The sequence below is a fragment of the Maribacter forsetii DSM 18668 genome (assembly GCF_000744105.1).
Lineage (GTDB): Bacteria > Bacteroidota > Bacteroidia > Flavobacteriales > Flavobacteriaceae > Maribacter > Maribacter forsetii.
Genome location: NZ_JQLH01000001.1, coordinates 4,083,358 through 4,198,700, shown reverse-complemented (window position 1 = coordinate 4,198,700; position 115,343 = coordinate 4,083,358). Strand labels below are relative to the sequence as shown.

General features: G+C 35.4%; 90 protein-coding genes, 1 tRNA gene and 1 pseudogene (2 of these 92 only partly in view). 35 read left to right on the top strand and 57 right to left on the bottom strand.

What is annotated here, in order from left to right; translation table 11 throughout:
- A protein-coding gene (locus tag P177_RS17805; protein WP_036156953.1) for a hypothetical protein crosses the window boundary here: on the top strand, positions 1-993 show its 3' end. It extends 1,380 nt beyond the left edge of the window; 993 of the gene's 2,373 nt are visible here — the last part of the coding sequence; its start codon lies beyond the left edge, outside the window; it ends in the stop codon at positions 991-993.
- Here P177_RS17805 and P177_RS17800 read toward each other — a convergent pair.
- Positions 982-2,199 (bottom strand): Pycsar system effector family protein, encoded by a 1,218-nt coding sequence (locus tag P177_RS17800; protein WP_036156951.1) that lies wholly within the window; start codon positions 2,197-2,199, stop codon positions 982-984. The genes P177_RS17805 and P177_RS17800 overlap by 12 nt on opposite strands.
- Positions 2,200-2,256: 57 nt before the next feature.
- On the opposite strand from P177_RS17800, the gene P177_RS17795 reads away from it, so the two are divergent.
- Complete coding sequence (locus P177_RS17795) at positions 2,257-5,979, top strand: metallophosphoesterase (RefSeq protein WP_036156948.1); 3,723 nt, start codon at positions 2,257-2,259, stop codon at positions 5,977-5,979.
- Positions 5,980-5,988: 9 nt separating this feature from the next.
- On the opposite strand, the gene P177_RS17790 is transcribed toward P177_RS17795, so the two are convergent.
- The 5 genes from P177_RS17790 to P177_RS17770 are packed head-to-tail and all read right to left on the bottom strand — an operon-like array spanning position 5,989 to position 15,694.
- Complete coding sequence (locus P177_RS17790) at positions 5,989-6,846, bottom strand: NHL repeat-containing protein (RefSeq protein WP_036156945.1); 858 nt, start codon at positions 6,844-6,846, stop codon at positions 5,989-5,991.
- On the bottom strand, positions 6,839-7,738 hold the full coding sequence (locus tag P177_RS17785; RefSeq protein WP_036156943.1) for a GyrI-like domain-containing protein: 900 nt from the start codon (positions 7,736-7,738) through the stop codon (positions 6,839-6,841). Before P177_RS17785 ends, P177_RS17790 begins: the two co-directional genes overlap by 8 nt.
- Before the next feature lie 22 nt (positions 7,739-7,760).
- Complete coding sequence (locus tag P177_RS17780) at positions 7,761-9,092, bottom strand: vanadium-dependent haloperoxidase (RefSeq protein WP_036156942.1); 1,332 nt, start codon at positions 9,090-9,092, stop codon at positions 7,761-7,763.
- A 4-nt stretch (positions 9,093-9,096) separates the two neighbouring features.
- Positions 9,097-12,348, bottom strand: coding sequence for a VCBS repeat-containing protein (locus tag P177_RS17775; protein WP_036156940.1), 3,252 nt, complete (start codon positions 12,346-12,348; stop codon positions 9,097-9,099).
- Positions 12,338-15,694 (bottom strand): VCBS repeat-containing protein, encoded by a 3,357-nt coding sequence (locus tag P177_RS17770; protein ID WP_036158761.1) that lies wholly within the window; start codon positions 15,692-15,694, stop codon positions 12,338-12,340. The genes P177_RS17775 and P177_RS17770 overlap by 11 nt, the downstream gene beginning before the upstream one ends.
- Positions 15,695-15,969: 275 nt before the next feature.
- On the opposite strand from P177_RS17770, the gene P177_RS17765 reads away from it, so the two are divergent.
- Positions 15,970-17,556 (top strand): solute:sodium symporter family transporter, encoded by a 1,587-nt coding sequence (locus P177_RS17765; RefSeq protein WP_167333127.1) that lies wholly within the window; start codon positions 15,970-15,972, stop codon positions 17,554-17,556.
- A gap of 517 nt (positions 17,557-18,073) precedes the next feature.
- Here P177_RS17765 and P177_RS17760 read toward each other — a convergent pair.
- Positions 18,074-19,666 carry a RagB/SusD family nutrient uptake outer membrane protein gene (locus tag P177_RS17760; protein WP_036156938.1) on the bottom strand — a complete coding sequence of 531 codons (1,593 nt, stop codon included), beginning with the start codon at positions 19,664-19,666 and terminating at the stop codon, positions 18,074-18,076.
- Between the two features lie 18 nt (positions 19,667-19,684).
- On the bottom strand, positions 19,685-22,750 hold the full coding sequence (locus P177_RS17755) for a SusC/RagA family TonB-linked outer membrane protein (RefSeq protein WP_036156936.1): 3,066 nt from the start codon (positions 22,748-22,750) through the stop codon (positions 19,685-19,687).
- A gap of 321 nt (positions 22,751-23,071) precedes the next feature.
- Between P177_RS17755 and P177_RS17750 the strand changes: the two genes are divergently transcribed.
- From P177_RS17750 to P177_RS17720, 7 genes are read left to right on the top strand one after another with little or no spacing between them, the layout of a single operon-like run.
- Complete coding sequence (locus tag P177_RS17750) at positions 23,072-24,094, top strand: LacI family DNA-binding transcriptional regulator (protein ID WP_036156934.1); 1,023 nt, start codon at positions 23,072-23,074, stop codon at positions 24,092-24,094.
- Between the two features lie 12 nt (positions 24,095-24,106).
- Positions 24,107-24,775 (top strand): beta-phosphoglucomutase, encoded by a 669-nt coding sequence (pgmB, locus tag P177_RS17745; protein ID WP_036156932.1) that lies wholly within the window; start codon positions 24,107-24,109, stop codon positions 24,773-24,775.
- 55 nt (positions 24,776-24,830) lie between these two features.
- Entirely contained in the window at positions 24,831-27,134 is a 2,304-nt protein-coding gene (locus P177_RS17740) for a glycoside hydrolase family 65 protein (protein ID WP_036156930.1), read from the top strand.
- Positions 27,135-27,180: 46 nt separating this feature from the next.
- Positions 27,181-28,956 carry an alpha-amylase family glycosyl hydrolase gene (locus P177_RS17735; protein WP_036156928.1) on the top strand — a complete coding sequence of 592 codons (1,776 nt, stop codon included), beginning with the start codon at positions 27,181-27,183 and terminating at the stop codon, positions 28,954-28,956.
- Positions 28,957-29,013: 57 nt separating this feature from the next.
- Complete coding sequence (locus P177_RS17730; RefSeq protein ID WP_084684728.1) at positions 29,014-29,706, top strand: glycerophosphodiester phosphodiesterase; 693 nt, start codon at positions 29,014-29,016, stop codon at positions 29,704-29,706.
- Positions 29,706-30,989 (top strand): BaiN/RdsA family NAD(P)/FAD-dependent oxidoreductase, encoded by a 1,284-nt coding sequence (locus P177_RS17725; protein WP_036156923.1) that lies wholly within the window; start codon positions 29,706-29,708, stop codon positions 30,987-30,989. Before P177_RS17730 ends, P177_RS17725 begins: the two co-directional genes overlap by 1 nt.
- The gene (locus P177_RS17720; protein WP_036156921.1) at positions 30,989-31,528 is read left to right on the top strand and encodes a DUF1697 domain-containing protein; all 540 of its coding nucleotides are present in this window, start codon (positions 30,989-30,991) and stop codon (positions 31,526-31,528) included. Before P177_RS17725 ends, P177_RS17720 begins: the two co-directional genes overlap by 1 nt.
- On the opposite strand, the gene P177_RS17715 is transcribed toward P177_RS17720, so the two are convergent.
- On the bottom strand, positions 31,525-31,998 hold the full coding sequence (locus tag P177_RS17715) for a TspO/MBR family protein (protein WP_036156919.1): 474 nt from the start codon (positions 31,996-31,998) through the stop codon (positions 31,525-31,527). The two genes, P177_RS17720 and P177_RS17715, sit on opposite strands and share 4 nt — an antisense overlap.
- A gap of 81 nt (positions 31,999-32,079) precedes the next feature.
- Between P177_RS17715 and P177_RS17710 the strand changes: the two genes are divergently transcribed.
- The 5 genes from P177_RS17710 (at position 32,080) to P177_RS17690 (ending at position 37,182) form a co-directional block, all read left to right on the top strand.
- Positions 32,080-33,162 (top strand): diphosphomevalonate/mevalonate 3,5-bisphosphate decarboxylase family protein, encoded by a 1,083-nt coding sequence (locus tag P177_RS17710; RefSeq protein ID WP_036156917.1) that lies wholly within the window; start codon positions 32,080-32,082, stop codon positions 33,160-33,162.
- 147 nt (positions 33,163-33,309) lie between these two features.
- Positions 33,310-34,248, top strand: coding sequence for a mevalonate kinase family protein (locus tag P177_RS17705; protein WP_036156915.1), 939 nt, complete (start codon positions 33,310-33,312; stop codon positions 34,246-34,248).
- Between the two features lie 13 nt (positions 34,249-34,261).
- A complete protein-coding gene (locus P177_RS17700; protein ID WP_036156913.1) occupies positions 34,262-35,167 on the top strand; it encodes a geranylgeranylglycerol-phosphate geranylgeranyltransferase in 906 nt (301 codons plus the stop codon).
- A gap of 75 nt (positions 35,168-35,242) precedes the next feature.
- Positions 35,243-36,085, top strand: coding sequence for a pseudouridine synthase (locus P177_RS17695; protein ID WP_036156911.1), 843 nt, complete (start codon positions 35,243-35,245; stop codon positions 36,083-36,085).
- Between the two features lie 35 nt (positions 36,086-36,120).
- The gene (locus P177_RS17690; protein WP_036156909.1) at positions 36,121-37,182 is read left to right on the top strand and encodes a zinc-binding metallopeptidase family protein; all 1,062 of its coding nucleotides are present in this window, start codon (positions 36,121-36,123) and stop codon (positions 37,180-37,182) included.
- Here the strand turns inward: P177_RS17690 and P177_RS17685 are convergent.
- Both P177_RS17685 and P177_RS19550 read right to left on the bottom strand, forming a co-directional pair.
- Positions 37,179-38,105 carry a PorP/SprF family type IX secretion system membrane protein gene (locus P177_RS17685; protein WP_036156908.1) on the bottom strand — a complete coding sequence of 309 codons (927 nt, stop codon included), beginning with the start codon at positions 38,103-38,105 and terminating at the stop codon, positions 37,179-37,181. The two genes, P177_RS17690 and P177_RS17685, sit on opposite strands and share 4 nt — an antisense overlap.
- A 4-nt stretch (positions 38,106-38,109) precedes the next feature.
- Positions 38,110-45,771: a BspA family leucine-rich repeat surface protein gene (locus P177_RS19550; RefSeq protein ID WP_051941907.1), complete on the bottom strand. Its 7,662-nt coding sequence runs from the start codon at positions 45,769-45,771 to the stop codon at positions 38,110-38,112.
- Positions 45,772-46,006: 235 nt separating this feature from the next.
- Here P177_RS19550 and P177_RS17675 point away from each other — a divergent pair, with 235 nt between their 5' ends.
- Positions 46,007-46,888: a YihY/virulence factor BrkB family protein gene (locus P177_RS17675; protein WP_036156906.1), complete on the top strand. Its 882-nt coding sequence runs from the start codon at positions 46,007-46,009 to the stop codon at positions 46,886-46,888.
- Here P177_RS17675 and argH read toward each other — a convergent pair.
- From argH to P177_RS17590, 16 genes are all read right to left on the bottom strand, one after another.
- Positions 46,885-48,162, bottom strand: a complete 1,278-nt coding sequence (gene argH, locus P177_RS17670; protein ID WP_036156904.1) for an argininosuccinate lyase — start codon at positions 48,160-48,162, stop codon at positions 46,885-46,887. The genes P177_RS17675 and argH overlap by 4 nt on opposite strands.
- Positions 48,163-48,224: 62 nt before the next feature.
- Positions 48,225-49,298, bottom strand: a complete 1,074-nt coding sequence (locus tag P177_RS17665) for a M20 family metallo-hydrolase (RefSeq protein ID WP_036156902.1) — start codon at positions 49,296-49,298, stop codon at positions 48,225-48,227.
- 1 nt (position 49,299) lies between these two features.
- On the bottom strand, positions 49,300-50,079 hold the full coding sequence (gene argB, locus P177_RS17660) for an acetylglutamate kinase (RefSeq protein WP_036156900.1): 780 nt from the start codon (positions 50,077-50,079) through the stop codon (positions 49,300-49,302).
- A gap of 161 nt (positions 50,080-50,240) precedes the next feature.
- On the bottom strand, positions 50,241-51,182 hold the full coding sequence (locus tag P177_RS17650; RefSeq protein ID WP_036156896.1) for a Rossmann-fold NAD(P)-binding domain-containing protein: 942 nt from the start codon (positions 51,180-51,182) through the stop codon (positions 50,241-50,243).
- Entirely contained in the window at positions 51,179-51,946 is a 768-nt protein-coding gene (gene proB / locus P177_RS17645) for a glutamate 5-kinase (RefSeq protein WP_036156893.1), read from the bottom strand. The genes P177_RS17650 and proB overlap by 4 nt, the downstream gene beginning before the upstream one ends.
- Before the next feature lie 117 nt (positions 51,947-52,063).
- Complete coding sequence (locus P177_RS17640; RefSeq protein ID WP_036156892.1) at positions 52,064-53,260, bottom strand: glutamate-5-semialdehyde dehydrogenase; 1,197 nt, start codon at positions 53,258-53,260, stop codon at positions 52,064-52,066.
- Positions 53,257-54,381, bottom strand: coding sequence for an aspartate aminotransferase family protein (locus P177_RS17635; RefSeq protein ID WP_036156890.1), 1,125 nt, complete (start codon positions 54,379-54,381; stop codon positions 53,257-53,259). The genes P177_RS17640 and P177_RS17635 overlap by 4 nt, the downstream gene beginning before the upstream one ends.
- A gap of 48 nt (positions 54,382-54,429) precedes the next feature.
- The gene (gene proC, locus P177_RS17630) at positions 54,430-55,224 is read right to left on the bottom strand and encodes a pyrroline-5-carboxylate reductase (RefSeq protein ID WP_036156888.1); all 795 of its coding nucleotides are present in this window, start codon (positions 55,222-55,224) and stop codon (positions 54,430-54,432) included.
- A 48-nt stretch (positions 55,225-55,272) separates the two neighbouring features.
- Entirely contained in the window at positions 55,273-56,247 is a 975-nt protein-coding gene (argC, locus tag P177_RS17625; protein ID WP_036156886.1) for an N-acetyl-gamma-glutamyl-phosphate reductase, read from the bottom strand.
- Positions 56,248-56,350: 103 nt separating this feature from the next.
- Positions 56,351-57,538, bottom strand: a complete 1,188-nt coding sequence (argG, locus tag P177_RS17620) for an argininosuccinate synthase (protein ID WP_036156884.1) — start codon at positions 57,536-57,538, stop codon at positions 56,351-56,353.
- A gap of 370 nt (positions 57,539-57,908) precedes the next feature.
- A complete protein-coding gene (locus P177_RS17615; RefSeq protein WP_036156882.1) occupies positions 57,909-58,523 on the bottom strand; it encodes a GNAT family N-acetyltransferase in 615 nt (204 codons plus the stop codon).
- Between the two features lie 236 nt (positions 58,524-58,759).
- Positions 58,760-60,079, bottom strand: coding sequence for a glycosyltransferase 87 family protein (locus tag P177_RS17610; protein WP_245233063.1), 1,320 nt, complete (start codon positions 60,077-60,079; stop codon positions 58,760-58,762).
- A gap of 79 nt (positions 60,080-60,158) precedes the next feature.
- Positions 60,159-60,941 carry an agmatinase gene (gene speB, locus P177_RS17605; RefSeq protein ID WP_036156878.1) on the bottom strand — a complete coding sequence of 261 codons (783 nt, stop codon included), beginning with the start codon at positions 60,939-60,941 and terminating at the stop codon, positions 60,159-60,161.
- Between the two features lie 27 nt (positions 60,942-60,968).
- The gene (locus P177_RS17600; protein ID WP_036156876.1) at positions 60,969-61,346 is read right to left on the bottom strand and encodes a nuclear transport factor 2 family protein; all 378 of its coding nucleotides are present in this window, start codon (positions 61,344-61,346) and stop codon (positions 60,969-60,971) included.
- Between the two features lie 9 nt (positions 61,347-61,355).
- On the bottom strand, positions 61,356-61,901 hold the full coding sequence (locus P177_RS17595) for a hypothetical protein (RefSeq protein WP_036156874.1): 546 nt from the start codon (positions 61,899-61,901) through the stop codon (positions 61,356-61,358).
- Between the two features lie 17 nt (positions 61,902-61,918).
- The gene (locus P177_RS17590; RefSeq protein ID WP_036156872.1) at positions 61,919-62,794 is read right to left on the bottom strand and encodes a helix-turn-helix domain-containing protein; all 876 of its coding nucleotides are present in this window, start codon (positions 62,792-62,794) and stop codon (positions 61,919-61,921) included.
- Positions 62,795-62,885: 91 nt separating this feature from the next.
- Between P177_RS17590 and P177_RS17585 the strand changes: the two genes are divergently transcribed.
- Positions 62,886-63,236, top strand: coding sequence for a DUF983 domain-containing protein (locus P177_RS17585; RefSeq protein ID WP_036156870.1), 351 nt, complete (start codon positions 62,886-62,888; stop codon positions 63,234-63,236).
- On the opposite strand, the gene P177_RS17580 is transcribed toward P177_RS17585, so the two are convergent.
- On the bottom strand, positions 63,233-64,123 hold the full coding sequence (locus P177_RS17580; RefSeq protein WP_036156868.1) for a LysR substrate-binding domain-containing protein: 891 nt from the start codon (positions 64,121-64,123) through the stop codon (positions 63,233-63,235). The genes P177_RS17585 and P177_RS17580 overlap by 4 nt on opposite strands.
- 98 nt (positions 64,124-64,221) lie before the next feature.
- Between P177_RS17580 and P177_RS17575 the strand changes: the two genes are divergently transcribed.
- From P177_RS17575 to P177_RS17565, 3 genes are all read left to right on the top strand, one after another.
- Positions 64,222-64,848, top strand: coding sequence for a LysE family translocator (locus P177_RS17575; RefSeq protein ID WP_036156866.1), 627 nt, complete (start codon positions 64,222-64,224; stop codon positions 64,846-64,848).
- Between the two features lie 167 nt (positions 64,849-65,015).
- A complete protein-coding gene (locus P177_RS17570) occupies positions 65,016-65,690 on the top strand; it encodes a class I SAM-dependent methyltransferase (protein ID WP_036156864.1) in 675 nt (224 codons plus the stop codon).
- 78 nt (positions 65,691-65,768) lie between these two features.
- Positions 65,769-66,185, top strand: coding sequence for a hypothetical protein (locus P177_RS17565; protein WP_036156862.1), 417 nt, complete (start codon positions 65,769-65,771; stop codon positions 66,183-66,185).
- Positions 66,186-66,277: 92 nt separating this feature from the next.
- On the opposite strand, the gene P177_RS17560 is transcribed toward P177_RS17565, so the two are convergent.
- The 12 genes from P177_RS17560 to P177_RS17500 all read right to left on the bottom strand — a co-directional run bounded on the left by P177_RS17560 (position 66,278) and on the right by P177_RS17500 (position 79,077).
- Positions 66,278-66,493, bottom strand: a complete 216-nt coding sequence (locus tag P177_RS17560) for a hypothetical protein (protein ID WP_036156861.1) — start codon at positions 66,491-66,493, stop codon at positions 66,278-66,280.
- 8 nt (positions 66,494-66,501) lie between these two features.
- On the bottom strand, positions 66,502-66,987 hold the full coding sequence (locus P177_RS17555) for a hypothetical protein (RefSeq protein WP_157486608.1): 486 nt from the start codon (positions 66,985-66,987) through the stop codon (positions 66,502-66,504).
- A 118-nt stretch (positions 66,988-67,105) separates the two neighbouring features.
- On the bottom strand, positions 67,106-68,161 hold the full coding sequence (locus P177_RS17550; protein ID WP_036156857.1) for a YHYH protein: 1,056 nt from the start codon (positions 68,159-68,161) through the stop codon (positions 67,106-67,108).
- A gap of 514 nt (positions 68,162-68,675) precedes the next feature.
- Complete coding sequence (locus P177_RS17540) at positions 68,676-69,167, bottom strand: DUF3592 domain-containing protein (RefSeq protein ID WP_036156853.1); 492 nt, start codon at positions 69,165-69,167, stop codon at positions 68,676-68,678.
- Positions 69,164-69,841, bottom strand: coding sequence for a DUF3592 domain-containing protein (locus P177_RS17535; protein WP_036156852.1), 678 nt, complete (start codon positions 69,839-69,841; stop codon positions 69,164-69,166). Before P177_RS17535 ends, P177_RS17540 begins: the two co-directional genes overlap by 4 nt.
- Before the next feature lie 83 nt (positions 69,842-69,924).
- Positions 69,925-70,662, bottom strand: coding sequence for a hypothetical protein (locus tag P177_RS17530; protein ID WP_036156850.1), 738 nt, complete (start codon positions 70,660-70,662; stop codon positions 69,925-69,927).
- Between the two features lie 176 nt (positions 70,663-70,838).
- Positions 70,839-72,323: a cellulose synthase family protein gene (locus P177_RS17525; RefSeq protein WP_036156848.1), complete on the bottom strand. Its 1,485-nt coding sequence runs from the start codon at positions 72,321-72,323 to the stop codon at positions 70,839-70,841.
- 1 nt (position 72,324) lies between these two features.
- A complete protein-coding gene (locus P177_RS17520; RefSeq protein WP_036156847.1) occupies positions 72,325-73,014 on the bottom strand; it encodes a glycosyltransferase family 2 protein in 690 nt (229 codons plus the stop codon).
- Positions 73,014-73,505: a toxin-antitoxin system YwqK family antitoxin gene (locus P177_RS17515; RefSeq protein WP_036156846.1), complete on the bottom strand. Its 492-nt coding sequence runs from the start codon at positions 73,503-73,505 to the stop codon at positions 73,014-73,016. The genes P177_RS17520 and P177_RS17515 overlap by 1 nt, the downstream gene beginning before the upstream one ends.
- 55 nt (positions 73,506-73,560) lie before the next feature.
- On the bottom strand, positions 73,561-75,966 hold the full coding sequence (locus P177_RS17510; protein ID WP_167333126.1) for an alpha-L-rhamnosidase-related protein: 2,406 nt from the start codon (positions 75,964-75,966) through the stop codon (positions 73,561-73,563).
- Between the two features lie 152 nt (positions 75,967-76,118).
- On the bottom strand, positions 76,119-77,702 hold the full coding sequence (locus P177_RS17505) for a 4Fe-4S binding protein (RefSeq protein ID WP_036156844.1): 1,584 nt from the start codon (positions 77,700-77,702) through the stop codon (positions 76,119-76,121).
- Positions 77,703-77,730: 28 nt separating this feature from the next.
- Positions 77,731-79,077 (bottom strand): NAD(P)/FAD-dependent oxidoreductase, encoded by a 1,347-nt coding sequence (locus P177_RS17500; RefSeq protein WP_036156843.1) that lies wholly within the window; start codon positions 79,075-79,077, stop codon positions 77,731-77,733.
- 276 nt (positions 79,078-79,353) lie between these two features.
- Between P177_RS17500 and P177_RS17495 the strand changes: the two genes are divergently transcribed.
- The 4 genes and pseudogenes from P177_RS17495 to P177_RS17480 all read left to right on the top strand — a co-directional run bounded on the left by P177_RS17495 (position 79,354) and on the right by P177_RS17480 (position 83,513).
- On the top strand, positions 79,354-80,073 hold the full coding sequence (locus P177_RS17495) for a DUF547 domain-containing protein (protein ID WP_316930798.1): 720 nt from the start codon (positions 79,354-79,356) through the stop codon (positions 80,071-80,073).
- A gap of 27 nt (positions 80,074-80,100) precedes the next feature.
- A complete protein-coding gene (locus P177_RS17490; RefSeq protein ID WP_036156842.1) occupies positions 80,101-80,976 on the top strand; it encodes a hypothetical protein in 876 nt (291 codons plus the stop codon).
- Positions 80,977-81,146: 170 nt separating this feature from the next.
- Positions 81,147-81,416 (top strand): annotated as a pseudogene (locus P177_RS20565) (POTRA domain-containing protein); the annotation flags it as partial.
- A gap of 1,095 nt (positions 81,417-82,511) precedes the next feature.
- Positions 82,512-83,513 (top strand): N-acetylmuramoyl-L-alanine amidase family protein, encoded by a 1,002-nt coding sequence (locus P177_RS17480; RefSeq protein ID WP_245233062.1) that lies wholly within the window; start codon positions 82,512-82,514, stop codon positions 83,511-83,513.
- 87 nt (positions 83,514-83,600) lie between these two features.
- Here the strand turns inward: P177_RS17480 and P177_RS17475 are convergent, their stop codons facing one another.
- The 5 genes from P177_RS17475 to P177_RS17455 all read right to left on the bottom strand — a co-directional run bounded on the left by P177_RS17475 (position 83,601) and on the right by P177_RS17455 (position 88,131).
- Positions 83,601-85,163 (bottom strand): Kelch repeat-containing protein, encoded by a 1,563-nt coding sequence (locus tag P177_RS17475; protein ID WP_036156839.1) that lies wholly within the window; start codon positions 85,161-85,163, stop codon positions 83,601-83,603.
- A gap of 195 nt (positions 85,164-85,358) precedes the next feature.
- A complete protein-coding gene (locus P177_RS17470; protein ID WP_036156838.1) occupies positions 85,359-86,063 on the bottom strand; it encodes a TIGR04283 family arsenosugar biosynthesis glycosyltransferase in 705 nt (234 codons plus the stop codon).
- A gap of 44 nt (positions 86,064-86,107) precedes the next feature.
- The gene (locus P177_RS17465) at positions 86,108-86,923 is read right to left on the bottom strand and encodes a purine-nucleoside phosphorylase (protein WP_036156837.1); all 816 of its coding nucleotides are present in this window, start codon (positions 86,921-86,923) and stop codon (positions 86,108-86,110) included.
- The gene (locus tag P177_RS17460) at positions 86,920-87,597 is read right to left on the bottom strand and encodes a TIGR04282 family arsenosugar biosynthesis glycosyltransferase (protein ID WP_084684726.1); all 678 of its coding nucleotides are present in this window, start codon (positions 87,595-87,597) and stop codon (positions 86,920-86,922) included. Before P177_RS17460 ends, P177_RS17465 begins: the two co-directional genes overlap by 4 nt.
- Before the next feature lie 27 nt (positions 87,598-87,624).
- On the bottom strand, positions 87,625-88,131 hold the full coding sequence (locus P177_RS17455; RefSeq protein ID WP_036156836.1) for a rhodanese-like domain-containing protein: 507 nt from the start codon (positions 88,129-88,131) through the stop codon (positions 87,625-87,627).
- Between the two features lie 85 nt (positions 88,132-88,216).
- Here P177_RS17455 and P177_RS17450 point away from each other — a divergent pair, with 85 nt between their 5' ends.
- Complete coding sequence (locus P177_RS17450) at positions 88,217-89,770, top strand: glycoside hydrolase family 32 protein (protein ID WP_245233061.1); 1,554 nt, start codon at positions 88,217-88,219, stop codon at positions 89,768-89,770.
- Between the two features lie 337 nt (positions 89,771-90,107).
- On the opposite strand, the gene P177_RS17445 is transcribed toward P177_RS17450, so the two are convergent.
- Positions 90,108-90,180, bottom strand: a tRNA-Phe gene (locus tag P177_RS17445).
- Positions 90,181-90,281: 101 nt separating this feature from the next.
- Between P177_RS17445 and P177_RS17440 the strand changes: the two genes are divergently transcribed.
- The 6 genes from P177_RS17440 (at position 90,282) to P177_RS17410 (ending at position 98,040) form a co-directional block, all read left to right on the top strand.
- A complete protein-coding gene (locus P177_RS17440) occupies positions 90,282-91,010 on the top strand; it encodes a type III pantothenate kinase (protein ID WP_036156835.1) in 729 nt (242 codons plus the stop codon).
- Entirely contained in the window at positions 91,011-92,297 is a 1,287-nt protein-coding gene (locus tag P177_RS17435) for a membrane protein (protein ID WP_036156834.1), read from the top strand. It abuts the gene before it with no gap.
- Between the two features lie 39 nt (positions 92,298-92,336).
- Positions 92,337-93,710, top strand: a complete 1,374-nt coding sequence (locus tag P177_RS17430; RefSeq protein ID WP_036156833.1) for a tetratricopeptide repeat protein — start codon at positions 92,337-92,339, stop codon at positions 93,708-93,710.
- Positions 93,711-93,715: 5 nt separating this feature from the next.
- Positions 93,716-94,327, top strand: coding sequence for an LPS export ABC transporter periplasmic protein LptC (lptC, locus tag P177_RS17425; RefSeq protein ID WP_036156832.1), 612 nt, complete (start codon positions 93,716-93,718; stop codon positions 94,325-94,327).
- Between the two features lie 198 nt (positions 94,328-94,525).
- A complete protein-coding gene (locus P177_RS17415) occupies positions 94,526-95,812 on the top strand; it encodes a hemolysin family protein (protein WP_036156830.1) in 1,287 nt (428 codons plus the stop codon).
- A 110-nt stretch (positions 95,813-95,922) separates the two neighbouring features.
- Positions 95,923-98,040, top strand: coding sequence for a peptidylprolyl isomerase (locus P177_RS17410; RefSeq protein WP_036156828.1), 2,118 nt, complete (start codon positions 95,923-95,925; stop codon positions 98,038-98,040).
- 55 nt (positions 98,041-98,095) lie between these two features.
- Here the strand turns inward: P177_RS17410 and P177_RS17405 are convergent, their stop codons facing one another.
- Complete coding sequence (locus P177_RS17405; protein ID WP_036156826.1) at positions 98,096-99,007, bottom strand: GYDIA family GHMP kinase; 912 nt, start codon at positions 99,005-99,007, stop codon at positions 98,096-98,098.
- Between the two features lie 11 nt (positions 99,008-99,018).
- A complete protein-coding gene (locus tag P177_RS17400; protein ID WP_036156824.1) occupies positions 99,019-100,335 on the bottom strand; it encodes a hydroxymethylglutaryl-CoA reductase, degradative in 1,317 nt (438 codons plus the stop codon).
- A gap of 211 nt (positions 100,336-100,546) precedes the next feature.
- Here P177_RS17400 and P177_RS17395 point away from each other — a divergent pair, with 211 nt between their 5' ends.
- Positions 100,547-102,712 carry a S9 family peptidase gene (locus tag P177_RS17395; RefSeq protein ID WP_036156822.1) on the top strand — a complete coding sequence of 722 codons (2,166 nt, stop codon included), beginning with the start codon at positions 100,547-100,549 and terminating at the stop codon, positions 102,710-102,712.
- 16 nt (positions 102,713-102,728) lie between these two features.
- Complete coding sequence (locus tag P177_RS17390; RefSeq protein WP_036156820.1) at positions 102,729-104,261, top strand: peptide MFS transporter; 1,533 nt, start codon at positions 102,729-102,731, stop codon at positions 104,259-104,261.
- 7 nt (positions 104,262-104,268) lie between these two features.
- Here P177_RS17390 and P177_RS17385 read toward each other — a convergent pair whose 3' ends face one another.
- The 5 genes from P177_RS17385 to surE all read right to left on the bottom strand — a co-directional run bounded on the left by P177_RS17385 (position 104,269) and on the right by surE (position 109,142).
- Positions 104,269-106,281: a ComEC/Rec2 family competence protein gene (locus P177_RS17385; protein ID WP_036156818.1), complete on the bottom strand. Its 2,013-nt coding sequence runs from the start codon at positions 106,279-106,281 to the stop codon at positions 104,269-104,271.
- Position 106,282: 1 nt separating this feature from the next.
- The gene (locus P177_RS17380; RefSeq protein ID WP_036156816.1) at positions 106,283-106,846 is read right to left on the bottom strand and encodes a C40 family peptidase; all 564 of its coding nucleotides are present in this window, start codon (positions 106,844-106,846) and stop codon (positions 106,283-106,285) included.
- Between the two features lie 68 nt (positions 106,847-106,914).
- A complete protein-coding gene (gene lpxB, locus P177_RS17375; protein WP_036156814.1) occupies positions 106,915-108,036 on the bottom strand; it encodes a lipid-A-disaccharide synthase in 1,122 nt (373 codons plus the stop codon).
- 1 nt (position 108,037) lies between these two features.
- A complete protein-coding gene (locus P177_RS17370) occupies positions 108,038-108,322 on the bottom strand; it encodes a hypothetical protein (RefSeq protein ID WP_036156812.1) in 285 nt (94 codons plus the stop codon).
- A gap of 46 nt (positions 108,323-108,368) precedes the next feature.
- A complete protein-coding gene (surE, locus tag P177_RS17365; protein WP_036156810.1) occupies positions 108,369-109,142 on the bottom strand; it encodes a 5'/3'-nucleotidase SurE in 774 nt (257 codons plus the stop codon).
- Positions 109,143-109,333: 191 nt separating this feature from the next.
- Between surE and P177_RS17360 the strand changes: the two genes are divergently transcribed.
- A complete protein-coding gene (locus P177_RS17360; RefSeq protein WP_036156808.1) occupies positions 109,334-111,523 on the top strand; it encodes a carboxy terminal-processing peptidase in 2,190 nt (729 codons plus the stop codon).
- Between the two features lie 94 nt (positions 111,524-111,617).
- Here the strand turns inward: P177_RS17360 and msrA are convergent, their stop codons facing one another.
- A complete protein-coding gene (msrA, locus tag P177_RS17355) occupies positions 111,618-112,160 on the bottom strand; it encodes a peptide-methionine (S)-S-oxide reductase MsrA (protein WP_036156806.1) in 543 nt (180 codons plus the stop codon).
- Positions 112,153-112,611, bottom strand: a complete 459-nt coding sequence (gene msrB, locus P177_RS17350) for a peptide-methionine (R)-S-oxide reductase MsrB (RefSeq protein ID WP_036158743.1) — start codon at positions 112,609-112,611, stop codon at positions 112,153-112,155. The genes msrA and msrB overlap by 8 nt, the downstream gene beginning before the upstream one ends.
- 89 nt (positions 112,612-112,700) lie before the next feature.
- On the opposite strand from msrB, the gene P177_RS17345 reads away from it, so the two are divergent.
- On the top strand, positions 112,701-113,513 hold the full coding sequence (locus P177_RS17345; RefSeq protein WP_036156804.1) for a DNA/RNA non-specific endonuclease: 813 nt from the start codon (positions 112,701-112,703) through the stop codon (positions 113,511-113,513).
- Here P177_RS17345 and rodA read toward each other — a convergent pair.
- Both rodA and mrdA read right to left on the bottom strand, forming a co-directional pair.
- On the bottom strand, positions 113,510-114,793 hold the full coding sequence (rodA, locus tag P177_RS17340; RefSeq protein ID WP_036156802.1) for a rod shape-determining protein RodA: 1,284 nt from the start codon (positions 114,791-114,793) through the stop codon (positions 113,510-113,512). The two genes, P177_RS17345 and rodA, sit on opposite strands and share 4 nt — an antisense overlap.
- A protein-coding gene (gene mrdA, locus P177_RS17335) for a penicillin-binding protein 2 (RefSeq protein ID WP_036156800.1) crosses the window boundary here: on the bottom strand, positions 114,783-115,343 show its end. It continues 1,308 nt past the right edge of the window; the window shows 561 of its 1,869 coding nt (coding positions 1,309-1,869); the start codon falls outside the window, past its right edge; its stop codon occupies positions 114,783-114,785. The genes rodA and mrdA overlap by 11 nt, the downstream gene beginning before the upstream one ends.

Sequence of the window (115,343 nt, the reverse complement as noted above, 5' to 3'; positions counted from 1 at the left end):
TCTTCGCAAGCTAGAAATTTAGCTATTCAGCGAGATTTAATGATTCAGCTTTCAGAGATAGATAATGTGCTGAATATTGCAGTGAAAAAGTGGGATTTACCAATTTATGAAGAATTGATTTTTAGGGTGAATAATCACCTAGAGAGTATAAAGGAAATGCTTTATACAAATAGTGAACAGGCTATTTTTGATTTTGTCCACGAAGAAATATCACCTGTTTTTGAGCATCTTAAAAAATCCGATAAAGATATTGAGAAGCATATTTTAAAATATGAATCTAAAATTGATATGGGTACAGGTTCTTACTATGATCATAGAAAGAACTATGATGAGAGTGTAACATTGATCAATAAAAAGCTTTCTTCGGTTATTGATAAAAGACAAGAAAGTGCACAGGCAATGTTTCCTCATTATTATGAGCGTTACAAAACAGATGGCGTAGAGCACAATATGTATATTGGTTCTTCAATTTCGGAAAGCAAAGAGTACAATTCCTTATATCTTAATAATCTAAGATTGTGGCAATTGCAAGTAATGTGTGAAATGGAAAATGCCCATTACATTTTAAAGCCAAAATTACCGGTACCGTTAGATGCTGCGTCATTGATCTTGGTGTACAACACGTCTTTATCCATAAGGTTTAGAATGGATGAAAAGCAATTTGATGTTGATGGTACGTATAATGCCCGCTACGAGGTAATTAAAAAGAGAATTGATAAGTCATATATAAAAGGTACCGATCAAAGGTTAACTCAGAAAGGGGTACTTTCTATTGTGTATTCACAAAAGAAAGATGAATTGGAATATTTAAGATACATTAAGTTCCTAAAATCTAAAGGTTGTTTTACCAATAAGATAGAAATTGTTGAGTTAGAAGGTCTGCAAGGTGTATCTGGGTTAAAGGCAATACGTGCAGAGATTCTTTACAAAAGAGAGCAAGAACCTGAAAAGACATATACTTATGAAGATCTTATGGATGCTTTAAAAGAATAGTACCTGGCTCAATAACTCTATTTTACGATCCGGACCAAAGAATTTAAAGGAAACAGCAAATGCTATTACCGAAAGAATCATACCGATCATGAAAATGGTATAGGTCCAACGTAGAAGAGAATACTTTCTGTTCAGCACAATTCCAAGAAAATATAGGTCTTTGGTTAGAGAGTTGTAGATGTAATCTTTATCCTTTAGCATCTCTTGAATAGCCCATTCATACTCACTTAATGCCATTTTGTGAAAATTTCCAAAAAACAAAAGGTTAACATTTTTATTGGCTACATCTTCTTTGGTGAATTCACCGCTAGTAACATTTGGTCTGGTCGCCAATACAGCTAAAACCATAGAAACTACACTAAAGAATACAAATATTACGGTTGGGTAAATAAGGTAATCATTAGATGGATTATCTAGTTTTGGTATAAGGTTAGATAGCGCTAAAGATATGATAATGGCATTTACAGAAAGCAAAATGTTGGCTTTTGTATCTGCAATATCACTAAGGGTAATATGATTTTTTAAGGTAACACGATATAGGGTCTGTATACCACGATCCGGACTTTCGCTTTTAAATTGAGCTTTAAGTTTTTCTTTTTTGGCAAGTTTCTTTTCAGACTTTTTGTCTTTGACCAGTTTTCTTAAATTTTTGTCCTTTTTTTCAAGCCAGTTCTCTTTGGCGTAATCGGTATAATATTGGTGATCCGTTCTAAAAACTTGAATATTAGTTTCTAACCACTCTTTTTGTGTGTAATTTTTTAACCCTAGTAATTTTAGTTCTTCGCGCAATAGATCAGAGGTTTCTAAATAACTACTCTGGGCAAAATGGGAAGAATCTGCATCGCGAATAATTTCATCCATCAAACTTGCAGGTTTTGCATTCCATTTGGTGGCTCTAATACAAGTTTTTACTTTGTCAATTTTTTCTTGACTATATCCTTCTTTTTCAAGAAATTCTTGGGCAATTTTACAACCATTTTCTTCGTGATCTTTTGTGCCCTTGGTATAACCGGTATCATGTAACCAAGCAACCAGAACCATTATCTCTTTATCTTCATCAGGTAGGGAACATGAATCCAATATTTGTTTAGTACTTTTGACAACACGTTGAGTATGTCTTAGATTGTGGTATAGGAACTTCTTATCCAATTGATTGGTAAGTAATTCTACTGCAAAATGTTGTGTCTTTTCTAAGATGTTGGACATGAAGGATATTTATTAGAATTTCCCAAATTACGAAAATTTAAAGAGGGTTTTGGTACTATGAAAAAATATTACGCTTATCTATTGGTTTTTCTGTTCATAACAGGGTGTGCTACGTTTAAAACCAAATATGTAAATGAAAATTTTGCTGTTGATGTCAATGATAATAAAGTATTGTCACATACCTTTTATTTAATAGGTGATGCAGGCTTGTCTCCAATGGGAGGTATGAACCCTGCTTTAAAGATTTTTAAGGACAGGTTGGATAATGCAGATAAGAACAGTACCGCTATTTTCTTGGGAGATAATATATATCCTGCAGGTTTGCCAGATCCTAAAGATTCTACGGTGGCTTACAGAACCGCTAAAAACCATTTGGACGCGCAGATAAAAACATTAGATGATTTTAAGGGAAGACCGTTGTTTATACCCGGTAATCATGATTGGTATACAGAGGGATTGATCGGGCTTGAGAGAGAAGAAGATTATATTAAACAAGCATTAAAGAAAAAGGAGAAAGATCCCTTTTTACCGGAAAACGGATGCCCTATAGATGTTATAGAAATTGGTGATGATGTGGCAATAATTACTATAGATACAGAATGGTATTTGACCAATTGGGACAAGCGCCCAGATATTAATGATAAGTGTGATATTAAGAGTAGGGCAAAGTTTTTTTTAGAATTGGAAGATGCCATTAAGGACTATCGTGATAGAACTACCTTAATTGCCATGCACCACCCATCAAACAGTTATGGTGAGCATGGTGGGCAATATTCTTTAAGAAAGCAATTTTATCCTAAAAAAATGGCAGTTCCGGTTCCCGTTTTAGGAACTTTTATTAATGTTTTAAGAACTACTTCAGGTGCTTCTATTGAAGATGTAAACAACAAGCGTTATAGGGAGTTGATGAATAGGGTAACGACCTTGGCACAGTATTCTGATCGCGTAATTTTTGCATCTGGTCATGAGCATACCTTACAATATATTGTTGAAAATAATACCCCGCAGATTGTAAGTGGTTCTGGTGCAAAAGAAGGTTTTACAAAGTTGTTGAACGGTTCTCAATTTAATACGGGTAAAATGGGGTATGCCACTTTAGAAGTCTATAAGGATGGTTCTTCTAGAGTTCGGTTTTATGGTGTGGACGATAATGATAACGAAGAGTTTTTGTTTACCAATGAAGTTTTACCACCAACACAGAAAGAATATGTTGGGGAATTTACCGGTCAATTTCCAGATAGTGTAAAAGCATCCGTATATACAGAAGACGAAATCGATAAAAGCGGATTCTATAAAGGGATTTGGGGCGAACGTTACCGTAAATATTATGGTACAGAGGTAAAGGTGCCGACTGTAAATTTAGATTCACTAATGGGTGGTCTTGAGCCTGTTAAAAAAGGTGGCGGTCACCAATCTAAATCTCTTCGTTTACGTGCCAAAGATGGTAGAGAATATGTAATGCGAGCCTTAAGAAAAAGTGCGGAATTGTATTTGCAATCCATGGCTTTTCAAGATCAATACGTGCTAGATGATTTAAAGGAAACGTATACTCAAGAAATATTACAGGATTTTTATACGGGATCTCACCCTTATGGGCCCTTTACTACGGCTAAATTATCTGATGCCGTAGGTGTTTATCATACTAATCCCGTTTTATACTATGTACCTAAACAGCCTGCCTTAAAAGAGTATAATGATACCTTTGGTGATGAACTATATATGATTGAAGAACATACCGGGGATGGTCATGGAGATTTGGCAAGCTTTGGTTACTCGAATAACTTAACTAGTACTGATGGTATGCTAGAAGATCTTCGAGATGATGAGAAATATGAAGTAGATAAAGACCTTTATTTGAGAGCACGACTTTTTGATATGGTTTTAGGTGACTGGGATCGTCATGTGGATCAGTGGCGTTGGGCAGAGTTTAAAGACGAGGAGAAAGGTAAGATCATATATAGACCAATACCTAGGGATCGTGATCAGGTATTCTCAAAAATGGGAGATGGGGCGTTAATGAAAATAGCTACCCGTATTATACCAGGTTTAAGGCTTATGGAAGGTTTTAATGAAGATATTAGAAGTGTAAAGGGCTTTAATTCATCGCCAATGACCTATGTTTTGGACTTGACATTATTGGGTGAAACAGAGAAAAGTCAATGGTTGGCACAAGCTAAATATTTACAGGAAAACTTAAAGGAAAGGGATATCGATGAAGCGTTCAAATCTTTTCCAGAAGAAGTAAGGGACGAAACGGTAGAAGAAATTAAGAGAATACTTTTGGCGCGCCTAAAAAATATAGATGAAACTGCCAACGAGTACTACAAAGTTTTAAATAAGTATGCCGTGGTTGCGGGCACCGATAAAGATGATTGGTTTGAGATCCATAGGCTCAACGATAAAGAAACAGAGGTAAAGGTTTTTAGAAATATAAAAGACGAGAAGAAAAGACTGTTTTACTACAAGATCTTTACCAAAGAAGATACCAAAGAACTATGGGTTTTTGGTTTAGATGACGATGATATTTTTGAGGTTAAAAATCCGTCTAATTATTCTGGTGTGAAGGTTCGTATTATTGGTGGTCATAATAATGATATTTACAGGGTTGAAGATGGAAGAAATGTTGCATTATATGACTTTAAGAGCAAGAAGAACACCTTTGAAGAAACAGGAGGGGCAAAGGTTAAATTGTCAGATGCGTATAATTTGAATACCTACCAACCACTAAAGCTAAGAAATAGCTTCAATCAGATTATACCGACTATTGGTTTCAATCCAGATGATGGTGTTAAAATAGGATTTGTAAATACCTATACCTATAACGGTTTTAGACAAAATCCATTTACGCAACAACACACCTTTGCGGCATCTTATTATTTTGCTACAAGCGGATTTGATTTTAAGTATCAAGGTGAATTTGCACATGTATTCGAAAATTGGAATGCAGAGTTGAAAGCACGATTTACGAGTCCGAATTTTGCTATCAATTTCTTTGGATTTGGAAATAATACTGAAAATTTAGACGATGATTTAAGTTTGGATTATAACAGGGTAAAACTAAGGCAAATAGATTTTTCGCCATCATTGGTGTGGAGAGGGCAATTGGGAGCAAAAGTAAAATTAGGTCTATCATATGAGAACATTAGCGTTGAGGAAACCAACGACAGATTTATAAATACCTTTTACCAGCAAAATGGTGAGGAGACCAATAGTGACTTTGTGGGGGCACATGCTACCTATTCTTATGAAAATAAAGATAATGAAGCATTCCCGACCTTGGGAATGTCATCATCATTAGAGGCAGGTTTCAAAGATAACCTTTCAAAAGAAGGTGGTAGTTTTGGGTATATAATACCTAGCCTAGGTTTTGATTATAAATTAATACCCAATGGTAGATTGGTGTTGGCTACCAAATGGAAGGCGCATTTTAATATTGGTAATGAATTCGAATTTTACCAAGCAGCAAGTATTGGTGGTCTAGACGGCTTGCGCGGATTTAGAAATCAACGTTTTACGGGTAAAACATCTTACTATCAAAATACCGATATAAGATTTAGTTTAAAAAAGAAACGCACCAGATTATTGCCAACGGCAATGGGTCTTTTTGGAGGATTTGATTATGGTAGAGTTTGGATACCAGAAATGAGTTCTGGTCGCTGGCACACTTCGTATGGCGGAGGGTTCTTTTTAAATGCCTCTGATATCATTTCTATAAATACTGCCATCTTCGCTAGTGAAGACGGACCAAGATTTACTTTTGGTTTAGGTTTTGGATTTTAGAAAATTAGATTATTTCAAAGAATAAGTATATAGATTTCCACCTTCTCCGTGTGCTTTTTCATCAGAGATAAGTAAGGTGTCGTCATTAAGGAAACAAACCGATTCTAATTGGGAACGTGCTCCTAAATCAATTTCTTGCATGTTGCCCTTGGTAAAATCATCCCAAGTAAAATCTGTAAATACAAAAAGTTTCCCATAACTGAGCGCTATGATTTTATCTCCTTTTGGAGAGATGTCAATTGAGGTTATTCGGCATGTATTCCAACTCGTGCAAGGTATAAAAGTACCTACAAGTGAAGCTTCATAAGAACCTTTGGTATCTGGTACGGAGTAGATACGGGCTTCGCCAGTAAAGGAATGAGACCTGTTTTTGGTTACGATGTAGATTTTATCTCCATGGTGAAAAATAGCTTCAGAGTCATAAAAAAGAGCGTCTTTTTTTGGAGGAAAATCCTTTTGGTCAGGGTAGTATAGTTCAATTTTTTCTGCGTCTATTTTATCTCCGGGTTCAATAGTTGGATTTGGAAGTTTTAGGATTTCTAGATTCTTGCGTTCATTGGCATTGTTGCCAATATCAGCTATGTAAAGATTGCCAGCGGTATCTATTGTAAGATCTTCCCAATCATGGTTTTTGCCATTTTTAACCTCTAAGCTCTTAAGGATTTTACCTTTAAAATTTACCTGGTAGATTTCATCCTTATTGCCTGAATCTTCAATAGCCCATATTGTAGAGTCATTATAAGTTGCCAATCCAGAATTTTCAGATAAACTACTTGGCAAATCTGTGATTACTTTTAGTTGACCGTAGTTTGAACATGAAGTAAGTATAGAAATTAATAGGAATGTGGTTAATATAATTTTACTCATCTTGTTCTGTTAATGGCATGAAAACTTCGGTCTTCCAATATAGTGCGTCTCCACCCATATTCGGATTATTATAAAAGAATTCAATAGGTTTCTTGTTTACTGCAATATTATTTTTCTCAGCGTAATCAAGAAGCGCATACCAAGCTCTGTCTGACGTGATATAATTGCCGTTATAGATAGCTTTAAGTGACTTTAAACCATTAAATTCTTTATACGTTATATCCTTAATAACGGGAAGAGAATCGACTTTTAAGATTGGATAGCAGAAATCAAATGCCAAACTGTCGTTGGCAATATTCCAATCAGTAGTTTCAATGAATGGAACACCATTTAATTTCAGACCATTACCTACAAGTACGGAGTTTAAAAAAGGATAACTATCTTTCATGGCAATCGCTTTTTTTGATTGAATTGTTTTATGTTTTACGCAAGCACAGTAGATATTTGGTAATTTTTCTTCATTTAATATGGTCACTTTAAACTCTTTCCTATGTTTATTTAAATAAGATATAAAATCAGTTACTAATTTTCTTGAGCCTTTTTCAAAATCAGTATCGGTGAAAGGGATTAATAATTTGTTATTAAAACTATTGTCTAGGTCGGTAACATCTACTTTGATTTTTGATGTAGAATCGTTTAAAGAAAAAATATTCCATATATATGTATGTGTAGAATCTCCAGATTTTATAGTTTGTTTTAGATGCTTTAAATCTTCTAGCTGAACAATTGAAGCGTTGTCGATTGAGTTATTCCATGATTTTAAAGATTGATTTATTGTACCTGGAAATGATTTGGCAACTACTCTTATTTGGTAGTCTTGTGGCTTCAACAAAAAATACCAAAGTAAGCCGATGCAAATAATGAAAATTGTAACTGTAATCGCTTTTCTCATATTTACTAATTATACATTAAAGCTAATCGTTCTTCATTTTAATTTTTGAATTCAATAGCGCACCAATTTTTCTACCTTGGCCAACACCTACTTCAACTGCAGCTCGGTAGTGAATTCCGCCATACATTCTACTGATAGCGGCTTCATCGGCAGCTTCGTTAAAAGAGTTGAATTTTCTAATAGGTAGGCCATATGGTGTTTCTGTATCGTCTTCAAAACTAAAATCTTCACCAAAAATACTGGTTAAGGCAGTTGCTGCAGCACCTGATACTACACTATGCCCGCTTGTATATTCTGGGAAAGGTGGTGTTTGTAGAATAGGCTTCCAGTTCTCGTCAATATGTTGATTGATCAAAGTTTCTGGTCTAATTAAATTGCTACGATATTTTTCATCCCAACAGCTTATAAATCCATCGGCTATTGCCATTGAGGTTTTGGTGTATGCAAACACTGTGTCGTCAAAATTACTATTAGTTTTTTTGCTTGCAATTTTTGTGATTCCTATCCAATGTGCACCAGGTGTAATCTTTTTGGTAGCGAACATGAGGTGACCTCTTGTTACGGAAACATAAGGGTTGCAATCCCAAAACTTGGCAATAGCAACTTCATCAGACTCATCTCCGTTCTCGGTAATTTCGTTACTGATGTTATATACCTCAATAAGTTCTTTATAGAAGTCAGAATCTTTTTCAAGGGAGAATGCTGGTGGTGGAATGGGTTTAAATTGAGAAGCCGAATCTATGATGAACGGGCGTATTTTGTTCCAATGAGGTTCAATACCGTCCATGTAAGCCGGTGGTGTAGGTTGCCATCTTGCTTGGTCGTCGGTATCTACGGTAAACTTGGGCATCGTACGAGTTTGACTGTAATTGTCCTTGCTCATCCATTCTTTTATGTGATCTGCAACTTTTAATCCGTAAATTTTAGACGCTTCAAATTCAGGTTCGTTCATTGTTTTCCACTGCGTGAAAAGGCTATCTTGTAATACATCGAATTTATCTTCTGAGAAAATAAGTTGTCTGCTAATATTCATGTGTGCAATTAAAGCAGATAATTGAGGGTTAATACCAGATACCGTATCAATTACAGGTATGGGTGTTAGACCTTTTAGCTGACCTGACAGGGTGTTGTATTTTGGATTTACCTGTGCAACAATCTCATATGCGGCAATATTTGGGTAGGCAAATATTCTACTTGCCACCGGTGGCGAGAAAATATCATGGATCATAATATCAATTACATGGTCAATTGAGCTATGTAATTGATCGGGAGATACTATTATAGGTTCTTTTTTCTTTTCGGTGCAATTCGCAAGTATGACACCTGTCATTATGATTAAAAAATACTTCTTCATTGTACTATGGTTTGAGTATGCTATAAACTTCTGCAGCCTTATTGTTAAAGGTGAGCAAAATGTATTTGTTGTTGTTTGCGTTTAAAATATTCATGCTTCGAATCGATTTACCTGTCAAATCGAGTCCTATTTCATTGGCTAAGGTAACATTGTTGGTATTACTAATCAATGCTCCGGGGAAAGAATCAAAACGGCCATGATACGGTTTAACACCAAAATAATTTCCCGCTGCCAAAACTTCGGTTTTATTATCGCCGTTAAAGTCAAATTCCAAGAACGACATAATCGGTGCCAATTGTAGTTTGTAGGAAAAAGGTTTAAAAGAAAACTTACCTCCGTTGTTTTGCAGGTAACCAGAGCTTAAAGTATGCACCTCAAGCACTTCTGCGTTTGGTAGCATATTTTCACCTAATATTTCTTCCATGGATTTTCCTGCAAAAGAGCTGTAGGTATTAAATTTTTTACGAAGTGATACCAACTGACTCGATAATTCTTTCAAGCCATCTACTGGGTAATCTTTGCCATCTTTAAAAGTGCTGACAATAGTTTCTGTAGCACCGTTTTTATCAAGGTCGCCATAAAACATTTTCATAGGATGCTCTTCTGATGTGGAGAATTTGGTATTTAAACCCCAATTGCCTAAAAGATAATCTTGATCACCATCATTGTCTATATCAAAATTGATTATGGATTGCCATAAGCCATTTATTTTTTTATTTTCTAACGGATGAATTTCTTCAAATTTCCCTTCATTGTTTTGAAAGAATCTTGGTGACATCCATTCGCCAATAAATAGAATATCTTCCCATCCATCTTCATTGAAATCTGTAACTATAGCATCGGTAACCATACCTAACTTTTCAAATGGATTATTGGCTACTTTAAAATTGCCATTTTCATTATTTAAAAGATAGTTGTTAGGTTTGTTTCCATAATCTGCACTTATAGATTGATTGCAAACAATGATATCTAAATCATCATCATGGTCATAATCTAATTTTAAAAGAACGGATGCATTCTCGAATAACTCAGGAAATTCTTTTTTTGTAAAAATGGAATCATTTGAAACGTAATAAGAATCTGTTAGCGGCTTCATTTCATTAAAAAAATCTGCACCACCAGTACCCACTATCAGGTCATTTTTGCCATCGGAATTAAAATCACCGATTATAGAAGTAATATCTTCCTTGATACTATCATTTTTAATTTCCGGATAATTTTTTAAGTAAAAAGTAGAATCGCCTTGAATGTAGATTTGCGACGGAATATATTTTGACCCACCAAAGAATATATCTTCTTTTCCATCACCGTCTAAATCGCCAATACTAACAGCGGGACCTCTATCTGACATTTGATAGGGAATTAGTTTTTGACGTAAATAGTCACTGTAAGTATCTTCAATATGAACATAGTCGATTCCTAGATTGTCTGAAGTTTTTTGGAACAGTAAATTCTCTTTATTTTTTAGTGAACTATAATTAAAAGGTTGAGTGTTTTCAGGATTAATATATAGTGTTTGATTAACGGCGATATTTTTAACCAGTTGAGAGCTTCTGTCTGGCCAAACAATTTTTAAAGAGTCTATGTTTTCAAGGTCTCCATAACCAAAATGAATTAAGGGTTCAGAAGAAGCTTGAAATCCGCGAACGGTGTACATTTCTTTAAACTGTTTAATTCCGTTGGCGTGCGAGAATACTTTGGTGCCAATTCCGAATTTATTTTTTTCGGTGTAGTTCAGTTTAATTTTTAGCCAATTGCGCTTACTGTTGGTAGTATTTTCTTGAATTTCTGCTTTGCTATATAGATTATTGGTTATTAAATCTAAATCGCCATCATTATCTAAATCGCTATAAGCTGTTGCTCCAGAAATAATGGTGTCTTGCGCAATCCACGATTTAGATTCATCTATAAATTTAAGGTCTTTAGCTCCTTTAAAAATCATGTTTCCAATAAAACCTGAAGGCATCATTTTCAGTGCTTTTTGATCTACAAGGTTGGTGTTATTGATTTTTGACCGAATATTTTCGTTAGAAATATAGTTAATGTAATCAAGGTCGTTAGGACGTTTAGGAATTCCGTTGCTTATATATAGATCCTGTTCTCCATCTTGGTTGAAATCCCCAAATAAAGCGCTCCAGCTCCAATCTGTAGCGGCTACACCACTCTGTAAAGCTGTTTCTAGAAACTTGCCATTTGGTTGGTTTATAGAAAGCATGTTTCTAGTATACTGATTGTGATAACCAAAAGTCTCGGTTTTTAATTTTTGAATTTGGACATCATCATCACCTTCAGAAGACTTTAAAACGGTTTCATCTTTAGCTAACATATCTAAAGAAATTAGGTCTGGTAAACCATCGTGGTTAATGTCTGCTACATCACTACCCATGGAAAAACGGGTAGTGTGTCCAAATGCGTCTTTGAGACTTTCCGTAAAAGTACCGTCACCATTATTTAGGTAATAGTAATCATCTTCATGAAAGTCATTGCCAATATAAAGATCAGGATATCCATCTTGATTAAAATCAGATACAGCAATGCCTAGACCGTAACCATTGACGCCACCGTAAATACCTGCTTCTTCACTAACGTCGGTGAATGTGCCATTATCGTTTCGTAGAAGTTTATCGCCGGTTTCATAAATACGTTTGTGTCTAATTTGGGAGTTGCCATAAGAGTCTTGGGTGTGTATGGCATGATTGAGAAGGTACATATCTAAATCTCCGTCTAGGTCATAATCTAAAAAAGCGGCAGAAGAACTATATGACTCAAAATCCAACCCATATTCCGCAGCACTTTCTTTGAAAGTAGCATTTCCTTGGTTTATAAAAAGCTCATTGTATCCATTAAATCCGTTTAACCCAACAACAGCACAAACGTAAATATCTAGAAGTCCGTCACCATTTACATCACCCATGATTGTACCTGTATTCCAAGAGCTACTACCAGCGACACCTGCTGTTTCGGTAATGTCTTCAAACTGTAAGTTCCCCTTGTTCAAGTACAACTTGTTTTTCACTTGATTACCTGAAAAATAGATATCTGGCAGGCTATCATTATTGATATCGCCAATGGCAACACCTCCACCATTATAAAAGTAGAGATAGTCTAAAATACTCAGGTCTTTTGTTTCGGTTAGCGTATTTTCAAAAGTTATACCCGTATCCTCAGCAGAATGTTTTACAAATAACTCTCCTGAATTTTGTTTACAACCAATGGCAAATACCAATACACATATGTATAGTATACTATTCTTCATTTAATCGATACAATTTTGGTGTGTCATTGTTGATGGCTGCGATGATAAATTCGTTTCCTTTTTTATCCTTTACAATCTGCAGTTGTTTTACTTCATTCCGTATAAAGAAACCACTGTCACCATAGTTTTGCCATTCAAAATTCAATTTTCCGTCACCTAGGAGAACATTACCATAGTTAGCATCTAGTCTAGAATATTGGGGTTTGAACTCAAAATTATTGCCCGCCATTACAAGATCAAGATTCCCGTCCTTGTTTACATCTAAACATTGAATGTCACATATGCATGAGAATTGAACTTGAGGGGGTAGAATTTTGATAGTGAAATTACCATTACCGTCATTAATTGCAATTACGGTTTCAGCAATACTTGCTTCTTTTAATATGGTATTGTCGATAACGTCTTTTGTGAATAGCTCTTGAATAGTTTTTGAAGCATACTCTGAAGCTTTGATGTTCTTTTTCTTGAGGGCCAATATTTGTGTGGTCAATTCCTTTTTTTGATGAAGAGGATAATCACCGCCATCATAATTTTGCGTGGTAATTTGTTCAATAGTACCATCATTATCAAAATCGTTTACCCACATTTTCATAGGTTGTCCAGGTGAAGGTTTGTAATGAATATTACTGCCTGTATTACCTAAAATTAAATCTTGATCTCCGTCGTTATCTAAATCATAACCTTCTACAGCACCCCACCATCCATTAAGGCTGTCAAGAGAACTTTTGGTATCGCTAAGCCTTCTACCAGAGTTTTTATAAATTTTTGGACTGCCCCAATCAGAAACGGTTACTAGGTCATCCTTGCCGTCACCATTCATGTCTAACCATTTGGCATCGGTAATCATACCGGCATCTTTTAGGTCGTATGCAGAACGTTCTGTAGCATCTGTAAAAGTGCCATCGCCATTATTTAAGAGGAATAGGTGATCAGGGTTTACGCCGTAGGTGCCTACAACACTTCTTGAGCCTATGAAAATATCCATATCACCATCATTATCAAAATCTGACGGAGCGACAACCGCTACATTTTTATTGATATTCGGTAGTTTGTCTGTGCTTAAAGAAAAATTGCCTTTGCCGTCATTTAGATAAAGTCGGATGCCATATGTACCTTGCATGCCTAATTCGTTTCCTCCAGTACCGACCATAAGATCTAAATCACCATCATTGTCCGAATCAAAAAAGGAAGCAGTGGTATCCTCTAGTAGTGCTTCGGTTTCAAAATATTTTACAATAGGTTTAGACAGTGAGCCATTGCCATTGTGAAGATATAATGCACCGGTTTGATTTTTTGCGCCACCTATGAAAATATCATCATTACCGTCACCATTTACATCTCCTACCGCTAAACCAGGACCTTCTTCTGCCAATGATTTAGAAATCAACCCTTCGTTGTCAAAATCCATATAGTTATTTTCTTTATGGGTCAGGAATGTATTATTATCGATCGATTTTAAAAGGGTTGGAGTTTCAGTTTCTTTACTTTTAAATATTTCGGTAGCTTCTTCTTGATTAAATGTAATGGTCTGGTTGGCTTTTACATTAATTAACTTAGAAGTAGTATCGTCAGGCCATATAATACGAATAGAGTCTAAAGTTTCAGTAGTTCCAAGACCTATAGTCATCGGGTATTCTACTGATGACTGAAAACCTCTAGACGGCATTAAGGTCTGGTCGATAATGTTATCTGGGTAATATAAACGGGCAACTGTTCCTATTCCAAATTTATTACCATCGCTTCCCTTGAATTTTAATTTTATATAATTGTTTTCTAATTGAGATTCAGAGTTATTTCGATATACGAATGTCTCCATATTTACATTGTTGACGATCAAATCTAAATCGCCATCATTATCTAAATCTCCATAAGCAGAACCGTTAGAGCGACTGGGTAATTCAAAACCCCATTGTTTATTGTAGTTGCTGAAGGTAATGTCGCCATTGTTGCGGTATGCGTAGTTTGGTAACGGCGTAACAGGCATTTTGTTAATGATAGAATCAATAGACTCTTTTCTGCCCGTCAATGCCATTTTTTGAATAATGTCATTAGCAAAGAAATCTATAAAATCTAAATCTGTAAGATCGTGGTTAATACCATTGGTGATATAAATATCTTTTAGTCCGTCGTTATCCATGTCGAATAAAAGTCCAGACCAGCTCCAGTCAGTTGCTTCAACACCACTGTAATACGCAATCTCAGAAAAAGAGCCATTTCCATTGTTCAGCTGTAATGTATTTTGAATGTATTGCTGGTGGAAATCTTTACTCTGTTTTAGTTTAAAGATATTATACCCTTCAAATTCCATAACAGATTTTACACGTTGATCCGGTTCGGGCAACATGTCTGTTATGAAGATATCTGTTAGTCCGTCGTTATTAATGTCCGCCATATCAACTCCCATTGCAGATAAGCTCAAATGGTTTGTCCACTTTTGTACCTCTTCTCTAAAAGTACCGTCTTGGTTGTTAATGTATAAATAATCTCTTTCGTAAAAATCGTTAGAAACATAGATGTCTGGGTATAGGTCATTATTGATGTCTACGACCATAACGCCAAGACCAAAGCCAATAAGACTACCATAAATACCAGCATCTTCACTAACATCAACAAATTTGCCGTTATCATTTCTTAGCAGCATATCACCAACACCTCTAAAAATTTTTGGTACGCCTTCCCAATCTTGTGCTCTTACTTCTCGTTGTTCTGCATATCCAAGGCTACTTACAGGGATATTACTATTGTTTAGAATGTAGGCATCTAAATCGCCATCCTTGTCATAATCAAAGAAAGAGGCATGAGTAGAAAAACCTGTTTCCGCTAGATTATACTCATGGGCTTTTTCGGTAAAAGTGCCGTCTCCGTTATTAATATAAAGGTCGTTATCATGGTTGTTGCCTTCCATGTTGCCGGCATTACTTACGTAAATATCTAGTAAACCGTCATTATCAATATCTGCCATCACTACACCTGTAGACCATGGTTTGTTACCTTTTATTCCGGCTGTTTCTGAAATATCTTCAAATTTCATGTCGCCTTTATTAAGAAATAGTTTGTTGGGTTCCATGTTACCGGTCAAGAAAACATCTGCTAAACCGTCATTATTAATATCACCAATAGCAACACCGCCACCATTGTAGAAATTACGGTATTTAAAAATGTTAAATTCTTTAGAGTTATTAACCTTGTTTATAAAAGATAGACCAGTTTCTTCTGGCTGTAATAGTGTGAATAGAGTGGGCTCTTTATTTTCTTCTAACGTATTTTTATTTTCATTAGAGTTGCAGGAATATAAAAGGCAAATAAATAAGCCAACGCAAAATAGCTTAAGAAGATTGGAGTTCATTCTTTTTGAGTTTGAAATAGGATTTTGAGTTAAAATGTAAGCTGTAAAAATTGAGTTAGAAACCTGTGTAATAGGCAGTTTAAAATTAATTTGCAATATAACCAAATACCTACTATTTGTTAGGCATATTTGACAAAAGTCAACGTTAAAATTTAAAGAAATCGTTATCGTAACTGCTGAATTATATGAATAATAAGATTTAATTGCTACTTTTTAGAAGTAATGGAAATAATCCAATATATTTAACCTTGACTTAACAACAAACAACTCAACAAATGATAGGGATTTTATCTTTTTTAGGCTTTACTATTTTAGTAGCCGTAATTGCATATTTTGCAACAAGATCAACTAATGAACAAACTTCTGACGGTTACTTTCTAGGAGGGCGTAGTTTAACAGCAGGAGTAATAGCGGGATCTTTATTGTTAACCAACCTATCTACCGAACAAATTGTTGGTCTTAACGGTAATGCCTACAGTGATGGAATATTAGTGATGGCTTGGGAGACTTTGGCGGCTATTGCAATGGTAATATGTGCCATATATCTATTACCGAGATATTTGAAAGGAGGTATTAGTACAATACCAACATATTTAGAAAGAAGATTCGATACCACTACCAAGGCAATGACATCGGGTTTGTTTTTAAGTGGTTATGCAATTGTTCTTTTGCCAATTGTTTTATATTCTGGGTCTTTAGCAATAAGCGGAATGTTTGATTTACCTGCAAAATTGGGTATTTCTGAATGGGCATCAATATGGGTTTGCGTATGGAGTATAGGAATAATTGGTAGTATTTATGCCATATTTGGAGGGTTGAAAGCTGTTGCTGTTTCTGATACTATCAATGCTATTGGGTTATTGATAGGAGGTTTGTTGATACCTATATTCGGACTTTATGCAATAAGCGATGACAATAGTATTTTAGGAGGTTTTTCAAAACTTACGGCTGAACATCCAGAAAAATTTAATGCCATAGGATCCGAATCTTCTAGTATACCATTTGCTACCATATTTACGGGTATGGTTTTGGTACAATTATTTTACTGGGGAACCAACCAACAAATTATTCAGAGAGCTTTAGGGGCAAAAAACTTGAAAGAAGGTCAGAAAGGAGTAATGCTTGCAGCGTGCTTTAAAATATTGGGTCCGTTAATCGTTGTTTTGCCCGGTATTATAGCTTTTCATATGTTTGACGGTCAGTTGGGTAGAGCGGATCAGGCTTATCCTAAATTAGTAGCAGCAGTTTTACCGGTAACGTTGGTTGGTTTTTTTGCCGCGGTGCTTTTCGGTGCCATTTTAAGTTCTTTTAACAGTGCGTTGAATAGTTGTGTTACCTTGTTTGGTTTGGATATTTATAAAGAGTACATAAATAAAGAAGCATCGGAAACCAAAGTTGTTGCAGTAGGTAAGCGTTTTGGTGTTATGCTTGCGTTGTTTTCAATGATATTAGCTCCTTTTTTATATTATGCGTCAGATGGTCTTTTTGGTTACTTGCAGCAGGTAAATGGGGCTTACAGTATTCCTATTCTATCAGCAATCGTCATTGGGTTTTTAACAAAAAGAGTTCCAGCTATTGCTGCCAAAGCAGGGATAATATTTGCTGTTGTGGTTTATGTAATTTATATATTTATGCAAAGAGGACTTGGAGTAGAATGGTTGCCGCATATGTTGCATGTACAGGCTATTACTTTTGTCTTGACCATAACTTTAATGTTGGTAATTGGTAGATTGAAGCCTAGAGAAACAGATTATGAGCAGGAATATACAAATGAGGTAGACATTACGGGTTGGAAATATGTAAAACCTGTTGGCTTGATAATTACCTTAATAGTTGTTAGTACCTATATTATATTTAGATAAGATATTATAAAGAAGTTACGACCTTTTGCATCTTAAAATAGAGGGCTCTAGTTTCTAAAATTATTGATAGCGTAACATTTTTTATACACTTTTGTGTACATAAATGTTGCGCTATTTGTATTGAAATAATAGTTTAATGTGATTTAAAACATTAGAGAAGTTTAGATAGATAAAATAAGGAAGTTTTAAAAGCTTAGTTTCTAAAATTTATAGAAGCTTTTTGTCATTAATTAGTATTAGGTAAAAGAAATACAAGGTAATATTACAGAAGCTGGGTATATTCTTTTAAGCAAATGAAGAAAGCAATTTAATGGATAATTCTTTGTCCTTCTGAATTCCAATATATAGCTTGTCTAGTTTTGGCTACAGTTGCAAGAGAAAGTACTTTGAGTAGTTGATCTGAGAGCATCATCTTAAAATGATATTGTATTTTTAGTATTTCTACAAAGTGTAAAACGTAAAAAAGCCTCCAAAATTAACTGGAGGCTTTTCAACTTAAACTTAAAATTATATATACTTAGTATCCTGGGTTTTGAACCAAGTTAGGATTAGCTAAGATATCTGCAAATGGAATTGGAAAAATAATAGATCTAGCATCTGTAGCGTCTTTAAGATTCCATGCTCTCAAATACTCGTCAAATCTTATTAAATCTTGTCTTCTGGTTAATTCGGCATACATTTCTCTACCACGTTCTGCTAGAAGGTCAGATTCACTTACTGAGCCTAGTGCTGTTGCACCTCTTATAACTCTTAATGTATTGATAGCACCAGTTACATCTTGACCCATTCTAAACATAGCTTCGGCTCTCATTAAGTAATCATCAGCAAATCTGTAACGTACAGTATGTGCTCTTTGATCTCCACCTTCTTCATTAGGATGGTATTTAAGCATTCTTGTTCCGTCCGTTTCTAATACTGCATTATCTGCAGGGGCAGTGTATTCAGCTTTGGTTACTTCTTTAGTGAAAACTAAAGGAACACTACCTACATTGTCTCTTGCGGTTAAAGGGGTTCCATCTTGTTCGTATTGTTGACCAATTAGAAAACCATATCCTATACCAAGGTTGTCAGCATTAGCAGTTTCTGCATCTGGAACCCATCCTCTTCTTTCTTCTTGCCCGTCTCCAACATAGTTGGTATCTGGATCACCTTCAAATAATTGATAAAATTCAGATAACGTAGCAAATCCATTCCATCCTCCACCATCATTGGAACCAGGAAAGTTTAGGTTATAATGTAATGTATTCCAAATTCTAGGGCCTGTAGCTGCAGGTGACCACCAAATTGTTTCTACATCATTACTAGGTCTAAATATATCAAAGAAATCTCCGGCAGCTGCTAAAGTATATCCATCTGCTTCTATTGCATCAACAGCATCAATTACAACTTGCATGTCTGCATTATCAGGAGTTGTTTCAAGATAAACATGTTTGTTCAAATGTAACTTAGCCATTAAATGATTGGCTGCTGCTTTTGTTGGCGTTTGTTTTAATTCAATACCATCACCTGCCGTAACTTGTGGTAAATCCCTAATTGCAATATTAAGGTCTGCAACTATACTGTCAATAGCAACTTGCCCTGTAAGAACTGTAGGTATTTCACTATTGGGTGCATTAACATCTCTATAAGGTACCTGTCTCCACATGTCTAAAATCCAGCTCATTGCCCAAGCTCTGTAGAATCTTGCTTCCGCCTTCAGCTCAGTGACATCTCCTCCCGCTGTAGTAACACTGCCTGGGTCGATTACACGAGTTGCATTAATTGTAATGCTGTTTAAAGCCTGCCAAGATAAACGTATATCCTGTAAATCTGCGTTCCATGAATGTTTATGCATGGCTAACCATCTACCGTTATCTCCCCAGTCTGTACCTCTAGTGGCAACAACATATTCATCGGTTGTTACTTCATTTAAAGCGTATAGACCATCTTGGTTACCTAAATTACCTCCTGTTATGATGTTGGAGATATTAGCAACTTCACCTTGTACGTTTGCCACTCCTGCAAAACCTTCAGATATCAATGAATCCGTAGGTTCGATCTCTAAGTCTGTGCAAGAAAATACCAGTGCTATTGGGAGTGCGAAACATAAATAATTAACTATTTTTTTCATAATCCTATTTTTTTATTTTTAAAATGTAACGTTAAATCCAACACTAAAAGTAACTGGTCTTGGATATGACAAGTAGTCTATTGAAGCAGAAGGGAACCCATTAGATGGAATATCAGAAGTACTAACTTCAGGGTCTAATCCACTATATCCTGTCAATAAAAATAGATTTTGACCAACAGCACTTAAGCGCATGGTTTTAAAAGTACCTTCACCGCTAAGTGGTACATTGTACCCAATTGATGCTGTTTGAAGTCTTACGAAATCTCCTTTTTCTAAAAAGAATGTACTTGGGTTCGTTGCAGATAAGTTAATATTATCGTCCAAAACACTTCGTAAATTGTTTCTACTTCCAATTTGTGGTGCAGCAAATAACGCATTTGCCGTATTGTTATAAACATAAAATCCAAATTGTCCAGAAAAGAATAAAGAAGCATCCCAGTTTTTGTAACTCATACTTGTAGATAAACCGGAAACGATTTTTGGTAATGCCGACTTGTCAAGAATAGTTGGGTCAGTATCTACTTGAAAATTTTCATCAACTAAACGTAATTCATAAGTATATAGAGGTTTGCCGTCAGTTAATACTTGAGATGTTGTACCTGTTAAACCTTGTCCGTATAAATTACCAGCTTGAATATTTGGACCATCATAGTCGGTCAATTCATTTTGGTTGTAAGAAATATTGAAGTTAGCATTCCAAACAAAGTCATCTGTTGCAACTAAGTCGTAGTCAAGACCTAATTCTACACCTTGATTGATAATAGTTCCGTCAATATTCTGGAACACAAAAGGGGAAGTGGCCGGTTGTACCGCAGGTAAATTTAAAAGAATATCATTTGTTTCTTTTCTGTAAAGATCTATAGTAGCAGTAAAACGATCGTTGTTGAAACCGAAATCAAAACCTAGACCATATTGTGTTGTAGATTCCCATTTAAGATCTGGGTTTGCAAATGCTACTTCACTTGTTGCAGGTGCAGATAATTGAGAATTACTTCCTATACCTAAACCATCCCACCTTGTTCTATTTAAGTAAGCACCATAGCCAAGACCGTCTTGGTTACCAGTAATACCCCAACTTGCTCTTAATTTAAGAGTTGAAAAAGTCTCATCATTTATAAAATCTTCTTGGTTAAGCTTCCAGGCGAAAGCAGCAGAAGGGAAAATTCCATATTTATTGTTATCACCAAATTTAGACGAACCATCTGCTCTTACCGTACCGGTAAATAAATATTTGTCATGAAGAGTATAATTTAATCTACCAAAGAAAGATTGTAATTCATCTGTAAAATCAAAAGTATCTACAGAAAATGCAGTGATTGGAATACTAGGTAAGCTACTACTAGTGGTTGAGTTGATATTTGGCGTTAAACCTAGAATTCGAAATTGATCGCCATTGCCAGGTAGATCATTGAAAGTACCTATACCGTAACCTTGATAATTACTTGCAAGGTTGCGAGTGTCTTCATAAGCTTGTTCTGTAACCGAAATTATTTGGTTCATGTCAGTAGTACTATACCCTTGACCCAATAAATTTTGACCACTTCTATTAAAATCTTGGAATGAATAACCTACAAGAGCATCTAACTTAGAGTTTTCAAATTCTTTATTATAGTTGATGGTAAGCTCCATTAATTTGCTTTCAGTGTCTAAGTTACTTACAACAGCACGTCCATTTCCAATTACACCGTTTGTGAAACCAAGTATATTTGGGCTTACTACTTGTCCTCTTGTAGATTCAGACGTATCAAGTCCAAAATTGATTTTAGCAGAAAGTTCATCGGTAAATGAATAGTTTAAGGATACGTTTCCAAGAAATCTATCAGTAGCTGAATTATCGTCATAATATGTTAATAGATTTGCAGGGTTTCTATCAGGGTCAGCTCCAATGTTTGGATTAGCATTTAACGTTGGATTAGAATAATAAGTTGCTGCTAACAAATCACCAGTACTTCCTGAAGTTCTACTAATGAAAGGCGCTCTATCATTGATTCTAGATACCGTTCCTTGTGCATTCAAAGTAAGTTTGTTATCAAAAAAACGTTGAGTTAAGTTTATTCTACCTGAAATACGTTCAAAATCAGTATTTTCAATAATACCAAATTGCTTTGAGTAACCAAAAGTAGCTCTAACATTTCCTGATCCGTAATTTTGTGAGTAAGAAAGGTTATTGTCGGTAGAAGCAGTAGTTCTAAAAAGATATTCTTGCCAGTCTGTAGAGCCACCAAGATCAGCACCACCTCTTTCTACAAATTCTTCAGAAGATAAAAGATCATATTTGTTTGCTACCGTTGCGATATTCAAATTACTAGAGAAGCCCCATTGACCTGAAGTGCCTCCGCCTTTTCCAGATTTAGTTGTAATTACAACAACACCGTTAGCACCTCTTGAACCATAGATAGCCGTTGCAGAAGCATCTTTAAGAACACTCATGCTTTCAATATCGTTAGGGTTTAGAAAGTTTAATGGGTTTTTGGCCCCGCTACTACCAGCACCTAAATCTCCACCAGATGCAGAAACACTTTCGTTAGAAACAGGGACGCCGTCGATAACGAACAACGGACTATTGTTTCCACGAACAGAACCAGCACCTCTAATTCTCAAAGTTATACCTGCACCAGGCTCACCACTAGCTTGTGAAATTTGTACACCGGCAGTCTTACCTTGTATTAATTGTTCTGGAGATGCAATTATACCTCCATTAAAATCTTCTGATGTCACGGAAGATACAGAACCTGTTGCATCTTTAACAGTTGTAGTACCGTAACCAATAATTACAACTTCTTCCAATGCTTGTGCATCTTCTTGAAGGGTAATATTAATTGTAGTTTTACCGTTTACTGCTACTTCTTGAGTTTTGTAGCCGATATAACTAACAATAAGTACAGCACCTTCTTCAGCGGTCAAAGTGTAATTACCGTCGAAATCTGTTTGCGTACCATTCGTTGTTCCTTTTTCAAGAACACTAGCTCCTGGTAAAGGTCCACTTGCATCTGAAACCGTTCCAGATACTTCTTGTGCCTGTATAGATCCTAAGCACAAAAATGCACTTAGAATAAACAGACTTTTTAGGAATGTAATCTTCATAAATTGTTAATTTAAGTTGAGTTAATTTAATTTCAATTGTTAAAAATATGTAAAAAGGTGTGTCAACAATGCTATCGGCAAAGTTAAAAAGTTACGAAAACGGTTTCGTGTTAATAACTTTTATTTTTTGCGAGTATAATGAATGATATAGGGCTATTTTATGATATTCTTAATTGAATAAGGGCTTAAATATGAATATGTGATATTAGTACAAATATATAAAAAATACTTTTTTCTATATATTTACGATTTACCATCCATATTCGAACTTTAACTTTTAGAATAATTTAAGTTCTTATCTTAATTCCTAAAATTCCTTTTTTGAAACCTAAAATCACATTAAAAGATATTGCTAGAGAACTTGATGTTTCTATTTCTACGGTGTCAAAAGCCCTAAAAAATAGTAAGGAAATTAGCAAAGACACAAAAGATAGAATTAAGGCATTTGCCAAATTCTATAATTACCGTCCTAATAATATAGCACTAAGTCTTAAGAACAGGAGAACAAAAAATATTGGCGTGGTAATTCCAGATATTGTGCACCATTTTTTTACCACTGTCTTTAGAGGTATTGAAAAGTATGCCAATAGTATGGGCTATAATGTTATTATTTGTATTTCTGATGAATCATTTGATAAAGAAGTGATTAATATGGAAATGTTGGCAAATGGAAGTATAGATGGTTTCATACTTTCGTTAAGTGCCGAAACGCAGCGAAAGAATGACTATACTCATTTAAAGGAGTTGTTGGATCAGGGTATACCCATTGTTCTATTTGATCGTGTTACTGATGAAATTGCTTGTGATAAGGTAGTGTTGAATGATAAAGAAGTATCAACTGAAGCGGTGGAACATTTCATAAGTGCAGGGGCAAAGAAAATTGCTTTGATAACTACAGAGAATTTTTTTAATGTAAGCGAAAGTAGAAGAGATGGATATCTACAAGCTTTAAATGATAATAATATTGCAGTTGACGAGAATTTAATATTGACTTTGCCCCATGGTTTAGACAATACAAATCTCATAACAGAGTTTTTTCAAAATAATGAAATTGATGCGGTACTTTGCGTTAACGAGATTTTTGCCGTTCAATGTATGAGTATAATTCAGCACTTAGAGTATAATGTTCCAGATGATATTTCAATAATTGGATTTACAGATGGGATTCTATCAAAATACTCATCGCCAAAACTAACTACAGTAGCTCAACATGGTGAAATAATGGGTGCAAAGGCTGCCAAGTTTTTAATAGACAGAATGGAATCTTTAGAAATGGAAGAAGCTCCTTTTAAAACAGAGGTTATTAATGCCACATTGGTTAAACGTGGTTCTACAATTAATTAATAGAAGAATAGAATGAAAAAAGTAGGTTTTATATTTGATTTGGATGGTGTCATTGTTGATACCGCAAAATATCATTATTTGGCTTGGCGCAAACTGGCTAACGAATTAGGATTCGAGTTTACAAAAGAACAAAATGAACTTTTTAAAGGAGTAAGTAGAAAAAGGTGCTTGGAAATTCTTTTAGACATTGGCAACGTTAAAGCGACACAAGAACAATTTAATACTTGGATGGTAGAGAAAAACGTAGATTACCTTGCCTACATTGAAAAGATGAACGCTAGTGAAATTCTACCTGATGTTCCACGCGTACTAGAGTACTTGAAGGAAAAAAATATTCCTATTGCATTAGGGTCTGCAAGTAAAAACGCAAAACCAATTTTAGAAAAAGTTGATTTATTACCATATTTTGATAGTATTGTTGATGGTAATAATGTTACTAAAGCAAAACCGGATCCAGAAGTATTTTTAATTGCAGCTAAGAATTTAGGGGTTGAGGCAAGTTCATGTGTTGTTTTTGAAGATGCGGTGGCAGGTATTCAAGCAGCCAATGCCGCAGGTATGGTAAGCATAGGAATAGGTGATGCTGAAATACTTAAGGAGGCTGATTATAATTTTAAGGATTTTACGGAAATAGACGACAGTTTTCTAGAATTGTTACTTAATAAAAATCATAATAAATAAATAAGGATAGTTATTCATCCTTATTCTGTTTTAATTTCAACTCAATATTGAATTAATGAATCAAGATTATATAAAACCAGATAATTGGAGCATTATCGAAGATGGATTTGACAAGGAAAATGTGAAATCCTCTGAAAGTATATTTAGCATCGGTAATGGTGCTATGGGGCAACGTGCAAATTTTGAGGAAACCTATACAGGTGATACTTTTCAAGGTAGCTATATTGCAGGAGTTTATTATCCTGATAAAACTCGTGTGGGTTGGTGGAAAAATGGATATCCAGAATATTTTGCAAAGGTATTGAACGCTCCAAATTGGATAGGCATCAAAATCTATTTAAACGATGCCGAATTGGATTTGGCAACTTGTAAAAAAGTATCTAATTTCAGAAGAGAGTTGAATATGAAAGAGGGTGTATATACCCGTAGTTTTCAAGCGGTATCTGCAAATAATGTGGAAATCGATGTGTTGGTAAAGCGATTTTTGAGTCTGGATGTTGATGAAGTAGGTGCTATTTCATATGAAGTAAAGGTTTTAAATACTGATGCTAAAGTCGTATTTGAGCCATATTTAGATAGTGGTATTACTAATGAAGATAGTAACTGGGATGATAAATTCTGGAACACTATTAAGGTAAGTTCTGCAGGTAATCGTGCTTTTATTGAAGCACATACCATGAAAACAGAATTTAAGACCTGTACGTTTATGCAGGCTTCTTTGGAGTATAATGGTACTGAAGTAACAGGTGTTCCATCAGAAAAAACAGATAATTTTGTGTCTTTGAAATTTGAGCAAGACGTAAAAGCCAATACATCCGTTACCTTAACAAAATTTGGCGGTTACGTGGTTTCAAGAAATCACCCAAATGAAGAATTAATACAAGTTGCCAATAATAGTTTAAGTGAAGTAACTGAAATTGGTTTTAGTGGCTTAATGCAAAAACAGATAGAAGCTTGGGCCGCTATTTGGGATATGAGTGATATTGTAATTGAAGGCGATATAAAGGCACAACAGGGCATTCGCTTTAATATTTTTCAGTTGAACCAGACGTATTTAGGGACAGATTCTAGATTAAACATTGGTCCCAAAGGGTTTACCGGTGAAAAATATGGTGGTAGTACCTATTGGGATACTGAAGCATATTGTATTCCGTTTTATATGGCCACTAAAGATGATAAGGTAGCTAGAAAGTTATTGAAGTATCGTTACAATCACTTAGAAAAAGCTATTGAGAATGCTAAGAAGTTAGGCTTTTCTAATGGTGCTGCATTATACCCAATGGTAACCATGAATGGCGAAGAATGTCATAATGAGTGGGAGATTACCTTTGAAGAAATTCATAGAAACGGAGCAATTGCTTTTGCAATTCATAATTACTTTAGATATACCGGGGATTATAGCTACATACCAGAAATGGGGCTAGAAGTGTTAATCGCTATTTCTAGATTCTGGCACCAACGCGTAAACTTATCCAAGGATAAGAATAAATATGTGATGTTAGGTGTTACAGGACCTAATGAATATGAGAATAATGTAAATAATAACTGGTATACCAATTATTTAGCAAAATGGTGTATCAATTATACGCTTACGCAATTAGATAAAGTTAAAAGTGGCTATCCAGATGATTATCATAGAATAATTGGTAAAACTCAACTTACGGATAGGGAATGCGAAAAATGGAAGAAAGTAGCTAGTAAAATGTACTTTCCGTATTCAAAGGAGCATGGCGTATTCTTACAACAAGACGGTTTCTTGGACAAGGATTTGGTTCGGGTAGATGAATTACCAAAGTCAGATAGACCTATTAATCAAAAATGGAGTTGGGATAGAATTTTAAGATCACCATATATAAAGCAAGCAGATGTGCTGCAGGGATTTTACTTTTTTGAGGAAGATTTCTCTACGGAAGATCTAGAAAAACATTTCGATTTTTATGAGCCGTTTACAGTGCATGAATCTTCATTGTCTCCCTGCGTACATAGTATACAAGCTGCCAAATTGGGGAGAATGGAACAAGCTTATAATTTCTATTTAAGAACATCTAGGTTAGATTTAGATGATTATAATAAAGAGGTAGAAGAAGGTTTGCATATTACGTCCATGGCCGGTACTTGGATGAGTATAGTTGAAGGCTTTGGCGGCATGCGAGTGGTCAATGATAAATTATCGTTTAAGCCACAAATACCTAGTCAATGGAGTGCATATTCGTTTAAAGTCAATTTTAGAAATAGAGTTATTAAAGTCAATGTTACTGCTAAAGAGACTACTTTTCAATTGATGGGAACTGAAGAAGTGACCATTCGTGTAAATGGAAAAAAAGTAGCATTATCACCAGATGAATTGACTACCGTTTAATTTGTCTTTAGTTTAGTGCTTTAAAGTTTAAAAATGGAATTGCCACATGGATAGTAAGATTGTAATTTATCATGTATTTACCAGACTATTTGGGAATACAAATACGAATAATAAGCCTTGGGGTACTATTGAGGAAAATGGGGTAGGGAAATTTGCAGACTTTAATAAAAAGGCGCTTGCGAAAATTAAAAACTTAGGTGTTACCCACATTTGGTATACGGGTATTCCGCATCATGCAGTAATCAATGACTATACCGAAATCGGAATTTCAAATGATGATCCAGACGTGGTTAAAGGTAGGGCGGGATCGCCTTATGCGGTTAAAGATTATTACAATGTTAACCCAGATTTGGCAAAAGACCCTTCAAAAAGGTTAAAGGAGTTCAAATCGCTTATTGATCGTACACATAAAGCGGGTATGAAGGTAATCATAGATATTGTACCTAATCATGTAGCTAGAAAGTATGAAGGAAAGACAAACCCCAAAGGTGTTTCTGATTTCGGATTTGGCGATGATACATCCGTAGAATATCAAAAGGATAATAACTTTTATTACATCCCCGGAACGGAATTTAAAACTCCTGAATGGCGAGATGGTTATGTTCCGTTAGGAGGTGATGTTCCAGAATTTTCCTTTTCTAAATTAAAGGAGGTACCTGCTAAATGGACGGGTAATGGTTCACGAAGTCCACAACCAGATATGAATGATTGGTATGAGACCGTTAGAATAAATTACGGAGTAAGACCAGATGGTAGGTTGGATTTTGATATGTTGCCCAATGATTACGGGGAAAAAGATTATAAGGAACATTTTAATTATTGGGTAAAAAGAGTGGTGCCCAGCTCTTGGCGTAAGTTTAGGGATGTTGCATTGTATTGGTTGGCAATGGGTGTTGATGGTTTTAGATATGACATGGCAGAAATGGTTCCGGTAGAGTTTTGGAGCTATATGAATTCATCTATTAAAATGAATAATCCTAATGCTTTTATAATGGCAGAGGTATATAATCCAGATTTATATAGAACCTATATCCATAAAGGTAAAATGGATTATTTGTATGATAAGGTAGATTTTTATGATGGACTAAAACATATAATGAAAGGTTATGGTTGGTCTGATCACCTACCAGTTGTACAAAACGGGTTAAAAGATATTGAGCATAACATGCTTCACTTTTTAGAGAATCATGATGAGCAGCGTATTGCAAGTCCGGAATTTGTTGGCAATGCTGAAATTGGTAGACCTGCCATGGTCGTTTCTGCAACGATCAGTACGTCACCAACAATGATATATTTTGGGCAAGAAGTTGGTGAGCCAGCTGCAGAACATGCAGGATTTGGGAGTCCGTCAAGAACATCCATATTTGATTATATTGGTGTTCCTCATCATCAAAGGTGGGTAAATGATAAAAAATTTGATGGTGGTCAATCTACACCTGAAGAAGCTTCATTGAGAGATTTCTATAAAAGACTGTTGAATTTTACCATTGGTAGTGAAGCTTTAATGGGCGATTACAGAGAGATTCATTTTTACAATAAGGAAATTACTGAAAATTATAATCATAGGGTATTGTCTTATGTGCGTTGGTCTGAGAATCAAAAACTGATTATTGTTTCAAACTTCGATGTTAATGATCATTTTTCATTTGATTTAAAAATACCGGTAGATTTGGTGAAATTATGGAAATTGAAAGAGGGTAGTTATTCGTTGAATGATGCATTATACGGGCATGATAATACTTTGCGAATAGAAAACGGAGAAGGGCATATTTCAATTAACTTAAATCCTTTGGAATCCTTTATTTTTGAATTAAATCTATAGAACATGTTTAAAAGAATTACCCTTGCCCTAATTTGTCTCACTTTAGTATCTTGTCAAATGAAAAAAGAACCCTTAGTAATTGGTCATAGAGGAGCCATGGGGCACGAAACTGAAAACACTTTGCCATCTATTCAAAAAGCAATGGATTTAGGTGTAGATATGATAGAGATCGATGTCTTTAAAATTAAAAGTGGGGAGATTGTTGTTTTTCATGATGATAAGCTTGATCGATTAACAAATGCACCAGGTAGTATTGAAGATTATTATATTGTTGATCTAATGCAGGTAGTCGTTGAAGGTGGTCATAAAATACCGATGCTTCAAGATGTCTTAAAGCTAATAGATAATAAGGTAGCTTTGAATATAGAGCTTAAAGGTGCAGGTACTGCAGATAAGGTTAACTATATCATGAATTACTATATCGAACAAAGAAATTGGTCTGCAGAGAATTTTATCATATCAAGTTTTAATTGGGATGAACTAAAAGAAATGCGTAAGTATAACCCAGACGTTGCTATTGCAGTATTGACAGAAGAAGATCCTGTTGATGCCATACCTGTCGCTAAAGAATTGAATGCTGTAGCAATTAATCCGTATTTTAAAAATCTAGATTTAGAAAAGGCCAACGAAATTAGAGATGCCGGATTTAAAATATATACCTGGACAGTAAACGAGCCTGCAGATATTGAAGCTATGAAACGTATTTCTGTAGATGGTATTATTACAAACTTTCCTGAACGTGTAAAATAATGTACGATGTTCTGGTGATTGGCGGTGGCGCAGCAGGTTTCTATGCTGCAATACATATTGCCGAGAAAAGGCCAAATACAAAAATTGCAATTTTAGAGCGTGGTAAAGAGGTGCTTACCAAGGTTAAAATTTCTGGTGGTGGTCGCTGTAATGTTACCCATGCAGAATTTAACCCTGCAGATTTAAGCAAAAACTATCCTAGAGGTGAGAAAGAACTTTTAGGTCCATTTCATACCTATGCAAGTGGCGATACGGTAGGTTTTTTTGAAGAACGTGGTGTTGCATTAAAAATTGAAGACGATGGTAGAATGTTTCCTGTCAGTAATTCATCTCAGACAATCATAGACTGTTTTATTTCAGAGGCGGATAGATTAGGGATTCAGGTGAAAACCCTTTGCTCCGTGACAGGAATAGAGCAAATAGATGAAGAAGTTGGCAAAAAATGGAAGGTGGCCATTGGCGATGGTTTTATGTACTGCAAAAAGCTTATTCTGGCTACGGGAAGCAATCCTAAAATGTGGAAATATATTGAAGGGTTAGGACATAAAATTGTTCCGCCGGTCCCATCACTATTCACTTTCAATGTAAAAGATAAACGAATTTCAGCTATACCAGGTGTAGCTACACATGCTGAGGTAAAGGTAATACCGAAAAAGAATTTTGGTAAAAAGTCGGTAAAAGCAAAAATAGATGTATCGAGTTTATTTTCTGAAGGACCTTTGTTGGTCACGCACTGGGGAATGAGCGGACCAGCAATTTTAAAGCTTTCAGCATGGGGAGCAAGAATTTTAGAGCAGTATAATTATCAATTCAAAATTCAAGTGAACTGGGTGCCGGATTATCATCAAAATGGATTATTGGAACTGTTTCTTAAGGTGAAACAATTGGAAAAGAAAACGGTTTTAAGAACCAAGGTGTTGGATATTCCCAAACGTTTATGGGCAAACTTGGTAAAAGCAGCCAGTATAGATGATACAACAACATGGCCAGAAGTATCAAAACAACAATTAACTTCATTATCAGAACAACTTACTGCAGGTATTTTTCAGGTAAATGGAAAAAGTACTTTTAAAGAAGAGTTTGTTACGGCCGGTGGTGTGGACTTAAAAGAAATCAATTTTAAAACTTACGAAAGTAAAATTCTACCAAGTCTATATTTTGCAGGAGAAATTATAAATATAGATGCCATTACTGGCGGATTTAACTTTCAAAATGCTTGGACGGGTGGTTTTATTGCTGCCAATGGAGTAGTGGAAGGTTTAAATTCAAATAGTCAAAAATAGTGGTAACATACATTGCATTCTTAAGAGGTATAAATGTAGCTGGAAAGAATAAAATTCCTATGGCTGAACTTCGAGAATTATGCGAAAGTATAGAGCTAAAAGATGTCCAGACATATATTCAAAGTGGTAATATCATTTTTAAAAGCGTAGTTGATTCTACATCAGAATTAGAAGGGTTGCTTGCAGAAGCTATTTTGAATAGATTTGGTATTGAGGTGCCTGTACTAATAAGAACCACTGATCAGGTGTCTGCTATGGTAAATGATAATCCGTTCGCATCTGATGATGATAGCATCAAAAAGCAGCTATATTTTGTTCTTGTAGGTAGTTCTCCAAGCATTGAAACATTGATTAAGTTTAAAACGGAAGCTTTTGTAAATGAAGAGTTTTCAATTGCTGACGGTTGTATATATTTAAAGTGCAATGCCGGATATGGCAAAGCAAAATTGAACAATAACTTAATTGAGAGAAAGTTGAATGTAATGGCAACAACCAGAAATTATAGAACAATGAATAAATTGTTAGAAATGGCTAGTTAATTTAGTTGCCAAATTTTGAAGTTCAAAGCTGTAGCAAAACAGACCCATAATATATATGGAATTAACAAGTATGCACCAATTTTACTTACCACTCTAAACCATTTAAAGGTTAGTAAAAGCACTATCAAAAGAGCAATTATAATAAGTAATGCATAGAAAGGTTGTTTAAGTCCAAAAAAGACAATGCTCCATAATCCATTTAAAAGTAGTTGAAAACCAAAATGGTACAATCCTGTTTTTACCCACTTATGATGAAATCCTTTTGCCCAGACCCAACCTACAGAAACGCCCATCATTACATAAAGAACGCTCCAAACAGGTGCAAAAACCCAATTTGGCGGATTAAAACTTGGCTTGTTCAATGTCATATACCAATCGTTTACAGAGCTTTGTGTAACTACACTGCTTAGAAACCCTATGGTAGAGCATACGATAATACCAATAAAGACGTACGTTAATTTTCTTTTCAATTGGTTGGTGTTTAGCTCTAAAATAAGGATTTATTTTAATTGATTGCCCTAAAAACTATATTTGCACAAATTGAAAATTCAATGTCAGAAAAAGATTTTATTCCAGTACCGTATACAACATTGAAAGAAGAAGGCATTGTTTCGTATGCTTCGCCCAGTAATATTGCCTTGGTGAAGTATTGGGGAAAGAGAGAGAATCAGATACCTGCAAATCCATCTATCAGTTTTACTTTAGCGGCATGTGTCACTAAAACGAGCGTTGAGTATAAAAAGAAGCATGAAAAAAGCGAAGAGTTTTCGTTCGATCTTTTTTTTGAGGGAGAGGCAAAAGAAGAGTTTAAACCAAAAATAAATACATTTCTAAAGAGAATAGAGGTCTATCTGCCATTTTTAAAAGACTATCACTTCGTAATCAAAACATCAAATTCTTTTCCGCATAGTAGTGGTATTGCATCATCAGCTAGTGGTATGTCTGCTTTGGCTTTATGTTTTATGGAGATGGAAAGAACGTTTCTAAAGACGCTTTCAGAAGAACATTTTAACCGAAAGGTTTCATTTTTAGCAAGATTAGGTTCTGGTAGTGCATGTCGCAGCATAGAAGGACCTTTGGTACAATGGGGAGAAACATCTTCAATTGAAGGAAGCTCGAACTTATTCGGTATAAAATATCCGTACGCAGTACATGAGGTATTTAGTAATTTTCATGATACTATTTTATTGGTAGATAAAGGTGAAAAGCAGGTGAGTAGTACCGTGGGGCATGAATTAATGCACGGGCACCCGTTCGCTACGCAGCGTTTTGACCAAGCACATAATAATTTAGAGAAGTTAAAGTCCATTTTATCAGAAGGAGACTTAGATTCATTTATAAATATTGTGGAAAGTGAAGCACTTACATTACACGCCATGATGATGACAAGCAATCCTTATTTTATATTGATGAAACCAAATACACTTTCTATAATCAATGAGATTTGGAAATTTAGGGAGACATCTAAAACTCATGTTTGCTTTACTTTAGATGCAGGAGCCAATGTTCATGTCTTATATCCTGAAAATGAAAAAGATATCGTTTTTCCTTTTATAAAAGAAAAGTTGGTGCCTTATTGTCAAAATGGGCAGTATATTTGCGATCGAATTGGTCTGGGTGCTAAGAAGTTGTAGGTAATTAAAGTACTATTTCTTTGGAAGAAACGTTTATAAAAGAATGATTTATCTAATTTGTTTAACTCTTTAGGGTAAAACGTTCAACTTTTTATGAATCTTTGACTATATTTATATAAGTTTCAATGTCAGCTTAGTTTTAAAAAAATGAAAGGACCGCTTTTTTATTCAAAAATTCTTCTTTTTGGAGAGTATGGTATCATTAAAGATTCCAAAGGATTATCAATACCCTATAATTTTTATAAGGGAGCTTTGAAATCTGATGCCAACATGTCAAAAGAGGCAAACAAATCTAATGAAAGCTTAGCATCTTTTGCTGTGTACTTAAAGGAGCTTACAGAAAAAGAGCCAGATTTGGTTTCTTTTGATTTGGACCTTTTAAAAGCAGACGTTGCAGAAGGTATGTATTTTGACAGTTCTATACCGCAAGGCTATGGAGTGGGTAGTAGTGGTGCTTTGGTGGCAGCAATATATGATAAATACGCACAAGATAAAATAACGGTTCTTGAGAATTTAACTAGAGAAAAATTATTGAAACTTAAAACGATATTCGGTAAAATGGAATCGTTTTTTCATGGTAAATCATCTGGGCTAGATCCTTTAAATAGCTATTTAAGCCTTCCGATACTTATAAATTCTAAAGACAATATCGAGTCTACAAGTATTCCTTCGCAAAATGCAGAAGGTAAAGGAGCGGTATTTTTATTAGATAGCGGAATTATTGGTGAAACTGCACCAATGGTTCAGATTTTCATGGAACAAATGAAAAATGACGGTTTTAGAAGTATGTTAAAGAATCAGTTCATTAAACATACAGATGCCTGTGTAGAAGATTTCGTGAATGGCAATATTCAATCGTTATTCGGTAATTTAAAGCAACTTTCCCATGTTGTTTTAGATAACTTTAAACCTATGATTCCTGCAAAGTTCCATGCTTTGTGGAAAAACGGAATTGATACCAATGATTACTACTTAAAGCTTTGTGGCTCAGGTGGTGGTGGTTATATATTAGGTTTTACAGAAGATTTTGAAAAAGCTAAAACTGCGTTAAAAGACTATAAACTAGAAGTAGTCTATAATTTTTAGGTAATTTTCATAAATGCTTAATAGAAGAAATAAACTCTTACTTTTAAAAGTACTGAGTCTGTTTTCAGTGGTTAGAGGGTATAACATTTTAGTTATAGCTCTAGCTCAATATTTAGCGTCTATTTATATACTTGCGCCAGAACTTCCTGTACGTAGGGTGGTATTCGATATTAATCTCTTCGTAATTGTATTGGCATCTGCTTTGGTCATTGCCGGTGGTTATATCATAAACAATTTCTACGACGCAGAGAAAGACCTAATTAACAAACCAAGAAAAAGCATGTTAGATCGTTTGGTAAGCCAGCGGTTTAAGTTGACCACCTATTTTGTATTAAATTTTTTGGCAGTAGTAGTCGCTAGCTATGTTTCGTTCAAAGCGGTATTCTTTTTTTCATCTTACATATTTGGTATTTGGATCTATTCCCATAAGCTCAAGCGAATTCCGTTTTTAGGTAATTTTATTTCGGCTACATTGGCAATTACGCCCTTTTTTGTAGTGTTCGTTTATTATAAGAATATTCAGCCGGTCATCTTTGTACATGCAGTATTCCTCTTTTTATTGATACTTGCTCGTGAAATGGTGAAAGACTTAGAAAATATATCAGGAGATTTAGCTCAGAATTATAGAACCATTCCTATTATTTACGGTGCTAGAACTTCAAAATTGTTGATTTCTTTTTTAATTTTTTTGACCTTGGTACCATCTTTACTACTGATTTTTCAGTTTGATGTAGGGTATATGAACTTTTACTTCATATTATGCGTGCTCTTAATGATTTTGTTCATCGTGTTACTTTTTAAAGCAAAAGCCCGTAAAGACTATGTTTGGCTGCACAACATTCTAAAACTTATCATAGTTATGGGTGTCTTTAGTATTCTACTTATAGATGTACAGTTGGTTTTAAATAGAATACTATAGTTGTTCGTAATATGTTTCATATAACTATTTGAACCGCAACGCAATTTGCTACCTTTGTGCAAAATTAGTACAGTTATGAGTAGGGATGATTCTAGTAGGGGAAAAAATGCTTCAGGTAGGCAAGGTGGTAATTTCAAGAAGAAGAGCTATGCTCGTGGTAATGCGCCCATCAAGAAAAATGTAACACCGGCTAAGCCCCAAGATCCAAATTCTATTAGATTAAATAAATATGTTGCTAACTCTGGAGTATGCTCTAGAAGAGATGCTGATATATACATTGCTGCAGGTAATGTAACTGTAAATGGGAAACCTATTACAGAAATGGGCTATAAGGTAAAGTTAACCGATGAGGTAAAATTCGATGGTCAATTGTTAAATCCTATCAAGAGAGAGTATGTTCTTCTCAACAAGCCTAAAGATTTTGTGACTACCATAAGAGATGAACGTGGTAAGAGACATGTATCTGGGTTAATATCTAGTGCGTCTAAGTCAAAATTATTACCAGTTGATAAATTGGAAAAAGAACATACAGGTTTACTTTTGTTTACCAATGATGGTAGCATGACCAAGGTACTGAAGAGTCCAATAAACGGAATGCGTAAAATCTATCATTTGGTTTTAGATCAAGAGTTGAGGAGTGCTGATTTAAAGAAGATACAAGAAGGCGTAGTCGTTGATGAAAAGGCGGTTCGTGTACAAGATGTAAGTTTTATAGCCGATGCTCCTAAAAGAGAAGTTGGTATTGAAATTTATAGTTCTAGGAACAAAATCGTAGAACGCATTTTTGAAACTTTAGGATATAAAATCCAAAGAATGGATAGGGTGGTTTATGGTGGTCTTACCAAAAAAGATTTACCAAGAGGACACTGGAGGTATTTGACCGATCAAGAGGTTATAAATCTTAAGATGATCAAGTAATACAATGTCCTTGTCTATTTAAAAGACTATAGGATATGAAATTATTTCAGTGCACGAACTGTAAGAATACAGTTGTTTTCGAAAATAATACATGCGTAAATTGTGGCTATCTGCTAGGCTATTCTTCTTATTATAATAAGATAGTGGCTTTAGATGCGAATGTGTCTAAATGGCAAATTCCTGAATTGGATGGCAAAATCTATCAGTACTGTGAAAATTACAAGTACAACGTTTGTAATTGGTTAGTAGATGCTTCAAGAGGTCGCAAATTCTGTCTTGCCTGTACCCTTAACAGAACAATTCCGCATCTTTTAGATGAAGATAACCTTGAAAAGTGGAAACATATAGAGGTTGCAAAACATAGATTGGTATACCAACTCTTACGTTTTAGATTGCCAGTGGTCAGCAAAACGGTAGATGATGAGAAGGGTTTTTGTTTCGATTTTTTAGCTAAAGATGATTTGCCAGAAGGTTCCAAAGATTTAAAAACGGGGCATGCAGATGGTGTAATTACCCTAATGATAGATGAAGCGGATCCTGTTGTTCGCGAGCAAGTAAAGCAGCAAATGGCAGAGCGTTATAGAACTTTGCTTGGTCACTTTAGGCATGAAGTGGGGCATTATTTTTGGGATTTGCTCATTCGTGATAATCCGGATGTTTTAGCGGAATTTAGAAGCATTTTTGGTGATGAATCAGAGTCGTATGCTGATGCGCTGACCAATCATTATAAAAATGGTCCAAAATTGAATTGGCAACAAAGTTTTATTAGTAAGTATGCTTCTTCTCACCCATGGGAAGATTGGGCAGAAACTTGGTCTCATTATCTACACTTAACGGATGTATTGGAAACGGCCTATAATTTCGGACTTAAATCAAATCCGAAAATTACGGCTAAGAAAAACTTAAAAATGAGTGCTAGTTTTGACCCTTATAAAGAAATCAAGTTTGAGAAAGTAATGAATACCGGTATTCCTTTATTGTTCACTTTAAATAGTATGAACCGCTCTATGGGAGAAGATGACCCTTATCCGTTTATAATTTCTAAACCAGTAGAAAGGAAATTAGAATTCATTCACGATTTGTTGAGAAAGGTCTAGTCTCTACTAAAGCCTTCTCCAAAACGATAGGTAGCAATAATACCATGGGTGTTTCCTAAAGGAGAATCATTTGTTGCTACGTTATAACTGTAAATAGCTCTAATGTTTTTGAAAAGATAAACTCCCGCCAACAGATTTATAGAGGAATTGGTTCTGTAACCGGTTCCTAGTTCAAATCGGTTTCTAAAACTTACTGCTATATTTACATCTGCTTGAAAAGGAGCGCCATTTTCATACTTTAATAATAGGTTGGGCTTAATCATTAATTCTTCAAATTTGTTAGAGTAAAACCGATAGCCCAAATACCCGTAATAAGGCACGTTAATTTCCACATTATCATCAGATACCAGCATATCTTCAATTACATTTGGTGTGGAGAAGCCAACATATACATCTGCTAAGTTTAATAAGAAACCAAGTCCTACAGTAGGTATGGTAGCATTAATGTTCATTGCGAAATTAGGATCGTCCATTATGCCTAGTTCCAGTAAATTTTCTTGATATTGTTGCACACCTGGAGATATAGAAAAGGATAATGAATTAGGGGTATATATTTGCCAATATGGTCTATTCTTTTTGGTGTCGAAAAATATTTTGTAAGAATACGTAGCAAATGCACTCGTTGAAGTGGTGACTCCAACTTCATCACGAATTAATCCAGCTCCCAAACCAACTTTTCCTCGGTTTAAGGGAGTATGAAAACTAAGGGCAAAGCTTTTAGGACTACCTTCAAATTGATTGAAAGTTCCAGTATTACTAATACCTATTTCTGCACTAGGTGCCAAACCGGCAAAAGCAGAATTTACTAGGTACGGATTGTAATTGTACTCTGAGAATGTTGGCGTTTGTTGAGCCATTATATTATTGATCAATGCTCCTAAAACGAATGCTATTAAAGTGATATTTTTATATAAATTCTGCATGTAATTATCGCTTTAATACAAGGAAACCTTGTGTTTTTCTTAATATAGTTTCACCATCTATTTGAATGTTGAAGAAATAGGTGCCTGCAGGTAATTGGTCTGCGCCTAATTTCATACTCATATTCGCAGTACCTGAAAATACGTTAGCGGCATTGTCATAGTTTTCAATTTGAAAAACCATATCTCCCCAACGGTTATAAATACTCACTACATTTTCAGGGTAGTAATCTATGTTTTCAATATGCCAGTATTCATTTATACCGTCACCATCAGGTGAGAATCCGTATTTTGTTTCATCTTCTGGAATCATTGTAGTAAATGATTGAGTTTCACAACCAGCGGATTCTCCTGCGCTGTTATATGAGGTGATATTTACAAAAATTTCAGTGTCAAATGGAAACTCATCATGATGAGTATATGTTGTTAAATTACCCATATCCACATTGTCAATGATGTCGTTAGAATTCGCTGAGGTTCCAATGGAAATACGATAGCCGTTGGTTTTTTCGACTTCATTCCATGAAATTGTCCTCTCTAATGAAACATTTGTTTCTCCGTTTGTCGGACTAATAAGAACCGCACAATCGGGTGCGATTACTTCAGTTGTGAAACTTTCAGTAGTACAACTTTCAGCGTCTCCAGAACTATTGTAAGGCGTAATGGTGATGAAAATTTGTGTTTCAGATGGTAAATCTTCATTCAGTATATAACTGGTCAAAGAGGCTACATCTTCATTGTCTACGATATCGTTTCCGTTGGCGGTTGTACCTATTGAGATTCTGTAACCATCTGCATCGTTTGAAGGGTTCCATTCAATATCTGCGGTTACGGCAACATTATTTACATTTTGTAACGAAGCTATCAAATTGGTGCAAGTTGGTAATGGTCTTATGGTAAAGCTCTCAGAAACACAACCAATGGCATCGCCAACATCATTAAAAGGAACTATCGTCACTGTAACTGTTTCACCTTCGTTAAATTCATTAGGGAAAGTATATGTAGTATCGGTAACTTCTAAATCGGATACATTGTTTGCCGTACTGTTATTTGCGAAAACAGTTAATCTGTATCCGTCTGCATCCGGTACGGTATTCCATGAAATTTCATTTACTTCTGCCAAAACTGCACCGTTTAGAGGAGAGGTTAAGAAGGTACAATTTGGAATAGACTTAATGCTGAAACTTTCCATAGTGCAACCAATGGCTTCCCCAGCATTGTTGTAAGGTATTATAGTAACCGATACGGTTTCGCCTTGATCAAAATCATTGGTAAACATATGGCTGTTACCAGTAGTTATATTCAGTTGGTCAACATTATTTGCTGAGCTTGAACTACCTGTGACCGTAAGAAGATAGCCATCTGCTTCAGGCACTGTTGTCCATTCTATATCAGTGTTTACAGGTACATCTATAGCACCATTTGCAGGTGAAATTAAACCTGTGCAAGTAGGCACTGCCTGAATGGAAAAACTTTCTGTAGTACAACCAATTGCATTACCAGACTCGTTGTAAGGAATAATGGTAACTGAAACGGTTTCACCTTGCGTAAAGTCATCAGTGAAATCTAAAGAAGTAGCTGTGGTTTTAAAATCCGTTACATTGTTAGCGGTACTTGTATTAGCGGAAATGGTAACGAAATACCCAATGGCATCATATACTCCATCCCAAGATATTGAAATACTGGCATCGACCGCGTCATTACCATTTACAGGTGTGTTTAAGCTAGTACATGTAGGTACGGGCTTAATGGCAAATGATTCTGATGTACAGCCTGTAGCGGCACCAGATACATTAAATGGTGTTATGGTAACTGTTACCATTTCACCTTGTATAAAGTCATTCGTGAAATCATAGGAAGTTGCAATAACGTCTACTTCAGTTAAGTTATTGGCAGTACTTTCACTTGCTGTTACGGTTATCGTGTAACCCGTTGCTCCGGCAACAGCATTCCAGCTAATATCAGTATCTATATCTGCATTTGCAGTATTGTTTACGGGTGTAATAAGCGTAGTACAAGTGGGTACTGGTGGAGGCACGATTGTAAAAGTTTCAGATGTACAACCACTGGCCTCTCCGTTGTTGTTATATGGTTTAATAGTTACCGTAACCGTTTCTCCTTCTATAAAATCATTTGAAAAGTTAAAGGTATTGCCACTTGTCACTTCAAAATCGGTCATGTTATTCGCCGTACTGTTGCTGCCAATAACGGTAATTCGGTAACCGTCGGTATTAGCTACTGTGTTCCATTCAATATTGGTGTCTACAGGAACATTTGTAGCACCATCTGCAGGAGTTGCTAGTGTGGTACAAAAAGGAGCACCATCTGTAGTAAAACTTTCTTCGGTACAACCAATAGCATCGCCATTATCGTTATATGGTGTTACTGTCACATAAATAGGTGTGCTTTCTGGTAAATTGGCGGCAAGGTCGTATGTGGTTACATTTAGCACATCATCTGTAAAAATATCTGAACCTCCACTTGTTGTTCCTACGGTCAATTTATAACCGGTTGCAGATGATAATTCTGTCCAAGTTAAATTTGTGCTAGGGTCAACCGCAGTTGCGCCATTAATAGGAGCTGTTAGCGTAGTACATGACGGTGGACTTGTAGAATCACCCGTTGTAAAGGTTTCTTCTATACAACCAGTAGCATCCCCTTCAGCATTATAAGGAATAATGGTTACATAATGCATTCTAGCTTCTTGTAAATCTACAGGAATATCATAGGTGTTGGCGCCAACAACATCTGCATTGTTTACTATTTCTATACCGCCAGAGGTAGTGCCTACAATTACTAAATAACCTGTTGCGTTAGCTATTGGTGTCCAGCTTAAATGAGTGTTAATAGCAATTTCGGTTGCACCGTTAACAGGGCTGTTTAAGTTTGTACAAGTTGGTGGAACAGGAATTATCTCGGTATGGAAATTTTCTTCGGTACATGAAGTAGCATCTCCTTCATCATTATAAGCAATTATAGTGACGAAAATATCACTGTCTTCAGGTAAGTTAGAAGTAAATTCATAGGTATTTATATTACCAACATCTTCAGGACCTAATATGTCGTTAGCTCCAGATGAAGTACCAACAGTAAGTTTGTAGCCATCGGCATTTGAAATCGGGTTCCAGCTTAAATCTGTAGTTACGGCTACATCTGTTGCGGCATGTAACGGCTCGGTTAAACTAGTACATTCAGGTATGGTAGCAGGACTACTGGAAATAGTAAAGCTTTCTTCGGTACAAGGCCCCACAGCATCTCCTTCTGTATTAAAAGGAATCAAGGTTACGTAGATAGTATCTCCAGTATTAAAATCTGATGCAAATTCGTATGAAGTTTCATTGGTAATGGTAATATTATCTACAATATCATTTCCGCCTGCAGTGGTGCCCACCGTTAAGCGGTATCCTTCTGCATATAAGGCATGCTCCCATGTAATGTTGGTGTTTACCGGTACTTCTGTATCGCCATTGAGCGGAGATGTTAGTAGCGTACAATCTGGTATTGGGCAATCGCGAACATCTTGGTCAAACGTCCATCCAAAATTATCGATCATAGACTGTCTTTCTTCTTGAGCATCACAATAAGGTAAATCTTCTGCACCAAGTGTAATACCAGGAGTTAAGTTTTGCTCAGACCAAGCAATTAAAGTAGTATCATAATTTTCTCTTATGAGTGCCGTATTGTCAAGCATGTCGCGCATATCAGTAACACCACTAACATCCCAATCCGCTAAACTTTGGTTTAAAGCAATGGCATCATCGAACATAGAACGCATAGTTACATTACCAGGATTCCATAAATCCAAAGGTTGGTTGTATGCCGATGCATTTCTAAACATATAGTCCATATTGCTTACACCCGCTATACGCCAGTTATTTAGGTCTTGGTTAAAGGCGGTTGCCCCACTGAACATTTCTTCCAAAGTGGTTACGCCTCTAACGTTCCAATCACTAATGTTCTCATTAAAAGTACTTGCATCTTTAAACATGTCTTCCATAGTGGTTACAGAAGCTACGTTCCAAGAGTTCATGGTTTGGTTATAACTGGTAGCATCATTAAACATAGCTCGCATAATAGTTACAAAAGAAACATTCCATGGGTCTATGTTTTGATTAAATGCTGTTGCTCCACTAAACATTTCTTGCATAGTTAAAGCTTCGCCTGTATTCCAATTAGATATTGTTTCATTAAAAGCCAAGGCATTTTTAAACATGGCTTCAAAATTGGTTACTACCGCAGTGTTCCAATTATTTAAATTTTGATTAAAAACTTCGGCATCTTCAAACATAGATTCCATTAGTGTTACTGAACTAACGTTCCATGTATTTATAGGTTGGTTAAACAATGTAGCATCTTCAAACATAGAAGTCATATTTGCTACGGCACTCACATCCCAATTATCAAGGGATTGGTTAAATGTTGATGCCCCACGAAACATACTTGACATGTTTACAACAGAATTTACATCCCAACTATTTAAGGGCTGGTTAAATGCAGCTGCATAGTTGAACATCGTTGACATGTTTAAAACATTGGTTACGTTCCAACTGTCAATATCTTGGTTAAAAAGCGTAGAGCCGCTAAACATACTTCTCATATTGGTTACGCTACTTACGTTCCAATTACTCAATGGTTGATTAAACAATGGTGTGGAACTGAACATAGATTCCATGTTGGTTACATTGTCAACGTCCCATGAATTTAAAGGGCTGTCATATGCTCTTGCTGCATTGAACATTCCTCTCATACTGTTAACATTACTTACATCCCAATTATCTATGTTTTGATTAAAAAGTTCGGCTGAATTGAACATCTCCTCCATACTGGTAACATTTGTAACAATCCAATTGTTAAGTGGCTGATTAAATAATTCTGCCCTTTGGAACATAGACTTCATGGTTGTTACATTAGAAACATTCCATGAATTAAGGGGTTGGTCAAAGGCATCAGTATTAGCAAACATGTATTGCATTGAAGTAACATTTTCAACATCCCAAGTATCAATATTTTGATTAAATGCTTGAGCGGCGTTAAACATATTATCCATTGTGGTTACATTGCTTACATCCCAATTATTTAATGGCTGATTGAAAATGTATGCCTGATAGAACATATTGCTCATATTCGTAACATTACTAACATCCCAGTTATTAATGTCATTGTTAAAGAGCCATGCCCTTCTGAACATACGAGACATGTTTGTTACTTGAGTTAAATTAGGGATATCTGTAGTATTGTAAACCATGTTCTCACAGAAATAGAAAGCCTGGTTCATACTTTGCCAGACTTGGTCACCCCATTGGTCCATTGAAATAAGTTTTTTATTATCTCTATTGCTTGATTCTTGACGGAACGAAGGGAAATCTCCAATAATTGCAATGGTATAAATTCCTGGAGTTAAGTAAGTATGTGTTATATCATTTGTAACATTATTATCATACTGTCCATCTCCCCAATCAATATTGAAATCATAGGTTAAATAATCAGGAGAACCATCATTTAATTCAATTCTATATTGATTAGCTGCGGTAGAATTGGTATCTAAATTTCTAGTGTCAATAGTGATTTTAAAAACATCGGTTCTGTTTACCCAGCTTTCTACTACAGTATAACTAATTTCTTGACAACCTGTCGCTGGTCCTTCATCATTGTAGGGAACAACTGTTACATAAACAGTATCTCCAGGGTCAAATTCACTAGAGAAACTAATTCCAACAGTATTGCCAACATCAAGATTGTTTGCAGGTGAGCCATTGATATTAACATAATTTCTTGCTCCACCTCTTTCAATTTCTAAGTAAATACGATATCCCGTAGCATTAGGTGCAGGATCCCAACGGATATCACTATTTGCTGGTGTAGCAGTATCGCTAGCATGTGGCATGGTAATATCGGTACACAATACATAAGAACAATTTACGGCATCTCCAGTAATAGTCCACCCATCATCATCTATTAAACTTTGTCTTTGGCTTAAGGCATCACAATATTGTAGGTTTGTTGCCCCTAAATTTATTCCTGAGTTTACAGTTTGTGCAGACCAAGCTATTAAAGTATTGTCATAATTTTCCTGTGAAAAACCACTATTTGACAACATGTTTGTCATGTTGGTTACAGAAGAAATATCCCAAACACCTAAGTTTTGGTTGAAAGTGCTGGCAGAAGTAAACATACCAGACATATTGGTGATACTTGATGTATTCCATCCCGATATATCTTGATTAAAAGAACTTGCACGGTTAAACATATTTTGGAAACTAGTAACATTGCTGAGGTTCCATAAATTTAATGGTTGATTGAAACTTGAAGCCCTTTCAAACATTGATGAAACATTTTCTACATTACTTATATTCCAATTGTTTAGAGGTTGATTAAATACCTGTGCCTGTTGGAACGTTGTAGACATATTTGTAACACTACTAACGTTCCACCCACTTATGTCCTGATTAAAAACATCTGTTAGCGAAAACATACCTTGCATATTGGTGACATTGCTCACATCCCATCCGCTAATATCTTGGTTAAAACCAGAGTTGTCTCTAAACATGTAACTCATGTTCGTTACGTTACTAACATTCCAATTGTCTAATGGGTGGTTGTAAACTTGATCCCAATACCAACCATCAAACATACTAGACATATTCGTGGAATTTGTTACAACCCAAGTATTTAAAGGTTGGTTAAATGTTCTATTTCTTTGAAACATTGCGGAAAAATCTACAACAGAAGATACGTCCCAACTAGCTAAGGGTTGGTTATATTTAGCGTGTCTAAACATGCCAGACATGCTAGTAACATTACTAACATTCCAATTATCAATAGGCTGATTAAAATCTGAGCCATCAAACATAAATGTCATATCTGTAACACTGCTAACATCCCAGTTATTTAAAGGTCTATTAAAGGCATTAGTATAGGCAAATGTTTGTGACATGTCAGTAACATTACTAACATTCCAATTGTTTATATTTTGATTAAAATGTCCAGCAGCAATAAACATTCCTTTCATAGTAGTAACTGATGAAGTGTTCCAATTATCCAAGGGTTGATTAAAAGCTGTGCTTTTAAATGTCTCGGACATATCGGTAACGGAGTTTGTTGTCCATGTATCAACAGGTCTATCAAAAATGGTACAACCAGAAAAGATTCCTGAAATATCCGTTATTGTAGAAACGTCCCAATTGTTCACAATTCCGGTGAATGAAGTGCCTTCTCTAAACATATTTTTTAAAGAAGTAACTAGACTTAAATTTGGGGCGTCAATCAAATCAAAATTTAAGTTCTCGCAACCATAAAAAGCATTTTCCATGGTTTGCCATTGGATGTTTCCCCAACTAAGTATTTCAATAATTTTAAGTTTATCATTGGCTACTTCATCATTAAAATAAATTGAAGGAAATGTGCCGCTTATTTGAACGGTGTAAGTGCCAGGTGTGGCATAGTCATGGGTAATGTTTCCCGTTACGCCAGTATCCGTTGCTCCATCTCCCCAATCTACATCATAATTATAGGTAGTGTATGCAGGGTTTGTGGGTATGGTAATTTCGTTATTGGGAGAGGATCCAGATTCTATATTATTGGTATTCCAAGTAGAGGTGAAAGATTGAGCAAATAAATTAACGCTTAAAAATAAAAGAAAAAGGGTAATACTCTTTTTAAATAATGGCATGCTGTTGGTTTGATCAAGTGTGTATATCAAAGATGCCTATGAATGTTAAATGTTAAAATTAATTGTTGTGAACAGCTCTTAAACAGTTGTGTAGGATATTTATTTGTTGAAATAGATTATAATCAGCTAGTTAAAGAAGAGGATTGCGTCTTTAAGAGATAATATTTTTTTGGATAGGGGTATTGTGAAAAAGGTTTCTAAGCTAGATTTAAGAACGGTATAAATACAACAATACATGTCCACTGAAATAAATAATTATACACCTAAATTCAAGCTTACTCATCTACCTAAGTTATTGGTAAAAACCTTTAAAATATGGATAGATAAAGAACCTTTTCAAATTAGTGCTGTAATTGCATATTATGCCATTTTATCATTACCTGGATTGTTAATTTTAATTTTGGAATTGGTTGGTGGTATCTGGGGAAAAGAGATTGTACAGGGCGAATTATATACTGAAATTTCTTCGGCAATGGGATCGGATACGGCACAATCTATTCAAGATATCATTAAAAATCAAGGTAGCGAGCAAACTTCTTTAGTTGCTACGCTATTGGGTATTGGGGTGCTTATTTATGGTGCTACAGGGGTATTTTATCAGTTACAGAATGCCTTAAATGATATTTGGGAAGCAAAACCTAAATACTCAAATGAGTTTCTGTCAACATTATTCATGCGCTTGAAAGGTTTTGGGTTCATTCTTATTATAGGCTTTTTACTATTGGTCAGTTTTGTATTGACCTCTTTATTGTCGGCATTTTCTACCCAACTCTCTAGCTTATTACCAGAAGGGATGCTAGAATTAGGTTTTGTTTTAGATTTACTATTGTCACTTGGGTTTATCTACTTGTTATTTGGGGCTATGTTTAAATACTTGCCCAGCACCCATGTACGATGGAAAGCGGTTAAGGTTGGTGCAGCACTTACGGCACTTCTATTTTTAGTGGGTAAGTATGCCTTGGCTTTCTATTTTGGTAAAGCAGAACCCGGCTCTACATATGGCGCGGCAGGTAGTATAATACTGGTTATGTTATGGGTATCTTACTCAAGCTTGATAGTTACCTTCGGAGCCCAGTTTACTAAAACTTATTCAGATAGGTATTTGAAGGAAGACTAAACTTCCTTCATTTTATCGTTAATTTCCTTTAAACATAAATTACCAAGGCTACCTTCATGAGAATGGTGAATATCTCTTTTTGGTGAGAATGTACCTTCGTTAATTTCCATACCCATTTTCTTGTATGCATCTCTAAAAGGCATTCCATTTTGTACCAATTCATTTAGAGTATCTACACTAAATAGGTAATCATATTTTGGATCATCTAGAATACTGTCATTTACTTTAATCTCTTTGAGACTAAAAGTCAAAATCTCTAAACAGGCTTTCATATCCTGTATGGCAGGAACAATAATTTCCTTTACCAATTGTAAATCTCTATGATAGCCACTTGGTAGGTTGTTAATAACCAAGGTTAATTGATTTGGAATGGATTGTAACTTATTACACTTACCACGTACCAATTCAAAAACATCAGGATTTTTTTTGTGAGGCATAATGCTAGAACCTGTAGTCAACTCATCTGGGAATGAGATAAAATCAAAATTCTGACTCATGTACAAACAGATATCCATAGCCATTTTAGACAAGGTCGCGGCAATATTGGCAATGCCAAAGGCTGTCGCTTTTTCTGCTTTTCCTCTACTCATTTGAGCAGCCACTACATTATACTTCATAGTTGCAAAACCCATTTCTTCAGTAGTGTAGCTTCGGTCTATGGCAAAAGAACTACCGTAACCAGCGGCACTACCTAAAGGGTTTTGATCGGCAACTTTATAAGCTGCTTCAATAAAATAAAGGTCATCTATTAAGCTTTCTGCATAGGCGGAAAACCATAGTCCGAATGAGGAAGGCATCGCGATCTGTAAATGCGTGTATCCAGGTAACATGACATCCTTATGTTCTTGAGCTTTTACTAGCAAAAGATTGAAAAGCGATTTAGTCATCGACTTGATCTCGGTCAATTCGTCCTTTAAATATAGGTGCATTGCTACAAGAACTTGATCGTTTCTAGAACGTGCAGTATGTATTTTTTTACCGGTATCACCTAGGCTTAAGGTAAGTAAGTATTCAATTTTAGAATGCATGTCCTCAAAGGAATTTTCAATAGTAAAAGTTCCTTTTTCAATACGTGCTGCAATATGGTCTAATTCATTTACTAGCTCTGCAGTTTCCTTAGGGGAAATCAGTCCTATTTTACCAAGCATTTTAGCATGCGCTTTAGAAGCTATTACATCATATTTAGCTAAGTGTAGGTCTAATTCTCTATCATTTCCAACGGTGAAGTGGTCAATCTTTTTATCAGTGCTAAATCCTTTATCCCAGAGTTTCATATGTTGTCAGTTATCAATTAGCAATTAAGCAGTGAACAATGCTTATTAGTAATTGGTTGTTGTTAATTGTTATTTGAAAGGAAGCCTTTTAATATTTTAATATACAAATCTATTCCTTCTTCAATTTCATGTACATAGATAAATTCATTGGCAGAGTGGGAGCGAGTACTGTCACCAGGACCTAGTTTCAGTGACTGGCAACTTAATGCTGCTTGATCAGAGAGTGTAGGTGAGCCATAAGTTGTTCTGCCTAATGCAATCCCCGATTTTACTAATGGATGATCTTTATCTATTTTCGACGAATTAAGGCGTAAAGATCGCTCCTTTAATTCGCATGGCGCATTCTTCTTCAGTAAATCTGCAATTTCTTTGTTGCTATAGGCATCATTTACACGAACATCAATTACCATATCAACTTGAGCCGGTACCACATTGTGTTGTGATCCTGCACTAATTTGAGTGACGGTCATTTTTACATCTCCAAGGGCTTCAGAAGTTTTCTCAAATTTAAAGTTCTTAAACCATTCTAATGTTTTGATAGAATTATAGATGGAATTATCATCATTGGGATGTGCAGCATGTGACGGAGTGCCCTTTACCACGGCATCAAAAACGACCAAACCTTTTTCTGCAATAGCAAGTAACATTAGTGTAGGTTCGCCAACAATAGCAACATCTATATGTGGAAGTTTTGGCAATAACCCACGTAAACTATTTTCACCTGCATTTTCTTCTTCTGCAGAAGCGACCATAAGAATATTATGGTTTAGGTTTTCATCATGGTAATAGTTTACGAAAGTTGCTAATAGAGACACCAATGGACCTCCAGCATCATTACTACCTAATCCGAATAATTTTCCATCTTCAATGTGGGGCAAAAAGGGGTCTTTAGTATACGCTTTATTAGGTTTAACAGTATCGTGATGCGAGTTTAAAAGTAAGGTTGGTTTAGTATCGTCCCAGAATTTATTCTTCGCAATAACATTGTTGAGATCTCTTTCTGTAGGGATGTCGTATTTAGCCAACCAAGCTTGTATAGCATCGGCAGTTTTGTCTTCTTCCTTAGAAAAAGATTCTATTGAAATAAGTTCCTTTAATAAAGATATGGCACTTTCCGTAAGTTCTGTTTGGTTCATCTTATAGTTGTATTGTCGTGAACAGTTCTGTTTTTGTATCTAGCATCGTAACATCACCCAAGCATACTTTTGCTACTTTATTGTTTAATGCATGAAAGCAATTATGAAGTTTTGGTAACATTCCGTCCGCAATGATACCATCAGATAAGAGCTTTTGATAGGTGTTGGAATCAATATGTTTAACAACACTGTTTTCATCGGCAATATCCATTAAAACCCCTTTTTTCTCAAAGCAATAATACAAGGTTGTTTCAAAGGTCCGTGCCATACCAATTGCAATTTCAGAAGCAATGGTATCTGCATTGGTATTCAGTAATTGCCCGGATCCGTCATGCGATAACGCACAGAAAATTGGAGTTAAATCGGCAGATAAAAGTTTGGTCAGTAAACCTGAATTTACTCCATCAATATCGCCAACAAATCCATAATCAATTTCCTTAACGGGGCGTTTATGTGCCTGTATGCTATCACCATCCGCACCACTTAAGCCAATAGCGTTCGTATTTTTTGCTTGTAATTGAGCAACGATTTTTTTGTTTGCCAATCCGCCATAGACCATGGTAATGATATCTACGGTTTCAGCATCGGTAATGCGCCTACCATCTATCATTTTAGATTCAATGCCTAGTTTTGTAGCTAGTTGAGTAGCCAATTTACCACCGCCGTGCACTAATATTTTTAATCCTTCAATTTTGGAAAATGCAATAAGAAAGATATCTAAGGCTTTTTCATCTTCAATGACATTACCACCAATTTTTACAACACTTAGTTTACTTTTCATAGTCGGCAAATTTAAACATGAGAACCATGGCTATAATAAGAATAATGTTGCTTACTGGGCCCATGTACGTTTTCCAATGTGCGGTACTGTGGTCAATATCTGCCATATTAGCGACAAATAAGATTAGGGCAAATAAAGCGATGCCTATGTAAATCCACTTATTAATTTTCATTTTTTTCCAATATTTTCTTTAGCACCAATTGTGCTGCGTATGTTCTGTTATTCGCTTGTTCTATGACCAAAGACTGATTGCTATCTAAAACTTCATCGGCAACCACTACATTTCTACGTACCGGTAGGCAATGCATAAATTTAGCTTTGCCTAATTTCTTAAGGGTCATTTGCCAATTAGAATCTTGAGATTTTATTTGACCATAGTCATTATAACTGCTCCAGTTTTTTACATATACAAAATCGGCGTTTTCTAGCGCCTTTTCTTGGTCGTGCTCAATAGTACAATCTTTAGTGATGTTTTGGTCTAGCTCATATCCTTGCGGATGGGTAATCACAAATTCAGCATTTTGCTTTTGCATCATTTGTATAAATGAATTAGCTACCGCGTGTGGTAAAGCCCTTGGGTGAGGAGCCCATGATAATACCACTTTTGGATTGTTCTTAAAGTTATGTTCCTCTAAAGTAATGGCATCGGTTAGTGCTTGTAACGGGTGCCCAACAGAACTCTCCATATTTACGATAGGTACAGATGCGTATGTTTTAAATCCGTTTAAAACTTCCTCGGCTTCGTCCAACTCTTTGTCTTTTAAGCCCGCAAAAGCACGAATGGCAATGATGTCGCAATATTGAGAAATTACCTGTGCAGCTTCTTTAATATGCTCAGAAGTACCTTGGTCCATAACAGTGCCATCAGCATATTCTAAAGCCCAACCTTCGCTACCAAAGTTCATGACAATGACTTCCATACCTAGATTCATCGCTGCTTTTTGAGTGCTTAAACGCGTACGAAGTGAGTTGTTGAAAAATAGTAAACCTATAGTTTTATCACTTCCTAGAGCTTTATGTTTTTTAGGTTGCTCTTTTAGGGCAATGGCTTCTTTTACCCAGGTAGATAAAGAATCGATATCGTTTATAGAAAGGTAATTCATGATACTTTAATTTTTGTAAATGTGCTGTTGTTATCAATGGCGTCAGTAATGAAGTGGTCTTTTAAACCATTGGTTATCCAAGTTTCAATACCTGCTTTTTGGGCGATAGTGGCTGCATCTATTTTAGATTGCATACCGCCTGTGCCATGTGTGGATTTAGATTCGTCTATTTCTTTTAACAGGATGCTTAGATCCGATACTGTTTCAATAGTTTTTGGTGTAGAAGTCAATAAAGAAGACTTCGTATATATTCCGTCAGTATTAGTAGCAATAATTAGAATATCCGCAGATAAAAGAGAAGCTGTTAATCCGGCTAATTTATCGTTATCACCAAACTTAATTTCATCTGTTGCTACCGTGTCATTTTCATTAATGATAGGGATGAAATTATTAGCGACCAGAACGTTTATCGTGTTTTTAATATTCACTCTGGTTTGTTCCTTTTCAAAATCGGAATAAGACAATAAGCACTGAGAAGTAAAAAGACCTAATTCTCTGAAATTCTCTTGAAAAATACGCATAAGATGAGGCTGACCAATAGATGCGAGCGCTTGCTTAACGTTAATTTCTTCACCGTTATGTTCAATCTTAACGAATTGCTTAGCTGCCGCAATAGCACCAGAACTCACTATAATGAATTCATATTGATTCTTTAGTGCAGCTATTTGCCTACCAATATCTTCAATTTTACCACGAGAAATATGGTCAGTGTCCTTGGTTAAGGTATTAGAACCTAATTTCAATAAAATTCTCTTTTTCAACATGCTAATTCTGATTTTGTCAGGCTTATTTTATTTTTCCTAACTCCTTTTTTCAGGTCTCGACTGCGCTCGACCGGACACAATAATTATTCGTTTTACGAACAACGAACAACTAATCACCTATCTAATCTGTCCATTCCCCTTTACGTACCATTTATTGGTAACCAAATGCTGCAAGCCAATGGGACCGCGTTGGTGTAATTTGTCAGTACTTATAGCTAGTTCACCACCTAATCCAAATTGTCCGCCATCAGTAAACCGGGTAGATGCATTATGGTATACTGCAGCCGTGTCAACTGATTGCATGAAAATATCTGCCTCTTCTTCGTCTTTTGTGATGATAGCAGCTGAATGTCCACCACCGTAAGTGTTGATCAATTGTATAGCTTCATCAAAATCAGGCACTTGCCCAATGACAATTTTATAATCTAAAAATTCTTCATACCAGACCGACTCATTTTCCATTTGCGAAGTACCATCCATACCGGCTAGTTTGGCATCGGTCAATATTTCAACGTTATGCTTTTTTAAAGTCTGAATCAAGTGAGTTAAAAACTCTGCCTTGCGAGGTAAATCTCTTGATATAATCACTTTATCAACAGCATTACAAGCCGATATTTTAGTCGTCTTTGCGTTTACAATAACATCAAGTGCCAATTGCAGATCTGCATCTTGAGAAACATATACAAAGTTGTTGCCACGCCCACTTACAATTACTGGGCACTTAGCGTGTTGTTTTACAAAAGCGATTAATTTTTCGCCTCCACGTGGAACAATCAAATCTAGTTTTTGAGTCGGGTTTTCTAAAAACTGTTGTGTTTCTACTCTAGAGTAATTTAGGTAGGTCACCCAATCTGTAGCACAGTCGCAAGATTCTAATGCTTTATGCCAAAGGTTGACCAGAACTAAGTTTGAGTTTAGCGACTCTTTACCACCTTTTAGTAAAATTTTGTTTCCAGATTTAAAAGCAATCCCGGCAGCTTCAATAGTCACGTCAGGTCTAGATTCATAAATAATCATAATAGTACCGAAGGGAGCCGTTTTATTACTGATTTCTAAACCGTTGTCATGCGTAAATTGAAAACGTTCTACATGCAAAGGGTCAGGTAGGGAAGCTAACTTTTTTAAGGAAGAAACCATTTCTGCTACCTTGTCCTTATTTACCTTTAAGCGATCGATCATGGCAATGTCGCCTGATTCAAAAGAATTTAAATCTTTCTCATTGGCAGACATTAAAATAGATTCCTCTTGTTGCACCAATTCTGCCATACGTTTTAATACGGCATTTCTTTTTTCTAAACTAAGTGTTGTTTTCATGATAATACAGTCTTAAGAGCTGTGAAGAACACGTCTAAATCTTGTTTTGTAATATTTAAAGAAGGTAAAATTCTAAGTACCGTTTTATCTTTTGCTCCACCGGTAAACAAGTGTTGTTCGTGGATTAATTTTTTGCGTAAATCGGCAACTTGAAAATCGAATTCCAATCCTAACATTAATCCCCTTCCTTTTACTCGTTTTACTTGCGGAATTTCTTTTGCCTTTTCATTAAAATACACTCCCAGCTCTTGCGCGTTGGTTATCAAGTTTTCTTTTTCAATAACTTCAAGTACAGCCAAAGTAGCTACACATGCCAGGTGGTTTCCACCAAAAGTGGTTCCTAACATTCCGTATTTTGCTTTAATGCTCTCATGAATTAGAACACCGCCAACAGGAAATCCATTACCCATTCCTTTTGCAATGCTAATGATATCCGGTATTATATTGTGATGTTGAAATCCGAAGAATTTACCACTTCTACCAAAGCCACATTGCACCTCGTCGGCAATTAATAGCGCATCATTTTCTTTACATAGTGCTGCTACTTTTTGTAAAAATTCGGTAGTAGGTTCATCTAATCCGCCTACACCTTGTATAGATTCTATGATTACGGCACAGACATTCTTTGAAATTTCCCGTTCAAAACCTTTGATGTCGTTCAGGTCAAGAAAGACAACTTCGTGTTGCTGATTTAATTCGGCATTTATAGATGGATTATCTGTTGCCGCTACTGCCGCAGAAGTTCGTCCATGAAAACCATTATTAAAGGCGATAACTTTAGATTTACCAGTAGCGAAAGAAGCCATTTTAAGCGCATTCTCATTTGCCTCGGCACCAGAATTACATAAAAATAAGTTGTAATCTTCGCAACCAGAAACTACACCTAGTTTTTCAGCAAGTTCTACTTGTAGCGGGTTTTGTACCGCATTACTATAAAATCCTATTTTATCTAATTGATCTTTAAGGCGCTTCACATAATGTGGGTGCGAATGTCCTATGGATATTACGGCATGCCCACCGTAATAGTCTAAATAGTCTTGACCTTTGTCATCGGTCACCACAATACCTTTTGCGGAAACAGGAGTAACATTATATAGTGGGTAAACGTCGAATAATTTCATAATTCAATAGCATCAATTTTAATAGTGAATTGGTTTTGTTGGCTGGTGTTACTTCGTTTTAAATTCAGTAATCTTATCGTAAGAGGCAATTATACCTTGTATTAAAGAAGAGCTTAAACCTTGGTGCTCCATTTCATTTAAACCAGTTATGGTACAGCCCATTGGTGTTGTTACCCGATCAATCTCTTCTTCAGGGTGATTACCAGAATCTATTAATAAACTTGCAGCACCATTACAGGTATGCATGGCTAGTTCTTGAGCCTCTTTGGCATCAAAACCTAATTGTATGGCACCTTGCGTGGTGGCACGAATTAAACGCATCCAAAAAGCTACACCACTTGCGCAAATAACTGTTGCAGCTTGCATTTGACTTTCAGGTATTTCCATAGAATGCCCCATTCTGTTGAAAATTGCTTTTGTAAGATCTATTCGTTTTTTCCCTTTTTCATTGCTACAAATACAGGTCATAGATTTACCAACTGAGATTGCGGTATTTGGCATACTTCTAACAATGTAATTATCCTTACCTATAACGGCTTCTATTTTTTCGATTCCGAAACCCGTTATGGTGGAAATGATCACATGGTTTTCAGTTAAGAGGTCTTTTACACTTTCTAAGATTGCAGCAAAATGAACGGGCTGTACCGCAAATATTAGAATGTCTGAATTTTGTACCGCCAAGCGATTATCGTTTGTGACGGTAACCTTGTCAAATTTTTCAAAATCAGCAATAGATTTGATGTCTCTTTTAGTAAGGTACATGCTAGTGGCACCATTACTTTTTAGAATTCCGTTTGCTATAGAAAGTCCTAAATTACCTGCACCTATAATCGCTATTTTCATGTTTTATATTTTTCTTGTACCAATTATATGGTACTTTTTACATTTTTTCTAAAAGACACCTGCCTTTAGGTTCAAACCTAGATTTTCTTCTAGACCAAAAATTAAATTCATATTCTGTACTGCTTGTCCAGATGCACCTTTTAGGAGGTTGTCAATTGCTGAGGTAATCAATAAAATATCTTCATGTTTATGTAAATGAATATGGCATTGATTGGTATTTACAACTTGTTTTAGATTGATAGGTTCATCAGAAATTTGTGTAAATACGGCATCCTTATAATATTCTTGATAGATTTTTTTGGCATCTTCTAAACTGCCTTCAAATTTGGTATACGAAGTAGCTAAAATTCCACGAGTGAAATTCCCTCTATTGGGCATGAAAAATAAGTTGCCCGTATTCTCTTGTAGGGAGTGCAAGCTCTCGTTAATTTCATCCAAATGTTGATGCGTAAAAGGCTTGTACCAGCTTACGTTATTATTTCTCCATGAAAAATGAGAAGTTGCGGACGGACTAACACCTGCTCCTGTACTTCCGGTTACAGCATTTATATGTACTTCATTTTCTATTAAGTTAGCCTTAGCCAATGGCAGCAACGCTAGTTGAATAGCAGTAGCAAAACAACCAGGATTGGCAATGTATTTTGCGTTCTCTATGTTGCTTTTGTTCAATTCAGGTAACCCGTATACAAATTGTTTTCCATCGAAATCGGAATCGGCATCAAGTCTGAAATCATTACTTAAATCGATGATAATAGTATCTGTAGAAAAGTTATGTTCCTTTAAAAAAGCCGTAGAGTTACCATGACCTAAACATAGAAAAACAACATTCACATCTAAATTCACATCACCTGTAAATTCAAGGTCTGTAGTACCTAGTAAATCTGGGTGTGCTGTAGTTACCTTTTTACCTGCTCTAGTAGTACTGAAAACAAAATCTATCTCCGTTGCGGGATGATTCAATAAGATGCGAATAAGTTCCCCACCCGTATAACCAGAACCACCAATAATACCTGCTTTAATCATAATGTTCTTTTCTGAATAAGTATTAAGTACGAAGTACTTGAATAACACTTTTAATCTTTTTACTTAATACTTTGTACTCATTACTTAATACTATTTTTTCTAACTATTTATCCCCATTAACATGGTTATATATCTTCCCTGAATTAGAAAGTATTTTTATAAAGCCCTTAGCATCATCTGCAGTCCAACCTTTATTGACTTCACCGTATTTACCAAAGGCATCTGTCATTAAATCGTGTTCAGATGAAATACCGTGTAGTCTAAACTGAAAAGGATATAAGCCAACAAAAACATCTCCGGAAACGGTTTTTTGGGTATCGGTCAAAAAGGTCTCAATATTTCTCATGACTGGATCAAGGTAGTTACCTTCATGCAATAACATTCCGTAAAAATTACCTTGCTGTTCTTTTTGGTATTGTTGCCATTTTGTAAGCGTATGCTTTTCTAGTAAATGGTGTGCTTTTATGATGATTAAAGATGCGGGAGCCTCAAAACCAACTCTTCCTTTAGTCCCAATAATGGTATCGCCAACGTGGATATCTCTACCAATAGCGTACTTTGAAGCTAATGCCTCAAGTTTTTCAATATTAGCAACGGGAGAATCTTTTTCTCCATCAATAGCAACTAGCTCTCCTTTTTCGAAAGTCAGTTTTACGTCCGTAGGGTTCTTTTCTTGTAACTGACTTGGGTAAGCATTATCTGGCAATGCTTTTTCAGAAGTCAAAGTTTCTTCGCCACCAACAGATGTTCCCCAAAGTCCTCTGTTAATAGAGTATTTAGCTTTTTCCCAAGGGTAATCTACTCCGTTTTCTTTTAAGTATGCAATCTCTTCTTCTCTTGCTAATTTATTATCTCTAATAGGAGTAATGATCTCGATTTCTGGAGCAATGATTTGAAAAATCATATCGAAACGAACTTGGTCATTTCCAGCTCCTGTACTACCGTGAGCGATGTAACCTGCACCTACTTTTTTAGCATAGTTAACAATTTCGATTGCCTGTACAATACGTTCAGCACTTACAGAAAGCGGGTAGGTATTGTTTTTTAGTACATTACCAAAAATAAGATACTTTACTACTTTGTCATAAAAAGTCTGTACGGCATCTATTGAGGTATATGATGTTGCCCCTAATTCGATTGCTTTTTTCTCGATTTCTTTTATTTCATCCGAAGAAAATCCGCCAGTGTTTACACTTACTGCATGAACTTCAAACCCTTTGTCTTTTGATAAATGTTTAGCGCAATAAGATGTATCTAATCCGCCGCTGTATGCTAGTACTAATTTTTTCATTGTAATATGTTCAAATCCGGTGATGCCGGGTAATTATTGTTTTAGTTTGATAGAACTAGAAAGGAGAGGTTAGAAAAAAGACAATAGAAAAAAGATTTTATAAAAATCAGCTATTTCACTACTCTCAATATTTATTTTTTAACTTCTATACTCTATACTCTATACTCTATACTCTATACTCTATACTCTATACTCTATACTCTATACTCTATACTCTATACTCTATACTCTATACTCTATACTCTATACTCTATACTCTATACTCTATACTCTATACTCTATACTCTATACTCTATACTCTATACTCTATACTCTATACTCTATACTCTATACTCTATACTCTATACTCTATACTCTATACTCTATACTCTTATTTCTTTTTCAGAAACAAACTCTCTTTAATACTTTTTAATCTTGTAAAAGCTTTACCGTTCATTTCTTTTGACTCTTCGGTTTTTTTCTTGGTAGCGCCATCATAAAGCATACCTGTGCATAAGCACATTTTTTGCTCTGTTCTTGTAAGAATATCAAAGTTTTTACAGGTTTGACAACCTTTCCAGAATTCTGGGTCATCTGTCAATTCAGAAAATGTAACCGGTTTGTAACCTAGTTCGTAGTTGATTTTCATAACTGCCAAGCCGGTGGTGATCCCAAATATTTTAGCATCTGGAAACTTCTCTCTACTAAGGTCAAAAATCTTAGCTTTTATTTTCTTAGCTAGCCCCTGACCTCTGTAGTCTGGGTGTACTATGAGTCCGGAGTTGGCCACAAATTTCTCATGTCCCCAAATTTCAATATAGCAGAAGCCTGCAAACTTATCTCCGTCCAATGCAAGAACAGCATTGCCGTTAGCTAGTTTTTTCTGAATATAATCAGGAGTACGTTTTGCAATACCTGTACCACGTACTTTAGCGGAGTCCGCTATGGTGTCGCAAATATCCTGAGCGTATTTAAAATGTGATTCGTTAGCAACAATTAAGTTCATTGCCAGTTAGATTTAAAAGTGTAAAAAAAGTTTTGATTTGTTGTGCGGAAATGGACTCACCTAATTCCATAATTATATCTTACCCTTACGGGCGACGGCGGCGAGCTATGAACGGACGCGTAAGAGCAGAAATGCTCTCGTTGCTATATAATATGTAGTTGTTTTCGTTCATTACGGGGTAAATGTACAAATTATATTTATTTGACATCACACATTGTATAATTTTTACAAAAACTTCACTTTTTGTTATTATGTGCAACAATTTCATAAACAATGTAGCCGTACACTGAAATATACTCAATGGCAAGAAGCCAAAGGTTTTCTTTGAAATCTGCCTGAGAATAGGCGAAGTAGCTCAGTACAATGGCTGCAGACCAAATGATGGCATATCTGTAGGTTGTAAAAATAGAAAGCAGCACCAGAAAAATAACGTACCATGGGTGTACGGTAGTAGATACAAAATAGTAGATGGTCAATACCCACATCATTGACCAGAGAACTCTGTTTAAATCATACCTTTTTGGTAAAAATGTGAATAGACCAACAGTGGCTATGGTAAACAACGGTGTAATTTTGCCGTATTCCTTAATAAATTCCCACGGCTTTGCATCAAAGTGTATGGCAGTTTTTTTAGTGATGTTATAGATGCTTGCATTGAATTCAAAATTAGAAAACCATAGTTTTATAGTCTTAGAATAGTTGTCTATAAATTCTGGGGTATTAAATGGAAGAAAAAGTACAATAGATGTTATGCCAATGATAGCGTAGAAAACGATGCTTTTTTTCCATCCTAAGTATTTAAGGAAAAGCGGTAAAAATAATAGGGGTACGAGCTTTATTGAAATAGAACAAGCTATAACTACACCTGCAGTTTTCCATTTATCTATAGATAATAAAAATAGGGCTAGAATAAAGAAAAACAGCATTACCCCTTCAAAATGGAGGTTGCCTGTGAGTTCTACAATAACCAAGGGATTTAAGAAGTACCAAAAGATTAAATGCGGAGATCTGTTCAGGTTTTTTAGCAGTTTTCTGCCAAAATAGAATACACCTATGTCTGCAAGAATAATAATGGCACGCATGGCAAATAAAGAGCCGAATATACTTTTACCGCCTACAAATGCCGCAATAGCAAAAATAAGCTGGTTCAAAGGTGGGTAATTGCTATAATGCCGCGCACTTAAACTGCCCATGCCCTCATATAGAATATCGGCATTTGGTATCATAGATACCATGTTGTCCATTAGTTGATCTGGTGTGTTTAAATAGGGGTTGGCGCCGCTAGAGACCAAATGACCGTCCCAAATGAACCTGTAAAAATCTTGAGAAAGATTGGGTTCTATAAATAGAAAAAATAATCTAAAAATAATTCCAATACCTAATAAGAACCTGAAATTCAGTTTTTCAAACTGTATCAATTTAAAACAGAAAAAGAAAAGTGCTACAAAAAGGGAGAGCAATTTAATAAAATCGGTTCGGTCTAAATGATAGGCGAAGGTGTAGTAAAATACAAAACTTAATACTGCCAATATCAAGGAAACTTTGTGGAGTTTCATGTAATTTTTAAAGGTAATCGGCATTAGGGGTCTGGGTTTAGTAACAGGTCAATTTACTGGTTTTTATTGAAAAATGATTTCAATTGCCCATCAATTTTCCTAAAAGTTCTTTCATCATTTTTGCGGCCAAGTAAGCGGTCATGTCATGAAAATCTCTATCAGGGTTATATTCTACAATATCCGCACCTACTACTTCGGTATCTATACTATGAATTAAGTCTAAAACTTGTCGTGATGAGAGTCCGCCAGGCTCGTGATGAGAAACTCCAGGTGCAAAAGCAGGATCAAAGCCATCCATATCTAAAGAAATGTAAAGAGGATTATTGAATTTAGGTATCGCGTTTAAATCTAAATTCCGCATTTCATGAACATCAACATCGTATTTTTTTGCTTGATCAGCCTGATGCGGATTTAAAGTGCGAATACCGACTTGCACCAATTTTACAGCAAAACCGTTTTCCATAATCCGTGCAAAAGGGCATGCGTGAGAATAAGGGTCCCCTTCGTATTCATGATACAGATCTGCATGCGCATCAATATGTAAGATATCTAGTTTTGGGTAGTACTCGTTAAAAGCCTTGATAATGAGGAAAGTGACAGAATGGTCTCCGCCTAAAGAAAGTAGTTTAGAACCAGCATCTAGGTTGTTTTTGGTAATGGTCTCAATATCAAAATACTCATTAATGGTAAAATCACCCTTGTCCGTTATGGCATCGTTTTCTATGGATGCCCCAAGTTCTGTATACAAGTTCATAGAATCGCTGTATAATGCTTTTCTAATGAGGTCAGGAGCTTTCGCCGGACCTTGTTGAAAAGAGGATTTGGCATCCCAATTAATTCCTTGAATAACAATATCTTTCATAATAACGTTTTAGGCTTTTACATTAAATTAATACATGGTATTCGGGTTCTTGGATTTCTCGGGAATTTGCTGAATAGCATCCCAATGTTCGCATATTTTTCCTTCTGCATCAAACCTAAAGAAATCCATGGTCACGTATTGATCATTTCCTGGCCAAGTTTGGTGCGTGTGTAGTGAAACTAAATCGCCTTCAGCAATACAGCGTACAAATTCAATAGATTTTTCGGGGTATTCTGCCTGCATACGTTCAAAATAATCAATAAAACCTTGTGTGCCATTGGCAACGTCTGGGTTGTGTTGAATATATTCACTGCCTACATATTTCTCGATGGCTGATTTTGGATTACCCAAGTATGCTGTTCTGTAAAATGCTATGGCATTTTCTTTGTTTTTTTGTAAATCCATACTTAAAATTTAGTCCTCAAAGATTTCAGTGATTGCAAGTTTTGATTTTTTAAACTCATTGGGCAAGTCAATAAAAGCTTCAATGGCGAAGCTAAATTTGCTATTTCCTTCAAAAATCCAATAATTGCCTTCTAATTTACCGTTTTCGCTTGTGGTATGCTCTCTTGGAATGTTATTAATAGAATATTGATTCTTTTCTTTATTATACCAGATACCCAAGGCACGCAAATCATCTTCGTCAGTGTAATTAAAAGAAATGCGTGGTGCTATGGCTCCTTCATTATTTTCAATTGTCACATTTTTATTGGTGAAATTTTCTAACTCTTTAGCCCAAGGCAGTTTGTTTTCTTTCCAATTTGCTAATTGCTCCCATTGTGCCAAGATAAGAGCAGTGTCTTTTTCGGTTTGGATTATGGTAAAAAGGTTTTCCTGAACAATCTCAATTTTGTGTTTTTCAGGATAAATGGTCACAATGGTTTTGTCTGAAGCAATTCTACTGTTTTCAATACCAAAGAACGAACCTATAAGAAAGAATATGATTTTTATTTGTTCCATTTAATTGAATTTTTATGCTAATGAAAATACATTTTTCTGAATTCCATTGGGGTCATTCCTGCGTTAGATTTAAAGAATTTTGAAAAATAGGCATAATCAGAAAACTCTAAAGTATCTGCTATGTTGGCAAGGTTATCATTAGAATGAACAATTAAGCGTTTAGCTTCTAGCATAATACGTTCAGAAATTAAAGTACTCGTAGTTTTGTTAATGGTTTTGCGCACCACTCTATTCAAGTGTTTGGTTGTAATATTGAGTTTGTCAGCATAGAATTTAGGTAATTTTTCAGTGTAAAAGTGTGTGTTTATCAACTTTTCTAGATGCTCAAGTATGTTGATATAGCTATTAGAGCTTAACTTTTCTATAATAATATCTGCAGTATATGCGCGCGTAAATTCTATGTATAAATAATGTATCAGACTAATGATTTTTGCCTCTCTTAATAAGTTTTCTTTTCTGTACTCCGTAAAAAGCTCTTGAAAAACAGTGGAAAGGTGATTTAATTTTTTTTGGGATAACTGAAGCAATGGCGGGTTCTGGTTAGAATAATAGAAAGGAAAAGAATTTAAAGAGTGGTCCAAAAATTTAAGTTCATAAAATTCTTGAGAGTGAAAAAAAATATAACCTTCTGGTTGCGATTCAAATTTCCAGAAATGTGTTTGTCCTGGTTTTAAGAAAAAGACTTTTCCTGACTCTATGGAGTAGGTATCGAAATCAATTTCATGCGTACCGCTACCTTTTGTAAAAATAACACACAGGTAAAAGTTATGGCTGTGAGGTTTGCTAATTAGGTGCTTATTAATTTGAATATGCTGCGCAAAAGAGTTTATATAAAGACTATCTAAAGGCTTATTCTTTAAAAACTGACTAATATGTAAAACAGGAATCTTCATAAGAATGTCCTAAAAGTACAAATATTGGGGCTAATGATACGACTGAATCATATGTTTTAGGTCTTAATTTTGCAGTATTAAATTAGAGGTCATGAGTAAAGTGTTAGATATTATAAAATGCAAATGTCCTAATTGCAAAGAAGGAAAGGTGTTTAAAGATCAGGGCAATATTCTATTACTAAGAATGCCCAAAATGAATGAGAGGTGCACGGAATGTAACTTTAAGTTTGAGCGCGAAACAGGTTTCTTTTTTGGTGCAATGTTTGTGAGTTATGCGCTGGCTGTTGCACAAATGATAGTATGTTTAGTGTTGTTTTGGCATTTTATAGATTTATCACCTCTTCGTGTTTTTGCCATTATAGCTACGGTGACATTGTTGTTAAGTACAGTGAATTTTAGACTATCTAGAGCAATTTGGATTTATATTTTTTATAAAGATTAATTGTTTTCGTAACTAGGAAAAGTCAATTCTTTTGCAATTTTGAGAACCCTTTTGGTAATTTTATTAGGGTCGTTTTTTCTCCAATTCATAAATAGATTGATGGTTTCGTCCAATTCAATAAACCTGACGCCTGCTGCATTAGAGAATCTATAGGATAACGGTAATATAGATATGCCTAAACCTTGTGCAACAAGATTTAGTATCATTCCACCAAAATCAGATTCAATAATTGTTTTAGGCTCAAATCCGTTTTTTTGGAACAAGTTTCTTAAAAGTGAAGGGAAATAAGTGGTTCTGTGCAAACCAGAAATAATGAATTTCTCGTCTTTTAAATCTTTAAGATTAGTTAGTTTTTTTTCTGTCAACCAATGCTTTTTTGAAACAACAAGACAAATTGGTTCTGTGTATAGTTTGCACGAATCTATATAGGTGTTTTTTATTGCATCTCTATTGAAAGCTATATCAGTGTCGTAATTCAGTAATAAGTTTTCATGATTCTCATCTGTAGGTTCGGTTAATTCTAGTTTTAGACTGGGCAAATTGGAGCTTATGGTGTCTAGAAATTTGGGGAGATAACTAAAAGCAATAGAGCCAGGGTAAGATATTGATATGAAACCAGTGGTACCTTGGTCTATCTTTTTTGCCTGTTTATGAAAATGGTCAAGTTCGTTAATGGTGGTGGTCCATTTCTCTTGTAAAAAAATACCGGCATCGGTTAGTTTTACATTTCTTTTGTCTCTCTCAAAAAGCTGAATTCCAATCTCTTCTTCTAATGATTGAATTTGTCTGCTTAAAGTAGATTGAGAAATAAAAATTTTCTCAGAAGCCTTCCAAAAATGAAGCTCGTTGGCAAGCACTAAAAAGTATTTTATTTGTTGAGTCGTCATTACTAATGCATTTTTCGCATTAAAAAACTAAAAATATGTATTTTAAATCATGCATCAAAATTAGTTCTTTGCTCTATGCTTAAAAGTATTTGGCAATTATGGGAGTAGAGAATTTTATGACGTTTATGATTTCGGCGCTGTTTTTTATAATGACCCCTGGGTTAGATACTTTCTTTGTTCTGAACAAAACTATAGGCCAAGGAAGAAAATCTGGAATTCTAGCAGCATTAGGTGTGAATACAGGTGTATTGGCGCATACGCTGTTTGCTGCTTTGGGTTTATCCGTATTGCTTGCAGAATCTACATTTGTATTTGCCGTTATACAGTATTTGGGTGCTGTTTATCTTATTTGTTTAGGGATTTCTATCTATGTAAAAAAGAACAATCTAGAGGAATGGGGAAAAGCTCGGATAAATGAAAAAAAAGTAAAAAGCGATTTTTGGTCTGGATTTTTTACCAACTCATTAAATCCTAAAGTTGCATTATTCTTCATTGCTCTTTTTCCACAATTCATATCAGCTAAAGATGCGGATAACCCGTTGCCTTATATAGTATTGGGATTTACCTACGCCTTAATAGGTGTAGTATGGTATATAATTTTGACACTGTTCGCAAGTGTATTTTCTGATAAGATCAAAGACAATCCTCAAGCGGGTAATTTATTGAACAAACTTGGTGGCTTTGCATTTATTTCAATGGGAATTAAAATAGCATTGAGCTATTAATTATAAAATAATCATTGTAATCACCACCAAATTCTTGACGTTATAGTTTAGAGTTAACCATGAATAGGGAAACTTGTACGCAAACTGTGTTTTATGTTCCGTGGTTATGGTGGTGATATTTGATTTATATTAACTTATTTTGAACTCCAGATTCTGATTGAAATAGTATGAAGGAGGATAATAACAAGGGGATTACTAGAAAAAAAACACCGTGGCCAACAAAAGATGCTATGCAACAAGTTTATGAAAAGAACTTGTGGGGTAGTGGTGATGAAGATTTTTATTCGGGCGAAGGCTCTCATAAACCAGAAATTGTAAAACCTTATGTAGAGAAATTAATTGCTTTTTTAAGTTCATTTGAAAACCCCATTTCAGTATGTGATTTAGGTTGCGGGGATTTTAATGTGGGAAAAGAATTGGTGGGCCACGCCAAGAATTTTATTGCGGTGGATATTGTTCCAGAACTAATTGAACGTAACAAAGAAAAATATAAAGCTCCTAATTTGGAATTTCTATGTCTAGATGTCTCTAAAGACACTTTGCCCAATACAGATTGTGCTATTCTTCGTCAAGTGTTACAGCATATCTCTAATGATGAGGTAAAGCAGGTTGCGGCTAAGTTTGTTAATTACAAGTATGTAATTGTAACAGAACATCTTCCTAATAAAGATTTTACACCTAATGTAGATATTATCTCAGGTCAAGGAACCCGTTTAAAAAAGCAAAGTGGCATCAATCTTTTGTTGGCGCCATTTAATTTGAAAGTTGTAGCCCAGCGCGAACTTTTAAAAGTTGTAGATGAACATGGTATTATTGTAACTGTATTATATAAGATGTATTGATTTATTAATCCTGATAAATGTCATAGTATTAATCTACGTTGTTATCTAGCTTTGGTGGTATCATAAAAACAAACGTAGATGAGCAAAGTAGAGATAAAGCAAGGAGAGATAAAAGTAAAATTTAACGAACCAACTTCTGGTAAATTGTCTTTTGAACAATTAGGTATTTCTAGTGAGGGAGCCTCTTTAGAAGGCGGATTACTTCGTTTGGTTTTTGATTTAGAAGGTATTGGTGAGCATGATTATTATCAAGTGCCAACTTTAGAGTTGTTTTACGAAGAAAATATGTCAGAAACACATTGGATGTGTGAATTTAACGGAAAAACCATTCTTGATAAATTAGACCATTACGGTCATTCAACCATTTTATTATTGAACAGAAAGGTGTTGAGTGAGTTAGAGCAACATCATGAAAATGTATTGATAGTTCATGCAGAATTTCCGCAACCAGCTAAATTGAATTTGAAAGAATCTTCAATTCGTCTATTCAAATAAAGAAGTTTATATTTTTAAAAAGGGTAGCGAAAGGTTTGTTGGTTTTATAGTGGTAGTTCAACGCAAGCAGACCCGTTAGATTGTTGTTTAGTTCACAGGTCATTTTCGCTATCCTTCTTTTTTACAGTTTCTTGCTTCATATATCCAAGAGCCCAAATAAGAATTCCGGTCCAAAAAAACAGTTGGTTGTATTGGGTAATTTCAGGTATGGGATCTTCTCCAAAAACTCCCATTTCCATAAATTGAAATATAAGACCGATGATAACGATTACTAAAGCGATATAAACTGCTGTATTCGGTTTTTTCATACGATATTTTATTTTCTGGAAACAAAAAGTAAAAAACCACCAATTATTAAAGTAATCAGAAAGGGTAAATACTTCAAGGGTGTATTATCTCTTTTGCCTATTGGCGCTTCCCATTTTCCTTCTTTTAAAGTAAGGTTTAGTTCGTGTTGATTATCGCGCTGTAAAGTAAATTTTTCTTTCGGAAATCCATCCAATAAAAATACAACAACAGATTGGCTGTTGTATAGGTCTTTAAACAATTCATTTTTTAAGTAGATGTGGTTTATTTCTTCAGGTAGACCAACTAGCTCTGAAACTATCTTGGTCTCATGACCTAAGAACACTTGTGAATTTTTGAATTCAAGGGCAATATTATCGTTTAGAACAATAGCGAATCTAGACTCAAAAAGTTGAAGAACTAAATCTTGAAATTCTTCTGGAGATGCATAGGCACCTTTCTCATTTACATAATTTACCTCTTGTTGAAAAGCCGTTAAAGAGCTGTTTAATTGCATAACAATTTGCCCATTTTCCGTTTTCGAAATAATTATACTCGAAAAATCTGGATTATGGGCAAAAAGTACATTGCTTACCAAGAGAAAAGCAGTAAGAAAAAGTGGTAAAAGAAGTTTTTTACATAGCATAAACACCACGTAAACCGTCAATGAAATTGTTGCTTCCAGCCTTGTCTACATGGTAATGGTAACCTCTAATTTCATCGTAGTGACCTCTAAATTCATCTAAGTCCGTAGCTTCGTTACCATCGGCATCCGTATTGGCATAAATTGAGTATCCGTCCATGGCATAGCCTATCATTGGAGCGTGATTATCTTCTTGCGCTATTTTTTTAGAAACACCTGTTGCTGCATGGTAGTGATAACCTTCGTGTAAGTTAATATGTCCGCCAGCATCATCAAAAGGAGCAATAGTGTAAGCCGCTAAGATATTATCTACAGGTGCAGGTGCGTTGAAAACAACACCGTTAAAAGCTAAACCTCTATTTGAAGGTCCCATGCCTTCTCCGCCTGGTGGTGGTCCTTTAGGTCTTTCTCCATCTTTTGGGCGCTCAGGTCTTTCATGGCCATCTTCACCGCCGTTTGGAGGCCCTGATCTAAAAGCATATCCTTCAGGTGCTTTTTTAGGAGTAACCGGTATATAATATGTATGCGTCATACCAGTGATGTAAGATGGTAAGCATTCCACACAAAAGTTTTTATATTCTTCGCCAACATTTGGGTCTGCGGCATCATTACATTCTGCCTTGGTCTTGGTTTTAGTGATTTCACCTGTGGTCTTATCATAAAGCATCCAAGTATCATCATTAAAAAGTGTTCCTAAATTTTTAATGAACTCGCCATCAATATCGTAGATTTCTCCTTCTACTGCCCAAACACCACCTTTAGAGGCATCATCAGAAATATTATCTGGACACCATGGTCCCATTTCATGCTCTGAAGGTGTGCCAGAAGTGACAATTTTGTAACAATCAGCGGTAGAACCATCAGACATTTCTTTATTAACAATAGATATGGGTTCAACTAGACCGCCAGGAAGAAAGTTTTCTTTATTGACCGAAATGGTGACTTCTGTATTTGCTTCCGTATTAGATTTTGATTTTGTGTCTTTACACGCCATAAAAATGAATACTAATACAGGTATCGCTAAAATCTTAAAATGATTTTTTATCATAACGTTCTTTTTATGGTTACTATGTTAAAGTTAAAGACTTTTAAGCTTTTAGCCCTTTATATTTAGACTAATTTGAAAGAAAATTACCTGGATTTAACATATCAATAGCACATACTATCTTATAGTATAATTTAATCTAAATAGGATATATTGAAAGTCCTTTTATAAAAAAGACTCCTTGATTTGCAGCACTATTTTTTTTCCATCTGGAATTTCCTAGTTTATTGTAGAATTCTGTTTTCTTTAGAATGCCATTAACAATCATTCCAACTATCCAAGAGATAAATGATATTGATATTCCAAATGTGAATCCTAATATTAAGTGCTTGGTTATCATAGCTTTTAAAATGTAGCAGCGTCTAAGCTAAAGATGTTGGTTTTGTTTTTGCTTTTATTTGTCTAAAGCTGAATCTCAAAGATTTTGCAACTATTTATACCTGCCTGCCGGCAGGTATAAATAGACCCTTTGCTTAAGCCCTAAATCTCTATTATTTACAGGTGTTGTTTACAATAATTATTTCTCCATAATTTGATTTAAAACTAAAGTAAAATCTTCACTTAATTCGTATATCCAGAACACAAGTGCAAAAGTTATAAATGCTAAACCAGCTGAAAAAGAGTATTTGACATAATAGTTAGAACCTGTAATTAAACATGATTTAGAAGGATTTCTTGGGTTATAGAAAACCTTAACTTTATTTCCTTTTTTGAGCTTTTCTACAAAAGCTAGTTTCTCTTTTTTATATGGTGTCCACATGTCAACATAAGGAAAAAGATGTGTGCCAATCATTTGTTTTGATGTGCCATTTAATTGATAAATGTATTCAAAATCTGCCTTATAGCTTATCTGCTGACTACCATCTGAATCAGTATAGATTTTTTCTTTTAACTCGGCATGGGTTATTGTACCGGTTGTTTGATTCCATTTTTTTGAACTAATATCAAGAATATAGGTTAACATTCCCAAAAGGAAAACAGTTACACCAATAATTAAGGTAATAATCATGAAATGATGTTTATTTTGTCTGCTAGATAATTTGAGGGATATTTTTTACTGATATACACCCAATGGATAACAAATAAAGGAAATATTAATAAGGCAATTCCTGCTCCTATATCTTTTAAGTTGATATCATATTTAATAATAGAGGATTCATTTGGATTTTTTGGGTTAACATAAATAACAACGTTATTCATTTCTTTTAGCTTTAAGTATAATCCTCTATGGAATTTACTTTCATATTCTTTTTCTTTATTAAGCCCAATTTTAGAATTCGTATAATCCTTACCGTTAAATTTATATACGTACTTAATCTTACATTCTTCAATTGGAAATACCATAGATGCTTCTTTCGGCATATTAGGGTTTGGACTACTTTCAAGTTTGACTGACTTAATTTGCGCTACAGTTTGTTCCCAATTAAATTTTTCGTTTTCCAATATTAAAACAAGTGGCTTTTTCAAATTATAGAAACTAAATATTACCTGTAGAAGTAAAAAAAGTAATATTAGACTGATTCCAAAAACGTATGCTATTTTAGTAAGTAGCTGCATAATTATTGCTAACGGTAATGCTATTTTTAGTGTAAGGTGCAAATAGGCTATTCCCTTTGCCCCACAGTTCTTAGCCAAATCTTTTGGTTTTGTTTTTTCTTTTCTTGTGTCAAAGCGAAATCCCAAAGATTTCGCGACTTCATAAAAATAGGCAAACCTTAGCGTTTAAGCCCTAAGTCCGTATTGTTTATAAGTTTTGTTGTACACCGTTATTTATATTTTCTTTTAGCAACAAGATATTCCTTTCCGTTTGCTGTTTTGAATTTTTTTGTCCAAAGTCCCAAGTCATTATAGACGTATTTGAAATACTCGTATTCATATTTAAAAGGTCCAGACATTAGGAGTGGAAACTCTCGTTTTGGTTCAAATTCACGATGAAGCGCCTCCACGTAATTCAAGCTATCATATTCAATGTGGGTCGTTCCCATTTCATTTGGCTGGTCACTGTAAGAATATGAACTGTATTGAATATGTTTGGTAATGTTTCCATTCGTGTCATACTCGAAAATCTCTTTGTGTGGCCAAAGGTTTTGTTCATCAGTTCTTTCAATCAGTTTTGGTTTTCCGTATTCATTGTAATCTGAATATTTCTCTACAATTCCATAACTATATTCTTTACGGATTAAAACACGATCATTGTATTCCAGTTTGGTTTCTGAAACATTATTTACCTCTCCATCATTTATGTTAAACGTTTGCGTTTCTCGCTTGACATTATCAAATTCGTCGTATTCAAATTCCATTCGACTCCTCAGTTCATTTTTCCAATAATTTTCTTGGGCAGAAACAAGTCCATTTGAAAGATAGTACTTAGTACTCCATTTTCCCCACCCAACATTTTTTTCAACATAAAAGGCATAATTTTTCAATAATTCAGTTTCGCTTTTTTGGGCAAAAGAATTATTGAAAATAAGAAAGATTATTATGATTGAAAGCAGGTTTTTCATAATGGTGTACAACAATTGTATAAAGTAACAAGTTACTTTATACGCTATTTAAGACGAATAAGATAACAAGTAATCTTATTCCTATTTTAGCCGTAAGTTAAACAAACTAGAAGAATTGGAATAAAAAAAGGGATAGCCAATGGCAATCCCTTTTTAATATTTTGTTTAAAGCTGTTTTAAGCTCTTGAGGTCAATGATTTAAAGAATACAAACCCAAAGCCCAAGAACAGCATAAAATGAAACGGAAACAACCCAAAATCATTCAATGGTATTGCGCTATACATACCAAACATGAAATAAACCATTAAGGCAAATTCCAAGATCATGTTAGGTGATAATTTTTTAGCTAGGTACTTATTGCCTTTCCAGCTTTGCTTTAAGGTACTGATGTTGAATTTTGGTGTACGTACAAATTCACTTCGTTTGCCCATGTGTCCTTCTAATACGGCAATGGTATTGTGTAAAGAGAAACCTAATGCTACAGAGAAAAAGGTGAAGAAAATACGTATATAATCTACAAAGTTATTGAAGCCGCTGCCTTGTATGCTCTTATAGGTAAACCAATAGCACACAAATAAGATAATAGTACTTACCGTGAATAAACTTAAAAGAGAGAATACCCAGTCTAAATGACCATAGGTATTTTTAATATAAAGTGATGGTATACTCAATAAAGCAACTAAGAATACACATAAGAACATAGAACTGTTCAGTAGGTGCATGACCCCATGAAACTTTGTTTTAAAAGGAATGTTTTTTGCGCTTACAACGCTCCAAACCGTTTTTCTAAAGTTCTCAGCACCACCTTTGTTCCAACGAAATTGCTGCGAACGAGCTGCACTTATCACTACAGGTAGTTCAGCGGGAGTCTCCACATTCTCCAAATACTTGAATTTCCAGTTTTTCAACTGTGCGCGGTAACTAAGGTCTAAATCCTCGGTAAGTGTATCGCCTTCCCAATTACCGGCATCAAGAATACATTCTTTACGCCAAATACCTGCGGTACCGTTAAAGTTGATAAAGTGACCTTTACTGTTACGCCCAACCTGTTCTAAGGTAAAATGCGCATCAAGAGCAAAAGCCTGTATTTTTGTTAGGGTAGAATAGTCGCGGTTCAAGTGTCCCCAACGGGTCTGCACCACACCAATTTCTTCATCTTTGAAATAGATAACGGTTTTCTTCAACCAATCTGAAGCAGGTAAAAAATCCGCATCAAAGATGGCAATGAATTCACCCTTTGCTACTTCTAGTCCTTCTTTTAAGGCACCTGCCTTAAAACCAGAACGGTCTGTTCTTGTAATATGTTTAATATCTAAACCGGTCTCCTGTAATTTTGCAATACTGGCTGCAGTAGTTATTACAGTGTCGTCAGTAGAGTCGTCTAAAACCTGAATCTCTAATTTACTTTTAGGATATTCTATTTTAGCGATGTTTTCCAATAAACGATCCATGACATATTCCTCGTTAAAAACAGGAAGTTGAATGGTTACGAACGGAATTTCCTTTGGGTCTAACAAATTAAACTTAGGAGCCGTTTGGTTTTGTCTTTTTTGGGATAAGTAATTGATTAACAGATTAAGCTGCGCCAAGCTATAAAAGAAGATCAACAGTAAAGAGATACTGTAGATGATGATGATAAGATATGCAAGAGCTAAAGCCATATTATTTTATACTGTATTTGAAGATCCACCCCAAAATTTTTATGCCTGCAAATATACTACCTTTTACGGTTCCTGATACTTTTGAGATGCCAATTCTTCGTTTGTAACGTACTGGTACTTCGGTATATGTCATTTTTTTCTTAAGAATTTTCAGTTGCATTTCAACCGTCCACCCATAAGTCTTGTCTTCCATGTTCAATTCTTTGAGCTTTTCGTATTTAATTGCCCTAAAAGGACCTAAATCCGTAAATTTTGCACCAAAAAATAAATGCATTAAAAATGTAGCCAACCAGTTGCCAAAAACTTGTTGTGGGGTCATTGAACCTTCTTCTCGTAAAGCTTTTGTTCTAGCACCAACTACAAAATCTATATTTTTTTCTAAAATAGGAGCAACTATCTTCTCCAGTTCCTCTGGGTAATCAGAGTAGTCTCCATCAATAAATACGATAATATCTGGTTGTTTTGACAGATTTGCTACGTAATCTAAGCCTTTAAGGCAGGCATAGCCATATCCTTTTCTAGTTTCAGTAAGTACCGTTGCACCAGCAGCTTCGGCATTTTTTACGGTATCATCTGTAGAGTTATTGTTCACAACGATTACCTCAGATACCGTTTTTGGTAGTTCGTTGATGACATGGGCAATAGAATTTGCTTCGTTAAAAGCTGGTATAATTACTTTAATGTCTGTCATTATTTTAAATCTGATAAACTATTTTCACTGGTAAAGGCACGAAAAGAGGTCCATTCCTTAATCTTTTCACCTTTACTGTATTTCTCTGCGGATATTAATTTTGTGTCCTTGTATTTTAAGCAATACCCGTCTTTTATTCCTTTTGTTAGCTGGCACTTGTGGTTAATGCGACCTTTTTTATCGTAAAAAAGCCACCAGCCAATTTCTTTATTATCGGCAAATTTGCCTTCTTTTATTCTAATACGGTCTTCACTATAAAAAAACCAATACTTTTCTCTTTTGCCATAAGCGTAAAAACCTTGTTCAGATTTATGCCCATTAGGGTGGTAGAAAGTCCAATAATCAGTTTTTGTACTATAGCGAATCCAACCTTCACTTTCTAAGGTGCCGTCTTCATAATAGGTACGTTCATAACGTTTGTCTTCAGGATTGGTAAAAGCTAACAATCCTAAACAAATAAGAGCGGGTAAAAAAAGTTTAAATAGCTTCATTTTTTTAAAATATTAGATTAAAATATAGGTGCTTACCATACCAAAGTTTACACTTTTATTTTCTACTTTTTATGGTATAGGTATTTTTTCCTTTTTTAAGAGGAATTACAGTTCCTTGCCAATTTAAGTTGCCTGTCATGGTATCAGGAATTGTTATTTCGGCGGATAATTTATGCTTGTTTCTCTTTAGTTCAAATTCAATAGTTCCTTTTGATGTAGGCAGCAAGCCTGCTATTTCATTTAATTTCCCAAGTGCAGGGGCAATTTCCATTTCTTCAAAATCATTTTGTACCGATCGGATACCTGCCAAATAATTAAAATAAAAATATGCGGGCGAGGCACTCCACGGATGCACTTCTGATCTTGTTGGTTTCTCAACACTTTCAAATCTTTCTAAAGTAGTGGTCATGTTGTCGTTGATCATTTGCTCCCAGGGTTTTTGGGCAACATCGAACAATTCTGGGGCATCTACTTTTTTAATCGCTTCAAAAAGATAAAAACGGTAGTAGTATGTGGCTTGTAACAAATCTTCTTCGTTTAGAATTTTGTCTAAAAGTGCTCTTTGTTCGGTTTCTGGAATAGCATCTGTCAATATTGCCATGATATTGGTATGCTGATCATAAATAGTTTTGTCCGGGCGCTCCGCAAATAGATTTCTTTCTTGGTCATAACAAAGCTCATAAACAGATGTAATGATTTCTTGAGCTCTGTTCTTGTATTTCATTGATGTTTGTTCGTCTCCGATCTCAGTGAATAGGCGAGAGGCATTTTGTAGCGCATGTACATAATGTAAACTTACCACTGCAGAATTGAGCCCGTCATTTTTGGTAGCGGTACCACTACCATTATTAGGTCCGGTATACCAATCTACAAAATAGCGATATGGCGTTTTGTTGACCAAGTTAAGGTCGTTCATGTTTTTTTCGAATCCGGCAAGGGTATTTACAATACCATCTTTATAAGTCTCAATAAATGCTTTGTCGTTAGAGGTGTTATAGTAATCTGCAATCATATCTACCCAAACCAAAGAGTAAGTAGGGTAAATAAATGTAGAGCGAAGCGGATAAGCACCTAAAATATTACCGTCAGAATCTCTGCTGTGATTAAATTGGCGAATTGCATTTTTGGTATGTGCTGCATTGCCGCTTAAAGCTTGCCAGATTAATCCTTGTATTTTAGTGTCGCCTACGTACTGCATAGTTTCATAATAGGCATCACTTAAAAAATAATCTTGGGTACAGATATCAATGGTGCGCTTAGAGATATCAAAAATATCATTGTACATGTCATTGTCTGTAGTAAACTTGGCAATAGATGGTATAGTGGTTCTTGATCTATGGTTTACAAACTTTTCAAGAACAAGCTCCTGATCTTTAGTTTCAATTTCAAACTCGATAAAACGGAAGGTGCGCATCCAATTCGGTATAAATTTTTGGGCATCTTCTCCGTTAGAGATTATTTCGTCATAATAACCTAAAAGTTTTTTGTTGTCCAAGTCGTTACGGTCCCCTTTTTTATTGTTTTTACCAAAAAGATTCTCGGCATATTTAATGGAGATAACTGCAGATTTTCCTTTGCTGAATATCAGTTCTGGAAACCCGTTAGTAACGTATTGCTGATCTAGGAGAAAAGTTGTGGTGGTATTAGGTGCTAGCGTTAAAGTGCCTAAAACCGGAAACTCTGTTTCAAGAGGTTTTGAAGAACGGACAATACTTGCAATTCTTTCCTCGTCCCAAGAAAGTAAAGGTAAATTACGAGGTTCTAGTAAATAAGCAATAGAGCCGCCCATACTACTGGCATTTTCAAAAAACGCTACTTTTTTCCAATCTGTATCATCAAAATTCAGGGTTTCCCAATGGGTTGGGTAATTGTTCATGTCAACCTTATCTGTAGGATTGTTGGCATAGAATCCGCCTACAATAGCCTTTTCTGCATCACCTCTCCAAACGACTTCGTTAGCTTTGTAAGATTGATCAATGGAGCTTAGCCATGTATCATTAAGACCGGTAGTATTAATGATTTTAGCATTATCTGTAACACCGTTGACCATTAAACTGGTAAATATAGACTGCATGCCCAAAAACCTTCTTTTCCCAAAATTGATGACCTTAACGGCGATAACGTTTTCACCCGGATTCAGGTAATCTTTTAAGTTTAAGGTTTCATATTTATAATGCTGAATATCGCTCAATTGTGGTCCGTGGGTAATAAACTCATCGTTTACATAAAGAAAGTAGTGGTTGTCTGCAGAAATATTGATAATAAAATCTGCCTTTGCATCAGTAACATTGAATGAATTACGAAACAAAACCGCTGTGTCTTCACCACCTTTTATATCTGGGTGACTAACCCAACTGGCACTGATGTTTTCTTTACCATAAACAACCTCAGGGTAATTAAGTTCTGTCTGAGATTGTGTAGATAGTGATAGTAAAAAAAGTAAGTAAACAAAGCGATTCATGAACTGTCTAAGTTGTTGTAAATAGGTTGTAAAGATCATGAAAGATTAGTGAAAACCAGTCTTTCATGATCTTTTTCCTGTTATAAAGTATAAGTGAACAAGATTAAAATTAGCACCGCGCTTAAAAGCACGGCGTTATTTTAAGATAAAACCTATTTATTATTCACTAAATCCATTAAATCAACATCATTACCTAATAATACATCTTTAGAATTGATACGCCCTTTTTCAGGTCCGTTTTCTAATTTTAGAACTCCCCTTGGGCATACAGCGGAACAAATACCACAGCCTACACAACTAGAACGTACAATGTTCTCCCCTTTTTGGGCATATGCACGTACATCAATACCCATTTCACAATAAGTAGAACAGTTACCACAAGAAATACATTGACCACCATTGGTCGTAATTCTAAATTTAGAGAACAAACGTTGTTGAAAACCTAACATGGCAGCCATTGGGCAACCAAATCTACACCACACACGGTTTCCTAAAATAGGATAAAAACCTGTACCTATAACTCCAGAGAAGATACTACCTATTAAAAAGCTATAAGTGGTACGTAGTGTTTCCGCTTTGAATATGAATATGTTTCCAGAACCACTAAAAAAGTGCATTCCAATTAATACGGCAATAATAGTAAAGTAGCCTATTGCTCCATATTTGGCATCTTTAGCAAGTTCTTCTCTTTTATAGATCATTACCCAAGAAAAAATAGCGGTTAAAATAACAGCTACACCAGATATGAACATGGTTTTTGTAAGCCAATATTTGCTGGTATTATTACCTAAATAAGAATAAATGACAGCTATGGTCATTAGGGTTACGAATACCACAACACTGTGTACTACCCAACGTTCAACTTTCCAGGCAAATTTAGATTTATCGCTTAATTGACGAAAAGAATCACCTGCAGTTTCTGCTAGGCCACCGCAACCACAAACCCATGAGCAATACCAACGTTTACCATATTTGTAGGTTAAAAAAGGAGAGATGACAAAGATAGATATGATACCGAAAAACAGCATGGTCATACCTACACTACCAGAATCTATAAAGCCATTTATACGATAGCGTTCAAAGTTGTAATAGTTTAAAGGCCACATATTTTTTAAATCGTAATATGGTAAATCACCATTTAAACGCGCCATGATTTCAGGAATGAAAAATGCGAATGCAGTCTGAAAGAACATAACACTAACCGTCCTCAATTGCTCGTATTTATTATGGCGGTATTTCCAAATGAACTTGGCACCGAAAGCCAAAATAGCCACGGTATACATGGTACCGTAAACAAACCATTGGCTGGCAGGGTTTCCGCTGAGACCTTTACTTAAAGGGTCAAATAAGGCAATTAAGCCTGTATTGTCACCATCTTTTACTAAGCCAAGATATTGCGGATAAAAATAGAGTACAATGTAAAAACCTGTTAAGGCAATACCGGCCATCCAGGCAAGAACACCACGGCTAGATATAGATTTAAACCATACGCCGTCATTCTTAATTCCTTTATGCTTGTTTGCATATGCAGCCTGTGAAAACCAAATGATACCAGCAAAAATGGCAACAATAGAAATGGTAAGCCAAAGTGCCGTATTACCAAGATTTAAATTGAATAATTGTAGAATGAGAATTCCCAAACCGATCATTCCTGTGACTACTGCCAGTTTTTGGCCTGTATTTAATGCTTTAGGCGGTTCTCCCGCAAGAGACATACTTCTGTCAAAATTACCCATAGTAGGTGTTGTTTGTTTTGTTATTTAGTTAGGCGATACTGAAAATACGTTTCCAGCTTTTTTTCTTAGGGCTGATGTTCTTATTGAAATCAGCATTGTATTTGGCGACAATTTCATCTTCATAGAGCTTATAAAACTCAGGATCAAAATTGGCATCCTTTAAATAGGTCATTACGTGGTCAATGTCCTTGTTTTCTGTTAACCATTGGTCAAAAATTTCGTGTCGCATTCGAATACCAAAGGTGTTCAAACCTAAAAATTGATGGCTGTCTTTATCAAATGCTACGGTTATACATATCTTTTCAGTAGCATGGCGCCAGTGAAAATGATGTTCATTATCTTTTTTGCTACGTTCACTAAAGACCCATCCGTAAGTTTGGTATTCTACATCTAAGAATTTAGCGGAGTTGAACCAATGACCAGGGTTGTATTCTCTTGGTTTGCCACATATAGTTTGTGCTAGAGCCTCGCCCATCATTCGCCCGGTATACCAAACCGCTTCTATTGGTCTTCTGCTGCCTATACCTTCGTGTTGCTCTGCACAGTCGCCTATTGCGTATACATCTTTTACATTGGTCTCTAAAAAGCGATTAACCTTAACACCTCTGCCTAATTCAATGCCAGAATCTTTTAGGAAATCTATATTTGGGGCAACACCGGCAGTTAAGCCAACTACATTACATTCAATGGTTTCACCTTTATCTGTTACTACAGCTTTTGCTCGCCCATTGTCATCAGAAATTATTTTCTCAAGATTGGTGTCAAGTTGCAAATCTATATGGTGTTCTAGAATATGCTCATTGATCATGGCAGATTCACCTGCAGGTAATACGCCGTTCCAAAAGCTATTTTCTCGAACCAAAAAAGTGACAGGTATTTGGCGAGAGCGTAGCATCTCGGCCATTTCAATACCTATCAATCCGCCGCCAACAATAACCGCACGATTACATACCTTGTTATTAGGGGCGTTCTTCTCAAGCATTTCTAGATCTTGTTTTGAATACAAGCCTTGTACACCTTTTAAATCTTGCCCTGGCCAGCCAAACTTATTAGGCTTAGAACCTGTTGCAATAATTAGTTTGTCATAAGAAATAGATGAACCACCTTTTAGAAGAAGCTTTTTAGCATCCGTTTCTACTTTTTCTACAAACCCGTTAACGAGGTCGATTCTGTTTTTCTTCCAAAACCAGTTTTCGTAAGGTTGTGTATGTTCAAATTTCATGTGACCCATGTAAACATACATTAATGCGGTACGGGAGAAGAAATAGTCACTTTCTGCGGAAATAATGGTGATTCTTTTGTCTGATAGCTTACGTATATGTCTAGCTAAAGTGACTCCAGAAATGCCATTACCAATAATTACGATATGATCCATAAATTGCTTTTGTTGATGGTTGTGTCGGTATTAAAGGTAATAACTTAACAGCTACCTTTTTATTTAGAAAGATTATAAATTTGTTATAACTCTGTGATACTTTTTATCGTAGTTTGCGTTTTAACCTTATTAAAACGTCTTTGTAACCTGCAGAAAATCAGTGTTTAATTCGTTTAAAAAATTTAAAGAAAAAAAATTATTTTTTTTTAAGAAGTGTATGTTTTTGTAAATGGCCACGACCTAAACAATCTCAAAAGTGATATTAAATTTAAAATTATGATGAATAGAATTGTTATACAGACTTTGTTTTTCCTTTTAATGGTTACCAGTGTTTCTGCACAAGATGTAGCTACCTTTTTTAGCAAGAGCGATAGTTTTTTTAAGGAGTACGTTGTTGATGGTAAAGTAAAGTATGCAGCTATTAAAAATAACCCAGAAGCTTTAAAAGAGGCATTGAGTTCTGCTAAGAGTATATCGGTTTCAAAATCAAATGCAACAACATATCAATCTTTTTGGATCAATGCTTATAATCTACTTGTTATAGATGGTATCGTTAAGAATTATCCATTAAAATCACCTTTAGACGTAGCTGGATTTTTTGATAAGACAAAACATGAAATAGCAGGTAAGTCTGTAACCTTAAACGGTATTGAGAATGATCTGTTAAGAGCACAGTTTCCAGCAGAAGCAAGATTTCATTTTGTATTGGTATGCGCAGGTTTAGGGTGCCCGCCAATTATAAACACGGCTTACAAGCCTAGCACAATAGATGGTCAATTGCAGAAGCAAACCGTTTTGGCTTTGAACAATCCTAACTTTATAAAAGTAAATAAGAATAAAGTACAGATTTCTCAATTATTTGAGTGGTACAAAGGAGACTTTGAACAAAAAGGAAGTACTGTAGATTTTATCAATACCTACAGAAAAGAACAATTACCAGAAAATACGAAGGTTTCTTACTATCCTTACGACTGGTCTTTGAACGAAACTAAATAATCAACTAAGAATTTTAAAAACCTAAAAATGAAAATTTTAACTAGAAATTTATTTCTTGCAGTGGCTCTTTGTGCCTTTTTTACAGGCTACGGGCAAGATAGTTTGCAACAGAAAAGTAATATACAGCAATATACACCGTCAAAATTGATAGGTAAGGGGCAGTATGATTTAAAGTGGTTCAATAATTTATATACACAAACTGAAAGTACATTTTCAGAAGGTACGGAGCCTAGACAAACTTTTTTTACATCAACATTAGAGGCATACACCGGTGTTGGAACAAATAAGAGGTGGAATGTTGGTGCTATTTTAGAGTTTAGATCAAATGTTATTGGAGATAGAAGTGCCTTGGATGTATTTAAATTTGACGGAGAAAACAATACAGCTAGATCCGGACTTACCTCAATAGCGCCATCAGTGAAATTTGTGCCTATTGCTTCTGTCAGTAATTTTTCAATTCAAAGTTCATTCTTTATCCCTTTGGTAGATAATGAAACAGAAAACGGTGTTTTTTTAGATCAAAAAGGATACATCTGGCAAAATAGATTCTTTTACGATTACACCTTTCCAGGAGATAAATGGCAACTTTTTAGTGAAATCAATTCAGAGTTAAGTTTTGGAGATAAGGAAGAGAGTTTTGCCAATAATAGTTTGAACCTGACACCAGGCATATTTCTTAGCTATTTTCCGTCAAGCAAGTTTACCGTTTTGGCATTGGCACAACATTCTCAACGTTTAGATTTGGGTAATGATTTTGCACAAGATTTTACAGCATTGGGTGGTGGTGCAAAATATCAACTTACAAGTGCCCTAAATCTAGAGTTATTGTACACAAACTTTGTTCGTGGCAGTAATACAGGGCTAGGACAAACTTTTAATTTAGGATTAAGAGGAATTTTTTAAAAAAATAGTTTGAGTGTTCTTAAAAGAGCCTTTTGTTGGAAAACAAATAGGCTCTTTTTTGATGTTTATAGGTATGCTTTTGAACTATAATTGATTACACCCATATTTTGTTCTATATTGGAAACCTTAGAGCAAAATTCATATTGGTCAGGATATGAGTACTTAAAAGAATGAATACAAAAACGCTACCATTTCTATTTATAATACTTGTCAGTTTCATAATGAAAGGGCAAGATGTTACAGTGGCAGAATTACAGTTTTCTGGAACAAAACGCACCAAGGTATCATTCATTGAAAATCTTGTGGATGTAAAAAAAGGTATGGTCTTGGATTCTGCTCTTATGAATAGAGATATGCTTCGTTTAAAGAGATTACCCTCTATATCTCACGCATATTATAAGGTAAATGTATTGCAGAATGAAACTTGCAAGGTTGAATATATCATTGAAGAAAATTTCACGTTAATTCCGTTTGCAAATCTTTTTAGCTCATCCAATGACAATTTTGCATTTAGAGTGGGACTACAAGAGTTTAATTCTTTTGGTCGTAATATTACCTTAGGAGCTTTTTATCAGTATGATAATTATAGCTCTTTTGGGGTAAGTGTAAGAGCACCATATCTCTTTTCAAATAAGCTTGGTCTAGCTATTAATTATAACGATTTTACCACATTAGAACCTGTCTTTTTCCAAGATGATACAGCAGATTATAAGTATAGCAACACGGGGTTTGAGCTTTTAGGGCTGTATGAATTCAATTTCAAAAATAGAATGGAGTTGGGCTTTAGTTTTTTTACTGAAGACTATGCATATGTTGATGGCGCTACCAGTGCAGGTGTACCTCTGAATTTAAATGTAGATAAGCATTTGTTCAAGTTCATATATGATTATAATAGTTTGGATTATTTCTACCACTATCTCGAAGGATTTAGAAGTCAGTTGAATTTTCAATATGTAGGCAGTACCGATACAAGTTTGCCAGAATTCTTAATCGGTTTTAATGATTTCACATACTTTAAAAGAGTAGGCGATAGGGGTAATTGGGCAAATAGATTGCGTTTAGGTTTAGCTAGTAATGTTGATAGTCCGTTTGCGCCGTTCACGGTAGATAACAATTTAAATATTAGAGGAGTTGGTAACTCAATAGATAGAGGAACGGGAATGATTGTTTTAAATACGGAATATCGTCAGACCATTATTGATAAAAATAAATTTGTATTGCAGGGAAATATATTCATTGATGGAGGTACATGGCGTAACCCTGCAGGCGGATTTGATGACTTATGGAATAGTGAAAATATAAGAATATACCCAGGTGTAGGTCTGCGTTTTATGCATAAGAGAATTTTCAATGCTATTTTTAGAATAGATTACGGCTACGGAATCACAAAAGACGGAGACAACGGTATTGTCTTTGGTATTGGTCAATATTTTTAGCAATCTTTGTACTGAATTTAAGGGTGTTAATTGTTTTCTGGCATAGACCTTGTATTTAGTGATAGGATGAAATACAGCAATCTTACTGGTATAATATGTATGTTTTTAAGTGTTTTTTGCTTCGGGCAAGATTCGCTGAAGACCGTTACGGCAGAACCTGGTGACGGCATTTTATCGCTGATTAGAAAGCAAGGGGTAGACCCGTACGAAGTATTCGATGAGTTTGTGACATTGAATATCGAAAACTTAAGGGATAGCGTTCATTTAATAGCAGGTAGAACTTATGTAATGCCAGATGTAAAATTAGATACGGTGGCTATTGTTGACTCATTGCAGATTCAGGCAAAAGAAGTAAAGGAGATAGAGAGTGCTTCTTATGCTATTTTCGGAGAAAAATACAAAACCGTAATTGAAAAAAGTGAGCGTTTAAAAGGTAATGTGTACTACTTGGTAAGCGGTCATGGAGGTCCTGATCCCGGTGCCATGGGTATGTATGCCGGCAAGGCAATAGCAGAAGATGAATATGCTTATGATATTACGCTGCGCTTGGCAAAAGAATTAATGGCTCATGGTGCTGAGGTTTATATCATCATACAAGATGAAAATGATGGTATTAGAGATGAACGAGTTTTAGAAATTGACCATGACGAAGTAGCGTATCCTGATAAAACAATTCCTTTAAATCAGTTGGCGCGGTTAAAACAACGCGTAGATATTATCAATGATTTATATAAAGATAACAGAGGTAAATATCAGCGCTTGATCGTTACCCATGTAGATAGTAGAAGCGAAAATCAAAATATAGATGTTTTCTTTTATCACCATGAGAAAAGCAAGAACGGAGAAAAACTAGCGGAAAGTATTCATAAAACGTTTGGAGCCAAGTACAAGAAATATCAGCCTAATAGAACGTACTCAGGTACTTTTGAAGATAGAACCTCGCTGTATTTGGTAAAGAAAACGCACCCTGCAATGGCATATATTGAGATTGGGAATATTAGAAATAAAAAAGATCAGGTCAGGATCTTAGATCCAGATAATCGTCAGGCTCTTGCAAAATGGATTAGTGAAGGGGTATTGTTGGATTTTGAAGGGGAGTAGGTTTGATTTTAAAATTCGGAATAAAAAAAACCTTTACCGATGTATAAAGCGGTAAAGGTTAGTGCACAAATTGCTTATGGGTATTGCCTAATTTAAATCTGCTACCAATACATCCCAATTTTGAAATTCTCCTTCAGCCACTTCTTCTTGTTGACCATAAAGAATATATATTTTTCCATTGATTACGGCCATAGAGTGAATAGTCTCGTTTTCAGGGCTGGTTAAATTGGTAGTCAATTCAGTAAACTCATTATTTAAAGTGTTATATACGCCTATATAAGGGTCGTTGCCATTTTGCGTTAAAAAACCATTAGGGTTACCGTCGCCATCGGCATCATCTGTAAATGATTTTATTTGACCGCTTACTATAATTAGGTTTTCATATTTTCCGGTATAAGTAAAGTGTAATGCTGAAGGCATGGTTTCAGTGCTCATTACTCGAGATTCAAAATCATAAATATAAATGGAGTTTTTGGCATTTTGACCAAAGGCCTCTTTTGTACCACCAAAAACATATAGTTTGTTTTGTACTATTTCTGCTCGGGCTCCACTTCTAGCTTCTGGCATTATGGTTTCAATTGTAAGTGATGAATTTAAATCATCCCATTTATAAATTTCATCACCAATATTTTGTGTGTCGCCAAGGGATCCACCAACAATGAAAATTTCATCGTTAATTACGGCAGAACCATGTCTGGATAATGCAATTTGTCCATCATACGAAGAACTGATTGGATCTGTCTGTAAATCTTGGTCATAGGTGTTTATATATTGACCACCGACTACCTTTAGTTTATTGTCTATAATATGAAGTTGTTTTGATACGAAATCTGATTGAAAAAATAGTTTATCCGTTAGGGTGCCGGTTTCATTATCAAATCTAGTAATACGCTCGGGGTCAACAGCCTCAGACCCTCTCATATCACCTTCTCTAGTCACTATGAAAATACTGTTACTACTGTTAGAGCCTATCATCCCCGGGGAGAAGCCACTAACGGCGTTAGAAGGGTATGAAAAAGCAGTGGAAAATGAAAGTGCTTCTGTAGGTGCCTGCACATAATCATTAGCTGTTTTAGGGGTAAGAGTAATTGCGATGGTTGATGATCCTTCGCCTAAAACAGTTCCCGTTATGGTACTTTCATCTAAATAGGTAAATGTAAAACCTGGGCTTTCTAGATCTGAACTGCTTTCTCCAACAAAATCAAATGAAGTTGTAAACGGAGATTCATAATAATCGACCATGGTTTCTTCTAGTGTTGTGGCCTCTGTTTCTATAAAGTTTCCAGGTCTCCATTCTAATGTACCGTTAAAGTCTGTTTTTGAACTAACGAAAACTTCGTTGGTAAAAACAAGTTCATCATCGGTAACGTTAAAATTATTTGAAATGTCAAATGTGCCGGAATCGTTGGTTAAAACTGCTTCACTGATCTTCCATACTTTTTGGTCATTATTTGTTAATGAACTTAAAACAGACTCGCGTTCTTGCGCAAGTACAATAGAAGGGTCTTCCGTTACCTCCTCTTCAGGCTCTTCTATTTCTTCTTGTTCTTGTTGTTCAGTTTCGGTTTCTTTAGTTTCGTCCTTATCACAACTTATGATGAAAAATGTTAATGATGTTAATAAGAGGATTTGTAATACCTTAGTTTTCATTTTGGTTTGGTTTTAAAATTAACAGTGTTAAATGTAGTTTTGGGAATGGCGTGCGGCAATACCCGTTAATAGGTAATTTTAAAACTCCGTTAAGTTAATCAGTGGGGATTAAAAGTTTAGGTTAAAAGATATTTGTTGAGGTACTGGAAGAATACAAAAGTGAAGGCGTGTTGTTGAATTTTGAAGGGGAATAAGTTAGGCAGCTATATATTTTAAGTAATATTGATAAAGTTCTATTGGGTTAGCGCCTAAATAATATTTTAAATGAATCATACCAAAATGATATTGTAATTTAACCATGCCTCGTTCTTCATAACGTCGTGCGGAAGTGGTTACGGCAGAAGATATAATCTTAAAAGGTTTTAGTTTGTAAACTCTTCTAATAAATTCGTTGTCTTCGTAAATAACATAACTTTCATTGAAACCCTTAAGTTGTTGAAATAGTTTACTGGTGATGAAAAGCGACTGGTCACCGCCACGACAAATTTGATGGTTAATGCGTGTGCACCAACCAAAGAATTTTAAGAAAGGACTATTGCTATTAAATTGCATTTGAAAACAACCTACCTCAAAACCTTGGTCAATTTCGTTTAAAATAGCGCCGTCGAAATCTTTTGGAGGTAGCGTATCTACATGTATAAAATAAAGAACATCGCCAGTTGCATTTGCAGCGCCAAGGTTCATTTGTGCAGCTCGCCCTTTGTCACTGTTAATTACCGTTGCTCCATATTTTTGAGCATTGGTTACGGTAAGGTCGGTACTGCCACCATCAACCACAAGTATTTCTTTAATTCGGTCAGTGCCTGATTTGTTGGAAATGGCAAAAAGTACATCTTTAATGTACTTTTCTTCATTCAATACCGGAATGATAATACTTATGGTTGGCTGGTGAGTACTCATAATAAAGTATTTGCTTTCTTATGGTAGTCAAATATCAATAAACCTTACAATTGCTTAATTAATTCTTGAAATAACTTCACCATTTTAGGTTCGGTCTTTTCTGCAATAGAAATAATTTCAGCGATATCAACTGGTTTTAGATTGTCTGGGTCGCATTCGTCAGTTAAAACAGAAACCGCAACAATGGGTAGCGATAAATGATTGGCAACGATAACTTCTGGTACGGTACTCATACCTACGGCATCTGCACCAATTAATTTAATCATTCTGTATTCTGCCCTGGTTTCTAGCTGCGGTCCAACAACAGAAGCGTATACACCGCTCTTCAATGATATATTTAGGTCTTTGGCAATAGTGGTTAATTTGTTACGCATATCTAAGTCATAAGGCTCTGACATATCTGCAAAACGTTCTCCAAATTCACTGACACCCTTAAATGCCAATGGCGAACCACCTTGTAGATTAATGTGGTCTTCTATCAACATCATATCACCTTTTTTAAAGTCAAGGTTTACCGCACCAGCTGCATTAGATATGAAAAGTTTTGAAATGCCCAACATGTGCATAACACGAATTGGGTAGGTAATATCTAAAAAGTCATAACCTTCATACAGGTGAAAACGACCTTGCATGACAACTACTTTCTTACCGGAAATAGTTCCATAAACCAATTTGCCTGTATGGAATTCTACGGTTGCCAGTGGAAAAAACGGAATGTGATTGTAGTGCGCCTCAATAGGGTCTTCTACACTATCCACTAGTTTTCCTAAACCTGTGCCTAGAACAATACCAATTTCTGGATTGTCAAAACCTTTATTTTTAAGGTATGCTACAGATTCTAAAAGTTCATCTTTCATCATAAATTTATATGTTTTAAAAAGGGTTTAAAGGCATCAATATCCTTTATGTCCTCGTAATAATCTACATCGTTTTTTGATTCTAAAAGTGCGGTGCTTTCATGTTCTAGATCAGCTAAAGTATCCTTTAGAACCGTTTCAGTGCCCCAAGTTTTATTTTTAAAAAGTTCAGGCATAAATTTTTTCATACCCAATAAATAATATCCGCCATCATCAGCCGGACCCACTACAAAATCATTTTTCTCCAGAGCTTTAAAAGCATTCTCTAGATTTTCTTGAGATAAATCAAGCATATCGCTGCCGATAATGATAATCTTTTGATAATCGTTTTGGAACCCTTCTTGAAAAGCATTTGCCATACGATCACCCAAGTCGTCGCCTATTTGAATTTTTTTATCATATTTCTGATTATCCCAAATATCGTTTTCCCAAATTTCTTCAGAATAATACACCTGTTTTTCTGTGTATAAGTTCTTGGTGATGGATACGGTGTGGTTTAATAAGAATTTATAAATATCTAATGCAGCCTGGTCACCAATGGTAGCGGCTAAACGCCTTTTTCCTTTACCCAATTCTGGGTTTCTAGTGAAAATAAGCAAAAGGTTATTTGAGTTTGCGAGAGTGAAATCTATAATTTTCTCGTCTTTCTCTGTTTTATTGTTTTGTAGTATTCCCAATCTGTTTTTATTTTCCTAACTCCTTTATTAATAAACCTTTATACCTTCGTGTAAAAGTTTGCCCCAATGCTTGCTAAAAGCATGAACGCTGTCAGTAGCAATTTCTTGGTCGTTAAAAACTTCGCCTCCTTTATTTTTCCAATCAAAAATACCACCATATAAATTGAGAATATTGGTATAGCCTAATTCTTTTAATTGTTCGCCTATATCTTCAGAGCGTACACCTATAGAGCAGTATACGATTATGGGTTGATCCTTATCTGTTATGGTTTCAAGCACTACTTGTTCGTTAAATTTTTTATAACCTACCCATAGAGCATTTTCTAGATGGCTAACCTCAAACTCTTCTTTTTCCCTTGTATCCAAAAACGCGATAGAATCGAACGTAGGCATATTGTCAAAATAAACATAAGGTATCGTTCCCTTGTTCCAAGATTTTAGAGCCTTGGAAATTTTGTCTTGACTTATCCCTTTTTGCGATAAAGAAAGGAAGGTAAATACACAGAGTAATAATTTATAATTTAGTATTTTCATTATTACAAAGGTACTATAAATACGATTTAAGAAGTGCCGGTATAAAAGTGAATTTATGGTTAAAACTATGCAAAATAATGGCTTAGTGGCATTTATTATAATATGTGTTCTATTTAATTTTAGTTGTAAGCAACATGTAAAACAAGAAGTTGTTACGGAAGATGAGGAGCCTACGGGATATTATATAGAACCATATAGGTCTCAGTATCATTTTTCGCCAGAGAAAAATTGGATGAACGATCCTAACGGATTAGTGTATAAGGATAGCCTATATCATTTGTTCTATCAATATTATCCTGATAGTACAGTTTGGGGACCTATGCATTGGGGGCATGCGGTAAGTGAAGATATGATAAAGTGGAAGCATAAGCCAGTAGCACTTTATCCTGATGAAAACGGATACATATTCTCTGGTAGTGCGGTGGTAGATCATAATAACACTTCAGGTTTTGGTACGGTTGATAATCCTGCAATGGTTGCCATATTTACCTATCATAACGCAGTAGCGGAAAAAGCCGGTACCAATGATTATGAAACGCAAGGCATTGCCTATAGTTTAGATAATGGTGATAGCTGGACCAAGTATGAGGGAAATCCGGTTATAGAAAATTCGGGTAGTAAAGATTTTAGAGATCCTAAGGTGTTTTGGAATAAAATAACCGAAAGCTGGACCATGCTTTTGGTTGCAGGAGATCATTTGCAAATCTGGAATTCTCCAAATTTAAAAGAGTGGGAAAAAGTTAGTGAGTTTGGTAAGGAACAAGGAGCACATGGCGGAGTTTGGGAATGCCCAGATATGTTTCCGCTAAAAATAGATGGTACTGATGAGGTAAAATGGGTACTACTGATAAGTGTTAACCCGGGTGCGCCAAACGGAGGTAGTGGAACGCAATATTTTATAGGGGATTTTGATGGTACAACTTTCACTACCGATCAAGTAAAGCACAAATGGGTAGACTTAGGAAGAGATAATTATGCAGGGGTAACCTATAACGATGCTCCTAATGATCAGCGTGTGTTTATGGGTTGGATGAGTAATTGGGACTATGCAATGGATACGCCCACAGAAAAATGGCGCAGTGCCATGACAGTGCCAAGGTTATTGAGCTTGCGTAAGGTAGGGGATGAGGTGTCGTTGTTTAATCATCCTTTAAAAAGTTTTGAGAAGCACGTTGCACTAGCATATCCTGAAAGTGTGATAGAGATTCTGCCTACGAGAAAAAGAATTATGCCTCTTAAATATGGAAATCAGAGTAAAATACAGTTTACGCTTTCCGTGCCAAATGCGCAAATGTATTTCAGGAATAAAAATGGGGATAGTTTAAGTATAGCTATTGATAGAGATAAAAAGATAGTGACTCTAGATCGAAGAAAATCAGGGAAAGTGGACTTTAGTGAAAAATTTGCTCCTGGTGTTCAACAAATGAAAATTCCCAATATTCCCAATGGTCCTATTGAGGTGGTTATGCTTTTAGATCATTCTTCGTTAGAGCTATTCATCAATGAGGGTCAGTATGTGATGACCAATCAAATTTTTCCCAATGAGTTTTTTAGGGCTTTGACCATTGTGAATAATTCAAAAGAGAAATTAAAAATAGAAGACTTTACCGAGCATAAGGTAGAACGGGTTTGGGATTAAAACGAAGCGTTTGTTGATTCTTTTTAAGCTAGCTGTGTCTCTGTTGTTTAAATTCTGAAGTCTTTAAAGCAATAGTTTACAATGTTGATTTTTTGTAAGAAGTTGTATTTAAACGTTTGCCAGTGTTGTTTCTTTGGCAATAGGCTGTGCTAATGTTTTAGATAAAACTATAAGTGTTCTTAACTATCATTGACCGTAGAAGGTCATAGTTCAATTTAAATTTATGGTAGAATAATGAGTTGCTAGTATGCTTCTTAAAAGGTCCTATGTATTTTTGTGGTACAACAGGTAAGTGTATAAAACAAAAAAATCCTTACCGTTAAGTAAGGATTTATTGTGGTGCCTCCAGGAATCGAACCAGGGACACATGGATTTTCAGTCCATTGCTCTACCAACTGAGCTAAGGCACCATGCTTGCTGTAAGCGGGTGCAAATATAATTTCAATTTTATGATTTCCAAACTAAATCGTAAAAAAAGAAAAATGTTTTTTTAATTTTTAATCTTTGTAACATGAATTTAATAATTGATGCAGGTAATACAAACGTTAAGTTGGCAATCTTTAAGAAGTCGGAAATAATTCATTTAGAGACTGTTGTTGTCGATTTGTTCGTAGAAGCAGTAAAAAAAATATTCAAAGAATTTCCAAAAATAAAATATTCAATAGTTTCTAGTGTTGGGTCACTTTCTAAGGAGCAAATGAAGGTTGTAGCCGTTTTTTGTAATCTTCATGAGCTTTCAAACAGGTCAAAAGTACCATTTAAGAACTCATATGCCTCACCGCAGACATTAGGTGTTGATCGTTTAGCCTTGGTAACGGCAGCTTATTATTTTAATCCGCATCACAATAATTTAATAATTGATGCCGGTAGTTGTGTTACCTATGATATGTTAAATGATTTTGATGAATACCTGGGCGGAGCTATTTCGCCAGGAGTGCAAATGCGCTATAAAGCCATGCATGAACAGACGGCGAAGTTGCCGTTGCTCGAGAAAAAAGAGTTATTGGACTACATAGGTAATACTACTGAAAACTGTCTTCATAGTGGGGTTGTAAATGGAATAACGCTTGAAATAGACGGTGTCATTGATCTTTACAAAGCTAGATTTGAAAATTTAACAGTTATTTTAACCGGTGGGGACACACAATTTTTGTCTAAACGATTAAAAAATACCATATTTGCGGATTCCAAATTTCTCCTGAAAGGGCTTAATTATTTGCTGGAATACAACAAGCACTAAATGATCAGAAAAATTGTAATTGCAATTGTATACATTACCACTGTTGGTATGTACGCTCAAGATGGTACTGTTTCTCCTTATTCTTTTTTCGGAATAGGTGATTTAAGAAATGAAAGTACGGTAGAAAATCAAATGATGGGAGGTATTGGTATCTATGCCGATAGTATTCATATCAATTTAAAAAACCCTGCCGCTTTTGGGAAATTAGGACTTGAGGTAATGGACCGTGAAGGTTTGGTTACCTATACTGCAGGTGTCTCCAATAAACAATACACACTTAAAAGTTTTACGGAAGAAGAGCAAAGCTCTATAACCAGTTTAGACTATTTGGCATTAGGTTTTAGTGTTGGTAAGGGTCTAGGAATGGGCTTTGGTATTATGCCATATTCATCTGTAGGGTATAATCTAGTGGATGAAAGAACTGTTTCTGGAAATTCTTTGACCAATGTCTATTCTGGTGAAGGTGGGTTAACGCGGGCTTTTTATTCTGTAGGATATGAAGTGTTGAAAGATTTAAGCATAGGTGCAACTGTGAATTTCAATTTTGGTACACTTGAGAGCGAAAGATTACAACAAATAGAGGATGTTCAATTTGGTACTTTTGATAGAAGAAGTTCAAGAGTAAATGGTTTCGATTTTAACTACGCCTTAAATTATTCTCCTATTATTAAGGGTAGAAATAGACTTCACACGTCAATAAGAGTAAATACTCAGGGTAATCTAGTGTCTACAAATGATAGGCAATTGGGTTCTTTTTCTGTATCCACAGGTGGTAATATAGAAGAGTTAGAGGTAGATTTGGTTTCCCAGAATTTAAAAAATACGGAATTAAAAATACCTACAACAACTACATTGGGTATTGGTTATGGGGAGGATTATAAATGGTTTATAGGTGCTGAATATAGTTTTCAGGAGATGAGTTCTTTTGAGAATGCATTCTTAGGTGCAGATAGTATAGCGTATGAAGATGCAAGTTCTTTTGCATTGGGAGCCTTTATCACTCCTGATCATGATTCTTTTACAGGTTACTTAAAACGAATTACTTACCGAGCTGGTTTACGTTTAGATAAGACAGGTATGTTGGTGAACGATGTTGATATAAATAACTTTGGCATAACTTTTGGATTAGGCTTACCACTGGGACGAAGTTTTTCTAATCTTAACTTAGGTTTTGAATTTGGTAAAAGAGGAACTACTAGAGCTAATTTGATAGAAGAGAGCTATTTTAAATTTAATGTAGGTCTATCGTTAAACGATCGTTGGTTCCAGAAAAGAAAAATCAATTAATAAAAATTTAGTACATTAACCATTTTAAAAAGAGAAAACATGAAATCGAAACTTTACTTCACGGCAATAATGTTCCTAGGGATGATGGGAGTGAGCAATGCGCAGGCGCAAAACCCTGAATGTATGACTAACTTGTCCATTTTTTCTGAGCATTCAAAAGTTAAAAATTATGATGCGGCCTATGAGCCATGGAAAATGGTTTATGAAACTTGTCCACAGTTAAATAACGCTATCTATGTATATGGTGAACGTATACTTAAAGATAAGATGAAAAAGGCTACAGGTGCCGACAAGGAAAAATTTGCTAATGATCTTATGGGTCTTTATGACAATAAGTTAAAGTATTTTGCATCTAAAACCAGTCAAGGTGAAACCGATGTTGATAAGGCAATGGTGATGTACGATAATAAAATGGCAGATGATGCTAAAATGTACAGCATGTTAAATGATGCGTTTACTAAGGATAAAGAGAATTTTACAAATCCAAAGGCATTATATATCTATTTCTCTAGTTTGGTTGATGAGCATAAAGCAGGTAGAAAAGACTTGCAAGAAGTTTTTGATGTATACGATGCGGTTACTGAAAAAATAGAAGTTGAAAACGAAAAAATCACAGGAAAAATAGCAAAGTTATTACCTAAAGAAGAAGCTGGTACATTAACTTCAAAAGAGAAGTCTCGTTTAAAGGCTTACAACTCTTACTCTGGAGCTTATGGTAAAATTGCTGGTAGTATTGATTCTAAATTAGGTCCTTTAGCAGACTGTAGTAACCTTATTCCTTTATACGAAAAGAGTTTTGAAGAGAAAAAAGGTGATGTTGTTTGGGTAAAAAGAGCGGTAGGTTTGATGTTCAACAAAGAATGTACGGATGATCCTTTGTTCCAAAAATTATTTGAAGCGCAGTTAGCTTTAGACCCATCTGCAGATGCTTATGTATATGGTGGTACTTTGAAAATGAAAAATGGGGATAGCTCAGGTGCACTTGCAGATTTTGATAAAGCATTGTCTTTAGAGACTGACAATGACAAGAAATCTAAGATTGCTTACAAAGTAGCAGTTATTAATAAAAGAAAAGGTAGTAAGTCTACTGCTCGTAAATACGCTCAGAATGCTATTGATGCTAACCCATCTAACGGTCGTGCATATTTATTGATCGCTAACTTATATGCTACAAGTGCAAACAGTTGTGGTACATCTGCTTTCGAGAAAAGAGCTATCTATTGGAAAGCTGCGGATATGGCAAGAAAAGCAGGTAGAGTAGATCCATCATTAAGTGGTTCTTCAAGTCAAGCTGCAAATAGCTATAGTTCAAAAGCACCATCTAAAGAGATGATCTTTAGTTCAGGTATGGCTGGTAAAACTGTTACTTTCAACTGTTGGGTTGGTGGTAGCGTGAAAGTACCTTCTTTATAGAAAAAATGATACAGATTAAAAATTTTAAAGGCATTGCCGTGGTTTATACCATGGCAATTCTTTTTTTATCTTGTCAAGATGAATACAAGAGAGTTGGGGAAGAGGCGCCAAAAAAGGTTTATCCTAGAAGTGTAGCAGAGAATTTTGTGGCTACCTATACGGAATCCCCAGAAAAATTAGGCTCAGAAGATGAGGGTTCTTCTAAAGTTCTAGCAATACTCTCGGGTCCTGTTAGGAATGATTTTGAGCAGTTATCTTTTCCGTATCAAACATTTCCTGAAGGTCTTTTGGTGGAGATTTTCAATGAAAAAAATGAAAAAACAATAATAGAGGCAGACTACGGAGTGTTGTATTCTAAGACTTCTATCGTAGATTTGCGTGGTAATGTACTTATAAAGAGTGATGATGGTAAGAAATTAGCAACATCTCAATTGTATTACGACCGTGGTAACGAATGGGCATTTACGCAAGAGAAGTTCACATTTACCAATCCTGATGATGGAACGGTAATGGATGGTGAAGGAATGGATATTCAAAAAGACCTTAAATTTTTAAATGCACATAAGACCTACGGACTTATGTTGATTAAAGAAGATAAAGAACAAGAGAATGATTAATATTTTAAGGTATACAGAATACTTATATGTAATAGTAGCTGGATTTTCAATTTTCAGAATATTTACAGATTGGAATACGGACAGAAGCATGGCTTATTTTTTCATATTTTTTGCTATCGTATCTATAGGTATGTTCTTGTTTAGAAGAAGCTACAGAAAAAAATTCGAACAACGTAAACGGGATAATCAAAATAAATAGTGGGTACAGCCGGTATTATCATTATACTTTCCTTATTTTTTTCAGCATTTTTCTCAGGAATGGAAATTGCCTTTATTTCTGCGAACAAAATTCATATTGAAATAGAGAAAAAACAAGAAGGCTTTTTGGCAATGGTATTGACCAGGTTAACCAAAAAACCATCAAAATTTATTGCCACCATGCTTATTGGTAACAATATAGCCTTGGTTATTTATGGTCTTTTCATGGGCGAAGTGCTTATGAACTGGTTTACTGGTATTGCACCTAACAATGCCTTTTTGAAGTTGTTGATCACAGATTTTAGTCTGTTGACCCAAACATTGATTTCTACTTTTGTTATTTTAATAACTGCTGAATTTTTACCTAAGGTACTCTTTCAAATTTATGCGAATAACCTATTGAAGTTATTGGCGATTCCTGCCTTTTTATTCTACATTTTATTTTCGTTTATATCCGATTTTATTATTTGGATTTCTGATTTTATATTGAAATATGTGTTTGGAACATCTGGAGATGAAGTTCAGTTGGCATTCAGTAAATTAGAATTGGGTGATTATATTACAGAGCAGATGGAAACCATTGAAGAAGAGGATGAGGTAGATACCGAGATTCAAATTTTTCAGAATGCATTAGAGTTTGCTGCTGTAAAAGCACGTGAGGTTATGGTGCCCAGAACAGAGATTGTTGCTGTTGAAATGCATGAGACCCCTAAAAATTTGGCAAAATTATTTACAGAGACAGGTTATTCCAAAATATTAGTATATAATGATACTGTAGATGATGTAATAGGTTATGTGCATTCTTATGAACTGTTCAAAAAGCCAAAGACAATAAAAAGTATCTTATTACCTGTAGAGTTTGTGCCAGAAACAATGCTTATTCAGGATATGCTCAATGTACTGATTAAAAAACGTAAGAGTATTGCGGTAGTATTGGATGAATATGGTGGTACATCTGGTTTGGTAACGGTAGAAGATATTGTGGAAGAGCTTTTCGGTGAGATAGAAGATGAGCACGATAGTACAGATTTAAGGGAAGAAGTGGTGGATGAACGTCACTTTTTATTTTCTGCAAGATTAGAAGTAGATGATATTAATGAAAATCACAAATTAAATCTTCCTGTATCGGATGAATATGAGACCTTAGGCGGTCTTTTAGTGCATACCTTAGGGGAGATTCCAGATAAAGATGTAGAGCTTACCATAGACGCTTATAAGTTTACCGTGCTAGAAGTTTCCAATACCAAAATAGATTTGATTTCAATAGAAGTTTTGGAAGAGGAATAACAGTGCATCAATCAATAAATTAGGAGTCTTTTTAGTTTTTATTATTTCAATTAAAAATGGTAGTTTTGCCTCCCAATAACCACAAACGATTATTTTAAACGTTAATTAGAATGGCAGTATTAGAAAATATTAGGAAACGTACAACAGTGTTGATCTTGATTATAGGTTTGGCACTTTTTGCATTTGTTATTTCTGGGGTTTTTACCAGTAGCAATTTTGGAGGAGAAAAAGTAGGCTCGTCAGTAGCTGAAATTAATGGAGAAGATATTTCTATTGATGAATTCAGACAAGAAGTTGAAGTAGCTTCTAACAGAGTTGGTCCAACAACATCATCAATGCAGGTGGTAAACCAAGTTTGGGAGAACAAAGTAAGAAAGACCATCTTAGGGGAGCAGTTTGAAGATTTGGGTATTGGTATAGAGCAAGATCAAATTGTTGATTTTCTAAGAACTACCGGTTATGCTCAGAATCCTCAGTTTCAAGATCAAAATGGTCAGTTTGATGCAAACATGTTCAAACAAACCGTTGCAGATTGGAAAGTGAACAACCCTGCGCAATATGATGCTTGGTTACAAACGGAAGCTGAAATCGTTCAATTGGCAAAAGAGCAAACATATTTTAATATGGTAAAGGCCGGTGTTGGCGCTACATTGAAAGAAGGAGAGCTAGATTATAAGTTGGCGAATGAAAAAATGGACATTAAGTATGTAAGAGTACCTTACACTTCTATTCCAGATAGTACGATCAATGTTACTAAAAGTGAAATTGCTGATTATGTTAGCAAGCACAAAGATGAATACAAGCAAGATCCTGCAAGAGATTTGCAGTATGTGTATTTTCAAGAGAAGCCATCAGAGGCGGATCAAACAGCAATTAAAGATGAGATCACTAAACTTTTAGATGATACTATTGAGTACAATTCTCAAACAGATCGTAATGATACTATTAGAGGATTTAGAAATACAACAGATGTTGCTGCATTTTTAGATAGATATTCAGATACTAAATTTGATACAATATACAAGGCGAAGAAAAACTTGCCTTCTAGTGTTGCGGATACCTTAATGAGTTTAAACGTAGGTCAAATCTACGGTCCTTATAAAGACGGTGATTCATACAAGATTTCTAAAATGATCGCCAGAAAGCCAAATGGTTCTGTGAAAGCGAGTCATATTTTATTAGCTTACACAGGTGCTACAAGAGCTAACCCAGCGGTAACTAGAACAAAAGAAGAGGCAGAGGTTAAAGCAAAAGAATTATTGAGAGAGGCTAAAAAATCCGGAGTTGTATTTTCTACATTGGCGAGAGATAACTCAGATGGGCCATCTGCGCCAAACGGTGGAGACTTAGGTTACTTTCAAAGAGGGGTAATGGTACCTGCTTTTAACGACTTCGCTTTTGGTAACTCAGAAGGTTCAATTGGTATGGTCGAAACCGATTTTGGATTTCACGTTATTAAAATTGACGATAAAGAAGATGTGGTTCAAATAGCAACTGTAGATAGAGAGATAGTTCCTTCAGAAGAAACAATCAATACATTGTTTACCAGTGCTACTAAATTTGAAATGGAAACTACAGAAGACGAAAGTGCCTTTTCTACCATTGCAAAGAAAGATGTATACGTTGTTCGTCCTGTAAATAAAATAAAAGCTTTGGATGAAAACTTGCCAGGTTTAACAAACCAAAGAAATATTGTACAGTGGGCATTTAATGCTGATACAGAAGTTGGTGATGTAAAGAGATTCAACATTAACAACGGTTATGCTGTTGTTCAATTAACGGGCAGTTATGCGGAGGGTGTAATGAGTGCAGAGGATGCTTCTGTACTTGTTTTACCAAAAATACGTAAAGAACGTAAGGCTGCACAGATTATCGCAGCTAACAAGGGTAAAGATATGAGTGCTATAGCATCTGATAACGGTGTTAGCGTTTCTAATGCTTCTGCGCTTACTGTTAAATCACCAACTATTCCTGGTGCTGGTAGCGAGCCGGTTGTAGTAGGTACTGCTTACGGAATGGCTGCTGGAGCAACTTCAGGGTTGATTCAAGGAAACACTGGTGTTTTTAAAATTGAAATCGTGAAGAAAACAGAAGCACCTAAATTAGATAACTACAGTGTATATGCTAATGCTTTGAAAACAGGAGCGGCTAGTCGTGTTAATACTGCGGTATACAATGCGTTGAAAGACGGTTCTGAAATTGAAGATAAAAGAGCTACGTTCTACTAGTAGTATCTTTGGATTTATATAAAAAAAAGAGCGTCCATTTTGGGATGCTCTTTTTTTATAATATCATTTTTGAGTAGGGAAGTATCGTTTCGTAACCTTTATTCTTAAAGTATACCATGTCATCTTCTGTTCCTGTGGCAAGAACAAAATCTCCGCCCCAAGCTCCTAAACTTTTAATAGTTCTAGGGTAATCAGTGAAAAGCGAATCTTTGATAGTAGGAATTTGAAGTGTTTTTGATAAAATAGCCTCGTGCTCGTTCAATAAATCCTCAAACTCGGTTATGTCAGTACACTTTTGAATATTATCTGTTATAGCGTCTATCTTAGTTATGAAAGCCTCTTTATCAAAATTTAAACTTCTATAGCTATTAATGGCATCTCTACTGTTCTTTTTCTGGTTTAAATAAACAAAGAACAGCTCGTCTTTAAAAGATGGGTTAAAATGAACTTCATCAACTATTGGTTCAAAGTTATTTCTTTGATAGGTAATAGCAGAGTTATGCGTTGCGCATGCAATATCATATCCGCTACCACCAAAAGTGGACTCTAATAATTGATAAGGATTAACGCCTGCCCAAGTTGACATATTGGCTATTAAGGTAGAAGAGGTACCCAGTCCCCAGGTCATAGGGAAGGTAACTTTAGTCTCAATTATACTGTTTTCTTTAATCTTGGATAAGAATTCAGGATTAAGCTTTTTAGTTTCTATCAATATTTGCTTTAATCGATCGGATGTAGCTTCGTCAGTGGTTGTAACGGTTTTAAAATCTGATTTAGAAAATTCGGCATAAAACCACGTATCGTCATTTTCATCAACGCCAAACCAGTGAATTGTCTCCGTATTCTTATTTCTAAGTTTTAATGATTGTCCAAATTTCGTTGGTAATGCTAATCCTTTTGCGCCATCAAGAATGGCATATTCACCTGTCAATAGTAATTTTCCGTTGCTGTAAAATTCCTTCGTCATAGCTTAAAGATTTACTTTCTAATAATACTTAATTGACTTTCCACGGCGTGGTGGCTAACCGGGTTGGTTTTAAAATGTTCCACCAAGGTGGCTTTTTCATTTTCGTTGGCTCCAAGTTGGTTTAAGATATTTAAAAGATGCATTTTCATGTGTCCTTTTTGAATTCCTGTAGTAACCAAAGAGCTTACTGCGGCAAAATTCTGGGCTAATCCCGCAACGGCAACTATTTGCATGAGTTCTTTGGCCGATGGTCGCTGCAACATTTCTAGATTTAGCTTCACAAGAGGATGCAAATTCGTAAGTCCGCCAACGGTTCCTAATGCTAAAGGTAACTCTATCCAAAATTTAAAAATTCCGTCTTCAATTTTCGCATTGGTTAAGCTTCTATACTGTCCGTCTTTACAAGCATATGCATGTACACCGGCTTCAACGGCTCTAAAGTCGTTTCCCGTAGCAAGTACTACTGCGTCAATACCGTTCATAATACCTTTATTGTGTGTCACCGCACGATACGGTTCCACTTGGGCAATTTTGATGGCCTGTATTATTTTTTCTGCAGTGTGGTGCGGAGTCAATTCTGCCGATAGATTTAAATCTTCTACTGGGCAACTAACTTCTGCTCTAACAGTACAGTTGGGAACATAGTTAGAAAGTATGCTCATTACTATTTCTACATCTTTTTCTTTTGTAGAAAATGCATTAAACTGGGCGGCTTCTTTTTTTAAGGTTGTAGCAAATTGCTCCAAACAACTGTTAATGAAATTAGCGCCCATGGCATCCTTGGTTTCAAAAGTAGCGTGCAATTGAAAATAGTGGTCCAGCTCATCGGTTTTATCCTTTAGAACGATGTCTGTGATACCACCACCCCTTTTTTCCATGCTAGTAGTCAAAGATGCACTTTCTGCTAGTAAAAGAGGTTTTAAGTACGTAAAAAACGAGTCTAGTTTTTTGGTATCCCCTTTGAAGATGAAATGGACTTGACCTACTTTTTCAGTGCCTAATATTTCTGCTTTGAATCCGCCTCGTTTTAACCAGAATTTAGCAGCTTTACTTGCTGCTGCAATTACAGAACTCTCCTCTATGGCCATAGGTATGGCGTATAGCGTATCATTGATTAAAAAATTGGGTGCAATGCCTTGTGGTACGTATAAGTTTGTGATGGTGTTTTCAATAAACTCATCATGCAATTGCTGAACACTTGTATCTTGGTTCCAATATGTTTGCAGTATTTTCTTTGATTGGGCTGCGTTTTGCGTGAAATTCGCTGTAACCCAATCTATTTTTTCCTCTTTCGTTAGTTTGGAAAAACCACTTATCGGTTTGGTCATTTAGGTATAACTTTCTACTAATATTCAATGTTGTGTACATGTGAAGATCATGAAAAATACAGCACATTGTAACAGTGGTAAAGATACGCATATTGGCAATAATCTTTTTTAAATGGTCAAAGCGTTAAAAGCACTTTCTTTTTTACTCTAAAGCGTGTTTTTTTGAGGAAATTGTGGTAAACTTGAGAGATTTAACAAAATTCACTTATATATGCGAAAAACACACTTAATTGCGTTGATTTTACTTTCATTCAGCGTATTTACTTGGGCACAGGAGAAAACAATACAAGTTTCAGATATTTATCAAGGAACTTTTAGAACAGAAGGAATGGATGCTCTTAGATCCATGAAGAACGGCACCCAGTACACGGTTCTTAATACAAACAGATTCAGCCAAATTACTACGGTTGACAAATATGATTATAAAACATTAGAAAAAGTAGGTACCGTAGTTTCGTCTGCAGATTTAGCTGACATTACTTCCTTCTCTTCATATGACTTTAGTTCAGATGAAAAACAGATGCTATTGTCTACGGAAGTAGAGCCAATATTCAGAAGATCGAAACTTGGTATATATTATGTCTACGATATTGCTACAAAAGAGGTAGTAAAAGTTAGTGATGACAAAATTCAAGAACCATTATTATCTCCAGATGGTAGTAAAGTTGCGTATGTAAAAAGCAATAACATTTATATTTTTGATCTTTCCACGGGTAAAACTAAACAGGTTACTGAAGATGGAGTAAATAATAAAATAATCAATGGTGTTACCGATTGGGTGTATGAAGAAGAATTTGCATTTGTTCGTGCTTTTGAATGGAATGCAGATGGTTCTAAAATAGCTTTTTTACGTTTTGATGAAACCAATGTTCCAGAATTTTCCATGGACGTATATGGCACAGGGTTGTATCAACAGCCACACGTATTTAAATATCCAAAAGCAGGTGAGAACAATTCTATAGTTACATTGCATTTATTAGACGTTGCAAGTGGGGCAATTACTTCGGTTGACTTAAAAGATGCTTATTACGTACCAAGAATTAAATGGAAAAATCATAAAGATTATTTAAGTGTTCAGACCCTGAACAGACATCAAGATCAATTAACAATGTATACGGTCAATGCTAAAAAAGGCGAAGTTTCTGTATTGTTGGTAGAAAAGGATGACGCTTATGTAGACGTTACCGATAATTTAACTTTTTTAGAAGATGATAGCTTTATCTGGACAAGTGAAAAAGATGGTTATAACCATATCTACTTATATGGGGAAGACGGTAGTTTAATGAACCAAATTACAAAAGGCGATTGGGAAGTGACCAAGTACTATGGTTACGACCAAAACGAAGATAAAATATACTACCAATCTACAGAAAACGGTTCTATTAACCGTGGGGTTTACAATATTAGCAGCGGAGGTGATGATAAAAAAGGCTTGGCAGTAAGTAAAGGAACGAACAACGCTTCTTTTAGCACAGATTTCACCTATTTTATTAATACGTTTTCAAGTGCAGATACTCCGCCGGTATACACATTGCATCAAGCCATTAACGGTAAGAAAGTAAAAGATATAAAAGACAATAGTCAATTATTGAAGAGATTAGAAGGTTATGCTGTTAGCCCTAAAGAGTTCTCTACTATTTCTATAAATGGCAATGATCTTAATATGTACATAATCAAACCAAAAGATTTTGACCCTTCAAAAAAATATCCGTTGTTTATGTATCAGTACAGTGGTCCTGGTTCACAAAATGTGAGCAACAGCTGGATGAGCGCTAACGACTATTGGCATCAAGGTTTAGTAGCTGAAGGCTATATAGTTGCTTGTGTAGATGGTAGGGGAACCGGATTTAAAGGAAGGGATTTCAAGAAAGTTACACAAAAAGAATTAGGTAAATATGAGGTAGAGGACCAAATAGCCGCTGCTAAAAAACTGAGTGAATTACCATATATAGATGCAGATAGAACAGGTATTTGGGGTTGGAGCTATGGTGGCTTTATGTCTACAAACTGTATTTTAAAAGGTAACGATACATTTGAAATGGCCATTGCGGTTGCTCCAGTAACTTCATGGGCTTTTTATGATACTATCTATACGGAACGTTACATGCAAACGCCGCAAGAAAATCCAAGTGGTTATGATGACAACTCGCCATTTAATTATCCGCAGTTATTAGAAGGAGATTATTTGTTGATACATGGTACAGGTGATGATAATGTACATGTACAGAATTCCATGAGAATGATCGAAGCTTTAATTCAAGCGGACAAGCAATTTGATTGGGGAATCTACCCAGATAAAAATCACGGGATTTATGGTGGAAATACAAGAATTCACCTTTTCAACAAAATGACCAATTTCATAAAAGAAAAACTTTAATCAAACTAACATCTATATGACTGAAAGTACTGAATTTTCAGACCAAAAGCAGATTTTTGGACACCCGCAGGGTTTATTTTATTTATTCTTTGCAGAGTTGTGGGAGCGTTTTAGCTTCTACGGTATGCGAGCGTTGCTGACGCTTTATATGATAGATGTAATCTTCAAGGCATTAGCTGAAAGAGATTACGCCACGGCAGCTGTATACTCCTCTTACGGGTCTTTGGTATATGCATCAACCGTGATCGGTGGGAAATTGTCCGATAAGATTTTAGGAATGCGAAATTCCATTTTCTTAGGGGGAATTTTAATGTCTATAGGTCACTTTGTTCTGGCTGTTGAAAACGACATTGCTTTTTTCTTGGCGCTATCATTGATTATTGTAGGTAATGGTTTTTTTAAGCCAAATATTTCCACGTTTGTGGGTACCTTGTATGAGAAAGGCGATCCGAAAAAAGATTCAGGATTTACCATTTTTTATATGGGTATAAATATTGGTGGTTGGGTAGCTCCTTTGTTGTGTGGATGGCTTGCGGCAACTTATGGATGGCACTATGGCTTTGGCTTAGCAGGTATTGGTATGTTAACCGGTTTGATCGTGTTCTGGAGAGGTATACAAACCAATGTTTTTGGAGAAAGGGGATTACCACCTAATGAGCATGTATTGGAGAAAAAAGTACTTGGTGTAAAACAAGGTATTCTTGTGCCTGTACTTGCTGTATTGGCAGCGCCATTAATAGCACTGTTATTATCATCTTATAAAGCTATTGCTACAGATGGGCTGTTCGCAGATCAGAATATCGTTAATGTGATTTTTACAGGTATCGGTATTGCGGTATTGGCATATTTGGCATATGAGATGTTCAAGGCAAATGTTAAGGAGAGAAAAGAACTATTCGTAGCTGTATTGCTAACTTTTTTCATGACTATATTCTGGGGTTTCCATGAATTATCGGGTAGTGTTATTACACTGTTTGCAGCTAGAAATATTGACTTGGATGGTATTATGTCTGCGGCACAAACCAATTCACTGAACTCCATGTTCATTATAATATTGGCTATTCCTATCTCAATGATGTGGACGTGGTTGAGCAAGAAAAATTGGAATCCTAGAACTCCGTATAAATTTGGGTTAGGATTACTTTTTGCCGGTATCAGTTTTTACGTTTTAGCATTAAGTGGTGGTAGCGCCAATGAAAGCGGTTTTGTTCCTTTTACATATCTTTTGTTAATGTATTTCCTATTGTCGGTTGGTGAGTTGTTTATGTCTCCTGTCGGTCTTTCTAAAATGACAGATTTGGCACCAGCTAGATTAATCGCCTTTATAATGGGGGTTTGGTTTTTATCATCTGCATTTGCATTTCAGATAGTTGGTTTTATTGGTAAACAATTAGCTATTGAAAGTACGGATGGCGATGTTAACGGTTTTGCAACTTTAACCGTTTATACAGATGGTTTTATGTTGATTGCAAAGTATGCTTTAGGTGCAGGTGCTATTGTCCTTTTAGCATCACCGTTAATTAAAAAGTTAATGGGTAAAGTGCATTAGTCTTTATTTACTTAAAATAGTAAGCTCCCTTTTCACCAGTATAGTGAAAAGGGATTTTATTTTTTATACAGGTTGTTTCCCAACGTTCAATGTAGCTTTTGTAGTTACTACCATCTGCAATAATTTCCTTGGGTTGAATACTGTCAATTAGCCTGTCTAAATTGATTTTTGGCGATTGTGTCAATAAGATTTTATGGGATGATGACTTCGGATAAATTCCTGTGCTATCTATGATCAGTACTGATCCATCTTTGAAAGCATAGCTATTTTTTAAGGAATCATAACGGATAGAGTTTATACGTTCTGCAGTGATATAATCTGAAAAAAGATAATCAGGTGTATTGTCAGGATTTGTTAGAATAGTTAGGTCATTTCCACTCTTGTTGAAAATTAGGCTCTTTCTCGTTTGATGCATCACTAATACTTCCAACTTGTTATGAGCTTCATATTCCTTAAAGATGGTATAACCTTGAAAACATAGTATACTAAGTAAAAAGAAAACTATTCGTTTGTAATTTAATTTTGTAAAAAGTTCTACGCCCATTATCAGGACAAATACACTTAATAATAGCTGAATAAAGTCAAAAGAAATAGCACTGAAAATAAAATTTTCTTGTTTTGCTACCCAAGCAATAATGCTGTTCATTAAACTAATGATTTCGTTATAAAACCATACTAATTGAGTAGGGAGCCAATTTAATAGTGAAAGTGCAATCACTAAAATACCCATACCTAGAATCAATCCTAAAGCGGGTACAATTATTAAATTTGAAATGAAGAAAAGTCCCGGAAACTGATGAAAATAAAATAAGCTGATTGGCAGAACACCTAATTGTGCGGCGATACTAACACATAGCAATTGCCAAAAGTATCGTACAACCTTATTCTTCGGAAACCATAGTTCTTTAAGTAAGGGGAAAATCCAAAGTATGGCAAAAACAGCAGCATAGCTCATCTGAAACCCCACTTGGAACAACAAATTCGGATTGATGAATAGTAGAATAAATAATATGGAAAGCGCAAGTATATTGAAGGTGTTGCTAGGTCTATTTAAATATAGTGCATAAGCCACAAAGGTGAACATCGTAGTAGCACGAATGATACTGGCAGACAACCCTGCAATAAAGGCAAAGCCCCATAAAAAGAGAACCGATAGAACTAGAATTAGGGTTCGACCATTAGAGAAGTTTTTTAGCGGACTCAATAAAAATTGGATAACTAAAAGTAATATACCAATGTGTAAACCGGATACTGCTAAAATATGTACGGCACCCGCTTTCTGATAATTCGTGTATGTTTCTTCTGATATATCTGAACGCTGACCAAGTAATAGCGCTTTTATAACTCCCAATTCATCTGCTCCGAAATTTTCTTTATCAAGTTTTTCAATGATATGATTTCTTGCCCTTGCGGCGATTCCTAAAAGAGTAGTTTGTGAATTTTTAATTTTCACAAGTTGATTGTGTTCTATTCGTATACTATGATACACACCTAGATTTTCTAGATATTTTTTATAATCAAATTGATGCGGAATTAATGCATGCGAAATAGCTTTAGCTTTAGTATAGGTGATAAATTTATCATCTATAGCTAAATTTAAACTTGCTGAATCTTTGGGTATGGTGAGAAGTATAGTACCACTTACTTGTTCATTGCCTATACTTTTTACTGTGGCAAAATAGCGGGTAGAAAACTGATTAGGTTTTAGAACCTCTTTAATTTTTAGCGTCCATAATTCGTTATTGCTACTTTGATGCTTACTGAAGTGATTAGTATTGTTTATGGGTTGTGCGGCAGTGTAACTGTAGGTGCCTAATGATGTAAATGTAAGTGCGGCAATGGCTCCGAATAAAATCGATTTTGTGTTTTTTTCAAAAAAGAAAATTGCGGCAAGTATTAGAAATAGAAATACAGTGAAGAGAAGCGTATGTAATAAGTTGAAGGAGAAATAATGACCTATTAAGATGCCAACAATGAGTAAAAGCGTTAATCTGATAGGAATAAACGCTAAGAGCTTCATGCTATAATATTCTTGTAGCCTTTACGAATGCTTGGTTCCAGAATCCGTCTCTTAATGAGGAAACAGTAACACCACGAGATGTTGATGCGTGAATAAATGTAATTTCGTCATTATCGGTACCTACCACCATGCCAACATGGTTTATTCGTTTAGATCCTCTAGAGGTTTTAAAAAATAGCAAGTCGCCCTTTTCAACATTTTTAACGGTAACTCTGCGACCTTCTTCTGCCATGTTGTAAGATACTCTGGGTAGTTGTACGTCATGTTCACCAAAAGAAACATATAGTAGGCCAGAGCAATCCATTCCTTTCTTGGTTGTTCCACCAAATTTATATCGTGTACCTGAAAATGAAAGGGCTGTGTTAATAATCTCATCGGCCTTTGTAGTATGCGTTGAAGAAACTGTCCTACGTTCTTCAGTTTTTTTAGCACCGGTAACATTACCTGTTCTGGCATTATTTGCAGCAGCAACAGAAATTTTGCGCTCCTTGTCAGAAGTAGTCGTTTTTTTGGCTCCGCAACTGGCTAAAAAGCAAATGATAATAAAGTATGGTAAAATGCGCATAAAATAGAGTGTACCCTGTAGTACGTGTAACTCCAAAATTATAGAATTATTTTTTAAAAAGAATATCCCTATGAAATTTTAGCATTTGCAATGATTAGAGAAGCGGCTTCGGCACTAGCTCCAGATCCACCCAATTTCGCAATTAACTCATCATAATCAGCCAATTGTTTACGTCTAGCTTCACCATCTAAAATTAAGGTCAGTTCCTTTTTTAGGTTCTGTTTGGTGAAATCATCTTGTATTAATTCTTTAACTACTTCCTTTTTCATGATAAGGTTGACCAAAGAAATATATTCTAAAGTAATAATACGTTTTGCAATTTGGTAAGAGATCCAATTTGCTTTGTAGCAAACTACCTGAGGTACTTTGAATAAAGCAGTTTCTAAAGTAGCTGTACCACTGGTAACTAAGGCGGCATTTGATATGGAAAGTAAATCGTAAGTTTTGTTTTGAATGAATTTCACATTCGCATTGGTGAGAAAAGCAGCATAAAATTCTTTATCTAAACTTGGAGCACCTGCAATAACAAATTCATATTCAGAAAAGTCGTCGGTCAAAGAAAGCATAAGCGATAACATTTTCTGTACCTCTTGTTTACGACTACCGGGCAGTAATGCTATAATGGGTTTGTTCGGGTCTATACCGTTACCTGATCTAAATAGCGTTTCGTTTAGTTCTGGTCTGTTATTAATGGCGTCTAGTAGAGGATGTCCTACAAAGTTGACCGGGTAATTGTGTTTCTTTTCGTAAAATTCCTTCTCAAAAGGTAGTATCACGTACATATGGTCTACGGTAGCTTTTATCTTAGCTATTCTACCTTCTCTAGATGCCCAAATCTGAGGTGAAATATAATAGTTGGTCAAGAAATTATGTTCTTTAGCCCATTTTGCAATACGTAAATTAAATCCAGAATAATCAATGAAAATAATAGCATCAGGATTAAATGCGGCAATATCTTGTTTGCAAAATTTTATATTTTTAAAAATGGCATTCAGGTTTAGAATTACTTCTATGAATCCCATGAAAGCCAATTCCTTGTAGTGTTTGGCCAAAGTTCCGCCGGCTTGCTGCATTAAATCGCCACCCCAGCATCTAATGTCTGCATTGTTATCCTGTTGCTTCAGAGCCTTAATTAAATTAGAGCCATGAAGATCGCCAGAAGCTTCGCCTGCAATAATGTAGTACTTCATTTTAAAATACTTTGTAGTAAAGAATCACGAATGCGGTTAAAATGGTAGCGATTAAAACGCCTTTAGCTCTGTTATCTCTTTTAATTTTTAGAAATCCGAAAAAAGCCACAAGGTTAAGAATGGCACCCAATGCCAAAAGACTGCCAACATGTTCCTGTCTAACGGCGGCATCAAAAGTTTCCATAATCCCCAAATCAGAGAATATTAAAATATATAATAATGTACCAATGGCGTTTGCGATAATGCCTACAATAAAACCTATTAGAATTTCTTTTTTGGTATTCATCTATAATATTTGAGCGAAATAGTTTAATCTTTTTTTTGGGGAATCACTAAAGTTCCCAGGTGTTCAATTCTTGAATGACGTGGTGGGCGGTTAAATCGAATTGGGTGGGTACAACAGAAATATATCCATTGGCAAGTGCCCATTCGTCAGTATCTTCACCTTTATCCAATAACTCGAACTCACCGGTTAACCAATAGTAATCTTTTCCCATTGGGTTGGTGCGTTTGTCAAATTTCTCTTTCCAATTGGCTTTTGCCTGTCTGCAGATTTTAATCCCTATAAGCTCCTCTTTTTTAAGCTTAGGTATATTGACATTCAAGACGGTGCCTTTTGGAATTCCGTTTTCTAAAGCTGTAGTGACAATTTCATGAATAAAATCTTGAGCTTGAGAAAAATCAGCATTCCAACTATAGTCACATAAAGAAAATCCAATGGCGGGAACGCCTTCTATACCGGCTTCAACAGCAGCGCTCATGGTGCCTGAGTAAATTACGTTGATAGATGAGTTAGAACCATGGTTGATACCGCTAACACAGATATCAGGTCTTTTGGGCAGTATTTCTTGAAGCGCCAGTTTTACACAGTCCGCAGGAGTGCCGCTACAGCTATATTCATCTATATTTTTATTGTCGAGATCAATTTTCATCTTTTTTGAAAAAAGAGCGGTGTCCAATGTAATAGCATGTCCCATACCAGATTGCGGACTATCTGGCGCAACCACTACTACATCGCCAATTTTTTTCATAATAGAGACGAGCATGCGCAAACCAGGTGCTGTAATGCCGTCATCATTTGTAACTAAAATCAATGGTTTTTCCATAGCGTATACTTTCTGTAGTAAAAATACGTTTTTAAATATGATAAGTCCGAAATGCCGTTTAACAAAAAATTAGTCCTAAGCAGATTTAATTGGCATGGTTTTTTCTTTACCTTAGGGGTTTAAGTAGCTTTTGTTGCTGCTTTTAACCCTCAAATTCGGAGATATTGAAAAGGAAAGTAAAAGATAATTTTATGAAAAGAAATTTAGCCTACGTACTGTTATTGATGCTCGCGGCCGTAGCATCGTGCAGTTTTACAAATAAGACTTTTGAAAATGATGACAAGGATAAATTGTTGTTAGATTTAATAACCTATGTGTTAGAAAAAGGACATTATGAGCCTAAAGCGCTTAACGATGATTTTTCGGTACATGTGTTTGAAGATTTTATTGACGTTATTGATCCTACCAAAAGATATTTTATAGCATCTGATATTGCTGAATTTGAGAAGTATAAGTATCAGATAGATGATGAAATCAAAAATACGGATATCACTTTCTTTAATGTGGTATATGAAAGATTGATGGAGCGTATGGAAGATGCCAAAGGTATTTACAAAGAAGTGCTTGAAACTCCGTTTGATTATTCAGAGAATGAAAGCATCAGCATTAAATATGACGAAGAACCTTTTGCTGCAAATCGTAAAGAATTAAAAGAACGTTGGAGAAAGCAGTTGAAATATGCAACTTTAGGTAACTATGATTCTAAGATTTCTCAAATGGAGAAAGAAGTTGTTTCAACTAAAAAGCATGAAAATGGCGAAACGGTAGAGGTGTTGGATAATGTTAAATTAAATGATGACGATGACCATGGCGCACATACACCTGAAGAGGCAGAATTAGAGTCTAGAGAATCAACTGAAAAAACATTAGATGAATTCTTTGATTTTGTTCAAGATTTAGAACGTAAAGATTGGTTTGTACAATATATTAATACGATTGTAGATGAGTTTGACCCACATACTTTCTATTTTGCTCCAGAAGAAAAAGAAAAGTTTGATACCAGTATGTCAGGTAAATTCGAAGGAATTGGAGCAAGACTTCAGAAAAAATCTGAAGGGGCAAAAATTGTAGAGATTATTTCTGGAGGACCAGTATGGAGAGATCAAAGATTAGAAGTTGGTGATGAAATCATTAAAGTTGGTCAGAATGGAGAAGAGCCGATCAATATTGTAGGTATGCGTTTAGACGATGCCATTAAATTGATAAAAGGTGCCCAAGGTACTATTGTAGATTTGACTGTTAGAAAAGTAGATGGATCTTTAGATGTTGTTTCTTTAACAAGAGATGTTGTTGAATTAGAAGAGTCTTACGCTAAATCTGCCAATATTATTAAGGGTGAAGAGAAATTCGGAATTATCAATCTTCCAAAGTTTTATGTTGATTTCAATGATTACAGCGAAAGAAATGCAGCAACTGATGTTGCCAAAGAGGTAGAGCGTTTAAAAGAAGAAGGCATGGAAGGTCTTATCTTAGATTTACGTGATAATGGTGGTGGGTCTTTAAAGACTGTTGTTGAAATGGCAGGTTTGTTTATTGAAGATGGCCCAATCGTTCAGGTACAATCTAAGGATAAAGGTAAAGATGTATATGATGATAAGGATGAAAGAATTCAGTGGGATGGTCCATTGGTAATTCTTGTAAACGAATTATCTGCTTCTGCTTCTGAAATTTTAGCTGCTGCAATGCAAGATTATAAAAGAGCTATTGTAATAGGTAGCAAGCAAACGTTTGGTAAAGGAACGGTACAAAACGTTATTCCTTTGAACAATATGTTGCGTAGTAATGAGCATGGAGATTTAGGTGCTATTAAGATTACAACTCAAAAGTTCTATAGAATAAACGGAGGGTCTACGCAGTTAGAAGGTGTTAAGAGTGATATTGTTGTACCAGATAGATATAGCTATATTGATTTAGGAGAAAGAGATCAATCTAACCCTTTAGGTTGGGATAAAATCACTCCTGCAGATTATAAGCCGTGGGAAGGTTATATTAATTATGAGAAGACTATTGCCGATAGTGAAAAGCGAATGGCAGCTAGTCAACAAATAAAATTAATTGAGGAGAATGCAAAGTGGTTAAAGGCTGAACAAGATGAAACTGAAATCTCTTTAAATTTTGATACGTACAAAGAAGAAAAGAATAAAGATAAAGAACAGTCAAATTACTTTAAAACCTTGACTGATTATGATTCTAAGCTAACGTTTAAGTCTTTAGGGTATGAAGAGCAGTTATTTACTAAAGACTCTGTATTGCGTGAAAAACGTAACAGATGGCATAAGAATTTAGCTAAAGATGTTTATGTTGAAGAAGCGGTAAATGTTTTAGAAGACTTAAAAATGAATAACATTAAGCATGGAAAATTGGCTAGTGTAAAGAATTAAATAGTTTTTAGATAAGTAAAAGCCGCTACATAAGACATGTAGCGGCTTTTTTATTCGTTTATTTTTTAGCGTTAAAAATAAACCGAAATTGTATCTATGATAAAAGTTTGTCTGCATGTAATTGTCTAAGTTTAGCCAACTTTGGGTTGATTACAACTTGGCAATATCCTTGTTCAGAATTGTTCTTGTAATAATCTTGATGATACTCTTCTGCATCGTAGAAAATACCTAAAGGACTTAATTCAGTTACAATTGGCTTCTCATATACTGCTTGCATTTCATTCAATACTACTTTTGCTTTTTGCTCTTGTTCGTCATTATGAAAATAAATAACAGAACGGTATTGAGTACCAGTATCAGCTCCCTGTCTGTTCAAAGAAGTAGGGTCATGTGTAGTCATGAAAATAATTAAGATATCTTCATAGAAAATGATACTAGGGTCAAAAGTAACCTGAATTACCTCTGCATGTCCCGTTAAACCAGAACAGATTTCTCTATAGGTAGGTCTCCCCGGAGCTTTACCTCCAGTATATCCAGAAACTACTTTGTGTATGCCCTTTACCTCTTGAAATACCGCTTCGGTACACCAAAAGCAACCACCACCAACTGTAGCGATTTCTAAATTAGTATTAGCCATGAGATTCCTCCTTTTCTAATTGCATAGATTCCGAATTAATGCAGTAACGTAATCCACTAGGTTCTGGTCCGTCAGGGAATATATGACCTAAATGCGCATCACATGTATTGCACATGACTTCTACTCGTACCATTCCAAAAGAAGTATCTTTATGGTATTTAATAGCATTTTCTTTTATAGGTTGCGTAAAACTGGGCCAGCCAGTACCAGATTCGAATTTTATAGTAGAATCAAAAAGTGGTGTACCACAACAAATACATTCATATTTGCCAGCTTCGTGAGCAGTGCAAAGCGCGCCGGAATGTGGGGCTTCAGTACCTTTTTTTCGAGTAACTCTAAACTGTTCAGGTGTCAAGATCTCTTTCCATTCCTGTTCGGTTTTTTCAACTCGTCTATCAGGTTCAGGGTTACCGTTCACTGAAAAATGAATTATATCTTTCCAAGTTAACATCATAATTTTCCTTTCGTTTAGACTTTGTTTACTAGGTTTATTGGTCGGTAATTTGCCTTATATTTTACAAAATTAGGTAATTTTGACGTATGGCTTACCGTAAAAAAAATAGATCTCTATATAGTATTTTAATTCTTGTCTGTATTATAGGTTTTTGGCTGTTTGAAAACTTTTATACTCCCGCTACATATTCCAAAAGCAACGAAGAAGTTACTACTAATGATTTCCCCAAAGAGCTCTTGCCATCGTCTACAACGGGTGAGATTGTAAATCATGAGTTTTTTACATTATCGTACAATGAACCTTATGAGCAAGCAGAGTGGGTAGCGTATACGCTAAGTAAAAGCCATCTAACTTATGATGATAGAAAGCGACCGTATTTTATAGAGGATCCGTTTGTTTCCTCTAAATCTGCCGATTGGCGAAATTATAAGGGATCAGGTTATGATCGTGGACATTTAGTGCCAGCCGGTGATCGTAGGTTTTCTTTACAAGCATACAATGAAACATTTTATACAAGTAATATAAGTCCGCAAGACAGAGAGTTCAATGCAGGTATTTGGAACGACTTGGAGCAGCAAACAAGACGCTGGGCAAAGCAATATGGAACTTTATATATATTTACTGGCGGAGTGTTAGAAAGTGGTCTAGAAGAGATCGGGCAGGAAGATGTTGATGTGCCAGATGCTTTTTATAAGATTATAGCCCGTAAAAAGGGAGATAAGATTTATACTTTATCTTTTTTAATGCCGAATAAACCTCAGTTTACATCTTTACGAAATTTCGTAGTATCAATTGATGAGATAGAAAAAGAAACAGGAATCGACTTCTTTCCTGAGCTACCGGAAAAACAACAAAGGGCTTTTGAGGCGAGTAAGAATACGGTGGGGTGGAAGTTTTAGAAACTCTCCTTTAGTCTATTCGTATCTAACCTTAAAAAAATAAAGAGTAGAATTGTAAAAAATAAGAGTCCAGATCCACCATAACTAAAAAAGGGCAGGGGAATACCAATAGTAGGTAGAATACCGATTACCATGCCTATGTTAATGAAATAGTGAATTAGTAGAATTGAAATAACTCCGTATCCATACATTCTAGCGAAAGCATTTTTTTGTCGTTCTGCTAAAGAAATTAACCGCAGAAACAATACGGTGAATAGAATAATTACTGTTGCCGTTCCTAAAAACCCCCATTCCTCACCAACAGTACTAAATATATAATCGGTATGCTGTTCAGGTACAAAATCTCCTTTTGTTCGTGTTCCTTCTAAAAACCCTTTTCCGAAGAATCCGCCAGATTCAATTGCCTTTTCAGATTGATACGTGTTGTATCCAATCGATTTTCTTATTTGTTCCAGTTTTTTAGGATCTTTCTCTAAACGTAACCATAAACCAAAGCGATCCCTATGGCGTTGCTCGAATACGTTATTGAAAACGAAATTTACCGAAAGCGAGAATAGAATAACAGCTACACTAATTAGACTAAGCGGTATTACCGGAATTTTTAATGACTTACGTTTTAAAGTATATAATAGAATAATCGTTAATGCCAAACCTATTATAAGCCATACGGTACCAAACATTAGTGTAATGACAAAAACTAGAATAAGACTTAATAGAATAACCAAATAGTACAATGGTAGACCTTCTCTGAAAATCACAAAAATCATTGCAAAGAATACTAGTGCGCTGCCCGGATCAGGCTGTGGTATAATTAAAATGGCAGGTACCAATATAATTAAAAGTGCATATAACTGATCTTTTCTTCGTTTGATATCTGTTTGAATGTCGCTAAGATATTTAGCAAGTGCAAGAGCAGTAGCTACTTTTGCAAGTTCTGAAGGCTGAAGGTTAAAAAAACCAAGGTCGTACCATGAGGTAGCTCCTGCAATGGTCTTACCAAAAACAAATAGTCCAAGTAACGATACCATGGATATGAGATAGAGTAAACTTGAAAACCGTTCGTAAAAATTTACTTCTAATGCGAGCACTAAGACTATGGTAACTAGGCTGACCCCAATAAAAAAGAGTTGTTTGCCGTATAAAGTACTAAAGTCAAAAATAGAGCTATGCTCGTCGGTAAATGTACTAGAGTATATATTGATCCAGCCAATAAGTACAAGTGCGAAATAGATAAATACACTTAGCCAATCAATTCTTTTTAAAACACTTTTACCAGACACGCTCGTTAATTTTGAACTCCTCCCCACTGTAGGGTTTCGCGTATTCTGCTTCTAAAGTTTTTTCAAGCATTCTTTTTTCAAGTGTCTTTAAGGTAATTTCACCTTTCAGATACTTTTCAATCATAAGAGTAGCAATATGCCCGGCATATCTTGATCCAAAATATCCATTTTCTATATATACCGCAATTGCAATTTTAGGATCGTCAACTGGTGCGAATGCTACAAATACCGAGTGGTCTGTCAATTGTGTACGTACGCCATCAATTTTAGTGAAATTTTCTGCGGTTCCTGTTTTTCCGGCCACTTCAATACCTGGAATTTGTAACCATCTTGCAGTACCACTTACATAAACATCTGCCATACCTTGTACTACTGGTTCAAAGTGTTTTGGATCAATTGTAGTGTGTTTGGCTTCTGTAAATTTAGGTTCGGTGATATCCTTGCCTTCAATTTTCTTTAAGATATGCGGAGTAAAATAATGACCTCTATTGGCAATAGCTGCCGTCATATTCGCTAACTGCACCGGTGTAGCCAATATTTCTCCTTGTCC

Excerpts from the sequence above, each read along its gene's own strand:
- P177_RS17570 (WP_036156864.1), top strand. The coding sequence starts at position 65,016 with ATGAAGGAGGATAATAACAAGGGGATTACTAGAAAAAAAACACCGTGG.
- argG (WP_036156884.1), bottom strand. The coding sequence starts at position 57,538 with ATGAAAAAATTAGTACTAGCATACAGCGGCGGATTAGATACATCTTAT.
- P177_RS17740 (WP_036156930.1), top strand. The coding sequence starts at position 24,831 with ATGAATCAAGATTATATAAAACCAGATAATTGGAGCATTATCGAAGAT.
- P177_RS17800 (WP_036156951.1), bottom strand. The coding sequence starts at position 2,199 with ATGTCCAACATCTTAGAAAAGACACAACATTTTGCAGTAGAATTACTT.
- P177_RS17345 (WP_036156804.1), top strand. The coding sequence starts at position 112,701 with ATGGCTTACCGTAAAAAAAATAGATCTCTATATAGTATTTTAATTCTT.
- P177_RS17520 (WP_036156847.1), bottom strand. The coding sequence starts at position 73,014 with ATGACAGACATTAAAGTAATTATACCAGCTTTTAACGAAGCAAATTCT.
- P177_RS17790 (WP_036156945.1), bottom strand. The coding sequence starts at position 6,846 with ATGAGTAAAATTATATTAACCACATTCCTATTAATTTCTATACTTACT.
- P177_RS17755 (WP_036156936.1), bottom strand. The coding sequence starts at position 22,750 with ATGAAGATTACATTCCTAAAAAGTCTGTTTATTCTAAGTGCATTTTTG.
- P177_RS17550 (WP_036156857.1), bottom strand. The coding sequence starts at position 68,161 with ATGATAAAAAATCATTTTAAGATTTTAGCGATACCTGTATTAGTATTC.
- P177_RS17685 (WP_036156908.1), bottom strand. The coding sequence starts at position 38,105 with ATGCAGAATTTATATAAAAATATCACTTTAATAGCATTCGTTTTAGGA.
- P177_RS17405 (WP_036156826.1), bottom strand. The coding sequence starts at position 99,007 with ATGACGAAGGAATTTTACAGCAACGGAAAATTACTATTGACAGGTGAA.
- P177_RS17770 (WP_036158761.1), bottom strand. The coding sequence starts at position 15,694 with ATGAACTCCAATCTTCTTAAGCTATTTTGCGTTGGCTTATTTATTTGC.
- P177_RS17540 (WP_036156853.1), bottom strand. The coding sequence starts at position 69,167 with ATGATTATTACCTTAATTATTGGTGTAACTGTTTTCCTTTTGGGAATG.
- P177_RS17710 (WP_036156917.1), top strand. The coding sequence starts at position 32,080 with ATGTCAGAAAAAGATTTTATTCCAGTACCGTATACAACATTGAAAGAA.
- P177_RS17675 (WP_036156906.1), top strand. The coding sequence starts at position 46,007 with ATGTCCACTGAAATAAATAATTATACACCTAAATTCAAGCTTACTCAT.
- P177_RS17595 (WP_036156874.1), bottom strand. The coding sequence starts at position 61,901 with ATGGAACAAATAAAAATCATATTCTTTCTTATAGGTTCGTTCTTTGGT.
- P177_RS17705 (WP_036156915.1), top strand. The coding sequence starts at position 33,310 with ATGAAAGGACCGCTTTTTTATTCAAAAATTCTTCTTTTTGGAGAGTAT.
- P177_RS17590 (WP_036156872.1), bottom strand. The coding sequence starts at position 62,794 with ATGAAGATTCCTGTTTTACATATTAGTCAGTTTTTAAAGAATAAGCCT.
- P177_RS17395 (WP_036156822.1), top strand. The coding sequence starts at position 100,547 with ATGCGAAAAACACACTTAATTGCGTTGATTTTACTTTCATTCAGCGTA.
- P177_RS17735 (WP_036156928.1), top strand. The coding sequence starts at position 27,181 with ATGGATAGTAAGATTGTAATTTATCATGTATTTACCAGACTATTTGGG.
- pgmB (WP_036156932.1), top strand. The coding sequence starts at position 24,107 with ATGAAAAAAGTAGGTTTTATATTTGATTTGGATGGTGTCATTGTTGAT.
- P177_RS17725 (WP_036156923.1), top strand. The coding sequence starts at position 29,706 with ATGTACGATGTTCTGGTGATTGGCGGTGGCGCAGCAGGTTTCTATGCT.
- msrA (WP_036156806.1), bottom strand. The coding sequence starts at position 112,160 with ATGGCTAATACTAATTTAGAAATCGCTACAGTTGGTGGTGGTTGCTTT.
- P177_RS17765 (WP_167333127.1), top strand. The coding sequence starts at position 15,970 with ATGATAGGGATTTTATCTTTTTTAGGCTTTACTATTTTAGTAGCCGTA.
- P177_RS17610 (WP_245233063.1), bottom strand. The coding sequence starts at position 60,079 with ATGAAACTCCACAAAGTTTCCTTGATATTGGCAGTATTAAGTTTTGTA.
- P177_RS17495 (WP_316930798.1), top strand. The coding sequence starts at position 79,354 with ATGATGAATAGAATTGTTATACAGACTTTGTTTTTCCTTTTAATGGTT.
- P177_RS17795 (WP_036156948.1), top strand. The coding sequence starts at position 2,257 with ATGAAAAAATATTACGCTTATCTATTGGTTTTTCTGTTCATAACAGGG.
- P177_RS19550 (WP_051941907.1), bottom strand. The coding sequence starts at position 45,771 with ATGCCATTATTTAAAAAGAGTATTACCCTTTTTCTTTTATTTTTAAGC.
- P177_RS17515 (WP_036156846.1), bottom strand. The coding sequence starts at position 73,505 with ATGAAGCTATTTAAACTTTTTTTACCCGCTCTTATTTGTTTAGGATTG.
- P177_RS17385 (WP_036156818.1), bottom strand. The coding sequence starts at position 106,281 with ATGAAGCTCTTAGCGTTTATTCCTATCAGATTAACGCTTTTACTCATT.
- P177_RS17440 (WP_036156835.1), top strand. The coding sequence starts at position 90,282 with ATGAATTTAATAATTGATGCAGGTAATACAAACGTTAAGTTGGCAATC.
- speB (WP_036156878.1), bottom strand. The coding sequence starts at position 60,941 with ATGAAAGATATTGTTATTCAAGGAATTAATTGGGATGCCAAATCCTCT.
- P177_RS17640 (WP_036156892.1), bottom strand. The coding sequence starts at position 53,260 with ATGAAAACAACACTTAGTTTAGAAAAAAGAAATGCCGTATTAAAACGT.
- lpxB (WP_036156814.1), bottom strand. The coding sequence starts at position 108,036 with ATGAAGTACTACATTATTGCAGGCGAAGCTTCTGGCGATCTTCATGGC.
- P177_RS17465 (WP_036156837.1), bottom strand. The coding sequence starts at position 86,923 with ATGATGAAAGATGAACTTTTAGAATCTGTAGCATACCTTAAAAATAAA.
- P177_RS17780 (WP_036156942.1), bottom strand. The coding sequence starts at position 9,092 with ATGAAGAAGTATTTTTTAATCATAATGACAGGTGTCATACTTGCGAAT.
- P177_RS17370 (WP_036156812.1), bottom strand. The coding sequence starts at position 108,322 with ATGAATACCAAAAAAGAAATTCTAATAGGTTTTATTGTAGGCATTATC.
- argC (WP_036156886.1), bottom strand. The coding sequence starts at position 56,247 with ATGATTAAAGCAGGTATTATTGGTGGTTCTGGTTATACGGGTGGGGAA.
- P177_RS17490 (WP_036156842.1), top strand. The coding sequence starts at position 80,101 with ATGAAAATTTTAACTAGAAATTTATTTCTTGCAGTGGCTCTTTGTGCC.
- P177_RS17695 (WP_036156911.1), top strand. The coding sequence starts at position 35,243 with ATGAGTAGGGATGATTCTAGTAGGGGAAAAAATGCTTCAGGTAGGCAA.
- P177_RS17665 (WP_036156902.1), bottom strand. The coding sequence starts at position 49,298 with ATGAACCAAACAGAACTTACGGAAAGTGCCATATCTTTATTAAAGGAA.
- lptC (WP_036156832.1), top strand. The coding sequence starts at position 93,716 with ATGATACAGATTAAAAATTTTAAAGGCATTGCCGTGGTTTATACCATG.
- P177_RS17455 (WP_036156836.1), bottom strand. The coding sequence starts at position 88,131 with ATGAAAATACTAAATTATAAATTATTACTCTGTGTATTTACCTTCCTT.
- P177_RS17635 (WP_036156890.1), bottom strand. The coding sequence starts at position 54,381 with ATGAAATTATTCGACGTTTACCCACTATATAATGTTACTCCTGTTTCC.
- P177_RS17785 (WP_036156943.1), bottom strand. The coding sequence starts at position 7,738 with ATGAGAAAAGCGATTACAGTTACAATTTTCATTATTTGCATCGGCTTA.
- P177_RS17560 (WP_036156861.1), bottom strand. The coding sequence starts at position 66,493 with ATGAAAAAACCGAATACAGCAGTTTATATCGCTTTAGTAATCGTTATC.
- P177_RS17775 (WP_036156940.1), bottom strand. The coding sequence starts at position 12,348 with ATGAAGAATAGTATACTATACATATGTGTATTGGTATTTGCCATTGGT.
- P177_RS17470 (WP_036156838.1), bottom strand. The coding sequence starts at position 86,063 with ATGAGTACTCACCAGCCAACCATAAGTATTATCATTCCGGTATTGAAT.
- proB (WP_036156893.1), bottom strand. The coding sequence starts at position 51,946 with ATGTTGAAAAAGAGAATTTTATTGAAATTAGGTTCTAATACCTTAACC.
- P177_RS17505 (WP_036156844.1), bottom strand. The coding sequence starts at position 77,702 with ATGGGTAATTTTGACAGAAGTATGTCTCTTGCGGGAGAACCGCCTAAA.
- P177_RS17500 (WP_036156843.1), bottom strand. The coding sequence starts at position 79,077 with ATGGATCATATCGTAATTATTGGTAATGGCATTTCTGGAGTCACTTTA.
- P177_RS17380 (WP_036156816.1), bottom strand. The coding sequence starts at position 106,846 with ATGCGCATTTTACCATACTTTATTATCATTTGCTTTTTAGCCAGTTGC.
- P177_RS17690 (WP_036156909.1), top strand. The coding sequence starts at position 36,121 with ATGAAATTATTTCAGTGCACGAACTGTAAGAATACAGTTGTTTTCGAA.
- P177_RS17565 (WP_036156862.1), top strand. The coding sequence starts at position 65,769 with ATGAGCAAAGTAGAGATAAAGCAAGGAGAGATAAAAGTAAAATTTAAC.
- P177_RS17400 (WP_036156824.1), bottom strand. The coding sequence starts at position 100,335 with ATGACCAAACCGATAAGTGGTTTTTCCAAACTAACGAAAGAGGAAAAA.
- proC (WP_036156888.1), bottom strand. The coding sequence starts at position 55,224 with ATGAAAATAGCGATTATAGGTGCAGGTAATTTAGGACTTTCTATAGCA.
- P177_RS17430 (WP_036156833.1), top strand. The coding sequence starts at position 92,337 with ATGAAATCGAAACTTTACTTCACGGCAATAATGTTCCTAGGGATGATG.
- P177_RS17475 (WP_036156839.1), bottom strand. The coding sequence starts at position 85,163 with ATGAAAACTAAGGTATTACAAATCCTCTTATTAACATCATTAACATTT.
- P177_RS17410 (WP_036156828.1), top strand. The coding sequence starts at position 95,923 with ATGGCAGTATTAGAAAATATTAGGAAACGTACAACAGTGTTGATCTTG.
- P177_RS17510 (WP_167333126.1), bottom strand. The coding sequence starts at position 75,966 with ATGAATCGCTTTGTTTACTTACTTTTTTTACTATCACTATCTACACAA.
- P177_RS17525 (WP_036156848.1), bottom strand. The coding sequence starts at position 72,323 with ATGGCTTTAGCTCTTGCATATCTTATCATCATCATCTACAGTATCTCT.
- P177_RS17435 (WP_036156834.1), top strand. The coding sequence starts at position 91,011 with ATGATCAGAAAAATTGTAATTGCAATTGTATACATTACCACTGTTGGT.
- msrB (WP_036158743.1), bottom strand. The coding sequence starts at position 112,611 with ATGTTAACTTGGAAAGATATAATTCATTTTTCAGTGAACGGTAACCCT.
- surE (WP_036156810.1), bottom strand. The coding sequence starts at position 109,142 with ATGGAAAAACCATTGATTTTAGTTACAAATGATGACGGCATTACAGCA.
- P177_RS17650 (WP_036156896.1), bottom strand. The coding sequence starts at position 51,182 with ATGAATTACCTTTCTATAAACGATATCGATTCTTTATCTACCTGGGTA.
- P177_RS17615 (WP_036156882.1), bottom strand. The coding sequence starts at position 58,523 with ATGAACTTAATTGTTGCTAACGAATCACATTTTAAATACGCTCAGGAT.
- P177_RS17700 (WP_036156913.1), top strand. The coding sequence starts at position 34,262 with ATGCTTAATAGAAGAAATAAACTCTTACTTTTAAAAGTACTGAGTCTG.
- P177_RS17555 (WP_157486608.1), bottom strand. The coding sequence starts at position 66,987 with ATGCAATTAAACAGCTCTTTAACGGCTTTTCAACAAGAGGTAAATTAT.
- P177_RS17730 (WP_084684728.1), top strand. The coding sequence starts at position 29,014 with ATGAAAAAAGAACCCTTAGTAATTGGTCATAGAGGAGCCATGGGGCAC.
- argB (WP_036156900.1), bottom strand. The coding sequence starts at position 50,079 with ATGAAAAGTAAACTAAGTGTTGTAAAAATTGGTGGTAATGTCATTGAA.
- P177_RS17530 (WP_036156850.1), bottom strand. The coding sequence starts at position 70,662 with ATGAAAAACCTGCTTTCAATCATAATAATCTTTCTTATTTTCAATAAT.
- P177_RS17580 (WP_036156868.1), bottom strand. The coding sequence starts at position 64,123 with ATGACGACTCAACAAATAAAATACTTTTTAGTGCTTGCCAACGAGCTT.
- argH (WP_036156904.1), bottom strand. The coding sequence starts at position 48,162 with ATGAAACTCTGGGATAAAGGATTTAGCACTGATAAAAAGATTGACCAC.
- P177_RS17585 (WP_036156870.1), top strand. The coding sequence starts at position 62,886 with ATGAGTAAAGTGTTAGATATTATAAAATGCAAATGTCCTAATTGCAAA.
- P177_RS17575 (WP_036156866.1), top strand. The coding sequence starts at position 64,222 with ATGGGAGTAGAGAATTTTATGACGTTTATGATTTCGGCGCTGTTTTTT.
- P177_RS17360 (WP_036156808.1), top strand. The coding sequence starts at position 109,334 with ATGAAAAGAAATTTAGCCTACGTACTGTTATTGATGCTCGCGGCCGTA.
- P177_RS17480 (WP_245233062.1), top strand. The coding sequence starts at position 82,512 with ATGTTTTTAAGTGTTTTTTGCTTCGGGCAAGATTCGCTGAAGACCGTT.
- P177_RS17390 (WP_036156820.1), top strand. The coding sequence starts at position 102,729 with ATGACTGAAAGTACTGAATTTTCAGACCAAAAGCAGATTTTTGGACAC.
- P177_RS17760 (WP_036156938.1), bottom strand. The coding sequence starts at position 19,666 with ATGAAAAAAATAGTTAATTATTTATGTTTCGCACTCCCAATAGCACTG.
- P177_RS17600 (WP_036156876.1), bottom strand. The coding sequence starts at position 61,346 with ATGGATTTACAAAAAAACAAAGAAAATGCCATAGCATTTTACAGAACA.